The organism is Orrella dioscoreae, from assembly GCF_900089455.2.
GTDB classification, from domain to species: domain Bacteria; phylum Pseudomonadota; class Gammaproteobacteria; order Burkholderiales; family Burkholderiaceae_B; genus Orrella; species Orrella dioscoreae.
The window spans coordinates 3,500,913-3,616,255 of sequence record NZ_LT907988.1 but is presented as its reverse complement, the minus strand read 5'-3'; the positions used below and the strand labels follow the sequence as shown (position 1 = coordinate 3,616,255).

Here is a 115,343-nt window from a genome sequence, read left to right as displayed (position 1 = left end):
TTCTCGACCGTGACGATGTCGCGGACCGGATCCATGCGGGTGGTCATGGCCCACACGACTTCCTTCCAGTCGCGCACGTCGATGTCCTCGTCCACCACCACGATGAACTTGGTGTACATGAACTGGCGCAGCACGCTCCACAGGCCGAACATCACGCGCTTCGCGTGGCCGGCGTATTGCTTGCGGATGGACACCACGGCCAGGCGGTAGCTGCAGCCCTCGGGCGGCAGGTAGAAGTCGACGATCTCCGGCAACTGGCGGCGCAGCAGCGGCACGAACACTTCGTTCAGCGCCACGCCCAGCACGGCCGGCTCGTCGGGCGGCTTGCCCGTATAGGTGGTGTGATAGATGGGGTCGCGGCGCAGGGTGATGCGCTCGACCGTGAAGACCGGGAACCAGTCCTGCTCGTTGTAGTAGCCGGTGTGGTCGCCGTAGGGGCCTTCCAGCGCCATTTCGTAGTCGGACTTGGGCGGGGGCGGCGCGCCGTCGGGCACTTGCGGCGCGCGGGCGCGCGGATCGCTGGCCGGCAGCAGGTGGCCTTCCAGCACGATCTCGGCGCGCGCCGGCACCGACAGCGTGCTGCCCAGCGCCTGGGCGACTTCGGTGCGCGACCCCCGCAGCAGGCCCGCGAACTGGTATTCGGACAGGCTGTCGGGCACGGGGGTCACGGCGCCCAGGATGGTGGCGGGGTCTGCGCCCAGCGCCACCGCGACCGGGAAGGGCTGGCCGGGGTTGGCCAGTTGATGGTCGCGGAAGTCCAGCGCGCCGCCCCGGTGGGACAGCCAGCGCATGATGAGCTTGTTGCGCCCGATGAGCTGCTGGCGGTAGATGCCCAGGTTCTGGCGGCGGGCATTGGGACCGCGCGTGATCACCAGGCCCCACGTCAGCAGCGGCGCGACGTCGCCGGGCCAGCAGGTCTGCAGCGGCAGCCGGTTCAGGTCGACGTCGTCACCCTCGATGACCACTTCCTGGCAGGCCGGGCCCTTGATCGTCTTGGGGCTCATGTCCCACATGGCCGATTTCAGCATCGACACCTTGGAGATCGCGTCGCGCAGGCCGCGGGGCGGCTCGGGCTCGCGCAGCGAGGCCAGCAGTTCGCCCGTCTCGCGCAAGGCGCCTACGTCTTCGGCGCCCATGCCCCAGGCCACGCGCTGCGGCGTGCCGAACAGGTTGGCCAGCACCGGCATGCCGGCGGGGGCGTCTCCATGACGGGCGTTCTCGAACAGCAGGGCGGGACCGCCGGCGCGCAGCACGCGATCACCGATTTCGGTCATTTCCAGCTGGGTCGACACGGGCGCCTGGATGCGCCGCAATGCGCCGCGTTTCTCGATCTGGGCGATGAAGTCTCTCAGGTCGCGGTATTTCAACGGGTGCTTCCTACAAGAATTTGGTTACAAACGGTATTGCGATCAAAGGTTAACATCAGGCCCTTCTCTCACTCTGCTCACGCAGGAGGTACTCAATGCCCGATGCGTCGGACATGACTCCCGCCTGGCGCCGGCTGGCGACCAGCGCCCATCACCACCTGTCCGAACTGGTGCGTACCTGCGCCGTCTATCTTGGCATCGCCATGCTGGTTGCCGCCGGCATTATCGTGGCTTTGCCCAGTTTGCGCGGCCAGGCCGTCCAAGTCCACAGTGCCCTGTTGACCGCCATGGCGCCCGACGCCGTGCTGGCCCAGGCTGATGCCAACAACGACCTGACCGGCGATCCCTCCGCCCGGGCCAGCGGCGCCGCCATGCCTGGCGTGCGCAACTTCCTGAGCGCGATCGGCACTGCGCCGCCCGCCAAGGCCCTGAGCGCGACGGGCGCCTCGCGCGAACAGGTCGAGGCGCTGCGCGGGTACATTTCGCGCAAATACCGCGTGGCCTACGAGGCCACCGGCGTCCTGGTCAACACCGCCTATCTGGTCGGCCATGACCTGGAACTGGATCCCATCCTGCTGCTGGCGGTCATCGCCATCGAGTCCCGCTACAACCCCTTCGCGGAAAGCCACGTGGGGGCGCAGGGCCTGATGCAGGTGATGACCAGCGTCCACCAGGAAAAGTTCGAGCAGTTCGGCGGCGGCGATGGCGTCGCCCTGAATCCGGTCGCCAACATCCGCGTGGGCGGCCAGATCCTGCGTGACTGCATCAAGCGCCGCGGCTCCATGCAGGGCGGCCTGGCCTGTTATGTCGGCGCCACCGGTCCCAGCGACGGCGGCTACGGCGCCAAGGTCCAGGCCGAGCGCCGCCGCCTGGCGCTCGCGGCCGGCGTTCCGCTGCGCCGCGAGTAGGTGTTCCCCCGGACGCAGGCGCCAGCGCGCAGTCTTGCGGCGCTTGCTTTCCCAATTGGCGCCAGTCGCCTTAAAATGGTGGACCACCCAGGAGCTTTTGCTATGAGCGTAGCCCTCTCCCCTATCGTCTCGGAGTTCGAGACTGAAGAGCAAGCGGCCAGCCATGACCTTTGGTTTCGTGCGAAGGTGCAAGCCAGCCGAGACGACCCACGCCCCAGCATTCCCCATGATGAGGCGATGGCACGTATCCGTGAAAAATTGGCCGCCAAGCTGGCCGACCAGGAAGCAGCGCCCGCCATGCGGCGCAGTCGTGATCGTTAAGTCGTCGGTTTGAGAACCGGGCAGCCGCCCAGCCACGATGCTTCTTATATTTTGGAATGCTGCCGCAGTCGATGATCTGGACGACATCATCGACTACATCGCGGAATACGACGTGCATGCGGCCATCGACATGCACGAGCGGATTGAAAGCGCGGTGCATCCTGCCTCGGAACACCCGTACCTGTACCGTCCTGGCCGTGTGCCGGGTACACGGGAAATCGTGGCCCATCCCAATTACGTCGTGGTCTACGAAGTCCGGGCCGATCGCATCGAGGTCATGGCCGTCCTGCACGCTCGTCAGGAATACCCCTGAAACCCCGCCATCCGGGCCGGATGGCGTTGGGGCTGAGACTGAGTTTTGGACCTGCGTCTCGGCGCTTCAGCCGAGCTAGCACGCTCCATGCCGGTATTACACCGTTCATGGACCGTCAGCCCTTGAGCAATTTCTCCATTCTTGCCACGGCTTCCTGCAGGCGTTCCAGGGAGGCGGCGTAAGAGAAACGCATGGTGTGGTCGGCGTGGGCCGGGCCGAAGTCGTGGCCGGGGACGGCGGCGACGTTGGCTTCGTGCAGCAGGCGGTGCGACAGCTGGGTGCTGTTCATGCCCAGGTCGGAAATGTCCGAATAGATATAGAAGGCGCCGTCCGGGCGGACCGGCACGCGCAGGCCCAGGCGCTCGAATTCGGGCAGCAGGTAGTCGCGGCGGGCGCGGAAGGCGTCGCGGCGCTCGGCATAGATGGCCAGGGTGTCGGGCTGGAAGCACGCCAGGGCGGCATGCTGCGCCAGGGTGGGGGCGCAGATCGCCAGGCTGGAGGCGATGCGCTCGATGGCGGACACCATGTGCGGCGGCACGATCAGCCAGCCCAGGCGCCAGCCCGTCATGTGGAAATACTTCGAGAAGCTGTTGACGACGACGATGCCGTCGTCCAGGGTCAGGGCCGAGCGCGGGGCGTGTTCGTAGGACAGGCCCAGGTAGATTTCGTCGACCAGCGCCAGGCCCTGGCGGTCGCGGACTTCCGCCAGCAGCGCGGCCATTTCCGACGGCGCCACCGAGGTGCCGGTGGGGTTGCTGGGAGACGCCACCAGCACGCCACGCGTGGCCGGCCCCCAGTGGCTGCGTACGTCTTCGGCGGAAAGCTGGTAGCGGGCGGCGGCGGTGCTGGGCACGAGCTTGGCCACGCCGCCGGCGCTGGCGATGAAGTTGCGATTGGCCGGATAGCAGGGATCCGGCATGAGGATTTCGTCGCCCGGATCGACCAGGGCCATCGCGGCCAGCAGCAGGGCGCCCGAGGCGCCGGACGTCACGATGACGCGCGAGGGGTCCACCGGCGCGCCGAAGTGATCGCCGTAGAATTGGGCAATGGCTTCCCGCAGGGCGGTCAGGCCCGTGGGCGGGCTGTAGCCGCTCAGGCCGGCGCGCCCGGCGCGCTCGGCGGCTTCCAGCACCTGCGGCGGCGCGGTAAAGTCCGGCTCGCCGATACCCAGGCTGATGATGTCTCGGCCAGCGGCTTGCAGGCCGACTGCTTCCTTGAACAATTCGACGACCCGGAAGGGCAGGACGGTTTGGTTGCGTGACGCGAGGCGGGACATGGCGGGCAAAAAGCTCGATGGTAACGCCCAGCCGCGCTGCCCGGTGGCGGCGCCGGCTGCCCGGGCCGGGAAGGCCACGTGCGGACGTCAAATTACTTGAAGGTTAAATTGTAATCGTGAGCACCGGATCATGAGCACCTCGCGTCGCGCGTTTCTTTTTGGCCGCAAATTGCCTGACTCTGGCTGGCAACGCTTTTGCCAGCGGCTGGCGCGCACCTGCCAGGGCTTGTTGCGGGTGGCGGAAGACGGGGACGTGGCTGATCTGGCGCCTCTGCGCGCGCAGGATGTGCGCCACGCGCTGGCGCTGTGCGCCGAGCACGGCGTGCAACTGGCGCTGGCGGACGCGTCCGCGTCCCGGCCCATCCTGCCGACCTTGCGCGTCGACCCCTCGAACCTGAACGACCTGGCGCCCTTGCAGGGCGCGCCGGGGTTCTGGCGCGCCGGTCCCGGCTGCACCCTGGAGACGCTGGCAGCGGCAGGATGCACGCAGTTCCAGGTCGAGGCGGGCGCGGACATACCGGTCCAGACGCTGGCGGCCTGGCTGTCCGGCCCGGCGCCGGCGGTCTTGTGCCCCACCGGCCATGGCCTTGCCAGCGGCGTGGCGGCCTTGGACGTGTTGCTGGCCGACGGCAGCGCCATCACGCTGGGACCGTTTGGCGCCCAGGATCGCCAACCCCTGCGCGGGGCGACGCTGCAGGTACTGGTGCCGGCGCTTTTCGAGCTGTCCTCGAGCGAGGATGCGGCCCGCTGCCTGGCAGCACCGCGCTGGCCGTGGGCGGGCAGGCTGGATGCCTTGCAGCCGCTGCACGGAGGCGTCAACCTGGCGCATCTGCTGCTGGGGCAGGGCGGCGCGCTGGCCTGGGTGGAGTCCGTGCTGGTGACCGCGATGCCAGCCGCGCCGCAAGCGCCAGCCCGCCCTGTGACAGCGGCTGGGGACATGGCCGCCATTGATGGCGCGGGCGCCCGGCTGGCCGACGCGGTGAAGCAAAGATTCGATCCCCTGGGACGCTTTCCCGCGCTACCATTGCGCCTTTCCGACCCCTACTGATCTGGCATTTCCATGGACGAGAATCTTCGCAAGGCAGCGCTCGAATACCACGAGCTGGGCCGCCCCGGCAAAATCGCGGTCACGCCCACCAAGCAGCTGACCAATCAGCGCGACCTGGCGCTGGCGTACTCGCCAGGCGTGGCGGCGGCCTGTGAAGAGATCGTGGCCGATCCGGCGAACGCGTTTCGCTACACGGGGCGGGGCAACCTGGTGGGGGTGATTTCCAACGGCACGGCGGTGCTGGGGCTGGGCAACATCGGTCCGCTGGCCTCCAAGCCGGTGATGGAAGGCAAGGCGGTGCTGTTCAAGAAGTTCGCCGGTCTGGACGTGTTCGACATCGAGATCAACGAGACCGATCCGGACAAGCTGGTGGAGATCATCGCGGGGCTGGAGCCGACGTTTGGCGGCATCAACCTGGAGGACATCAAGGCGCCGGAGTGCTTCACGGTCGAGCGCAAGCTGCGCGAGCGCATGAAGATCCCGGTGTTCCACGACGACCAGCACGGCACGGCGATCACGGTGTCGGCGGCCTTCATCAACGGGCTGAAGGTGGTGGGCAAGGACATCGGCCAGGTGAAGGTGGTGGTGTCGGGCGCGGGCGCGGCCGCTCTGGCGTGCCTGGAGCTGATGGTGGACCTGGGTCTGCCGCCATCGAACGTGTGGGTGACCGACATCGAGGGCGTGGTGTTCGAGGGCCGCACGGTGCTGATGGACCCGGACAAGGCGAAGTTCGCGCAGAAGACGGACCTGCGCACGCTGGGCGAGGTGATCGAGGGGGCGGACGTCTTCCTGGGGCTGTCCGCCGGTGGGGTGCTGAAACCGGAGATGGTGGCGCGCATGGCGGCCAGGCCCTTCATCCTGGCGCTGGCCAACCCGACGCCGGAGATCCTGCCGGAAGCGGCGCACGCGGTGCGTGACGACGTGGTGATGGCGACGGGCCGCTCGGACTATCCGAACCAGGTCAACAACGTGCTGTGCTTCCCGTACATCTTCCGGGGGGCGCTGGACGTGGGGGCGACCACCATCACGCGCGAGATGGAGAAGGCGGCGGTGTATGCGATCGCCGGCCTGGCGCAGGAAGAGCAGAACGAGGTGGTGGCGGCGGCCTATGGCACGTACGACATCTCCTTCGGCCCGGAATACCTGATTCCCAAGCCCTTCGACCCGCGGCTGATCGTGCGCATCGCGCCGGCGGTGGCCAAGGCGGCGATGGACGGGGGCGTGGCGACGCGTCCGCTGGCGGACCTGGACGCGTACACGGCGCAGCTGCAGCAGTTCGTGTATCACTCGGGCGCGTTCATGAAGCCCTTGTTCGCGGCGGCCAAGCAGCTGGTGCGCGAGGGCGGTCGTGCGCGCATCGTGTTCACGGAGGCGGAAGACGAGCGGGTGTTGCGCGCGGTGCAGGTGATCGTGGACGAGAAGCTGGCGCGCCCGATCCTGGTGGGGCGTCCGGCGGTGCTGCTGTCGCGCATCGAGAAGTTCGGGCTGCGGCTGAAGCTGGGGCAGGACGTGGAGGTGACGAACCCGGAGTACGACGAGCGCTTCCACCAGTACTGGACGACGTACTGGGAGATGATGTGCCGCCAGGGCATCACCAAGGAGATGGCGCGCGTGGAGATGCGCCGCCGGCTGACCCTGATCGGCGCCATGATGGTCCACGTGGGCGACGCCGACGGGATGATCTGCGGCATGGCCAGCGGCTATCACGACCACCTGCGCTTCATCGACCAGGTCATCGGCCAGCAGGCAGGCACCAAGACCTACGGCGCCATGAACATCCTGCTGCTCTCGGAGAAGACGGTCGCGCTGGTGGACACGCATGTGAATGAGGACCCCACCGCCGAACAACTGGCCGACATCACGCTGATGGCCGCGGAAAAGATGCGCCAGCTGAATCTGGAGCCCAAGGTGGCGCTGCTGTCGCGCTCGAACTTCGGCTCGGGCAGTTCGGCGTCGGGCGAGAAGATGCGCCAGGCCCTGGCCCTGGTGCGCGAGCGCGCGCCCGAGCTGGAGGTGGACGGCGAAATGCACGGCGACTGCGCGCTGGACGAGGCCCTGCGCCTGCGCATCCTGCCTTCGTCGACGCTGCGCGGCTCGGCCAACCTGCTGGTGTGCCCGAACGTGGACGCGGGCAACATCGCCTACAACCTGTTGAAGACCGCCGCCGGTGAAAACGTCGCCGTGGGTCCCTTCCTGCTGGGCGTGAACGCGCCCGTGCAGATCCTGACCTCGAGCTCCACCGTGCGCCGCATCGTCAACATGACCGCGCTGGCGGTGGTGGATGCGAACAAGCCACGCTGACCGTGGCGATGGCCCACGCGGCGCGGCGCGCCCCGTGGGCCGTACCGCGCTCGTCCTGACGGGCGGCGGTGCGCGCGCCGCCTATCAGGTGGGCGTGCTGCAGGCCATCCTGGACCTGCTGGACCCGGGGCATCACCCCGACTTCGTCAACCCCTTCGACATCATCTGCGGCACGTCGGCGGGCGCGATCAACGCGGCCGCGCTGGCCTGCCGCGCCGAGCAGCCGCACCGCGCGCTGCGGCGCACGCGCAGGCTGTGGGAAAACCTGCACACCGGCGACATCTATCGCGCCGACGCGGCCGGCCTGGCGCGCTCCGGCGCGCGCTGGCTGGGCCTGCTGACATTGGGCTGGATGCTGCCCGGCCTGCGCCGCGACAAGCCCCGCTCCTTGCTGGACAACACACCGCTGGCGGGTCTGCTGGGGCGCGCGCTGGACTTCCATCGGCTGGAGGCCAACCTCGCTTGCGGCGCGCTCTCGGCGCTGGCCATCACGGCTTCGGGCTACGCCAGCGGCGAACACCTGACCTTCTATCAGGCGCGCGGCGGCATCGAGCCCTGGCGGCGCTCGCTGCGTCGCGCCATTCCGGCCACGCTGGGCGTGGATCACCTGATGGCATCCAGCGCGATTCCCTTCGTGTTCCCGGCCCGCGCGCTGCGGGTGGGGCAACAGATGGAATGGTGCGGCGATGGCTCGATGCGCCAGCTGGCGCCCATCAGCCCGGCCATTCACCTGGGCGCCGACCGCGTGCTGGTGATCGGCACGGGCTATCGTGACGAAACGCATCCCGAGCAGCGCGATAGCGCGCCCGCGTATCCCTCGCTGGCACAGATCGGCGGGCACGCGATGTCGAACATTTTTCTCGATAGCGTGGCGACCGACGTGGAGCGCGTCGAGCGTGTGAATACCCTGCTGGAAGAGGTGCCCGATGCCCGGGGTGGCACGGGACTGCGCCCCGTGCGCGCACTGGCCCTGGCCCCCACGCAGTCGCTGGATACCTTGGCATTGGCCAATCTGCAGGCCTTGCCTGTTGCGGCCAGGACACTGTTCCGCGTGCTCGGCGTGAACGATCGCCCAGGGCGCGAGGGCGGCGGCGCGCTGTTGTCCTATCTGTTGTTCGAATCTGCTTACACGCGCCAATTGATCGAATTGGGTTATGCCGATACGATGCGGCGTACCGATGCGGTCAACGATTTTTTCAAGGAGTCGCACGCATGACGCGATCCGGCCTGTCCCCCTTGCAGAAGCAGTTGCAGCGAGGCGGCGTACTGGACTCCTCCGCGCACGCGCCCGACGCGCTTGCCGATGCGGCGCGTGAGCAGGGCCTGGCATTTTTCTCCGCGGATTGCGATCGTGCACGCAGCCGCTCGGCCGCCATGCGTGCCATCGCCAAGGCCGTGGATTTTCCGGAGTTCTTCGGCGGCAGTTTCGATGCGCTGTACGACTGCCTGTGCGACACGGTGCTCGATCAGAAGGGCGGCGTGGTGCTGTGGCTCGAGAAACTGCACTCGGGCGATCCCGCGTTGAAGGACGACGCCAAACGGATCGAGACGGTGTGCGGGGATGTCGCCGACTTTGCGAAGGAAAACGGCAGGGTGTTCGCGTTTGCGATTTCCCATGCGGGGCGGCATCCGGATCCTGTGCCGGGAGAGGCGCAGAGTTGGAGCGCGACGGGCGGGGATTGAATCGCTGCGGGTGTGATTGAGTGCTTGGGACGCGAGAGATCGCGTCTTTTTGTTTCTGGGGGTTGTTTTGGGCTGCTTTGCTGCGCGCCGCCCGCCCGAAGAGCTAGCCTTGCCAGCCCAGCAGCGCCGTGGCGGCGGCCACCAGTGCGATGCCGGCGGTTTCCGTGCGCAGCACGCGGGGGCCGAAGCGGATGGCCTGGGTGCCGGCGCGGGCGGCGGCCTGCAGTTCCTCGTCGTCCCAGCCGCCTTCGGGGCCGACCAGGAAGGCGAAGCCCTGGCGGGCGGCGTCGGGCGGGGGCAGGGCCTGGGCCAGGTCCTGCTGGGCGTCCGGGTGGCACAGGAAGGCCGTGGTGCCTGCTTGGGCGGCCAGCCATTGGGGCAGGGTGACGGGGGCGTCCACCCGGGCCACGCGGTTGCGGCCGCATTGTTCGCTGGCGGAGCGGGCCAGGGCCTGCCAGCGGGCCAGGCGTTTTTCCAGGCGGGGGCCGTCCAGTTGCAGCACGCTGCGGCGGGCGGCGATGGGGGCGATGCGGGTGACGCCCATTTCCACGGCCTTCTCGATGACCCACTCCATCTTGTCGCCGGCGGGCAGGCCCTGCGCCAGCGTGATGGGGCCGGGCAGTTCGGCTTCGCGCGGATCGTGCCGGCCCAGCCTGGCCAGGCCGCGCTTGCCGTCGGCATGCACGGTGGCGGGGGTTTCGCCGCCTTCGCCGTCGAACAGCACGATGCCGGCGCCATCGCGCAGACGCAGCACCCGCAGCGCGTGGTGCGCGACCTCGTCGGGCAGCACGATCTCGGTGCCGGCCTGCAGGGGGCCGGGGCAGTAAAAGCGCGGGGTCGTCATGGGCGGGATGGCGTTGCGGAAGGCCGCTTGCCGGGCGGAGCCGGGGGTGGCACGGCCCGGGTGCTAAAATCTTGGGTTTCGCTACTCTAACATTCAGGCGCGGCGGCAACGGGTCGCGGCGTCCTGCCAGCCGAGCTTCCATGACCCAGCCCTCCGCCCCGGCAACTTCGCCGGCGAATGCACAAGCAGCCCAAGCAGCCCAAGCCCACCCGCAACTGGCCAACGCCATCCGCGCCCTCGCGATGGACGCCGTGCAGCAGGCCAATTCCGGCCACCCGGGCGCGCCCATGGGCATGGCCGAGATCGCCCAGGCGCTCTGGACCCGTCACCTGGCCCACAATCCCGCCAATCCTGCCTGGCCCAATCGCGACCGCTTCGTGCTGTCCAACGGCCACGGCTCGATGCTGATCTACGCACTGCTGCATCTCACCGGCTACGACCTGCCGATGGACGAGCTGCGCAATTTCCGCCAACTGCATTCGCGTACCCCCGGCCACCCCGAAGTGGGCATCACCGCCGGCGTGGAAACCACCACCGGCCCGCTGGGCCAGGGCCTGGGCAACGCCGTCGGCATGGCGCTGGCCGAAGCGCTGCTGGCTGCCGAATTCAATCGTCCCGGCCACGACATCGTCGACCACAACACCTATGTGTTCCTGGGTGACGGCTGCCTGATGGAAGGCATCTCGCACGAGGTCTGCTCGCTGGCCGGCACGCTCAAGCTCTCGAAGCTGGTCGCGCTGTATGACGACAACGGCATCTCCATCGACGGCAAGGTCGAGCACTGGTTCGCCGACGACACCGCCCGCCGCTTCGAAGGCTACGGCTGGAACGTCATCCGCGGCGTCGATGGCCATGACGTCGACGCGGTCGACGCCGCGCTGGTCCAGGCCCGCGCCAATGCCGCCGCCCACGGCGGCCCCACGCTGATCCTGTGCCGCACCGTCATCGGCAAGGGCGCCCCCAACGTGGCCGGCACCGACAAGGTCCACGGCGCGCCGCTGGGCAACGACGAAATCGCCGCCACGCGCGCCGCGCTGGGCTGGACCGCCGCGCCCTTCGAGATCCCCGAGGACGTGCGCAGCGGCTGGGATAGCAAGGAGGCCGGCGTGCGCGCCGAGTCCGCCTGGCAGGCCCGCTTCAACACCTACGCCGAAGCCCACCCCGAGCTGGCCGCCGAGTTCACGCGCCGCATGAAGGGCGAACTGCCTGCCGACTTCGCGAAGACCCTGCAGGACCTCATCGCCGCCACCGATGCGAAAACCGAGACCGTTGCCTCGCGCAAGGCTTCGCAGCTCGCCATCGGCGCGCTGGTGCAAGAACTGCCGGAACTGCTGGGCGGCTCGGCCGACCTGACCGGCTCCAACTACACCGACTGGAAGGGCGTGGCGCCCGTGCGCGCCGGCCAGGCCGGCATCCAGGGTGGCCGCCACATCAACTACGGCGTGCGCGAGTTCGGCATGGCCGCCGTCATGAACGGCGTGTCGCTGCATGGCGGCTACCTGCCTTTCGGCGGCACCTTCCTGACCTTCTCCGACTATTCGCGCAATGCCATCCGCATGGCCGCGCTGATGAAGCAACGCGTGGTGCACGTCTTCACGCACGACTCCATCGGCCTGGGCGAAGACGGTCCCACCCACCAGTCCATCGAGCACGCTTCCAGCCTGCGCCTCATCCCCAACCTGTCTGTCTGGCGTCCTTGCGACACCGTCGAGACGATGGTGGCCTGGGGCCATGCGGTGACGCGTCCCGCCAGCATCGGCATGGTCGTGAACGCAGGCGGCCCCACCGCGCTGCTGCTGTCGCGCCAGAACCTGCCCTTCGTGCAACGCGACGCCGACACCGTCAAGGCCATCGCGCGCGGCGGCTACGTGCTGCGTGACGCCGAAGGCGCGCGCGCCGTCATCATCGCCACCGGCTCGGAAGTCGCGCTGGCACTGGCCGCGCAAGAGCAACTGGCCAAGGCCGGCGTGCCGGTGCGCGTGGTGTCCATGCCCAGCACCGACGTGTTCGACGGCCAGGACCGCGCCTGGCGCGAGGCCGTGCTGCCCAAGGGGCTGCCGCGCGTGGCCGTCGAGGCCGGCACGACCGCGCTGTGGCACAAATACGTGGGCCTGGATGGCGCCGTGGTCGGCATCGACAGCTACGGCGAGTCGGCGCCCGCGGGCGTGCTGTTCAAGCATTTCGGGCTGACCGCCGAGAAGGTGGCCGAGGCCGTGCAAGGGATTCTGTAAAACCTAAGGAGAAGGTGTCATGACCATTCGCGTCGCCATCAACGGCTACGGCCGTATCGGCCGTAACATCCTGCGTGCCCACTACGAAGGGGGCAAGCGCCACGACATCCAGATCGTTGCCATCAACGACCTGGGTGATCCCAAGACCAATGCGCACCTGACGCAATACGACACGGCCCACGGCAAGTTCCCGGGCAAGGTCGAAGTCGACGGCGACTACCTGGTCGTCAACGGCGACAAGATCCGCGTGCTGGCCAACCGCAATCCCGCCGAGCTGCCCTGGGGCGAGCTGGGCGTGGACGTGGTGCTGGAGTGCACCGGCTTCTTCACCAGCAAGGAAAAGGCCAGCGCCCACATCAAGGGCGGCGCCAAGAAAGTCATCATCTCGGCCCCCGGCGGCAAGGATGTCGACGCCACCGTCGTCTACGGCGTGAACCACGGCGTGCTGAAGGCAACCGACACCGTCATCTCGAACGCGTCGTGCACCACCAACTGCCTGGCCCCCCTGGTCAAGCCGCTGCAGGACACGCTGGGCATCGAAACCGGCCTGATGACCACCGTGCACGCCTACACGAACGACCAGGTGCTGACCGACGTCTATCACGAAGACCTGCGCCGCGCCCGTTCGGCCACGCAAAGCATGATCCCCACCAAGACCGGCGCCGCCGCCGCGGTGGGCCTGGTGCTGCCCGAACTGAACGGCAAGCTGGACGGCTACGCCATCCGCGTCCCGACCATCAACGTGTCGATCGTCGACCTGTCGTTCATCGCCAAGCGCGACACGACGGTCGAGGAAGTGAACGCCATCCTGAAGGAAGCCTCGGAAGGCGCCTTGAAGGGCATCCTGACGTACAACACCGAGCCGCTGGTGTCGATCGACTTCAACCACAACCCGGCTTCCAGCAACTTCGACGCCACGCTGACCAAGGCGTCGGGCAAGCTGGTCAAGGTCTCGTCGTGGTACGACAACGAGTGGGGTTTCTCGAACCGCATGCTCGACACGACCGTGGCCCTCAGCACGGCGAAGTAAGCAGGGCCTTCACGGCAACACGTCCCGCGCCCGTCGATCCGGACGGGGACGTGACAGGGGCGGGGCAACCCGCCCCTCTCTTTATCCAGCAACAGAACAACGAGACACACAAGGCGACAGACACATGGCAGACGTCAAGACGCTCACCTCGCTCGCGAAATCGGGTGACCTGGCCGGCAAGCGGGTGTTCATCCGCGCCGATCTCAACGTGCCCTTCGACGACGCGGGCAAGATTTCCGAAGACACGCGCATCCGTGCTTCGGTGCCTGGCATCCGCCTGGCGCTGGACGCCGGCGCCGCCGTCATGGTGACCTCGCACCTGGGCCGTCCCACCGAGGGCGCGCTGACCGAGGAAGATTCCCTCGCGCCCGTGGCGCAGCGCCTGAGCGAATTGCTGGGCACGTCCGTGCCGCTGGTCAAGGACTGGGTCGAGAACGGCGTGCAGGCCGAACCCGGCCGCGTGGTCCTGCTGGAGAACTGCCGCGGCAACAAGGGCGAGAAGAAGAATGACGAGGCGCTGTCGCGCAGGATGGCCGCGCTGTGCGACGTCTATGTCAACGACGCCTTCGGCACCGCGCATCGCGCCGAAGCCACCACGCACGGCATCGCGCAGCACGCCGCGGTGGCCTGCGCCGGCCCGTTGCTGGCCGCCGAGCTCGACGCCCTGGGCCGCGCCCTGCAAGCGCCGAAGCGTCCGCTGGTCGCCATCGTGGGCGGTTCGAAGGTGTCCACCAAGCTGTCCATCCTGCAATCGCTGTCGTCCAAGGTCGACCAGCTGGTCGTGGGCGGCGGCATCGCCAACACCTTCCTGCTGGCCGCGGGCAAGCCCATCGGCAAGTCGCTGGCCGAGCCCGACCAGATTGCCCAGGCTCGTGCCGTCATCGACGAGATGAAGTCGCGCGGCGCCGACGTGCCGATCCCGGTGGACGTGGTCTGCGCCAAGACCTTCGGCGCGGATGCCGCAGCGACCGTGAAGTCCGTGGACGACGTGGCCGAAGACGACCTGATCCTGGATATCGGTCCGCAAAGCGCGGCGCAGCTGGCCGCCGTGCTGGCCAAGGCCGGCACCATCGTCTGGAACGGTCCGGTAGGCGTGTTCGAGTTCGACGCCTTCGCGAACGGCACGGAAACCGTCTCGCGCGCCATCGCCGAATCGCCCGCCTTCTCCATCGCGGGCGGCGGCGACACCCTGGCGGCCATCGCCAAGTACGGCATCGCCGACAAGGTCGGCTACATCTCCACCGGCGGCGGCGCCTTCCTCGAGTTCCTCGAGGGCAAGGAACTGCCCGCGGTGGCGGTGCTGCAGGCACGCGCCTGAGGCGGGGCGGGCTGCGCAAGCGGCCCGCCAGCCACACCCCCGCGTCGCCATGCGCTTCGCTTTTCTCCCTTCGCTCGACAAGTGGCGCGGCATCACGCCGGCCCAGGCGCGCCAGGACGCCCTGGCGGGCTTGAGCGTGGCGGCCGTGGCCTTGCCCGTGGGGCTGGCCTATGCCGCCATGATGGGCCTGCCGCCTGCCTCGGGCCTGTGGGCCGCCATTGCCGGCATGATCGGCTATGCGCTTTTCGGTGCCTCACGCACGCTCATCGTCGGGCCGGACACCGCCACCTGCACGCTGATCGCAGCCACGCTCAGCGGCATGGCGCTGGTCGCGCCCGAGGAGCGCCTGGCGGGCGCGGCGGGCATGGCCTTGCTGGTAGGGCTGGGATGCCTGCTGGCGCGGGTGTTCCGGCTGGGCACGCTGGCCAATCTGCTGTCGCGCCCCGTGCTGGTGGGCTACATGGCAGGCGTGGCGGTCACGCTGGCCTGGGCCCAGCTGGGGCCGCTGACGGGCACCGCGCCGCGGCCGCAAGAGCTGTTGCGGCCGTTGAACGCACTGTTCCGCCTGGTCCTGCACGCGCATTGGCCCACGGTGATCCTGAGCGTGGCGGCCTGCCTGGCGCTCATCGCGTTGCGGCGCTGGCGGCCACGCTGGCCCGCGCCGATCCTGCTGGTCATCGGGGGCTGCCTGCTGTCGTGGCTGTTCAATTTTCCGTCGCTGGGCATCTCGGTGGTCGGCGACATCCCCGCCGGCTTGCCCGCCCTTGCCATTCCCGCGCAGGTGCACAGCATCGAGGCCATGCTGCTGGGCGCGGGCGGCGTGCTGCTGGTCAGCTTTTCCAGCGGCATCGTCACTGCGCGCAGCTTTGCCGCGCGCAGCGGCGAAACCGTCGATCCCAATCGCGAACTGCTGGGGTTCGGCGCGGCCAACATCGCGTCAGGCCTGTTCCAGGGCTTCGTCGTGACCGGCGCCGATTCGCGCACCGCGGTCGGCCTGGCTGCCGGCGCCAGTTCGCCTGTCGCCAGCATCGTGGCGGCCCTGGCGCTGGCCATCGTGCTGACGCTCGCCAGCGCGGCGCTGTTCTGGCTGCCGCAGCCTGTGCTGGCCGCCATCCTGCTGCTGGCCGCGCTGCATCTCTTCGACTGGCGCGCCTTCGCCACGCTGGCCCGGATCTCGCGCGCCGAGTTCGCCTTTGCCGCCCTGGCCGCGGCGGGGGTGGTGGCGTTCGGCGTGCTGAACGGCGTGGCCGTGGCGGTCACCGCCACGCTGATGTACGTCATGTACGTGACGGCCACGCCCCGCGACGCGCTGCTGGGCCGCCTGCCCGGCGACACCACGCTGTGCAAGCTGCACCTGAATCCGGGCGCCGAGGCGATGCCGGGCGTCGTGGTGTGGCTCTTCGAGTCATCGATCTGGTTCTTCAACGCCGATACCTTCCGCCGCCGCGCCAGCGAAGTGCTGGCGCTGTCGGGCCAGGCCCGCTGGTTCGTGCTGGACGCGGCGGCCATGACCCATGCCGATGCGGATGCCATCGAGGCGCTGACGTGGCTCAGGCAGTCGCTGGAAGAGCGTGGGGTGGGGCTGATGTTGACCGGGGGCCACGGCGCCTTCCGCATGGCGCTGGATCGCTCGGGCCTGGCCGACGCCATCGGTCGGGACCGCATTTTCCTCACCGCCGAGCAGGCGGTGGCGGCCATCGAACGGCTGGACACGGAGAGGGCGGCGGCAAGCGCGGCCTGACAGGGCGCTGGCCGTGTCCGCCTCAGGCGGCCGTCTTGCGTGGCGCGCGCTTGCGGGGCGCCGGGGTCTTGCCGGCCGCTGCGGCCTTCGTGGTCTTGCGCGCAGTCGGTTTGCTCGCCGCCGCGGGGGGCTTGGCCAGGGCGGCCTCGGCTGCCGCCGCCTTGACTGGCGCGCTGCGCGTGGACGCGATGACCTTGCGAGGCCGCGCCGCGCGCGGGCTGGCCTTGCGCGCACCGGCCTGCGCGGCAGTCGCGCCGGTGGCCGCGGGTGCACGGGCCTTGCCGTTCTCGGCATCCTTCGCTGCCGCCTCGAACAGTTCGCGCATGTCTTCCAGGCGCTGGCCCGCGGCTTCGGTCATGGGCAGGCCGGCGGTGACCACCTGTTCCATGTCCTGGAAGCCCGCGCGGATGTCGCGAGCCGAGGCACGCGACAGCAGGACGCGCGTGGCGGCCAGGGCGGCCTCCCTGTCCAGCATCATCATCAGGGCCTGGTCGCGGACCACGTCCTTGAATTCGTCCAGCGCCAGCACGTTGTCCTTGCCGGCGCGCATGCGGCGGATCAGGTTGAAGCTGCGCTCGTCGATGCCGCCCTGGGCGGCGCTGACGTAGATGAGCAGGCGCAGGCAGGCCTCGCGCAGCCCGCCGGTTTCCATCAGGCCGCGCAGCTCGATGGCGCGTTGGGCCATGAATTCGCGGTGTTCCGGCGAGATGCCGGGATGCTTGCGGATGGGCGAGGTGTCGCCGCCCAGCCCGGCCAGGTCCTGCACCAGCGGCGAGCCATAGACCGCCATGAAGACGCGCTCGACCCAGTCGTCGCGCAGCTTGGTCCAGATGTCCAGGCCCGATTCCAGGAGGTGCGAGCCCATCTTCTCGGCCACCAGGAAAGGATTGTCCGGCGACACGGGCTGGCGCGATTCGCGCACCTGCTCGGCCAGCGGCGCCACGGGCGAAGCGACCGGATTGCGGTCGGAGAACAGTTCGTAGGACAGGCGCATGGGGTGCAGGCGCTGCATCAGCTCGGCCACCGGCGTGCTGATGGCATGGCGCACCCAGGGCTGCACGAAGCTGCGGTACAGGCCCAGGTTGATCTCGGAGATGCGGGCCACGGCGGCGAAGCGGCGGTCGTCCTCGGGCTTCTGCTGCACGATCTCGCGGATGTCGTCCAGGTGCCGGCGGCCGAAGTTCAGCACGTAGTTGCCCTGGGCGAGGTCGGCATTGGGCGTGTCGGGGGTCTTGTCGCTGATCTCGGCTTCGTAGATGCCGGGCGGGAGCACGTCGATCATGTCGATATTGCAGGTGAACTCCTGGTGTTCCTTGCGCGCCACGCTGCCCGACACGAAGATGCCCAGGTGGCCGATGCTGTCGTGCACGGCATAGACGATGGTCTGGCCGTGCGCGCGCACCTCGTTGTCGTCCTGGTACAGATCGGTGATCCAGCCCAGCGCCTGCGGCGGCGGCGTGATGTTGTCGCCGCGCGAGCAGAAGACGATGATCGGCGCGCGCACGTTGCGGATGTCCAGGCGGATGCCGTCGGACGTGACGAGTTCGCCGCTGGTGAACTTGTTGCCGACGAAGAGGTTGTCGACGATGTACTGGATCTCTTCACGGTTCAGGAACACATGGCCGCCCCACCACTTCTCGAAGCCCAGGTAGCGCTCGGCTTCGGTGTCGACCTTGCTGTAGAGGTTGTACTGCTTGCTCCACAGGGTGTTGGCGGGATTGAGGTTCTCGAAGTTCTGCACCAGCCAGGCGCCGTCGAACTTGCCGCCGTCCAGGTCGCTGGTATAGGCGGTCAGCCACGAGCCGCCCACCAGCCCGCCGAAGTAGCGCATGGGGTTCATGCCGCGCCAGCCCGCCCAGTAGGACAGCGGCGCGCCGGCCAGGATGATGGCGCCGAAGAGTTCGGGCCGCATGGCGGCGGTCATCATGACCTGCCAGCCGGCCTGGCAGTTGCCCACGACCACCGGCTTGCCCTCCGCTTCGGGATGGCGGGCGATGACGGTTTCCAGGAAGTGGGCTTCGGCGCGCATCACGTCCTCGACCGTCTGGCCGGGCACGGGCTGTGGCAGGAAGCCGATGAAATAGCAGGGGTGGCCCGCGCGGACGGCCACGCCGATCTCGCTTTCGGGCTTGAAGCCGCCGATGCCCGGGCCGTGGCCGGCGCGCGGGTCGACGATGACGAAGGGGCGCTTGCGCGGGTCGACCGGCGCGTCGGCGGGCGGCAGGATGCGCACGAGGGAATAGTTGACCGGGCGGGGCAGCGTGTCGCCGGATTCGATCTGCTCGAATTCCATGCTGAGCACGTGCGGCGCCTGCTTGGCCATGTGGGCCTGGTACTGGTTGCCGCGCTGTCGCATGACGTCGGCGTACAGCACGCTGCGCTGGAAGGCGTCGGTGGCGTACTCGAAGGCGGCCTGCATAGGTGCGGCCTGCCAGGGGCCTGCGGGAATCTGGGATACGAGGGTGTCGGAACCTGTGCGGGGGGCCACTGCCGATCTCCTTAGGGGCGCGGGCGCACGCGGGAAGTGCATGCGCGGTGCAAGCGGGACAGGCTGGTGCATGGTTGCACCAGCCGATGGCCCATTACACCCAAAATAATGTTGCAATGCAACAAATGCGGCCGGGCATAAGGTATCCGTGGGTATCCCCCGGCATCAATACGTCTTGTAGGGCAGGAACTTGCCGCTCATGACGATCTGCACGCGGTCGCCCTTGGGGTCGGCTTCGCGCGACAGGTCCATGCGGAAGTCGATGGCGCTCATGATGCCGTCGCCGAATTCCTCGTGGATCAGCGCCTTGAAGGTCGTGCCGTAGATGCTGACCAGCTCATAGAAGCGGTAGATCAGCGGGTCGGTGGGCACGGCGCTGGGCAGGGAGCCCTTGTAGGGCGTGACCTGCAGCTGCAGCACGGCGTCGGCGGGCAGGTCCAGCGCGCGGCCGGCGGCCGTCGCCTGTTCCTCGGTCAGGGTCATCTGACCCAGCAGCGCGGCCGTGGTCCATTCCTTGCTCTGGCCCACGGCCTCGGCAAGGTCGGTCCAGCTCAGTTTCTTTTCCAGTTTGCGGGTGACGATGAGTTCGGTGACGTCGGCGCGGGTCATCATGATGCGAGGATCTCCTTGTTGGGGCTGCTGCCCTTGTCGTGGGCCTTGTCGACCAGGAAGTCGACCAGGTGATTGCGGATGTCGTAATAGCGGGGTTCGTGGTGCAGGCTGGCGCGCGTGCGGTCGCGTGGCAGGTCCACGGTGACGGTGTCGGCGATGCGGGCGTAGGGGCCCGCGCTCATGAGCAGGATGCGGTCCGACAGCAGGATGGCCTCGTCCACGTCGTGCGTGATCATGAAGACGGTCTGCTGGGTCTCGTTGACGATGGCGCGCAGCTCGTCCTGGATGGTGCCGCGGGTCAGCGCGTCCAGGGCGCCGAAAGGCTCGTCCAGCAGCAGCATCTTGGGCTGGATGGCGAACGCCCGGGCGATGCCCACGCGTTGCTTCATGCCGCCCGAAAGTTCGCTGGGCTTCTTGTGCAGCGCGTGCCCCAGGCCCACCATGGCCAGGTAGCGTTCGCTGTGCATCCGGATCTGCTCGCGGCTGTAGTCGGGCCAGCGCGAGCGCACGCCGAACTCGACGTTCTGCAGCGCGGTGAGCCAGGGCAGCAGGGCGTGCGACTGGAACACCACGCCGCGCTCCAGCGAGGGGCCGGCGATTTCGCGGCCGTCCATGATGACGATGCCGTCGCTGGCGTGGTCGATGCCCGCCAGGATGTTCAGGATGGTGGTCTTGCCACAGCCCGAATGGCCGATCACGCAGACGAATTCGCCGCGGCCGATGCCGAAGCTGACGTCCTCGAAGACGGGCGCGCCGGGCTTGCCGTCGCGCTGCGGATAGCGCTTGGCCAGCGACTGGATTTCCAGGAAAGGTCGGTTCATGGTGTTCACTCCCGGTAGCTCACGAGCCGCGCCGCGCGGGCCAGCGCCGTGTCGAGCAGCATGCCCACCAGGCCGATGAACAGGATGGCGCAAATGATGTTGGCGATCGACAGGTTGTTCCATTCGTTCCAGACGAAGTAGCCGATGCCGGTGCCGCCGATCAGCATCTCGGCCGCGACGATCACCAGCCACGCAATGCCCACCGAGATGCGCATGCCGGTCATGATGGTGGGCGCGGCGGCCGGCAGCACCACCTGCAGCGCCGTGCGCAGGCGCGGGACTTCCAGCGTGCGGGCGACATTCAGCCAATCCTGGCGCACCGCGCCCACGCCGAAGGCCGTGTTCACCAGCATCGGCCACAGCGAGCAGATGAAGATCACGAACACCGCCGAGGTGTTGGCGTCCTTGATCGTGTAGAGCGCGAGCGGCATCCACGCGAGCGGGGAGATCGGCTTGAGCACCTGGATGTACGGGTCGAAGGCGCGATACACCGTGCGCGACATGCCGATGAGAAACCCCAGCGGGATGGCGATCAGCGCGGCCAGGCCGAAGCCCGTCAGCACGCGCAGGATCGAGTAGCCCAGCTGCAGGCCGATGCCCTTGTCGTTGGGGCCGCGGTCATAGAAGGGGTCGCTCAGGTGGTGCCAGAGCTGCACGCCGACATCCATCGGGCCCGGGAAGGGCGACTGGCCGCCGGTGGCGGCCGCGGCCCCCACCAGCGCCGCGTATTCCGCGTCCACCGACTGCTCGCCGGCGCTGGTGGTGGTGGCGGCGTGCCAGACCAGCAGGAAGGCGGCCAGGAGGGCCAGCGACAGCAGCGGCGCGCGCCAGCGGGATTCCTCGCGCATCAGTGCCTCCGGATCGGGAAACTTTGCAGGTAGGCCTCGGGCTGGCTGGCGTCGAAGGGCTTGCCCATGACGCTGAAGGACTTGGTGTCCGACGCCGGCACGGCCAGCCCCGCCTCGCCCATGAGGCGCTTGGCGTCCGTGGCCAGGAAGACCTCCGCGGCGATCTTCTGGTAATCCACGTCACCCTTGATCTGGCCCCAGCGCTTCATCTGGGTCAGTATCCACACGGCGAAGGATTGCCAGGGCATGGGGTCGAAGTCGATGCGGTCGGGCACCTGCACGACCTTGCCCAGGCCGTCGGCGAAGAGGCCGGTCAGCACCTGCTGCACGACGGTCGCCGGCTGGTTCAGGTAGTTGGGTCCCGAGATCACCGTGGCGATTTCCTTGCGGTTCGCCGGATTGCGGGCATAGGCGGTGGCCTCGATGATGGCCTTCAGCAAGGCCTGGTAGGTGTTCGGGTTGCGCGTGACGAAGTCCTTGCTGGTGGCGAAGGCGCAGCAGGGGTGCTCGGGCCAGATCTCCTTGGACAGGATGTGGATGAAGCCCACGCCGTCATAGACCGCGCGCTGGTTGACGGGGTCGGGCGCCAGGAAGCCGTCGATGTTGTCCGCGCGCAGGTTGGCCACCATTTCGGGCGGCGGCACCGAGCGGATCTGCACGTCGGTGTCGGGATCCAGGCCGTGCTCGGCCAGGTAGTAGCGCAACAGGTAGTTGTGCATGGAGTAGTCGAAGGGCACGGCGAACTTCATGCCCTTCCACTCCTTCGGGTCGCGCTTGTCCTTGTGCTTCATGGACAGCGTGATGGCCTGGCCGTTGGTGTTCTCCAGCGCGGGCACGGTCCAGGGCACGGCGGCGGTGGTGCCCGCGCCCAGCGAGATGGCCAGCGGCATGGGCGAGAGCATTTGCGCCGCGTCGTATTCGCCCGACAGCGCCTTGTCGCGGATCAGCGCCCAGCCGGCAGTCTTCACCACTTCCACGTCCAGGCCCTGGCGCGCATAGAAGCCCATGGGGTGGGCCATGATGATGGGCGTGGCGCAGGTGATGGGAATGAAGCCGACCTTCAGCTTCTGTTTCTCCAGCGGGCCAGTGCCCTGGGCGAAGGCCTCCTTGGCGGCGGCCAGCGGGAAGATCGACGACACCGCGGCCAGGGCGGTGCCGCTGCCCACGGCCTGCAGGAAGCGCCGGCGCAGGCCGTCCTCCGGGAAGAGCGCGCGCATCACGGCGGACTCGACGGCGCGCGACTGCAGCGCGGCGAGATCCGCTTCGTGTTCTGCCTGGCTGGCATGGCGGCCGCAGCCGCAGCCCAGGCGGGCCTGGGGATTGAAGGGATTGCGGAACAGGGACATGACGGGCTCCGTTGGGGAGAGAGGTCAGCGGGTGGCGGGTACCGGTGCGTGTGCGGCGCCGGCGTATTCGATGTCTTCGCGGTATTGCTGGTAGGCGTGGTGGTATTCCATGACGCGGGAGACCTCATCGATGAAGGCCTCGGCATAGCCGGCGCGGCGCAGCAGGTGCAGGCCCAGTTCGCTGCCGCTGGCGATGCCGCCGGCGGTGACGATCCGGCCCGCGTCAACGACGCGCGCACGGCTGACGCGGCAGGCGGGCGCCAGCGCGGCCAGGCGGTCGATGGGCGTGCGGCCCAGGTGCGACGCTTCCAGGCGGTCGGGTTCCTTGCGGCTGGTCGCGGCGATGCCGTCCAGCAGGCCCATGCGGGCATAGATCCATGAGCCAGTGCACACGCTGGTCAGCAGGCAGGTGTCGGGCAGCGTGCGCAGGTAGTCATGCAGGCGCGTGTTGTGCATTTCCTGGCGGGTGCCGAAGCCGCCCGGGATCAGGAAGGCATCCATCGCGGGCTGGTCGCCGAAGCTGTACGCAGGCAGCACGGTCAGGCCGGCCTGTGTTTGCACCGGCCGCATGGCGTCGGCCACCAGGAACACGTCGAGTTCGGGGTCGAAGCGGCGGGCCACCGAAAACACGCCATAGGGCGCGGCATAGTCGATGACTTCCGCGTCCTTGAATACGTAGATGCCCAGCCTGAAACCCGCTTTCGCCATGATCGTCCCGATGAGTGCGCCGGGCTGGCGGCGCACGATGATCGCGCGTCAGGGCCAGCCACGGCGCCATCATGGGCGGTGAGGGAAAAGGGCGGTATCCCGTGTTCCGTGATAGTCGCGTAGTGATTTGTCTACGCGGTGCGCGGCCGGGCTAGCGTGGTGCGCGCGGATTCAGGATGCACCCAGCTGGTGCGTGTTGGCGTAGGCGACCAGCTCGACCAGGGTGCGCACGCCCAGCTTCTCGAAGATGCGGGCGCGATAGGTGGAGATGGTGTTGGCCGACAGCGCGAGCTGTTCGGCGATGGCCGTGACGGACTTGCCGGCCACCAGCAACTGGAGCACCTGGAACTCGCGGTTCGACAGCAGCTCGTGCGGCGCCTGCGGACCGTCGCGGCGCACGTTGTGGGCAAGCAGTTCGGCGACCGCGGGCGTCACGTAGACGCTGCCAGCGGCCGCCTTGGCAAGCGCGGCCAGCAGTTCGTCCGGTTCGCAGCCCTTGTTGAGATAGGCATGTGCGCCGCTGCGCAGGGCGCGCACGGCGAACTGGCTTTCGGGATAGACCGAGAGCATGACCACGCCCAGGCCGGGAAACTCGGCGCGCACGGTCTTCAGCACATCGAGCCCGTCGCGGTCCCCCAGCGCGACGTCCAGCACCATCGCGTCGTAGGCGCCTGCGCGCAGCAGCCGCAACGCCGCCGGGCCGTCCGGCGCCTCGTCCACGCGGCCGATGCGCGCGTCCTCCGCCAGGATCCGTGCCAGTCCCCGGCGGATGATGTGGTGGTCGTCGACGATCAGGATGTCCAGTGCCATGGTGAACCGTGTTCCTTCCAGGGCCGCGTCAGGCCACGCCGCGCAGCAGCAGGCGCGCGCGGGTGCCCGCGCCGGGCGCCGAGTCTATCGTCAATTCGCCGCCGATGCTGTAGGCCCGCTCGCGCATGCCCAGGATGCCGAAGCCTTGCGGCTGGGCGGGCAGGCGCGCGCCGACGCCGTCGTCTTCCACGGTCAGCAGCAGGTCCTTGTCGCGCAGCGATACCTCGACACTGACCGCGCTGGCCTGGGCATGGCGCTGCACGTTGGTCAGCAATTCCTGCACGATGCGGTAGACATCGATCTCGGCGCTGCGGCCCAGCCGGCAACGCTCGGTCTGCGGCGGGCAGACATAGCGGCAATCCAGGCCGCTGCGCGCCTGCAGGTCCTGCAGCAGCGTTTCCAGCGCCGCCCACAGGCCCAGGTGGTCCAGCACGCCGGGCCGCAGGTCATTCAGGATGCGCCGCGTCGCGCCCATGGCTGCCTGCGTGACCTCCAGCATGCGGTCCACGTGGGAGGCCAGTCCGGCCTGCCCGGCGAGTTGCTTGCGCAGCCAGTTCAAGTCAAGTTGCAGCGCGGTGAACGAGGCGCCCAGTTCATCGTGCACGTCGCGCGCAATGTGCGCGCGCTCTTCCTCGCGCGCCGTGCTGAGGTGGGCGGACAGCCGGCGCAGCGATTCGTGCGCGCTGCGCAGTTCGGTGGTGCGTTCCTCCACGCGGCGCTCCAGCAGGATCTGCGTGGCCTGCAACTCGCGCTCGATGTGCTTGCGGGCCGAGATGTCGCTGAAGGTCACCACCGCGCCCACCACCTCTTCGCCATCGCGGATGGGATGCGAGGCGTATTCGGCGGCGAAGGCGCTGCCGTCACGCCGCCACAGCACTTCGTCCTCGACGCGCACGCCACGCCCCTCGCGAAAGGCCTGGAAGATGCGGCAGTCATGCACCGGCATCAGCCGCTGGTCAGGGTGGGAGTGGTGGATGAGGTAGTGCATGTTGCGCCCGACGATCTCGTCGGGCGCGTAGCCCAGCATGGCGGCGCCCGCGCCGTTGATGAAGATGCAGCGTCCGCGCAGGTCGATGCCGTAGATGCCGTCGCCTGCCGACTCCAGCAGCAATTCCAGTTGCCGGCGCCAGGCTGCGTGGTGGGACAGGTGCTTGAGGTCGGCGAACACTGGACAGCTTCCAAGGAAAGACTGCCCAGTGTAGCGGCGTGGCCGGATCAGGTGACGGGATTCGGCGCGGTGTGCAGGTAATGGCGGTAGCGGTCGTACTGCACCACGATGTCCGAGATCACCTGGTCCTGGCTATAGCCATAGATATCGTAGCCGCGCCCGCCCTGGCTCAGGAAGACCTCCGCCCGCGAATAGCGACGGCGTTCGTCCTTGCTGCTGCGCTGGTCGCTGAGCGCGAAGGCCGGAATGGGATGGCTGACCCGGCGCACGGCATACAGGAACGCCGGCGTGCCGTCGCCGTGCGCCACGGTCAACTGCACGCCGTCTTCCAGCGTTTCGATCTCGGCCTGCAGTTCGCGCTTGACGAACTCCTGCTGCACGGTCGTCATCGCCGGCTGCACCGTGTTCGCCACGTAGCGCAGCACCTGGTCCTTGGTGGGGTGGCTGATGATCGAGTTCAGGCGGCGCCGCCAGTGCTGGCCGCCTTCGGAGGACAGCAGCGGCGCGGCGTGCAGGCGATGGCTGGCTTGCAGCGCGGCCTCGTCGCTGAGCGCCTTCCAGATGCCCCAGCACATGAGCAGCAGTACCGTTGCCAGCGGGAAGCCCGCGATGACCGCGGCCATCTGCACGGCATCCAGGCCGCCGGCCAGCAGCAGCACGGCCGCCACGCCGCCGCACACCAGGGCCCAGAAGATGCGCAGCCACAGGGCCGGCTCGTCGCTGCCGTTGCGTGCGGTGATCATGGCGATGACCAGCGCGCCCGCGTCCGAGGCGGTGATGAAGTACACCGCGACCAGCAGGCCGGTGACCCAGGCCAGCACGGACGAGAAGGGCAGGTACTCGAACACCGAGAAGAGCGCGATGGGCATGTTGTCCGCCACCGTCTTGGAGATCTCGCCCGCGGCGCGGTTGATGTCCAGCCAGATGGCCAGGTCGCCGAAGATGGTGAACCAGATGAAGCTGAAGCCGGCCGGGGCGAACAGCACGCCCAGCAGGAACTGGCGGATCGTGCGGCCGCGAGAAATGCGTGCGATGAAAAGCCCCACGAACGGCGACCAGGAAATCCACCAGCCCCAATAGAACAGCGTCCATTGGCCCATCCAGTCCTTGGAGGCCGGGGCGTAGGCATAGGTGTGGAAGGTGCGCGAGACGAATCCGTTCAGGTACAGCCCCAGGTTCTCCAGCATGGCCTGGAACAGGAATGCCGTCGGCCCGACGAAGAGCAGGGCCGCCATCAGCAGGAAGGACACGATGATGATGAATTCGCTCAGCCGCCGGATGCCGTTGTCCAGGCCCGTGGCGACGGTGATCGTGGCCAGCACCGTCACGATCAGGATGAGCCACAGCTGGGTGTCCAGCGTCTGCGGCAGTCCGAACAGGTAGTTCATGCTGGCGTTGAGCTGCGACACGCCCAGTCCCAATGACGTGGCCAGGCCAGCCAGCGTGCCCACCACCGCGAAGATGTCGATGAGCGAACCGACAGGGCCGTTCACCCGCTCGCCGATCAATGGATAGAACGCCGAGCGCAGCGTCAGCGGCTGGTTCTTGCGGTAGCCGAAATAGGCCAGGCACATGCCCAGCAGGGCATAGATGGCCCAGGCATGCACGCCCCAGTGGAAGAAGGTGATCTCCATCGCGTCGCGCATGGCCTGGATCGAGCGCGGCGCCGCGTCGGGCGGGCTGGAGAAGTGCATGATGGGCTCGGCCACGCCGTAGAACACGATGCCGATGCCCATCCCCGCCGAGAACAGCATGGCCACCCAGGTGCCGTAGCTGTAGTCGGGCGTGGACTCGTCGGGCCCGAGCTTGATGCGGCCGAAGGGGCTGATGGCCAGGCCGATCAGGAAGATCACGAAGAATCCCACGGCGAGCAGGTAGAACCAGCCCGCTTCGCCGATGATCCAGTCGTTGGCGTGGGAGAACAGGGCCGCCGCGCTTTCCGGGCGGAGGCTGGCGTAGCCGATGAGGGCAAGCGCGATCAGCGCCGAGCTCGTGAAGGTCAACGGCGAGATGCTGTCGGTGATTTTTTTCATGTGGAACTCCAGGCTTCTCGCTCCCCGCGTCGCCGGGCGAACTGCCCGGTTACGTCCCCAATATTGCGAGGGGAGCCGGTCGATCCTATCAATCTGCTTTCATCGCCAGGGTAAGGAAGTCCGTCGGTCTGAAACAGGATGGCCGCCTGGCAACCAGATGTCTCGGGCCCGCCGATGGCCGAATCGCCCTGCTCGCCAGTGGTACATTAGGTCCCGCCAATTGCCAACGATATTTGCGGGATCCCTATGCACTTTCTGATTTTGCTTCTCTCCCGACTCATACGGGTGGTCGCCAACCTGACGAAAGTTTTCAGTTACCTGTTTCATTGGTTCTTCCCGAAGAAGCGTTTCACGATGCCGCGCGCGCGGCCCGCGCTGATCCCCAGCCGCAAGCAAGGCCGGATCCCGCGCATCATCTGGCAGACGAACTACACCGACCGCGCCACCTTGCCGGTCTATCTGAACTACCTGTTCAACCGCCTGATTTCCCCGACCTGGGAATACCGTTTCCATCTGACGGAGGATCGGCGTGTGTTCATCTCTCAGCATTACGATGCGGACGTCCTGGCCTGCTACGACCGGCTGCAGATCGGCGCCGCCCAGGCGGATTTCTGGCGTGTGCTGGTGCTGAACAAGATGGGCGGGGTCTATCTCGATATCGATGCGCACATGCTGCGGCCGCTGGAGTTCGTGCTGTCGCCGCAGGACGATGAGGCCTACGTGAAGACGCGCCGGGGAGATCTCAGCAATTACTTCATTGCCAGCCGGCCGGGCAATCCGAACATGGCGAGGATTGCCGAGGGGATCGCCCGGAATATCCGCCATCCCCCCAGCAACAACGTATTCGACATTACCGGTCCAGGCGTATTCAACACGCTGCTGGATCAGTCGAAGATAAAGACCTGCCTGTACAAGTTCACCTGCGCGCAGGGGACTTTCACCAACGAGTATTTCCAGTACCTTGATAAGAAAGAGGGCAAGTGGACCAAGCAACAGCACGTCACCAGCGTGGTCAGGCCCGAGGCTGAGCCCGCGGTCCAGCCCCAGGCGCAGGCGGAGTTACGGCCCGACGCCTGAGCCGCTGGGCGCAGCGGCGTTTCCCTTTTCCTTTTTTGCCCCTTGCTTATGACAACCCCCGCTCGGCTCATTCGCCGCCACCCCGATGAACTCCTGATAGGCCTGGTTTCCGTGTCGGACCGCGCGTCCAGCGGCCAATACGAAGACCAGGGACTGCCGGCGCTGGACGCCTGGCTGGGGACGGCGCTGGCGTCTCCGTGGCAGGCTGTCAGCCGTCTCATCCCCGACGAGCCGGACCTGATCTCCCGAACGCTCATCGAGCTGGTCGACGAACTGGGCTGCGACCTGGTGCTGACCACGGGTGGCACGGGACCCGCAAGGCGCGACACCACGCCGGATGCCACGTTGGCCGTCGCCACGCGTGAGATGCCGGGTTTTGGTGAGCAGATGCGACAGATCAGCCTGGCCTTCGTTCCTACGGCTATCCTGTCCCGGCAGGTAGGCGTCATCCGCGAAATCGACGGCCATGCCGCGCTGATCCTGAACCTGCCGGGCCAGCCCAAGGCCATCCGCGAGACGCTGGAAGGCCTGAGGGACGCCGAGGGCGGCGTGAAGGTGCCAGGTATTTTCGCGGCCGTTCCCTACTGCCTGGACCTGATCGGCGGACCGTACGCCGAGACACGGCCGGCGGTGGTCAAGGCTTTCCGGCCCAAGTCGGCGATCCGCCAGCCTGCCGCGGGTTGAGACCGTCCGTCCCCGGCCGCCTGCCGAGGACCGCACAACCCGGTAAAATCGCCGTCATCCAAAGATATTTCACCCAATTCTTCAATCCGATTCAGGAGCTTTCCCTATGGCCCTCGTTTCCATGCGCCAACTGCTGGACCACGCCGCCGAGAACGGCTACGGCATTCCGGCCTTCAACGTGAACAACCTGGAGCAAGTCCAGGCCATCATGGAAGCCGCGGCAGAAACCGACAGCCCGGTCATCATGCAGGCGTCGGCCGGCGCCCGTAAGTACGCAGGCGAAGGCTTCCTCAAGCACCTGATCCAGGCCGCGGTCGAAAGCTACCCGCACATCCCCGTCGTCATGCACCAGGACCACGGCCAGTCGCCCAAGATCTGTCAAGGCGCCATCGATCTCGGCTTCTCCAGCGTCATGATGGACGGCTCGCTCAAGGAAGACGGCAAGACCATCGCCGACTATGAGTACAACGTCGAGGTCACCCGCACGGTGGTCGACGCCGCCCACAAGCTGGGTGTGACGGTCGAGGGCGAACTGGGCTGCCTGGGCTCGCTGGAAACGATGGAAGGCGACAAGGAAGACGGCCATGGCGCCGACGGCAAGCTCACCATCGAGCAACTGCTGACCGACCCCGAGCAGGCCGCCGACTTCGTGCGCCGCACCCAGCTGGACGCACTGGCCATCGCCATCGGCACCAGCCACGGCGCCTACAAGTTCACGCGCAAGCCCACCGGCGACATCCTGTCGATCAAGCGCATCAAGGAAATCCACGCCCGCCTGCCCAACACCCACCTGGTGATGCACGGCAGCTCCAGCGTGCCGCAGGAACTGCTGGCCGAGATCCGCCAGTTCGGCGGCAACATGAAGGAAACCTACGGCGTGCCCGTCGAGGAAATCCAGGAAGCCATCAAGTTCGGCGTGCGCAAGATCAACATCGACACCGACATCCGCCTGGCCATGACCGGCGCCATCCGCCGCTTCTTCGCCGAGAACCCCGAGAAGTTCGACCCGCGCGAATACCTGAAGCCCGCCCGCGCCGCCGCCAAGCAGATCTGCGTGCAGCGCTACCAGGAATTCGGCACGGCCGGCAACGCCAGCAAGATCAAGGCGATTCCGCTGACCGAGATTGCCCAGCAGTACGCGTCGGGCAAGCTCTCGCAGATCGTCCAGTAAACCGGGCACGCGCCCTCGACCCCCCGCGCGCCGGCCAGTCCGGCGCGCCTCATTTTCCGGGCTCGCCCGATTGCCTATAGGTCCCTTCCGTGACTGCACCCATGTACCAATCCAGCATCCAGTCCCTGCCGCTCCTGGCGCGTGGCAAGGTCCGCGACATGTACGCCGTGGGCGACGACAAGCTGCTGGTCGTCGCGACCGACCGCATCTCTGCCTTCGATGTGATCCTCGATGATCCCATCCCCGGCAAGGGTGAAGTGCTGACCGGCATGACCGAGTTCTGGCTGAAGAAGCTGGCGCACGTCATCCCCAACCACTCCACCGACGTGGCGGCGGAAGACGTGGTGGCGGCAGGCGAGCGTGACCAGGTGCGCGGCCGCGCCGTGGTGGTCAAGCGCCTGAAGCCGGTGCTGGTGGAAGCGGTGGCGCGGGGCTACCTGATCGGGTCGGGCTGGAAGGATTACCAGGCCAGCGGCGCCGTCTGCGGCGTCAAGCTGCCCGAAGGCCTGAAGCAGGCTGGCAAGCTGCCCACGCCCATCTTCACGCCGGCGGCCAAGGCCGAGTTCGGCTCGCATGACGAGAACGTCGATTTCGACTACGTGGTCAAGGCCGTGGGCGCCGATCTCGCCGCGCGCATCCGCGACGTCACGCTGCGCCTCTACACCGAGGCCGCGGAATACGGCGCCACGCGCGGCATCCTGATCGCCGACACGAAGTTCGAGTTCGGCCTGGACGATGCCGGCACGCTGCACCTGATGGACGAGGTGCTCACGCCCGATTCCTCGCGTTTCTGGCCCGCCGATGGCTATCGTGAAGGCATCAGCCCGCCCTCGTTCGACAAGCAGTTCATCCGCGACTGGCTGGAAACCCAGCCCTGGGACAAGACTCCACCCGCACCGCGCGCGCCCCAGGAAATCCTGGAGAAGACCGGCGCGAAGTATCGCGAGGCGCTGGCGCGCTTGACGCGCTGAGCGCCACGCAGACTCGGAAAACAGGGCGGAACCCGCAAGGGTTCCGCCCTTTTGTTTGGCAGGTGATGCTCGCCCGAGGCTTACCAGCCCCAGCACGTCCCTGTTGCCGGCGCGCCGCAGTAGCGGTAGTTGATGGCGAACCACAGCTTGCCCGCGCCGCGCGAGTTGCCGCTGCCGTTCACGTCGTTGCGGGCCAGTTCCTCCAGCTCGTCGCGCGCGCGCTTGGTCGGGCTGGGGTTGGGCGCCCCCGACACCAGCACGATCCGGCCCAGTTCCGCGGCCGTGCGCTCGCCGCTCACCACGTCGGTGTCGGCCAGTGCCGTCATGCGCAGGGCGGCATCGCGCACCATCGCCGAGTAGCTGGTGTTGCTGTTGCCCGGCTGCAGCGTGCTGTTCAGCGTGCTCTGCGCCAGCACATCGGTCTGGACGTCGCCCTGGACGCCGGTCCTGTAGTCCGTGAAAGGCTTCAGGTTGCCCGCCGTGGTCTGCCGGCGCATCCAGTCGCCCCAATAGAATTCGGCGAATTCCGGCAGGCCGCCGTTGTCATAGGCGATGCCGCGCGTGAAGTACACCAGCGAGCGGTAGCGGTCTTCCGCCATGCCGCCTGGGCGGTCGTCATGCAGCAGGCCGACGCGCGTGGGCAATTGCTCGGGCGTGATCGGCTGGTTGTCCGTGTCGCGCAGCCATGCCTGGCGCGAGTCGACCATGCGTTGCCAGAATTCGGCCTGCGTGGCCGCGTCGCTGTAGTTGGCGCTGACCTTGACCCAGACCTTCAGCTTGGGGCCGCCGTCGGCGATTTCGTACAGCGAGCTGAAGCCGTGATGGCCATCGGTGAGGTACAGCACGCCCTCGGGGCCGACCACCACGGTCTTCAGTGCGGCGTCATCCGTGCCCGGCTCGTCGCGGCAGGCGAAGGTGCTGGGGTCGTCCAGGCGGGCGGCGCCAGCCTCGGCCAGGGTCTGGAACGGCTGGGCGCGTTCGCCGCGGCCGGTATCCTCGCAGAAGTCGTCGAATTTCTTGCCCACGGTGCGGTTGAGATAGACCAGCTGTTGGGCGTCGTTCGCCGCCCAGGTGGGGCGTGTGAAATCCGGCTGCCAGCGGCCCAGCTTGTAGTAGATCTGGTCGTAGCCGATGGCTGCCTGGGTCGGCTTCAGTTCCTCGATGGCCACTTCCAGCAGGTCGCCAGCGACGGCCTTCAGGTAGGGCGACTCGGCAAGGGGCGGGGTTTCGGGTTCGGTGGCGGGCGGGGTGACCGGGGTGCCATCGGCCACGGGCTCGTCGTTGTCGCTGCCGCCGCAGGCGGCCAGCAACAGCGGGATGGGCAGGATCAGGCCCGCCAGCAGCTTGCGGACGGGAAGGGAAAGGCAGGCAGGGCGTTGTTGGGGCATGTCGTCTTTCGCGATGTCAGGGGAAAGGAGGGCCCTCCGCGGCACGCGCCGGCGGCGGTGGGGGCAGGGGCATCCTAGGTAGCGAGACTTTCAAAAGGGTTTCGTTTTCTGCACGTTTTTCAGAACTGTTGTTTGCAGATGCGGTGTCATTCAAGTTAAATAAGAGCTTGTTAAGTGAAGATGATTTTCGGGGGACAGCTGCTTGCCAGTTCGCGCCGGCTGGCGGCTTACCCTTGGAACGTGCCCGACACGATTGCAAACGGACCGCGGCTGCAGGGGCGTGGTGGAATCAGATCGAGCGCCCTCCTGGCGCCAGGGGCCGGGCCTTCGGACCCGGCCCGCCATCTGGACACATGAGGAGACCGATATGTCCGATCACGTCTACAAGCAGATCGAAATCGTGGGGTCCTCCCCGGAGTCTTCCGACGACGCGGTGCGCCGCGCGCTGGAACGCGCCCGGGCCACCCTGCGCAACCTGGACTGGTTCGAAGTCACCAGCGTGCGCGGCCACCTGAAGGACGGCAAGGTGGCCCACTGGCAGGTGGGCCTGAAGGTCGGGGTGCGCCTGGAGGAGGCCAAGGGCTGATGCCCTTCGCGGGGGCGGGAGCCGCTTCCGGCGCCCCGCTGGCCGTACACGGTAAAATGCCTGTTTTCCCGTGAGCACGGCTCCTATCTCCATGCCTACTTCTTCCGACGCCGCCAGCAGCGCGGCCAGCAGCCTGGACAGCGCTTGCGCCTCGGCGCCGCCCATCGTGGGCATCGTCATGGGTTCGTCCAGCGATTGGGACATCATGAAGCACGCGGTGGCGATGCTCACCGATTTCGGCGTGCCGCACGAGGCGCGCGTGGTCTCCGCCCACCGCATGCCGCAGGACATGGCCGATTATGGCGCCGATGCGCGTGCGCGCGGCCTGCGCGCCATCATCGCGGGCGCCGGCGGCGCCGCGCATCTGCCTGGCATGATGGCCGCGCTGACCGAAGTGCCCGTGTTCGGCGTGCCCGTGCCCTCGCGCTACCTGCGTGGCGAAGACTCCCTGCTGTCCATCGTGCAGATGCCCAAGGGCGTGCCGGTGGGCACCTTCGCCATCGGCGAGGCTGGCGCTGCCAACGCCGCGCTGCACGTCATCGCCAACCTGGCCACGACCGATGCCGGCCTGCATGCCAAGCTGCTCGATTTTCGCCGCCGCCAGACCGAGGCTGCGCGCGCGATGGTCGTTCCCCCGCCTTCTGCCGCCTGAGCCCCATGCCTGCTTCCGACAAGATGAATACGCTGCCGCCGGGCAGCTGGCTGGGCCTGCTGGGCGGCGGCCAACTGGGCCGCATGTTCTGCCATGCCGCGCAAAGCCTGGGCTACCGTGTCGCCGTGCTGGATCCCGCCGGCGATGGCCCCACCGCGATGGTCGCTGACCGTCACGTGTCGGCCGACTATGCCGACACGCAAGGCCTGGCCGAGCTGGCCGGCTTGTGCCCGGCCATCACCACTGAATTCGAGAACGTGCCGGCCGCCAGCCTGCGCGCGCTGGCCGCGCGCGTGCGCGTGTCGCCGGGCGCCGACGCGGTGGCCATCGTGCAGGACCGCAACGACGAGAAGGCCTATGTGGCCGGCCAGGGCATCCCGGTGGCGCCCAACGTGCCCGTGCGCGCCACGGCCGACCTGGAGTCCGCCGATGCCGCGCTGTTCCCTGGCATCCTGAAGGTGGCCCGGCTGGGCTACGACGGCAAGGGCCAGGCCCGTGTCGCCACGCGCGAGGAAGCGCTGGCTGCCTTCGCGGCTTTCGGCAGCGTGCCTTGCGTGCTGGAGGCGTTGATGCCGCTGGACTACGAGGTATCCGTGGTGCTGGCGCGCGGCGCGGACGGCGAGGCCGCGGTGTTTCCCGTGGCGCGCAACGTGCATCGCGATGGCATCCTGGCCGTGACCACCGTGGGGGCGCCCATGGACGCGGCGCTCACCGAGCAGGCCACCCAGGCGGCGTTGGGCATCGCACACGGCCTCGGCTACGTCGGCGTGCTGTGCGTGGAGTTCTTCGTGCTGCGCGACGGCCGCCTGGTGGTCAATGAAATCGCCCCGCGCCCGCACAACAGCGGCCACTACAGCATGGACGCCTGCCAGACCAGCCAGTTCGAGCAGCAGGCGCGCGTGTTGGCCGGCCTGCCGCTGGGCAGCACGCGTCTGCTGGCGCCCGCCGTCATGTTGAACATCCTGGGCGACGTCTGGTTCACGCCGGGCAGCGACACGCCGCGCGAGCCCGACTGGGCCGCCGTGCTGGCCGTGCCGTCGGCCAAGCTGCACCTGTATGGCAAGCATGAGGCACGCCGTGGCCGCAAGATGGGTCACGTGACCTGTGTGGCCGCCACGCTCGAGCAGGCGCAAGCCGACGCGCTGGCGGTTGCCGCCGCGCTGGGCCTGCCCGGCACCCTGGACTGACCGACACGCGGGACGGCTTGCCGTTACGCTTTCCTTGCCGCGATCCCCCATGCCCCACGCCGCGCCCGCCTCCCTGGCAGAAATCGACCACGCCGCCGATGTGCTCGCGCGCGGCGAACTGGCGGCCTTTCCCACGGAAACCGTCTATGGCCTGGGGGCCGATGCCGAAAACCCCGAGGCGATTGCGCGCATCTATGCGGCCAAGGGCCGCCCGTCCAACCATCCGGTGATCGTGCATGTGGCGCCCGAGGCGGACCTGTCCTATTGGGCCGGCGACATCCCGCCGCTGGCGCGCGCACTGATCGACGCCTTCTGGCCGGGGCCGCTGACGCTCATCCTGCCGCGCGCCGCACACATCCCCGACACCGTCAGCGGCGGACAGGACAGCGTGGGCCTGCGTTGCCCCTCGCATCCGGTGGCCCAGCAATTGCTGCGTGCCTTCGCCAGGCGCCGCGGCGGACATGGCGGCGTGGCCGCGCCTTCGGCCAACAAGTTCGGCCAGGTGTCGCCCACGCATGCCGCGCACGTGCGCAGCGAATTCCCGGAACTCGTGGCGGCCGGCATGCCGGTGCTCGAAGGCGGCGCGTCCGAGGTCGGCATCGAGTCGACCATCCTGGACCTGTCGCGCCTGGACAGCGTGGGACCGGTGCTGCTGCGTCCCGGCCATGTCACGGCCGCGCGCATCGCCGAGATCACGGGCAGCCTGCCTGCCTTGCCTGATGCCGCGGCGCCGCGGGTGTCGGGCAGCCTGAAAGCCCACTACGCGCCGCGCACCCCGCTGCGCCTGGCCAGCGCCGCGACGCTGGCCGCCCTGGCGACGGGGCAGGGCCTGCCCGCCACGGGCCGATACGTGCTGGTGTCGCACACGCGCGCGCAGGCGCCCGCGGACCTGTCGCCGCGCGTGGACTGGCATGCGGCGCCCGCCGCTGCCGATGCCTATGCGGCCGGGCTGTATGCCATGCTGCGCAGCCTGGACCTGCAAGGCTATGCGGGCATCGTGCTGGAAGCGCCGCCCGAGGCGGCCAACTGGCTGGCCGTGCGCGATCGCGTGGGCCGCGCGGCTGCCGCGTTTGACGCCGACGACGGCGCGGCGACCTGAACGTTCCCCGCGCCAGCATCCCCATGTAGGGCATCCCCCGCTCACGCTTCACGCCGTGCTGCGGCACAATCAGGCAGGGCTGGCGATGTGCGCCGGCCATGACCCGATCCGCAAGGAGTGCCGATGCCGACGTCCAGCCCTGACGCTGTTCCCCTGTCTGCCGAAGAGGCCTTGCTGTCGCGCCGCTCGGTGCGGGCGTTCCTGCCCGAGCCGGTGCCGCGCGAGACCATCGAGGCCATCCTGCGCCTGGCGGCGCGCGCGCCCTCGGGCAACAACGCGCAACCCTGGCAGGTCTATGTGCTGACGGGTGAAACGCTGGCGCGCGTCGGCAAGGCGCTGGGCGCGGCGCATGACGATCCCGACCCCGCGCGCTACCAGGGCGAGTACGACTACTACCCCAGGAAATGGATCTCGCCGTTCCTGGACCGCCGCCGCAAGGTGGGCTGGGACCTGTATGGCCTGCTGGGTCTCACGCGCGAGGACAAGGCCGGCATGCATGCCCAGCATGGCAGGAACTACCGCTTCTTCGATGCGCCGGTGGGACTGCTGTTCACCATCAACCGCATCATGTCGCAGGGCAGCTGGCTGGATTACGGCATGTTCCTGCAATCCATCATGCTGGCCGCGCGGGCCCACGGACTGGACACCTGCCCGCAGGCGGCCTTCGTGCCGTACCACGACATCATCAGGCGGGAGTTGGCGCTGCCGCCCGAAGAGATGTTCGTGTGCGGCATGGCGCTGGGCCGGGCCGAGGAGTCGGCCATCGAGAACACGCTGCGCTCGGAGCGCGAACCCGTCGAGGCATTCACGCATTTCCTGGATTAGGACGCGGCCGGAAAACAGGACGGCCCGCCGTCTTGCGAGGGCGGGCCGCTGCGTGGCGTGATGCGCGTATCAGCCGCCTTGCTTCTGGGCCGTCGTGCGCAGGTCGGTCAGCGTGGCTGTCGGCGTGATGACCTCCGGGTCCAGCAGGCAATGCAGGATGGCCGGCTTGCCGCTGGCCACGGCGCGTTCGAAGGCGGCGGCGAACTGCTCGGTATCCTCCACGCGTTCGCCGTGGCCGCCGAAGCTGCGCGCATAGGCGGCGAAGTCGGGGTTGCGCAGCGCGGTGGCCGACACGCGGGCCGGGTAGTGCTTTTCCTGGTGCATGCGGATCGTGCCGTACATGCCGTTGTCCACGACGATGACGATGATCGGCAGGTCGTATTGCACGGCGGTGGCGAATTCCTGGCCGTGCATCAGGAAGCAGCCGTCGCCTGCGAAGCACACGACCATGCGCGAGGGATCGACGCGCTTGGCACCCACCGCCGCCGGCAGCCCGTAGCCCATCGAGCCCGAGGTCGGCGCGAGTTGCGTGCCGTAGGCGCGGTTGCGGTGGAAGCGGTGCAGCCACGTGGCGTAGTTGCCCGCGCCGTTGGTCAGCACCGCGTCATCGGGCAGGCGTGATTCCAGCCACGCCATGATCTCGCCCATCTGCAGCGCGCCCTGCGTGCGGATGCGGCTGGCATCGCTCCAGGCGATGTAGCTGTCGTGCAGGTTGCGGATGGCATCCTTGCGCGCCGAGTCGTGGCTGGCGGGCACGTCGGCCAGCGCCGCCGCGAAGGCCGTGGGTGAGGCGTTGATGGCCAGCGTGGGGCGATAGACGCGGCCCAGCTCGTTGACGTCGGGATGCACGTGCACCAGCGCCTGGCGCGGCACCGGCAGGTCCAGCAGCGTGTAGCTCTGGCTGGGAATCTCGGACATGCGCCCGCCCACCAGCAGCAGCAGGTCGGCGTCGCGCACGCGCGCCAGCAGCGCCGGGTTGGCGCCCAGGCCCACGTCGCCGATATAGCAGGGGTGGTCTGCCGGGCACAGCATCTGGCGGCGGAACGAGGCCGCCACCGGCAGGCCGGCGCGTTCGGCGAAAGCAGCGAACTGGTCCACGGCTTGCGCGCTCCAGCGCGTGCCGCCCAGGATGGCCAGCGGCGCGCGCGCGGCGGCCAGGCGCTCGGCCAGGTCGGCCAGTTGCGCCGCGCCGGGCGCGGTGTCGATGATGTCGTAGCCCGGGGTATCGGCCACCGTGGCGGTGTCGGTCAGCATGTCCTCGGGCAGCGCGATGACAACCGGGCCGGGGCGGCCGGAGCTGGCGACGTGGAAGGCGCGCGAGATCAGTTCGGGAATGCGGTCGGCGTCATCGATCTCGGTGACCCATTTGGCCTGGGTGCCGAAGACTGCGCGGTAGTCCATTTCCTGGAAGGCTTCGCGCTCGCGCATGCCGCGTTCGATCTGGCCCACGAACAGGATCAGGGGCGTGGAGTCCTGGCTGGCGATGTGCACGCCCGCCAGCGCGTTGGCGGCGCCCGGGCCGCGCGTGACCATGCAGATGCCGGGCCGGCCCGACAGCTTGCCGTGCGCGTCGGCCATCATGGCCGCGCCGCCTTCCTGGCGGCACACGGTGACGTCGATGTCGACGTCCACCAGCGCATCCAGCACGGCCAGGTAGCTTTCGCCAGGAACGCAGAACACGTGGCGCACGCCGTGCGCCACCAGTTGATCGACAAGGATCTGGCCGCCGGAGCGGGCGATGGGGGAGGTGTTAGCGGAGGATGTCGGCATAGTGCCCGTAAAAGTAACGGCCGACTATGCGACGCGGCAATTGGGTATGTCCCTGCTTGCTTCTGGCACGCCAAAGAGGGATGGCATTTGCCGCATTGATGGCTGTCATTTAAGTGTCGTTGTTTTTCATAATGTTTCTTGTTACTTTGCTTGGTTCCAATTAATGGAATGCCTGCCTGTCGCATGGCCGGATATTTCCTTTTTAGGCAGTGTGAACCATGACCCTCCTGCGCCGTGCCATCGCCAGCCTTGTCCTGCTGACCCAGGTCGTGCCTTCCCTCGCCTGGGCGCAGACGTTGCCCATCACCGTCGACCGCAACGTCGCCGGACAACGGCCCGTGGTGGGCGTGGGCCCCAACGGCGTGCCGGTCGTGAACATCGCGCCGCCCAGCGCGGGCGGGGTGTCGAACAACCGCTACACGCAGTTCAACGTGGGCCCGTCGGGCGTGGTGCTGAACAACAGCGGCGCGGGCAGCCAGTCGCAGCTGGCGGGCGGCATTGCCGGCAACCCCATGCTGGGCAACCAGCGCGCCACCACCATCCTGAACCAGGTCACGGCCAACAACCCCTCGCAATTGCGCGGCATGCTGGAAGTGGCGGGCCATCGGGCCAACGTCATCGTGGCCAACCCGGCGGGCATCACCTGCGACGGCTGCGGCTTCCTCAACACCCATCGCGGCACGCTGACCACGGGCCGACCGATCCTGAACGCCGATGGCTCGGTGCAGGGCTTCGATATCGGCCAGGGCAGCATCAGCGTGGACGGCCTGGGCCTGTATGGCGCGGGCCTGTCGCAGGTGGACCTGCTGGCGCGCGCGCTGGCGATCAACGCGTCCATCTGGGCCGAGCGCGTGGATGCCGTGGCGGGCGCCAACATCGTCGACTACAACACCGGCGCCGTGCAGGCGCAGGCCGCGCAAGGCGCCGCGCCCGGCGTCGCCATCGACTTGGCGGCCCTGGGCGGCATGTACGCCAACAGCATCCGGCTGGTGGGCACCGAAGCCGGCGTGGGCGTGAACGTGGGCGGCAACCTGGCCGCACTGACGGGCGCGCTGGAAGTCAGCGCCAACGGCGACGTGCGCTTTGCGCCCACCGCTGCGCTGCAGGCGGGCACCACGGCCAGCGTGAATGCCGCGCGAGACCTGGCAGCCGAAGGCCGCCTGACCGCAGGCGGCACGCTGGCCTTGCAAGCCGGCCGCGACGCCAGCGTGCGGGGTGCGCTGCAAGCAGGCCAGGACCTGACGTTGACCGCGGGCGGGGCGTTGGCGGTGGCGCAGGCGGGAGGCCTGTGGGCATCGCGCGACCTGGCTTTGCAGTCGGGGCAGAGGCTGACGTTGGCGGGCCAGGCGCAGGGCGACCGCCACGTGACGCTGGTGGCCGGCGCGCCGCTGCAGCTCACCGGGGCAACCGTCGCGCTGGGCGGCGACCTGTCCATCACCGCGCAAGGCGGTCTTGTCACGGCGGCGGGCACGCGCACGCAGGCGGCAGGCAACCTGCTGGCCCGCGCCCAGGGGGGCGACGCGGTCTTCGGCGGCACGCTGTCCGCGGGCAACAGCCTGACGCTGTCGGGCACGGGCGGATTGACCGTGCAAGGCGCGGTCAGCGCGGCCAACGACGTGTCGCTGACTGCGCGTGACGGCGTCTTGAACCTCGCCTCGACCGCGGAGCTTGAGGCGGGCCGGGACCTGTCCGCCACGGCGGGCGCCGGCCTGAGCAGTGCGGGGCAGGCGTTGGCCGGGCGCCATGCGGCACTGCAGGCCGGCAGCGGCATGCAATTGGCGGGCCGCACGGTGGCGCTGGGCGGTGACCTGACCGCCAACGCGCAAGGCGACATCAGCACCACGCAGGCGTCCCGTACCCAGGCTGCAGGCACGCTGCGTGCCACGGCGGGCGGCACCTTGTCGGCCGACGGCATCCTGTCCGCCGATGGCAGCGTGGCGCTGCGCGCGCAACGCGACCTCATGCTGGCGGGCACCACCGCCGCATTGAGCGGTGACCTCTTCCTGCAGGGGGACCGGGGCTTGACGCTGGCCAACACCGCCAGGGCACAGGCTGGAGGCAAGGTGACGGCCGATGCCGGCACCACGTTGAAGAACGAGGGCATCCTGTCGGCAGGCAGCACTGCCACGCTGAATGCAGGCAGCAGCCTGGACAACACCGGCACTGTCCTTGCCACCGGCAACGTGGACGCCAAGGCCGTCAACGGCCAACTGACGAACACGGGCCGCATCCTGGCTGGCGTGGGCGTGGCGGGCGAACTGGACGGCGAGGGCAGCCTGACCTTGGGTGCCTCACAGTTGCGCCACAGCGGCCTGGCCGCTGCAGGGAAGGATGTCACGCTGACGGGCGGGACGCTGAACCTGTCCTCGGGCACCGTATCTGCCGGCCAACGCCTGGCATTGACCGCCACGGGTGACATCGATGCGGGCAACGCCGTGTTGCACGGCAATGCCGCCGAGATCGCCGCGCGTGACCTGGCCTTGGGTGGCGGCAAGCTTACCGCCGCGACCACGCTGGACGCCACGCTGCAAGGCAAGCTCGACACCCGACTAGGCACGATCGCGGCGGGCGAGTCCGCCACCTTGTCAGCGAACACCCTGGACAACCAGGGCGGCGTCATCGCCGCCAAGAACCTTTCGGTGACGGCCCTGGGCACGGTCACCAACCTGGGCGGCCTGCTGCAGGCCGACGCCGCGCTGGATCTGAGCGCCGCTGCGCTGGACAACCGCAACACGCGTGTGAGCGGCGCCACGCAGCCGCTGGGCGTGCTGGCCGGTGCGCTGACGGTGCGGGCCGACCGTGTCGACAACGCCAGCGGCCAACTGGCCGCAGATGCCTCGCTGGATCTGCGCACCGCCGCGCTGGACAACGCCGCAGGGCTCGTGTCCTCGCAGGCGCAGGCCGAACTGCGCGCTGGCCAACTGGGCAACGCCCAGGGCACGCTGGCCGCCGGGGAACGCCTGGCCGTGGTGTCCGACGCCTTGACGGGCGCCGGCCGGCTGCAATCACAGGGTGACCTGGCATTGACGCTGACTGGTGGCTACACGCATGTAGGTAGCCTGGTTGCCAACCGCGACCTGACGCTGAGCGTGGGGGCGGGGCTGGACAACACCGGCATCATTTCGGCGGGCCGTGACCTGACCGTCGGGAGTCAGAGCCTGACCAACCGCGCAGGCGCCGAGATTGTCGCCCATGGCACCACCACGCTGAATGTCTCGCAGCAGTTGCACAACGCGGGCTTGATCGACGGCGGGCTCACGCGCATCACCGCGGGCAGCGTTACCAACGTGGGCCGCATCTATGGCGACGCCATCGCCATCCAGGCGGGCAGCCTGGTGAACGACGTGGCGGGCGGCGTGGCGGGTGTGATCGCCTCGCGCGGCGACATGGATCTTGGTGTGGGCACGCTGGTCAACCGCGAGCACGCGCTGATCTATGCGGATCAGGATTTGCGGATTGGCGGTTCGCTGGACGGCAATGGACGTGCCACGGGGCAGGCGCAGTCCGTGACCAATGCGTCGGCCACGATCGAGGCGGGACGGCATGCCAGCATCGGGGCGGTGTCGCTGCGCAATGAGAATCTGCGGTTTGAGAGCGAGGTTCGGGAGATCCTGCAGCAGCCGAAGATCTATTACCGATTGAACGGCAGCGACCAGATGCACGACGGTGCGTTGGCGTGGATCTGCGATGAGCTGAGCGCGACGTGCAGCAAGGACTTCGATTGGCTGGCAGGCAACGTCACGCGGCGCTTGTTGATGCCTTCCGACAAGTATCCGCAGGAGCGTTTCGGTCCGCCCTACGATTACTTTCCCCACCGAGGCCGCCAGCGTGCGGGCATTACGGCACCGATCCCGGCGTCGTTCACGCCGGAGAGCAATGATTGCAACGATAACGGCTGCACGTTCAGGCCCCTGCAGTTCCACTTCGACACGTCGCCCAGGATCTGGGAGGTCTTCGAGGTCGTGCAGCCAGCTGTTGCCTTGCCGGTAGAGCCGGTCGAGTGCGAGCCCTGGGCCTGCACGGCCCAGCAGAAGGCGGACCAGGCTGCCTACGACCAAGCGTTGGCGGCAAAGATGGCTTCCTATGAAGCCCTGCAAGCCAAGATCAGCGAATTCAACGTCGATGTCTATTACCGACAGATTCGCGACTTCACGTATTACGTGGTGACGGAGACCATCAGCGAAAGCAAGACGTTGGCCTCCGACCCTGGCCGCATCCTGTCGGGCGGCAACATGGCGCTGTCCGGCACCGTCGTCAATGACAAGAGCCAGATCGTGGCGGGCGGCGCGTTGTCGGTAACCGGTCCGGCCATCACCAATGTCGGCGCCACCGGTGAGCGGCTGGCAACGTTGTCCGGCCAGATGATCTACACCAATGAGGAAGATCACCGACGCAAGTACCGCTACTCGGACTACAGCGGGATCCTGGAATCCCAACCTATTGACCTGGCGGTGGCCAGCGCCAGCGGCGGCGCCGTGGTGCCTGCCACGGGCAATGCCGGGCCTGGCGCATCGGGCGTTGCCGTGCCCTCTGCGCCACCACCCATCGTTTCCATTTCCTTGCCGGGCTCCGGGCTGGTGCGCACCGTTACGCCGCCCGCCACTTTGCCTCGCAGCAGCCTTTACCAGACGCTGACGGCCCCGGATGCCCCTTATCTGGTCGCGACGGACAGCCGATTCCTCGGGGGGCGGGAGGTGCTGTCCAGCGATTTCCTGCTGCAGCAGTTGCGCACGCAAGGCGCCGCCGCCAACGCGCCTGCCCCCGGCGCAGGCCAGCCGCAGGCGCCCGATCCCTTCGATGGCGCGGCTACGCTCAAGCGGTTGGGCGACGGCTTCTATGAACAGCGACTGGTGGCCGACCAGATCATGGCGGGCACGGGCCAGCGCTATGTGGGCGATTACTCCGACAACGAGGCGCAATACAAGGCCTTGCTGACGGCGGGCGCCGAGTTCGCCGGCCAGTACGGCCTGACGCTGGGCACGGCGCTGACCGACGAGCAGATGCGCCACCTGACCACCGACCTGGTCTGGATGGTGGCACAGACCGTGACGCTGCCTGACGGCACCACCCAAACCGTCCTGGTCCCTCAGGTGTACCTGGTGGTGCGTGAGGGTGATCTGAAAGGAGATGGCACCCTCATCGCCGGAAGGGATGTGACCTTGGACGTGGAGGGCGACATCGTCAATAGCGGCATGATTGGTGCACGCGATGCCACGGTCATGACGGCGGAGAACATTCGCAACGAAGCAGGCAGTCTGATCCAAGGCGGGCGCGTGGACCTGAATGCGCGCCAGGATATCGACAACGTGGCTGCGCTCATCAAGGGCGATGCCGTGGCGTTGCAAGCTGGCCGCGACGTGAACCTTGTCAGCACTACCGACACGTTCGCCAATAGCATTACCCAGGGGACGTACGTCAGCGGTGTGTCGCGCATCGATGCGGGTACGCTGGATATTGTCGCTGGCCGTGACATCACCGCCACCGCGGCAGCCATGACTGCCAGTGACGATGCTCGTCTGCAAGCTGGCCGCGACATCAACCTGCAGACAATCGAGACGGCGCATAACGAAGCTGTCACGTGGAGCCGTCGAAACAATACGCATGTTTCGCGCACTACCGAAATTGGCTCGGTCATTACAGCGGGCGGTGACCTTACCCTGATCGCCGGACAGGATGTCAATGCCCGGGCGGCGCAGGCGACCACCGACGGTCAGTTGGCCGTCGGTGCGGGCCGCGACATCAACCTGCTTGCAGGTGAGGCAAGCGGATACGCGCGCGACGAACACTACTTCAAGTCTCGCAGTGGCTTCTCATCCAAAAGTGTTCACACTATCGATGAGGCCAGGCAGACCTTGGCTATCGGCTCCACCTTCACCGGCGACTCGGTCGTCATGATGGCTGGCCGCGATGTCACCGTGCAGGGCTCCAACATCGGCGGCATGGGCGACGTCGTTGTCTCGGCCGAACGCGACGTTAACATCGTCGCGGCAGAGAACGTCTCCGAGGAATACAACTACAAACGCGTGAAGAAGTCCGGCTTCGGCGCCTTGGGCGGCATCAGCTACGGGTCGCGCCAGACCACGGACTCGCTGGACGGCGAGAAAGTCTTCCACACCGGCAGCACGGTTGGCAGCGTGACGGGCGACCTGCTCATCAACGCCGGCGAATCGATGCTGGTCGCCGGCAGCAACGTCCTGGCGCGTCAGGGCGATGTGTCGCTGGTGGGCCGCGACATCCGTATCGAGGCCGTCACCGACACCGCGCAAGAGCGCGAGTTCCACGAGGTCAAGCAAAGCGGCCTTACCGTCAGCGCAAGCAATCCGGTGGTCAGCGCGGCGCAGACTGGCGCCAAGATGGCCGATGCCGCGTCGCGCAGCGGCGATCCGGTCATGCAGGCCTTGGCCCTGGGCACGACCGCCCTTGCCGCCGTCAATGCGGCGGATGCGGTCATGCAGAACGGCGGCGTGGGCGGCGTGTCGGTCAACATCAGTCTGGGGTCCAGCAAAAGCCAGACCACCATCGACCGTTCGTCTTCCAGCGTGCTGGGCTCGACCGTGGCGGCAGGCAATGACCTGACCATCGTGGCGCGTGGGGGCGGTGCGGATTCCGACATCACCGTGACAGGCTCGAACCTGTCCGCCGGCAATAACGCGGTGCTCAAGGCCGAGGGCGACATCCTGCTGCAAGCGGCGCAGAACCTGGCGTCGCAGCAGACAAAGAACAAGAGCAGCAGCGCCAGCGTGGGCGTGGGCATCACGCTGGGCGTAAAGGGCGGGGGCGTGTCGGTCAACGCAGGCGTCTCCAGCGGCCGCGGCAATTCGGATGGACGCGACAGCACCTGGACGCAAACGAACGTCACGGCGGGCAACGTGCTGGCGCTGCAATCGGGCGGAGACACCGCGTTGCGGGGTGCAGTGGGCCAGGCCGACCAGATTCTTGCGTCGGTAGGCGGCAACCTGCTGCTGGAGAGTCTGCAGGACACCAGCACGTACCAATCGAAGCAGAAGAACGCTGGCTTCAGCGGCAGCGTCTGCGTGACCTGCGCGGTGCCGGGCTCCATTGCAGGCAACATCGGTCGCGGCAAGATGAACAGCGACTACGCCTCGGTCACGCAGCAGACGGGATTGAAGGCGGGTGACGGTGGTTTCCTGATCGACGTGGGGGGCAACACCACGCTGATCGGCAGCGTGATCTCCAGCAGCCAGCAGGCGGTGGCCGACGGCTTGAACCACCTGAGCACGGGCACGCTGACGGTCGAGGACATCAAGAACCGTGCGACATACTCGGCCAGCCAGGTGAGCGTGGGTGGCGGGTACACATTTGGTGGTGATGGCGGGGAAAGCGCAGGCCAGGGCGGCGTCGGTCAAGACAAGCACGGGAACGTCGCTGCGGGCGGCAATGCCAAGCCTGCCAGCAGTGTTCCGTCGGACAAGTCCGGTTTGTCTATGGGCCTGCCGGTGGCGCTGTCAGCCAGCGGCAACGCCAGCTCGACCACGCGCAGCGGCATCAGCGAAGGCGTGATCGAGATCCGAGATGAAGCGGGCCAGCAGGCACTGACGGGCAAGAGCGCGGCCGAGACGATCGCGTCCTTGAACCGGGACACGACGGATACCCTGGGGGCGCTGAAGCCGATCTTTGACAAGGAGAAGATCGAGGCCGGCTTCGAGATCGGGACGGCGTTTGCGGGGGAGATGGGTCAGTTCCTGACGAATCGGGCGAGGGAGGTGGATGCGCTTGAGAAGCGTGCTGGCGATATGTCGCTGACAGAGGCTGAGCGAGATCAGGCCAAAGCCGATGCGATCTTGTTGGATAGGCAGTGGGGCGCTAGCGGTTCCTATCGGCGGATTCTGAGCGCCGTCGCCGCAGGAGCGGGCGGTAACGTCACGGGCGGAGCAGGCCAGTTCGTCCAATCGGCTGCGGTGAACTATCTGCAAGGGCTCGCTGCGAGCGAGGTTAAATCTATCGCTGACGCCCTGGGCACAGGGTCAGAAGCAGAGGCGGCTCGTGCGGCGCTTCACGCAGTAGTGGGATGTGTGGGAGCAGCGGCAAGTGCCGGTGCTTGCGGCGCAGGCGCGCTTGGCGCAAGCGCCAGCTCCGTGCTGGGCGCGCTGCTAGGCAGCAGCGCGACGGCAGGCTCGGAAGAGAAGGAGTCTCGCGTTAACCTGATTTCCAGCATCGTTGCTGCAATCAGCCTGGGGACGGGGGTTGAAGCGGTTGCCGCCGTGGTGGCTGCGCGCACCGAGGCCGAGAACAACTACCTGAAGCCTGGAGAGATTCAGACGCTGATGGATGATCTAAGGCTGTGCAGGACGGCAGGAGATCCAGCAGCGTGTCAGCAGGAGACGAAGGAGAAGTACGAGGACATCAGCGTCTCACGAGGTGGCTCGAAGCTGTTCGGTTGTAAGGCAGAGGGGGAAGCAGCTTGTGAGCAGCAATTGCGGGATGCAGATGGCGGGGCTGATGCCTTGGCTGAGCTTCAGCGGTCGGGGTGGAAGCCGGAGGAATTGGCGATCCTGGACGGGCTGGCCGATCTGAGCTCTGATGACAGCTTTATCGCCCGGAAGATTTGGCACAGTGCTTTTCTATCGGAGTCTGGTGTCATTGGTGGGGTGCTCGTTAGCGGGGCGGCATCTGCGGCGGCCGCTCAATCTGAGGTGAGCGCTGCGAAGGCAAATGCGCTTGCTACGGCGGGGAAAACTGCCTCGGGGGCAGAGCAAACGATTTTTCGAACCGCGCATTACAGTAGTCGTCTCCAGAAAGAGGGCGTCAATGTAGCTAAAGCAGAGGCCATTGTTGCGAAAGAAATTCAGCAGATGAGGGCGGCCATGACTGAGAATGCCAATGTCTCTGGAAGACTTTTTATAGACGGGGTGCAGGTGGAATATCGTGCCAGGCTATTGCCTGGAGGGGCTGTAAATGTTGGAACTATTTTTCCGGTTAAGTGAAATGAGAGAACTGAGTTATCAGGAGAGGAACTTGATTCAGGGGTTTGCTTCGCGCCTCCCTGGCAGCGAAAAGGATATTTTGCTGCAAGACCTCAGCTGCGCAAAAATAGAATCCACACATTCTAATGAAGAATGTTTGGTGTTTTTCTTAGAGGGATACAACCGTACTGGCTCACATGGGCAGCACCTTTATTCGGTGGAAGCAAAAGCGTCCGACTGTGATGGTGAAGAGATATCGATACTGCTTTACGCGGACGAGTTCGGCCGTTTGTTAGAGTTGGAATTTATTAGATGGGCAGATGGGCCAATATTGGGAATTGATTGGGATACGGTTGAGTTCTATTAGTCTGAAATTTCGATTTTAAGCAATCGAATCATGCCTAGATGTAATATCGCAGCAGAGTTGACAAATCCCTTGTTAGCTAAATTTCGGCCCCATGGCGATGGCAGCATCAATCTCACCGAAGTGGAAGGTGATTATTAGTCGCCCACGGATCTAACTCTGGTCATGGAGGGAGGGGATAGCTAAAATTTTTGGAAAAAATTAAAAATGGATTTTGTGAAAAAAATAAAATTTATGCCTGATTATCACTGCCATCCTCTATGGCATGATGATTCTGCGGAGTTCGGAGATATTGACCCGGACGTGTTACCTCTAAGCGATGCGCTTAAGATAAGAATTAAAAAATGGGCTGCTGCCTATGATGCCTCCTTAAATGTCGATGATCCGGCTCTGTCTGGGTTTAAAACCACGGAGGAAGAGAGGAAATTTGCAGAAGAGGGTGAGTTGATAAGCGAAGAATTAAAAAAAGAACTTGGTGGGGAATATTTAATTTCTTTGTTTGTTCCTGTGTGACTTGTGCGTTGGTGGGTTTTGGATTTTATCAAAATTTTTTGATCGTTAATTAACGGTGATCCTATTTGTCATGTCTGTTCACTAGCTATGAGCTAATTTGGCCACCTCTATCCGTAACAATAATGTGGAGTAGGCCTGACTGGCAGTAGGCGGCAAAGAACCTGGCGTCGCAGCAGACGAAGAACAAGAGCAGCAGCGCGAGCGTGGGCGTGGGCATCACGCTGGGCGTGGAAGGCGGCGGCGTGTCGGTCAACGCAGGCGTCTCCAGCGGCCGCGGCAACTCGGATGGCCGCGACAGCACCTGGACGCAAACCAACGTCACGGCAGGCAACGTGCTGGCGCTGCAATCGGGCGGCGACACCTCGTTGCGGGGTGCAGTGGGCCAGGCCGACCAGATTCTTGCGTCGGTAGGCGGCAACCTGTTGCTGGAGAGTCTGCAGGACACCAGCACGTACCAATCGAAGCAGAAGAACGCTGGCTTCAGCGGCAGCGTCTGCGTGACCTGCGCGGTGCCGGGCTCCATTGCAGGCAACGTCGGTCGCGGCAAGATGAACAGCGACTACGCCTCGGTCACGCAGCAGACGGGGCTGAAGGCAGGTGACGGCGGTTTCCTGATCGACGTGGGGGGCAACACCACGCTGATCGGCAGCGTGATCTCCAGCAGCCAACAGGCAGTGGCCGATGGTTTGAATCACCTGAGCACGGGCACGCTGACGGTCGAGGACATCAAGAACCGTGCGACGTACTCGGCCAGCCAGGTGAGCGTGGGTGGCGGGTACTCGTTTGGTGGCGGTGGCGGGGAAAGCGCCGGTCAGGGCGGCGTCGGTCAAGACAAGCACGGGAATGTCGCTGCGGGCGGCAATGCCAAGCCTGCTAGCAGTGTTCCGTCGGACAAGTCCGGTTTGTCGATGGGCTTGCCTGTAGCGCTGTCAGCCAGCGGCAGCGCCAGCTCGACCACGCGCAGCGGCATCAGCGAAGGCGTGATCGAGATCCGCGACGAAGCTGCCCAGCAGGCGCTGACGGGCAAGAGTGCAGCCGAGACGATCGCGTCCTTGAACCGGGACACGACGGACACCCTGGGGCGCTGAAGCCGATCTTTGACGAGGAGAAGATCGAGGCGGGGTTTGAGATCGGGACGGCGTTTGCGGGGAGATGGGGCAATTTCTGACGAATCCGGCCAAGGAGGTTGATGCGCTTGAGAAGCGCGCTGGCGACGTCATACTGTCTGATGAGTAGCGGTTGCAAGCAGGCACGCAATTCAGCAGAAGACATAGGGGAGGAGAGGGAGCCGTCAGGCACTTCGCCACCGTCTCGCTTACTCCCATATCTGCATCATTCGCTGGTTGACCTCCTGCAGGTCGAAGGCGGTAAGGTCGAAGCGCTTGCCGTGCCAAAGCAACATATCGTCGTGCTCGGGGTGGTTGGGATCGGAGATGGCTTGCAGGAAGTGCATATAGCCGGGTTCTCCGCCGACGTCCTCCGGCGGGCAAGCATTGGCCCCTTCCAGGCACCACGGTCCGCCCAGCGGTTCGTTGAACTCGGTCGCATCCAGCACTTGAATTTCGTGCTCCCAGTGGTCCCCTAAGTCGTAGACATAATCGAAGCTACTGGCGCCTTGGATGACCTTATTCAGACTTACGCGCTTTTCGCTTTGCAGGCCGGCTTGCGGATAGTCCGGGTCGGGTTCACCGTAACGCACGCCGTTGATGACGAACTCGTGCAGGTGTCCACCTTGCCAGCCCATCGCCAGCAGGATGGTCACGTGCAACTTACGCAGCGTGATCCGGCTGGGCACAACGATCGTGCGGTAGATGACGGGCTGGATTTGGCGCAGTTCGATACGTAACACCAGCGCCGCGCCCCGACAGGACGCGGCTTTCGCATGGCTCACGTTGCCTGCTTCGCAACTGTGCTCTCGGGTGATGTCGGATGCCATAGCGAGAATCCCCGTATATGGTTGGGCGGGGAGGGCGGCGAAGCGCGCGATTACCTTGCGCAAGCAGGTTTCCCTTCAGCGGAAGACGACCGTGCGGTGGCCGTTCAGCAGGATGCGGTGCTCGACATGGCTGCGCACGGCGCGCGACAGCACCAGCGATTCCACGTCGCTGCCCACCTGGGCCAGGTCCGCCGCGCTCAGCGTGTGGTCCACGCGCTCGATGTCCTGTTCGATGATGGGGCCTTCGTCCAGGTCCGGCGTGACGTAATGGGCCGTGGCGCCGATGATCTTCACGCCGCGGGTGTGGGCCTGGTGATACGGGCGCGCGCCCTTGAAGCTGGGCAGGAAGCTGTGATGGATGTTGATGGCGCGGCCCGACAGCGCGCGGCACAGGTCGGGCGACAGGATCTGCATGTAGCGGGCCAGCACCACCAGGTCGATGCGCTCGCGCTCGGCCAGCGCCAGGATCTGTTGCTCCTGCTGCGCCTTGGTGTCGGGTGTGACCGGCAGGTGATGGAAAGGAATGCCGTAGGACTGCGCAAGCGGCGCGAAGTCGGGGTGGTTGGACACCACCGCGGCGATCTCCACCGGCAACTGGCCGCTGTGCGTGCGGAATACCAGGTCGTTCAGGCAGTGGCCCTGCTTGCTGACCATGATCAGCAGGCGCGCCTTGCGGCGCGCGTCGTGGATCTGCCAGTCCATGCCGTAGTCGGCGGCCAGCGTCGAAAACCGGGCGCGCAGCGTGTCGGCGTCGATGTCCTGCGGCAGGTCGAAGTGCACGCGCAGGAAGAAGCGGCCCGTCTCTTCGTCGCCGAACTGCTGCGCGTCCAGGATGTTGCCCTGGAGCTCGAACAGCAGGCCGCTCACGCGGTAGACGATGCCGGTGCGGTCCGGGCAGGAGAGGGTCAGGATGAAATCGTTGTGTTGCGACATGATGGGAACGTGGTCAGGAAAGCAGGGCGGCCGCGGCGGCCCGGGCGATCGCCAGGCTGGCGGTCAGTCCCGGTGATTCTATGCCGAACAGGTTCACCAGCCCGGGCACGCCATGGATGGCGGGTCCGGCGATGACGAAGTCGGCGGCGGGGGCGTCAGGGGCGGAGATCTTGGGCCGGATGCCGGTGTAGCCCGGCGCCAGGGCGCCGTCGGGCAGGCCTGGCCAATAGGCGCGCACGGCCTCGTAGAACACATCCGCGCGCGCGGGGTCCAGGCTGTAGTCCTCGTGCTCGATCCACTGGGTGTCCGGGCCGAACTTGGCCTGGCCGCCCATGTCCAGCGTCAGGTGCACGCCCAGGCCGGCGGCTTGCGGGACGGGATAGATCAGCCGCGAAAACGGCGCGCGGCCGCTCAGTGTGAAATAACTGCCTTTGCACAGATAGGCCTGGGGCAGGGTGTCCGGCGGCAGGCCTTCGATGCGCCGCGCCAGGGTGGGCGCATGCAGGCCCGCTGCGTTGACCAGCGTGGCACAGGACAGATGCATGCCGTCCTCGCCACCGAACTGCAAGTCGAAGCCGCCGTGAGGCCGCAAGCGGCCGGACAGCAGCGGCGTATGGAAGACGCATTGTGCGCCCGCGTTTTCGGCGTCGCCCTGGAAGGCGAGCATCAGCGCGTGGCTGTCCACGATGCCCGTCGACGGCGACAGCAGCGCGGCCGTGCAGTGCAAGGCCGGCTCCAGCGCGCGCGCCTCGGCGGCATCGATCTGGCGCAGGTCATCCACGCCGTTGGCGCGTGCCCGGGCGGCGATGCCTTCCAGCTGGGCATTCTGTTCGGGGCGCGTGGCGACGATGAGCTTGCCCAGGCGTGCGTGCGGGATGCCGCGTTCGGCGCAATAGGCGTACAGCAGGTGCTTGCCTTCGACGCAGAGCTTCGCCTTCAGGCTGCCGGCAGGGTAATAGATGCCGGCATGGATCACTTCGGAATTGCGCGAGCTGGTGCCGGTGCCGATGGCTTCGCTGGCTTCGGCAACCAGCACGTCGCGTCCGGCCAGCGCCAGTTCCCGCGCCACGGCCAGGCCGACGACGCCCGCGCCGATCACCACGCAGTCGATGTCGAAGGCGTGGCTCATCGGGGCACCGGGACGGCACGCATCGTCGTCATCGCGGCAGTGCGGGGGTGAGGTCGAAGCCGCCGGCGTGATAGACCAGCGGCGGCGCGTCGGTATAGCCGCAGTGCTCCACTTCGCCCACCAGTATCAGGTGGTCGCCTTCACGGTAGCGGCTGCGGTTGCGGCATTCGAACCACGCCGCGCCGGGTTCGGCCAGCATGGGCGCGCCGCCAGGGGCCTCGGCCAGCGTCAGGTCCTGGAAGCGTTCGGCGGCCGTGCCGCGCGCGAAGCGCGAGGCCAGCGAGAGCTGTCCCGCCGCCAGCACGTTCACGACGTAGCGGTCGCACTGCTCGAAGAGGGGCAGCGAGGACGAGGTCAGCGAGAGGCTCCAGAGCACCAGCGGCGGCTCGAGCGAGACCGAGTTGAAGGAACTGACGGTCAGGCCGGCCGGGGCGCCGGCCGCGTCGCGCGTCGTGACGATGGTCACGCCGGTGGCGAAGCGGCCCAGCGTGGTGCGGAAGTGGGCGGGGTCGGTGGCAGTGGGCGTTGCGGTCATGCTGGGGCGATCAGGCGGGCGCAGCGGGCGCGGATGAGGCCGGTCGTGGCGTGTGGGGGTGTCGAGGCAAGGTCAGGGCGACAGACGGACGACGCGCCAGATGCCGCCGTCGTCGCGGCGATAGACCAGGCGGTCATGCAGGCGGGAAGGGCGGCCCTGCCAGAATTCCATGCTTTCCGGCCGCAGGCGGTAACCGCCCCAATGCGGCGGCCGGGGCGGGTCTTCGCCCAGCGAGGCCGTGTATTGCGCGTTGCGGGCTTCCAGTTCGTCGCGGCTGATGGGCTGGCTCTGCTTCGAGGCCCAGGCGCCGATGCGCGAGCCCAGCGGGCGCACCTTGTAATAGGCGTCGGAGTCGGCGGCGCTGACTTTTTCCACCGGTCCTTCGATGCGCACCTGGCGTTCCAGCGCTTGCCAGAAGAACAGCAGGCTGGCCCAGGGCTGTGCCGCCAGGTCTTCGCCCTTGCGCGATTCGTAGTTGGTATAGAACACGAAGCCGTCGGGGTCGTAGCCCTTCAGCAGCACGATGCGCGCGGAGGGCCGGCCGGCGGCATCGGCCGTGGCCAGCGTCATGGCGTTCGGCTCGGGGACCTTCCCGGCCAGGGCCTGGTCGAACCACAGGCCGAACTGATCAATGGGAGAACTGGCTGCCTGATCTTCCAGCAGCACGTTCTTGTCGTAGGTCTGGCGCAGGTCGGCAATCGACATGGGGCGTTCCCGGTGGCGGGTGGGCGGGTGAAACGCCGAGTGTAACGCCTCAGCCTTCCGGCAGATCGTGACGCTGCGCCTCCAGCGCCCGGGCCACGGTCTGCAGGCGCCGGTCCTGGATGCCGGCACGGCGCAGCGCGCGTTCGGTCTCCAGCACGTAATCGGTGCAGGGGCCATAGCCGCCCGAGGCGCGGCGCACGATGGCCAGCTGTTCCTCCAGCGGCAACTCGCTGATGTAGCCCGGGCCTTCGCGATTCATGATGAACACCAGCGCGCGCACGTCGCCGTCCTCGGTCTGGCAGTTGAGCCAGCGGGGCAGGTAGGAGCCGGTGGTCATCTCGCGCACCCACAGTTGCGGAAAGACGTGGGCGATTTCCTCGTCGGCCAGCCGGTAGACCACGCCGCGGCACGAACCGCCGCGATCCAGGCCGAAGACCAGTCCCGGGCATTCCGGCGTGCCGCGGTGCTCGCGCGACCACAGGCACAGCGCACGGTGGTGGCCGTGCAGGGTGGCAAGACGCCGTTCGGCGTAGGGGAAGTCGGGACGCCAGATGAGGGAGCCGTAGCCGAAAACCCAGACTTCCTGGCCGGTCTGGATCTGGGCCAGTGCCTGGTTCATGGAGGCGAGGCGCTGGGCTTCGCTCCACAAGGGGATCTCTGGGTGAGGACGGACGATGATGGGCGCGGCTGAAGGATTCACGGGCATCTTTGCTCGGGCAAGCCCGTATTGTCCGCGCGGCAAGCTTGCTTGTCGAGAATCAAGTAACGGTCTGTATTGCGCCGGCAACGCCACCGATACGAGGGTTTTCTCAGGGGGAAATTTGCGCAAAAACAAGGCGGTATTAGCAACCCATCGGATATAATTTGAAACATAACGCGATGTTCGGCATATTCTCGAGTGAGGGGGCAATGGTCGACGAAAAGGGGTTGCGCTTCGTCCTGGACGAGGCCACACGGTCCGTCAGGGCGTGTTACGCGCCAGGAGACGAAGAAGAAAACATCGGCCCGGAATCCATTGCCGAGGCGCTGGCCGAGCACGGCTGGGACGCCGCTGTCCTGGACCAGCGCGAAATGGCGCAGTTCCTGGATGCCTGCCGGCGCGCCGAAGAGCCCATCCAGGCGGTCGTCGGCGAGGTCCGCGATGGCGCGCTGTCGCTGGAAATCACGCATGACCGCATGAACGCCTTGCTGACGATCGAGGCGCCGCGCGGCGGTCTGCCGGTCACCGCACAGCAGGTGCGCGATATGCTGGTCCAGCGCAATGTCGCCTTCGGCATCGACGATGCCCAGGTCGAGGCCGCCGTCGCCGCCCGGGCCTGCCGCGATGCCGTGGTGGCACGCGGCCTGTCGCCTGTGCAGGGAAGGGCCACGCGTTTCGAGAGCCTGCTGGACGCGTTGCGGCGCCAACCCGAGCCCGAGGCCGAGGACGCCGACGACGCCTCGGCGCTGGTGGACTACCGCACCCTGGGCGACCTGCTGCTGGTCGCGCCGGGCACGCCGCTGATGCGGCGGGTGCCCGCGGTGCAAGGCATCGAGGGCCGCGATGTGCTGGGCAATGCCATTGCGCCTGCCACCCTCATCGACATTCCCTTCCCGCCGGGCCTGTCCGGGTCCGAACCCTCTGCCGATGATCCCTGCCTGCTGGTTGCCACCGTGGCCGGCGTGCCCATGCCGCAAGCGCAGGGGGTCAACGTGAACCCGCTGGTCGAGGTCGATGCCGTGGACCTGTCCACCGGCAACATCAGCTTCGAAGGCACGCTCAAGGTCAAAGGCGACATCAAGACCGGCATGTCGGTGCATGTCGGCGGCGATGTCGTCGTGCAAGGCACGATCGAAGCCGCCACGGTCGAGGCCGGCGGCAGCGTCATCGTCACGGGCGGCATCATCGGCGCACCGGAGTCGACCGTGACCAACCCCGCCGACGGCGCGGCCAAGACCGCGCGCATCACCTGTGGCGGGTCGGTGCAGGCGCGCTTCATCGACAACGCGGTGATCAGCGCGGGCGTCAACGTCGCGGTAAAGGGCGAGATCCGCCAAAGCGACGTCGCGGCCGGGCAAAGCATCGAATCCGGCCCGCCCGGCAGCCAGCAGGGTGTCATTGCCGGCGGCCGTTGCCGCGCGCTGTTGCTGGTGCGGGCAGGCACCATCGGTTCGCCCGCGGGCGTGCCCACCGAGGTGCACGTGGGCGTCAATCCGCATGCCGCCACGCGCAAGGCCGCCATCGAGCAGGAGCGCCACGCCGTCAACGAAGAGCTGGGCAAGCTGGAGAAGCTGCTGACCTTTTTCCAGGCGAACCCCGAGAAAGGCGAAGGCGGCGTTGCCGACCGCGTGCGCAACACCATGGCCGCCATGGTGGGCAAGCTGCAGACGCTGGAGGCCGACGAAACCGCGCTGGCTGCCGAACTCAGCCTGACCTACAGCGCCGTCATCCACGCCACGCGCCGCTTCTGCGGCGGCACCGACCTGGTCGTGGGCGTCAAGCGCATGCAGATCATCGAGACCACCGGCGTGGGCGGCAAGGCCGTCCTCGAGGAAGACGAGGTCGTGCTGCGCTGACGGTCGCCGGGCCGGATCCTGCGAGGCTTTACATTGCTGTCACTTAGTGCCATCATACTGGTCACTTGGTGACAGTGGTGGAGATTGAATGGGATCGACGCAAGACGATGCGCGCCTGAAGGTGGCGCGGCTGGCGGCTGCGTTGTTTCTGGAGCGGGGCCTCGCGGGCACCAGCGGCGACGACATCGCCGAGGCCGCGGGCATTTCCAAGCGCACGGTATGGCGCTATTTCCGTACCAAGGAAAGCTGCGTCGAACCGCTCTTCGCCCAATCGTGGCAACGGTTCGTGGCCGGCCTGCGCCGTTGGCCGCGCGACATGCCGCTCGAGCCGCACCTGGCGGATTGCTTCGACGTCAGGCACCAGTCGGTGGAGGAAATCTCCGATGGCCTGCTGATCGTCCTGCTGATCGCCAAGCTGCCCGATGAACCCGGGCTGCGTTCCACCTGGCTGCTGTCCTATCAGGGGGGCGAAGCGGAAATGGCGGCCATCATCGCCGACCGCCTCGGCCTGTCGCCCACGGATTTCGACGTGCGGCTGTGCGCCGTTGCCGTCATGGGGGCGGTGCGGACCATCGACGAGACGATCAGCCAGGCCGCGATCCGGGACAGGCAGGTGTTCACGCCCGAGGACGTGGTGGCGCAGATGTCGCGCGCCATCCGCGCGGTCAGCCACCTGCCGTTCTGCGACCCCGTGGTGCCGAAGCCCTTCGGCGAAAAAGGGACCAAGTCATGATTGGTCGCAGGGATCTGCCATCGCTGACGTGGGGTGAGGTTTCTTTTTGCCGCCGGGCCGCCCCAAGGCAAAAAGCGGCCCACTTGGGGGGCAGCAAGCCGAAGGCGCGGCGTGGGGGTTGTTTTTGCCGCCGGGCCGCCCCAAGGCAAAAAGCGGCCCCCTTGGGGGGCAGCAAGCCGAAGGCGCGGCGTGGGGGTTGTTTTTGCCGCCGGGCCGCCCCAAGGCAAAAAGCGGCCCCCTTGGGGGGCAGCAAGCCGAAGGCGCGGCGTGGGGGTTGTTTTTGCCGCCGGGCCGCCCCAAGGCAAAAAGCGGCCCCCTTGGGGGGCAGCAAGCCGAAGGCGCGGCGTGGGGGTTGTTTTTGCCGCCGGGCCGCCCCAAGGCAAAAAGCGGCCCCCTTGGGGGGCAGCAAGCCGAAGGCGCGGCGTGGGGGCTTTTTTTGGTACGCTGTCGGCGCCGCCCTGCCATTCCCTGTCGCTTGTGTCTGCTCAATTCGCCCTTACCGCCTCTCTCATTTCCCGCCTTCGCCGCTTCGCCAGCGTGGGTATCGTGCTGTTGCTGGCCGCCTGCGCCAGCACGCCGCCGACGCCGGAAGGGTTCTATCGGGTCCAGCGCGGCGACACCCTGACGCGCATTGCGCGCGACAACGGGCAGACCGTGCGGGCGCTGATGAACATGAACGGCATCAAGGACCCGAACGCCATCGACGTGGGACAACTGATCCGCGTGCGCAGCGGCGCCACGGCCAGCACGTCGTCGGGCGGATCGGCAACCGGCGGCAAGCCGCAGACCACGCAACCGCCCGTGCGCACGCCGCGCCCCACGACCACGCCGGCGCGCAGCATCTCGCTGGCCTGGCCGGCCGAGGGCAAGCTGGCGCGTGGTTTCAATGGCGCCAGCCACAACGGCCTGACCATCGCCAATACCGCCGGCACGCCGGTGACGGCCGCCGCCGCGGGCACCGTGGCCTATTCCGGCAGCGGCTTGCGCGGCTACGGCAACATGATCATCGTGCGCCACGATGGACAGTACCTCTCCATCTATGCCCACAACCGCAAGCTGCTGGTCTCCGAGGGCCAGAAGGTCACGCGGGGCCAGCGCATCGCGGAAATGGGCAACAGCGACAGCAGCCAGGTCGGGCTGTATTTCGAGCTGCGCTACGACGGCAAGTCGGTCGACCCGACCCGCTTCCTGCCCAAGCGCTGAGCCTGGCTGCCCGTCGGGCAGTCGTTGCAGCGCGTTTCCATTCCCCGTTTTCACGCGCCGGTTCGTCCCTGCCTGTGTCAGGATTCGCCCTGACACGGGCCGCCGCGTGGCGGGTTCTCCTGATCCCCGTGCCGCGCGGCCAGCGCACGCACCTTTTTTCGTGACCTCGTTCGCCCGTTACCGATGCCGCCGATGACTCGCATACTGACTCCCAAGCGCCGCAAACTCCTGTGGATCGTCCTGATCCTGCTGGCGTTGGCCATTCTCCTGCGCTTCACGCTCCTGCGTCCCAAGCCGCCGGCGCCGCCGTCCACGGCGTCCGTCACCGTGACGGACCTGGAAGACGCCGTGCTGGCCAGCGGCAAGCTCGAAGCCATCCGGCAGGTGAGCGTGGGGGCGCAGGTGTCGGGGCAGTTGAAGTCCTTGAAGGTGGCGCTGGGTGATCGGGTGAAGGCCGGACAGCTGGTGGCCGAGATCGACTCGATGACGCAGCAGAACGAACTGCGCAATGCCGAGGCGGGCCTGAACACCGTGCGCGCGCAGCGCCGGGCCAAGGAAGCCACGCTGAAGCAGGCGACGCTGGTGTTCAAGCGCCAGGCCGCGATGCTGAAGCAGGACGCCACCTCGCGCGAAGAATACGAAACCGCCGAGGCCACGCTGGGCGTCACGCGCGCCGAGATCGCGCAGCTGGACGCCCAGATCGCGCAGGCCGAGATCCAGGCGGACACGGCCCGCGTCAACCTGGGCTACACGCGCATCGCCTCGCCGATCGACGGCGTGGTGGTGGCCATCGTTACCAAGGAAGGCCAGACGGTCAGCGCCATGCAGACCGCGCCCACCATCATCAAGGTGGCGCAGGTCGACACCATGACGGTGAAGGCGCAGATTTCCGAGGCCGACGTGGTGCGGGTGCGGCCGGGCCAGAAGGTCTACTTCACCATCCTGGGCGAACCCGATGCGCGTCACTATGGCGAACTGCGCGCCGTCGAACCGGCGCCCGATTCGATCCAGCAGGACGACAGCAATTCGCTGCTGACGTCGTCTTCGTCGAGCACGAGCACCAGCGCCGCCGTCTACTACAACGGCCTGTTCGACGTGCCCAACCCGGAAGAGACGCTGCGTATCTCCATGACCGCGCAGGTCAACATCGTGCTGTCGGAAGCCAAGGGCGCACGCGTGGTGCCGTCGGCGGCGCTGGGCGCGCGCGGCAAGGATGGCCGCTACACCGTGCGCGTGCTGGGCGCGGATGGCCAAGTCGCCGAGCGCCAGATCCGTGTGGGCATCAACAACAACGTGTCGGCGCAGGTGCTCGAAGGCCTGGAAGAGGGCGAGAAGGTCGTCGTCGGCTCGGTGCCTGGCGCCGCCGCGGCGCCCGCTGGCGGCCAGCCGCCCGGCCCGCCGCCGGGGGCGTAAGCCATGGCGCTCATCGACATCCGCAAGCTGCGGCGGGAGTTTCCCGCTGGCGAGCAGACCATTGCCGTGCTCAAGGACGTGGACGTGTCCATCGAGGCGGGCGAGATGGTCGCCATCGTCGGGGCCTCGGGCTCGGGCAAGTCCACGCTGATGAACATCCTGGGCTGCCTGGACCGTCCCACCAGCGGCAGCTATCTCTATGACGGGCGCGATACCGGCGCGATGGGGCCGGACGAACTGGCGCAACTGCGCCGCGAGCATTTCGGCTTCATCTTCCAGCGCTATCACCTGCTGCCCGACCTGACGGCGCGCGGCAACGTGGAAATGCCTGCGGTCTATGCCGGCCGCACCAGCGGCGACCGCGCCGAGCGCGCCCGCGCGCTGCTGCAGCGCCTGGGCCTGTCCGAACGCGACGAGCACCGGCCCGGGCAACTGTCCGGCGGCCAGCAGCAGCGCGTGAGCATCGCGCGCGCGCTGATGAACGGCGGCGAGGTGATCCTGGCCGACGAGCCCACCGGCGCGCTCGACACGCACACCGGCCATGAAGTCATGGCCATCCTGAAGGAACTGAACGCCGCGGGCCACACCATCATCATCGTCACGCACGATATGAACGTGGCCAACAACGCCCAGCGCATCATCGAGATCCGTGACGGCGAGATCGTGGCCGACACGCGACGCGGCGAGGCGCCCGCGCCCTTGCCGGACCCGGCCGCCGAGGCGCCGCGCGCGCGCAACGCCAATCCCCTGCGCGCCGTGCTGGACCGCGCGGCCGAAGCCCTGCGCATGGCGCTCATCGCCATGAACGCGCATCGGCTGCGCACCTTGCTGACCATGCTGGGCATCGTCATCGGCATCGCGGCGGTGGTGTCGGTGGTGGCGCTGGGCGAGGGCTCGCGCCGCAAGATCCTGGCGGACATCAGCGCCATCGGCACCAACACCATCGACATCTATCCGGGCAAGGATTTCGGCGACGAGAAAGCCTCGTCCATCCGCACGCTGGTGCCCGCGGACGCACAGGCCCTGGCGCGCCAGCCCTATGCCGACAGCGTGACCCCCACGGCGAACACCTCCACCACGCTGCGCTACCGCAACGTGTCCGTCACCGGCACGGTCAGTGGCGTGGGCGAGCAGCACTTCCGCGTGCGGGGGCTGCAGCTCATGCAGGGCCAGGCCTTCGATGCGCTCAGCGTGCAGCGCAGCGCGCAGGAGGTCGTGATCGACGAGAACACGCGCAACCGGCTGTTCGGCGCGCAGGTGGACCCTGTCGGCCAGATCATCCTGCTGGGCACCATGCCGGCGCGCGTGATCGGCGTCACGCGCAAGCAGGAGAGCGCATTCGGCGGCAGCGGCGAGACGCTGAACGTCTGGGTGCCCTACACCACGGCCATGGGCCGCCTGATGGGGCAGCAGCACCTGAGCAGCATCACCGTGCGCGTGGGCGACGCCTTCCAGACCAAGGACGCCGAGGCCGCCATCGTCAAGCTGATGACCGAACGCCACGGCATCAAGGACTTCTTCGTCTTCAACACGGACGCCATCCGCCAGACGGTGGAGAACACCACGGCCACCATGACGCTGCTGGTGTCGATGATCGCGTTGATCTCGCTCATCGTGGGGGGCATCGGCGTCATGAACATCATGCTGGTGTCGGTCACAGAGCGCACGCGCGAGATCGGCGTGCGCATGGCGGTGGGCGCGCGGCGCAGCGACATCCTGCAACAGTTCCTCATCGAGGCCGTGCTGGTCTGCCTGCTGGGCGGGCTGATCGGCATCGGGCTGTCGCTGGGCATTGGCGCCTTGTTCGACAGCGCCGGCACCGGCTTCACCATGGTCTATTCCACCGCCTCGATGGTGGCGGCCTTCATCACCTGCACCCTCATCGGCGTGATCTTCGGTTTCCTGCCCGCGCGCAGCGCGTCGCGGCTGGACCCGGTGGATGCCTTGATGCGGGAATGAGCGCACGATGACTTTTTCTTTCCTGCCCCTGTTCCTCGCGCTGCGCCGCGCCTTGCCCCTGGCCACCCTGGCGCTGGCGGGTTGCGGCCTGATGCGCAGCGACTACACCCCGCCCGCCGTGACCGTGCCGGTGCAATGGCAGCAGGCCCAGCCTGCGCAGCAGGGTCCCGTGACCCAGGACCCCTGGTGGACGCTGTTCCAGGAGCCTGCCCTGGATGAACTGGTCAACCAGGCCCTGGCGCGCAACAACGACCTGGCGGCTGCCGCCATCCGCGTGCGGCGCGCGCAGCTCCAGCAGGGACTGGCCGAGGACGCCTTGTTCCCAGACTTGGGCGGCAATGCCAACGTGGGCCGTGACCGCGCCTTGCGCGGCGATCGCGCCATCACGCGCAGCAACAACGTCGGGCTGACCGTCAGCTATGAGCTGGACCTGTGGAATCGCCTCGGCAGCCAGCGCGACGCCGCGCGCTGGCAGGCCTTGGCCACCGAGGAGGACCGGGCCAGCGCCGCGCTGAGCCTGTCCGCGACCACGGTCAACCTGTACTGGCAACTGGCGCACATCAACGAGCGGCTGGTCACCAGCCAGCAGAGCATCGACACCGCGCGCCTCACGCTGCGGCTGGTGCAGGCGCAGTTCGACGCGGGCGCGGTCTCGCCGCTGGACCTGGCCGAGGCGCGCCGCAACGTGGCCGCGCAAGAGGCCTCGCACACGCAGCTGCTGCAACAGCGCGTGGAATACCTGAACGCGCTGGCGATCCTGTTCGACGGCCCGCCGGGCCAGGCCTTCGCCGATCCGCGCGTGCTGCCCACGGGCGAGCCGCCCGCCGTGCGCGCAGGCGTGCCCGCCGAGGTGCTGGCGCGCCGTCCCGACCTGCGCGCCGCCGAGCTGCGCCTGCGGGGCCTGCTGGCCACGGTGGACGCGACGCGTGCCAGCTATTACCCGCCGCTGACACTGACCGGCGCGCTGGGATCGGCCAGCACCGCCTTGGGCAACGTGTTGCAGAACCCGGTGGCGTCGCTGGGCGCCGGCCTGACGCTGCCTTTCCTGCGCTGGAACGAGATGCGGCTGAACACGCGCGTGTCCGAAGCCGATTTTGACGAAGCGGTGGTGAACTTCCGCCAGTCGCTGTACCAGTCGCTGGCGGATGTCGAGAACGCCTTGTCGGCGCGCGAACAGTCCACTCGGCAGAACGCCTGGCTGGCGCAGGCCCTGGCCGATGCGCGCGAGGCCGAGCGCCTGTACGAGATCCGGTATCGCGCTGGCGCGGTGGCCTTGCGAGTCTGGCTGGAGGCGCAGGAGCAGCGTCGCACGGCGGAGATCGCGCTGGCCGACAACCGCTTGCAGCGCCTGCTGAACCAGGTCACGCTGTACCAGGCGCTGGGCGGCAGTGACCAGCCCGTGGCGGCCGAGGGCGCGACGCCGGCGGCGACGCCCTGATGACGGGCGGATTGCCCCGCCGCATGGGACAATGCCGCCATGTCAGCCGAACCTGCTTCCTTTGCCGCGCCCGCCTGCCAGGCGGATGACGCGCCCGACCTCGACCGCCGCTTCGGCGGTCTTTCCCGTCTGTACGGCCCCGGCGCACCCGCGCGCCTGCAGGCCGCTAGCGTCGCGGTGGTGGGCCTGGGGGGCGTGGGCTCGTGGACGGCCGAGGCGCTGGCGCGCAGCGGCATCGGACACCTGACCCTGGTCGACCTGGACCACATCGCCGAGTCCAACGTGAACCGCCAGGTGCATGCCCTGACCGAGACGATGGGGCAGTCCAAGGTCGAGGCCCTGGCCGCGCGCATCGCCAGCATCAATCCGGCCTGCCAGGTGACGCGCGTCGATGATTTCGTGACGCCGGACAATGTGGCCGCGCTGTTGCCCGCTGACCTGGACATGGTGATCGATTGCGTCGACCAGGCCGCGGCGAAGATCGCGATGATCCTGCTGTGCCGCAAGCGCGGCCAGCGCTTGCTGGTCTGTGGCGGGGCAGGCGGCAAGACCGATACGCTGGCGCTGCGCGAAGGCGACCTGTCGGAAAGCACGCACGATGCCTTGCTGGCGCGCCTGCGCAACATCCTGCGCAAGCAGCACGGTTTCCCGCGGCCCGACACCGGCCCGGGCAAGGCCACGCGGATTCCGCGCATGAAGGTGCGGGTGCTTTGGCTGGCGCAGCCGGCGATCCTGCCCAGCGCTTGGACCGCTGGGGTTGAGGAGGATGTTTCTGCGCCGCAGGGATTGTCTTGTGCCGGGTATGGGTCGGTGGTGACGGTGACGGCTGCGATGGGGTTGGCGGCTGCCAATGCGGCTTTGTTGGCGGTCTTGGAGCGCTAGCAGTGCTAGTACCGCTGCTAAGTCACGCTAGTACCGCCAGTACCGCTTCGTTGACGGCCGCCGAGGGTGGTCGTGCCGTCGGTCGCCTGCCGCGTGGTGGGGCGCCCACAGCGCCCATTGGTCAGCATTCGGGAAAGCAAAAGGGGCAGCTTTTGAGAGAGGGGGGAAGGGGAGAGGAGGTGGGGGGCATCGCACTTCGGGCAGGGGCCCCCGTCAGGCTGCGTTGTCTGCTTGGAGGCGTTGTTCCGTCCGCGTGACTGAATGACGGGTGTCTTGCGCGGGCAGAGGCGTCGAGACTTACTGACGAGCCTGGCGGCTTCGGCCGCTCCGTGTCGGTGGTGGAGCAGCCTCCCCAAGCAGGCAACACGGCCAAGCGGCGCCCGTAGCCCGAAGCGCGCTGCCTCCCCCCTCCACCTCTCGCCCCCACTCTCCCAACAGCTGCCCTATTGCTTTTCCGAATGCTGACCGGTGGGCGCTGTGGGCGCCCTCCGGTCAGCGGCAAGCCAAGATCTTCGGGCAGGCAGCGAGCAGGCGGCAAGAATGCGAGCAGGACCAAGGTGGCTACCCAAGGTCCAGAACACAACACTGCAGGACGTCGAGGGTGGGCGGGACGGCGGGCGCCTTCTGCGGGGGGCGGGGCGCTGTGGGCGCCCCACCACGCGGCAGGCGACCGACGGCACGACCACCCTCGGCGGCCGTCAACGAAGCGGTACTGGCGGTACTGGCGGTACTGGCGGTACTAGCGGTACTAGCGGTACTAGCAGTGCTAGCACGCGCACGACAGCACAGCCCCCTCAACCACCCTCAGCAGCAACCCTCTCCGGCAGCCGCAGCTCCACCTCGAACCACCCCCGGAGAGCATTCGACAGCCGAACCCCCTGCGCCTGCTCCAGGTCATCCAGCGTCACCACTGCTTCACGTGCTTCGCCTCTTGCCAGCAGCGCCGCCCGCTGCACGCCTGGCAGGACGCCAGACGATAGTGGCGGCGTCAGCCAGCGGCCTTCACGCAGGAGGTAGACGTTTGTCCGGCTGCCCTCGCACAGTTCCTTGCGCTCGTTCAGGAACAGCACGTCGAAGTGGTCGGGGTGCTCGGCCAGCCAGGTGGTGGCGCGGGTGTACCAGGGGCGGTGCGTGGTCTTGTGGCGCAGCAGGTGTTCCTGCGAATCCAGCTGTTCGCTGGCCAGCGTCAGCAATGGTCGGCGCGCCAGGGGGGGCAGTTCCGCATGCGCCAGCGAGATCTCGCCCGCCGCGTCCAGCAGCAGGCGCATCCGGTGGGCGGTCTCGCCGCGCGGCAGCAGCGCGGCGGTGCTCAGCAGGGTCTGGCGGATCGCCGCCACGTCGCAGGGCCAACCCAGCGCCTGGGCCGAATGGGCCAGGCGGGCCAGGTGGCCGTTGAGCAGGGGCAGGGCGCCTTGCGGCGACACGCGCAGGGTTTCGATCAGCTGGGTGCCTGCCGGCGCGCTCAGCGCGTCAGTACGCGGGACTTCCATTCGCATTCCTCCCATTCCTGAGCGGGATCGGAGTCGGCCACGATGCCGCCGCCCGCGTGATAGACGCCTTGCGTGGCCGCGTCCAGCACCAGGGTGCGGATCGCCACGTTCAAGGAAAAATCGCCGTTGGGCGCCAGCCAGCCGATGCTGCCGCAGTACAGGCCGCGCGGACCGTCTTCCAGTTCGCGGATGCGCCGCATGGCCGCGATCTTGGGCGCGCCGGTCACCGAGCCGCAGGGAAACAGCGCGCGCAGGATGTCGCCCAGGCTGGCGTCGGGGGCGTCGGCGCGGACCGTCGAGGTCAGGGTCCAGACCGAGGGGTAGCGCTCCAGCGTGAAGAGCGCCTCTACGCGCACCGAGCCGGGACGCGCCACGCGGCCCAGGTCGTTGCGCAGCAGGTCCACGATCATCAGGTTCTCGGCGCGGTTCTTCTCGCTGGCCAGCAGCGCCTGGCCGCTGGCCTGGTCGGCCGCGAGGTCGGGCAGCCGTGGCGCGGTGCCTTTCATCGGGCGCGTCGTCAGCGTGCCGCCCTCGCGTTGCAGGAACAGCTCGGGCGAGAAGGACAGCACGGTGCGGCCCTCGTCCTCGACATAGGCGGCGTGCGCGCTGGGGTGGCGGGCGGCGAGCCGCCGGTACAACGCGTCCGGCGCGCCTTGCGTGCTGACGTCGGCGGCATGCGTGTAGTTGATCTGGTAGACCTCGCCTTGGGCGATCCATTCACGGATGCGGCGCACCTTGTCGCAATAGCGTGCTGCGCCGATGCGGGGCTGCACGGCTTGCACGGCAGGGGCTTGCGGGCCGTCGCCGGCTTCGGTGGCCGAGGGTGTCCACGGGGCTTCCTCGTCCATCCGTTCATAGACGAGGGCCGTCAGGCGCGGGGTGTCCGCGGCGGCATGCGAAGGGCCCGGCGCGGGCGTGCTGCCGGGCGCATGCGCGCCACCGGGCAACATGACGCCCGGTTCAAGCCATTCACCCAGCTCATAGTCCAGCAGCAAGGCCACCCAGTGGCCGGCGCGCTGCGCGGCGCCGATGCGCGCGAGCGCGCCGGCCACGTCTTGCGGCGCGCATGCCGTGATGCGTTCGCGCAGGCCGGCCAGCACGATTGCCCGCCCGGCCAGGCGGTCTTCGAATCGGCTGATGCTCACGCGCCAGCCTTTCGAGGGCGATGCGAGACGCCGCGCATCATGCGGGGGAACCGGATGTCTGTGCCATGAACTCGCGCAGCACCGTGCCGGTGTGCGAGTCGGCATGCTCGGCCATGACCGTCTCCGGCGTGCCTTCGGCCACCAGGCGTCCGCCGCCCGTGCCGCCTTCGGGGCCCAGGTCCAGCAGCCAGTCGGCTTCGGCGATCACGTCCAGGTTGTGTTCGATGACCACGACCGTGTTGCCGGCCTCGACCAGGCGGTGCAGCACGCGGATGAGCTTCTCCACGTCGGCCATCGACAGGCCGACGGTGGGTTCGTCCAGCACATAGAGCGTGTGCGGCAGGCGCGAGGCGCGTCCCGTGGTGACGACGCCTTCGGTCATGCGCGCCTTGGCGAGCTCGGTGACCAGCTTGATGCGTTGCGCCTCGCCGCCTGACAGCGTCGGCGAGGGCTGGCCCAGCGTCAGGTAGCCCAGGCCCACGTCCTGCATCAGCTGCAGCGGGCGCTGGATGCGCGGGTGCGCGGCGAAATAGCCGATGGCGTCATCCACTTCCATGGACAGCACTTCACCGGCGTTCTTGCCGCGCATCTGCACGCTGAGCGTGTCGGGGTTGAAGCGCGCGCCGTTGCAGGCGTCGCACGGCACCTTCACGTCGGGCAGGAAGCTCATCTCGATGGTGCGCATGCCCTGGCCTTCGCAGATCGGGCAGCGGCCATCGCCGGTGTTGAAGGAGAAGCGCGCCGCCGTCCAGCCGCGCATGCGGGCTTCGCGGGTGTCGGCGAATTGCTTGCGCACGTCGTCCCAGAAGCCGATGTAGGTGGCCGGGCACGAGCGCGGCGTCTTGCCGATGGGGGTCTGGTCCACTTCCAGCACTCGGTCGATGGCCTGCCAGCCGTCCATGCCCTCGCAGCCGCGCCACGCGGGCGCCTTGCCCTGCGAAACCGCCGCCATCAGGTTGTCCAGCATGACCTCGCGCGCCAGCGTGGACTTGCCGGAACCCGACACGCCGGTGACGACGGTCAGGCGGCCCAGCGGGAGGCGGGCGTCGACCTTGCGCAGGTTGTGCAGCGCGGCGCCGCGCACCGTGATGAAGCCTGTGTCGTCCGTGATGGCGCGGCGCGGCTGTACCGGATGGCGCAGCGGCTGGGCCAGGTAGCGGCCGGTGATGGAGTCCGGGTGCTGCATCAATTCATCGACCGTGCCTTGCGCCACGACCGTGCCGCCCCGCACGCCGGCGCCGGGGCCGATGTCGATGACGTGGGCCGCGCGCCGGATCGTGTCGTCGTCGTGCTCCACCACCACCAGCGTATTGCCGTTGCCTTCCAGCTTGCCGAGGGCGTCCAGCAGGATGCGGTTGTCGCGCGGATGCAGGCCGATGGTGGGCTCGTCCAGCACGTAGCACACGCCCTGCATGTTCGAGCCCAGCTGCGCGGCCAGGCGGATGCGTTGCGCCTCGCCGCCCGACAGCGTGGGGGCCGCGCGGTCCAGCGCCAGGTAGTTCAGGCCGACTTCCTTCATGAAGTTCAGGCGGCTGCGGATCTCGGCGAGGATGTCGCGCGCGATTTCCGCTTCGCGGCCGCGTGCCACCAGGCCGGTGAAGAAGGTGTGCGCTTCGTCGACCGACATGGCGGCCAGGTCGGCGATGGAGCGCTCGCGCCAGCGCACGGCCAGCGCGACGCGGTTCAGGCGCTTGCCGTGGCAACTGGGGCAGACCTGGGCCTCGCCCGTGGCCGTGTCGGCCCACGACGACTCTTCACCGCTCTGTTCCTCGTCGAAGCCGGACATGACCAGGCCCGTGCCGTAGCAGGTCGGGCACCAGCCGTGCTTGGAGTTGTACGAGAACATGCGCGGATCCAGCTCGGGGAAGCTGACGCCGCTGATCGGGCAGGTGCGCTTGGTGGAGAAATGCAGCTGCTCCAGCGTGGCAGCCGGATCTGCCTTCAGGCGGTCCAGCGGCCAGACGATGGACAGCGCGCCCTGGCCGTGTTCCAGCGCGCGCCGCACGGCATCGCGCAGGCCGGACTCGTTGGCGGGGTCCACCACCAGGTCGGCCACCGGCAGTTCGATGGTGTGTTCCTTGTAGCGGTCCAGGCGGGGCCAGGGCGCGACCGGCGTGAAGACGCCGTCCACGCGCAGGTGCGAGTGGCCCTTGCTGCCGGCCCATTTGGCCAGGTCGGTGTAGAAGCCCTTGCGCGCGGTGACCAGCGGCGAGAGCAGGCCGATGTGGCTGCCGCTGTGCTCGCGCAGGATGCGCGCCACGATCTGGTCCGGCGTCTGCGACTCCACCGGCACGTTGTAGTCGGGCGAGTATTGCGTGCCCAGCTTCACGTACAGCAGGCGCAGGAAGTGATGGATCTCGGTCATCGTGGCGACCGTGGACTTCAGGCCGCCGCGGCTGGTGCGCTGGGCGATGGCCACGGTGGGGGGAATGCCGAAGATCGCGTCCACGTCGGGCTTGCCGGCGGGCTGCACGATGGCGCGCGCATAGGCGTTGAGCGATTCCAGGTAACGGCGCTGCCCTTCGTTGAACAGGATGTCGAAGGCCAGGGTCGACTTGCCCGAACCCGACACGCCGGTGATGACGGTGAACTTCTCGCGCGGGATCTCCACGCTGATGTTCTTCAGGTTGTGCTCGCGCGCGTTGTGGATCTCGATGGCGTGCGCGGTCTGGGCGCGCTGCGCCGTGGCGGCCAGTTCGGCCTCCTGCGCCGAGGCATAGGCCACCGGCGCTTCTTCCAGCACGGGCGCGGCATCGACGGGCAGGATGTCGCCTTCGTATTCGCGCAGCGCCGCGCCGGTGTGCGAACGCGGATTGTCCATCAGCGCCTGCGGCGTGCCTGCGCCCACCAGTTCGCCGCCCGCGTCGCCGCCTTCGGGGCCCAGGTCGACCAGCCAGTCGGCCGCACGGATCACGTCCAGGTTGTGCTCGATGACCAGCAGCGTGTGGCCGGCGGCCAGCAGCTTGCGGAAGGCGCGCATCAGGCGCGCCACGTCGTCGAAGTGCAGGCCGGTGGTGGGTTCGTCGAAGAGGAACAGGCTGCCCTTCTTCGCCAGCTTGCTCCCGGGGATGCCGCTGCGCGAGGCCTCGGCCAGGTGGCCCGCCAGCTTCAGGCGCTGGGCCTCGCCGCCCGACAGCGTCGGCACGGGCTGGCCCAGCTGCACGTATTCCAGGCCGACGTCGGCCAGCGGCGCCAGGCCCGTCTGGACATCACGCAGGCCCTTGAAGAATTCCAGCGCCTCGCTGACGGTCATGGCCAGCACTTCGTCGATGGACGCGCTGCGGCCCAGGTGCTCGACCCGGACCTCGCGCACTTCGGGGCGGAAACGCTTGCCGTCGCAGTCGGGGCAGCGCAGGTAGACGTCCGACAGGAATTGCATCTCCACGTGCTCGAAGCCCGTGCCGCCGCAGGTGGGGCAGCGGCCGTCGCCGCTATTGAAGCTGAAGGTGCCTGCCGTGTAGCTGCGCTCGCGCGACAGCGGTGCCTGCGCGAACAGCTTGCGGATGGCCTCGAAGGCGCCGACGTAGCTGGCCGGGTTCGAGCGCGCCGTCTTGCCGATGGGCGCCTGGTCGACCAGCACGACCTCGGCGATCTGTTCCGCGCCCAGCAGGCGGTCGTGTTCGCCGGGTGCGTCGGTGGGCTTGCCCTGGCGCTTGAGCAGCGCGGGATACAGCACGTCCTGCACCAGGGTGGACTTGCCCGAGCCGGAGACGCCGGTGATGCAGACCAGGCGGCCCAGCGGCAGTTCCAGCGTGACGTTCTTCAGGTTGTGCGCACGCGCGCCTTCCAGGATCAGGCGCGGCGTGTTGTCGGCCACCGGCATGGGGCGCGGGGCTTCCACGCGGCGGCGCGCGCCCAGGTAGTCGCCCGTGAGCGTGGGCGCGCGCCGCATGGCGTCGGGCGTGCCGTCGAAGACGATCTGCCCGCCGCGCTCGCCCGGTCCGGGGCCGATGTCGATGATGCGGTTGGCGGCCACCATGACCTGCGGATCGTGTTCGACCACGACCAGCGTGTTGCCGGCGTCACGCAGCCGGTGCATGACCTGCACGATGCGGTGCATGTCGCGCGGATGCAGGCCGATGGAGGGTTCGTCCAGCACGAACAGCGTGTTCACCAGCGAGGTGCCCAGCGCCGTGGTCAGGTTGATGCGCTGCACCTCGCCGCCAGACAGCGTGCGGCTCTGGCGGTCCAGCGTCAGGTAGCCCAGGCCGACATCGCACAGGAACCTCAGGCGCGCGCGGACCTCGGTCAGCAACAGGTCGGAGGCCGCGTCCAGCACGCCCTCGAAGCGCAGGTGGTCGAAGTAGCGCCGCACCCGTTCGATGGGCAGCAGCATCACGTCGTGGATGGACAGGCCGGGCAGGCTGTAGAGCAGGTCGTCGCTCCAGTCGGCGTGTACCGGCTTGAAGCGGCGGTATTTGCCGTCGTCTCTTGGCAAGACCGCTTCCGCGTCGGCCACCTCGCCCACGCGCCACAGCAAGGCATCGGCCTTCAGCCGCGAGCCGCGGCAGACGGGGCAGGGCGTGTAGCTGCGGTACTTCGACAGCAGCACGCGCACGTGCATCTTGTAGGCCTTGGTTTCCAGCCAGGCGAAGAAACGCGCCACGCCGTACCACTGCGTCTTCCAGGCCTGGCTGCCGCCCTTGAAGTCGGCCGCGCCGTGCAGGACCCAGTGGCGCTCGTCATCGCGCAATTCCTTCCAGGGCACGCCCAGCCGCACGCCCGCGGCGGGGGCGTACTTCTGCAGGTCGTCCTGGCATTCCTTGTAGCTGGCGGTCTGCCACGGTTTCACCGCGCCTTCGCGCAGCGTCTTGTTCTCGTCCGGGACGACCAGGCCGAAATCGATGCCGATCACGCGGCCGAAGCCGCGGCAGCTTTCGCAGGCGCCCAGCGGCGAGTTGAACGAGAAGGTGCTGGGCAGCGGGTCGGTGTAGTCGATGTTGCAGTCGGCGCAGTGCAGGCGGTTGCTGTAGCGCCAGACGGAGGCGTCCTGGCCCTCGTCGTCCAGCACGCGCACGGCGACGTGGCCCGCGCCGACCTTCAGCGCGGCGTCCAGCGCTTCCATGACGCGCTCGGGTTCGGCGCTGCCGTAGCGGAAGCGGTCCTGCACCACGTTCAGCGTGCGGCGTTCCTCGCTGCCGGCGGCGGCGGCCTTGCCCTTGCGGGCCTTGGCCTTGGCGCCGGCGGGCGCCTGAGAGCGTTGCGGCGCGCCGGCTTCCTCGCTGTGCACGCGGGTGTAGCCCTGCGCTTCCAGGAAGCCGCGCACTTCCTCTTCGGTGAAGTTGGCGGGCACGCCCACCGCGAAGGTGATGACCAGGCGCGGGTCGCCCGCCTGCGCGGCGCGCTCGGCGATGGAGGCCCGGATGGTGTCGGGCGTCTCGCGCTGCACGCGCTTGCCGCAGCAGCGGCAATACAGCCTGCCGGCGCGCGCGAAGAGCAGCTTCAGGTGATCGTTCAGTTCGGTCATCGTGCCGACCGTGCTGCGCGAGCTGCGCACGGGGTTGGTCTGGTCGATGGCGATGGCCGGCAGGATGCCCTCGATGCGGTCCACCTGGGGCTTGTCCATGCGGTCGAGGAACTGGCGCGCATACGGAGAGAAGGTCTCGACGTAGCGGCGCTGGCCCTCCGCGTACAGCGTGTCGAAGGCGAGGGAGCTTTTCCCGGAACCGGACACGCCCGTGATCACCGTCAGTTCGTTGGTGCGCAGGGTCAGGTCGAGGTTCTTGAGATTGTTCTGGCGGGCGCCAGTGATGCGGATGTCGGAGGTCATGGCCTATCGTAGCGTGGAGGCGGGGCAGCCTGCTGGGGGACCGTAAACTGTCTGGATATCCAGTATATCTCCTGGCGCGTGACCGTGTTTTGTCGCGTATTTGTGTCGGCTGGCCGCGACGCCATTGCCCGGTCGGCGCGAAGACATTTGGGCAAGCCCGCTGATCCGGGGTAGAATGCCGGGTTATTGCAATTTTTCTTGGCTGTACGCGTCCTTTGTATGGCGTTCGTCAGCGCGGGTCATGCCTGCGCCGGACGCTCGGGTCTGCCAAGCTCCCTTTCTCTTCTCACCTGATTCTGGAGTCCGACATGGCCGAACGTAAGCGCGTGCGCCGTAACACCCTCGAACGCCGCTGCCTGGGCAAGGCTTTCAAGCGTCTCTTCGCGAACTCGCCCAAGGGCGTTTTCAAGATGCTGGAAAAGATCAAGCGCGTGTAAGTCGCGCAGGTCCTGCGCGCTGCCTTGGCGGCGCGCAACGAAGAAAACCGCGGCCCAGTGCCGCGGTTTTTTTTCGCCTGGGTCGCTTTCGATCGTCCCGGGTATATTGCCGCCATTCCATCGCCGCGCCGAGCCGCTCCGCCCCATGCCTGCCAAGACCCGATTGCTTCTGACCCGCCACGCCTTGGTTGTTGCCCTGGTCTATCTTCTGGTGCGTGCACTGCCCGACTGCCTGCTCGGTCTTTTTCTGCTCCTGCCGCCAGAGATCGCACAATCGTTCGCGACCGGCCAGCAGAGCTGGCTGCGGCACATCTATCCCGTCCTGCCGCTGCGCCCGATGGGTGTTCCCGGCGGCCTGCATCTTGGCGTGTCGGTCCTCCCTGTCCTGTTGATCGAAGGCCTGCTGGTTTTCCTCGGCAGTGCCTGGCTGCTGCGCCGGGTGCCGGCGGCCGTGGCCGAGAAAATCCCGGCCAGCCGCTGGCTCCTGCTGGCGGCGATCGTGCTTGTCTGGGCGTGCCTGGTCCGCCAGCAGTTGCTCGGTCTCCTGCTCGACGCGCAAATCGAGGCGTTTCGGGCGCTCCGCGCCACGGACGGCGGGAGCTCGATGGATGAGATGGCCCAATTCCTGTTGACGTCGCACTGGAAGGTCACCGCCGCCATCTACGCCAGCACGGTCGTGTGGGCGGGGCTGCCGGTCTGGCTGCACTTCCGGTTCCTGGCAGCCGGGCCAGGCCTGGCCCGGCAAGCCCCCGGCGCCCTGGCGCCACAGCGGCGGCCGGTCATGTTCGCGGCCTTTCTGCTGGGTTGCGCGACGCTGCATGTCGCGCTGGTCCAGGCGCTGTACATGGGGCTCTGGCCATGGTTGCTTGGCCAGCGGCACCTGCGGCTGCCCACGGAAAAGATCGAGGAATTGGGCCTGCCCCTGACACTCGCGCAAATCGTGCTTGCGCTGCTGGCTTGTGCCGCGGCTGCCGGTTTCCATGTCCGAGGCCCCCGGCGCAAGGTTGCCTGGGACGCTGCCGCGGTGGGGCGGGCCGTGGTGGCCGGCATGGCGGCCTACCTGCTGACCAGTCTCCTTTTGCTGGCCGCCACCTGGGGCCTGGGCGTGGTGGCGCCGGACTCGGCCAGGTCCTTCCTGCGAGGGCTAGACCGCGATCCCGACAGCGCTTGGGTGCCGCTCATTCTCCTGAATCTCCTGTCCGTGCTGTTGCTGTGGTGGGTCAGCGATCGCTTGCGGCGGGCGCCGCGGGCCTGCGCGGCGGCGCTGGCGGCGCTGCTGGTGCTTGCCAGCATCCCGGCCTATGTGACCTGGACGCTGACGGGCACCAGGCACGGCCTGGTGGGCGCACGGCCGGGCGCGGCGATCACCGGAATGCTTGGCGATGCCCGGTGGCGCGAGATGCAGCAGTGGTGCACGGGCGTGGTCGAGACACGCCACGGCACCTGGCTGGTCGGGCGCCAGGAACGGCCCGGCGACATCGGCAAGTACGTGCCGGCCGGCGTGCCCGACCTGGCTCAGCGCATCGGACCTGCCGGCGAGCCGGGGACGCGGCCTGCCGCGCCCGGGCGCTATGGCGCGACGCCGGTGCTGACCACGCTGGCACGCCTCCAGGACGACGGCACTTTCCGTCTCGTGGCCACGCTGCCCGCCGTCGCCTGCATGATGGTGGCGCCCGATGGGGAGACCCTTTACCTGTTCACGGACCTGAACCATCCCCAGCCGCCCGATGGCATGCCGCGGCTCGGGCAGCGCGCCGTGCTGCGCTCCGTCGACCATGGCGGACAGTGGGAATGGCTGGCGTCGGGGTTCATGCCGGAGACGCGCCAACAACCGGTGTTCGGCTCGGATGTGGATGTGTGGGCCTGGGGCGTGGAGCCCGCCGACGACAGGCGGGCAGGGGGGCGATGGGGAGCGTGGCCGTCGGCACCCGAACCGACGGGTGAGGGCGATGGCCTCGAACGGACCGCCCTGTTCCATTCCTCCGACCAGGGCAGGACGGCCGAGCCCATCCGCAGCCCGGAGGCCCTGACGGCGCCGCTCTCCTATCTGCAAGACTTGCTCGACGTGCCGGTGGCCCAGATCCATCCGCCGACCAGCGACATGGACAGGGAGCGCTTCGTGGTCCAGGTGGACGAGACGCGCGCCTATGCCTGGACCACCGAGCGCATTGCCCATGGCACCGGTGCGTCGCGGGGGCAGTTGTCGGTGACGACGCGCGCCCGGCTGACGCGCCCGACGCCGCAAGCCCCCTGGCAGGTCACGGACGTGTCCCGGATGCCCCGCTTCGGCATCGGCAAGCTGGCCACCGCGGCCGACCGCTCCACCCACGCCTTGGTGACCGACGAGTCGGGAACCTGGCTGGCCAGGCTGGATCCGGACAGCGGCGACTGGGTCGCGCGGCAGCGCATGCCCGAGCTGCTGCCCGGCTGGCTCGCCGACCAGCGATCGACGCCCCGCCATCTCTGGAGCAATGGCCAATACCAGGTCGTTACGCTATCCGCCGACGTGCACCTGCCTGCGGTGCTGTCGCCGTTCTCACGGGGAGGGGCGGAGATCTCGGCGGATCCGCACTTCTATACGCGCGATGGGGGGAAAAGCTGGCAGCAGCTTGCCATTCCTGGCTACCTGGGAGTGATGGGACTGTCGCGCGAGGGCGCCAAGCTTTACTGGAGCCCAGGCAATTGGTATCTCGACGACGAGCCCGTGCTGCGGCATTACGATCTCGCGCGCTAGGCGCGCGCATGATGCCGGGCGTGACCGGCTGCCCCTATACTCTGGACTTCTTCGCGCGCGACGGCGCAAGGGGTGCCAAATGGGTCACGCCTATCTGTTTACTGTCTTCACGCCGACCTTCAACCGCGTCCACACCCTGGGCCGGGTCTATGCGTCGCTGCGCGCGCAGACCTGCACCGATTTCGAATGGCTCATCGTCGATGACGGCTCCACCGATGGCACCGAGGCGCTGGTGCGCGGCTGGATGGCCGAGGCGCCGTTTCCGCTGCGCTACCTGACGCAGGACCACGGCCACAAGAAGGCCGCGTTCAACCGCGGCGTGCGCGAGGCCAATGGCGAACTTTTCGTGGCGCTGGACAGCGACGACGAGATGCCGGCCGATGCGCTGGCCATCCTGGCGCAGGCCTGGGAAGCGATCGAGCCCTCGGCGCGCGCGCGCTATTCCGCCATCACCGGCCTGTGCGCGCGGCCGGACGGCACGGTGGTGGGCGACGCCTATCCCAGCGACGTCTTCGACAGCTCGCCAATCGACATGTATTTCCGGCATGACGTGCATGGCGAGAAATTCGGTTTCCAGCGCACCGACGTGCTGGCGCGTTTTCCGTTTCCCGAACATATCCAGGGCTTCGTGCCGGAAAGCCTGGTGTGGTGGGCCATCGCGCGCGAGGGATATGCCACGCGCTTCATCAATCGCGTGGTCCGCTATTACCACGACACCCCTGGCGCCTTGTCGGGCGAGTCGGCGCGCAGCAATGCGCCGGGGCTATACCTGCTGGCGAACGAACTGCTGGCGCGCTACCTGGACTGGTTCCGCTGGCGGCCGCGCGAGTTCCTGCTGGCCGCCGCGCGACGCACGCGCTTCGGTTTGCACCTGGGCGCGCAGGGCCGGCGCGCCGCCAGTCCGCAAGGTTTGTCCGGCATCAAGGCCTGGGCGCTGGTGTGCCTGATGTGGCCGCTGGGCGTGGCACTTTATCTGCGGGATCGCCTGCGCGGCGGCTGATGACAGTGGCGTAAACCCGGTGTTGACGCCCATTGCTGCGTTGCGGCAGTATCGCGAAAGTTTCGTTTTCTTTCAGCTGTATGTCAGCCATTTGCCCTGGAGTTGCCATGCGCCGTTCATTGATTGCCGCCGCCGTTGCCGCCGTACTGGTCCTGCCGGCCATGGGTCATGCCAAGACCTTGCGCTGGGCCAGCCAGGGCGACATCCTCACGCTCGACCCGCATGCCCAGAACGAAGGGCTCACCATCGCCGCCTCCAGCTATGTGTACGAGCCGCTGGTGCAATACAACCCTGAATTCCAGATTTCGCCCGGGCTGGCCACCCAATGGGAGCAGGTCGAGCCCACCGTGTGGCGCTTCACGCTGCGCGAGGGCGTGAAATTCCACGACGGCACGCCCTTCGAGGCCGACGACGTGGTGTTCTCGGTCAAGCGCGCGCTGGCGCCGACCTCGCACTTCAAGGCCTATGTCAACGGCATCAAGGACGTGCGCGAAGTGGACGGCAAGACGGTGGAGATCATCACCGACGGCCCCAATCCCGTGCTGCTGCGCCAATTGACCAACGTGTTCATCATGAACCGGGAGTGGTCCGAGAAGAACAAGGCCACCGCACCGCAGGATTTCTCCAAGAACGAGGAAACCTATTCGGCCCGCAACACCAACGGCACCGGCGCGTATCAACTGAAGAGCCGTGAAGTCGATGTGCGCACGGTGTTCGTCGAGAACGCCGGCTGGTGGGGCAAGGCCGACAAGAAGGGCAACGTCACCGAGATCATCTACACGCCCATCAAGCAGGCCGCCACGCGCACGGCCGCGCTGCTGTCCGGCGAGATCGACTTCGTGCTGGATCCGCCCGCGCAGGACCTGCAGCGCCTGCAGCAGCAGGTCAAGGTGGTCGAGGGCAATGAATACCGCACCATCTACCTGGGCCTGGACCAGAAGAGTCCCGAGCTGGAGTACTCCACCATCAAGGGCAAGAACCCCTTCGCCGATCCGCGCGTGCGCGAGGCGTTGTACCTGGCGATCGACGTCGAAGCCATCAAGAAGGCCGTGATGCGCGGCCTGTCGGCGCCCACCGGCACCATGATCTCGCCGCAGGTCCAGGGCTGGACCAAGGACCTGGCCGAGCGCGTGCCCAACAATGCCGAGCGCGCCCGCGCGCTGCTGAAGGAAGCCGGCTACGAGAAGGACCTGAACTTCACGCTCGACTGTCCGAACAACCGCTACATCAACGACGAAGCCATCTGCCAGGCCGTCGTCACGATGTGGGCGCGCGTGGGCGTGACGGCGCGCCTGAACGCGATGCCGCGCGCCACCTACTTCCCCAAGGTGCAGTCCTTCGACACCAGCGCCTATCTGTTCGGCTGGGGCGTGCCCACGTTCGACGCGCTCTACACGTTGCAAAGCCTGATCCGCAGCAAGGGCCAGGGCGCCGACGGCTCGTTCAACTTCGGCGGCTATCACAATGCCGAGGTCGACAAGCTGATCGACCAGATCAAGGTGGAAACCGACGAGGCCAAGCGCAACGCCGCCATCCACCAGGTGCTGGCCATCCATGCCAAGGAATTCGGCCACATCCCGTTGCATGACCAGGTGATCCCCTGGGCCATGAAGAAGAACGTGAACGTCGTGCACCGCGCCGACAACCGTCTCTCGGCCGACTGGGTCCGAATCGACTGATCCGGCCGTAGACCGTCGGGCGGGCCCACAAGGCCCGCCGGCTGCTTTTCCTCTCCGACACCCGGGGTTTCATGCTCGCATTCATCCTGCGCCGACTCGCCCAGGCAGCGGCCGTCATGCTGACGGTGGCGTTGCTGGCCTTCATGCTGTTCCGCTACGTCGGCGACCCCGTCACGATCATGCTGGGCCAGGACGCCACCGAGCAGGACCGCGTCGAACTGCGGCAATCGCTGGGCCTGGATCAACCCGCGCCGGTGCAGTTCTATCGCTTCGTCGGCAAGGCCGTGCAGGGCGATTTCGGCCTCTCGCTGCGGCAGGGCCAGCCCGTTTCCACCCTGCTGGCCGAGCGCCTGCCCGCCACCGTCGAGCTGTCCGTGGCCGCGGCCTTGCTGGCGCTGGTGGTCGGCGTGCCACTGGGCGTCTACACCGCCTTGCGACGGCGGGGCTGGGTGGCACAGGCCGTGCTGGCGCTGTCCCTGCTGGGCGTGTCGCTGCCCACCTTCCTCATCGGCATCCTGCTCATCCTGGTGTTCTCGGTGCAACTGGGCTGGCTGCCCAGCTATGGGCGCGGCGATACCGTGCGCGTCGGCGGCTGGAGCACCGGCCTGCTGACGGCGAGCGGGTGGCAGCACCTGATCCTGCCGGCCATCACGCTGTCGCTGTTCCAGCTGACGCTGGTGTTGCGGCTGGTGCGCGCCGAGATGCTGGAAGTGCTGCGCACCGACTACATCAAGTTCGCCCACGCGCGTGGCCTGACGCGGCGCGCCATCCATTTCGGCCACGCGTTGAAGAACACGCTGGTGCCGGTCATCACCATCACCGGCCTGCAACTGGGCGGTATCATCGCCTTCGCCATCGTGACCGAAACCGTCTTCCAGTGGCCCGGCATGGGCCTGCTGTTCATCCAGGCCGTGCAGTTCGCCGACGTGCCGGTCATGGCGGCCTATCTCTGTCTGATCGCCCTGGTCTTCGTGGTGATCAACCTCATCGTCGACCTGCTGTATTTCGCGGTCGATCCCCGGCTGCGCGGCAGCCTCGGACGCGGAGGGGCGCACTGATGCGGGCCGTGCTCACACGCTGGTGGGACAGCGACGTGATGTGGTCGTGGCGGCACACGCCGGTGGCGGTGTGTGCCACCGTGCTCTTCGTGCTGCTCATGGTCGGCTCGCTGGGCGCGGGCTGGATCGCGCCGCACAATCCCTTCGACCTCGCCAGCGTCAACCTCATCGATGCGCTGCTGCCGCCGGCCTGGGAGGAGGGTGGCACCCGCAACTATCTGCTGGGCACCGACAGCCAGGGGCGCGACCTGTATTCCGCGCTGCTCTACGGCACGCGCGTGTCGGTGCTGATCGGCCTGGCGGCGGTGGTGCTGTCCATGCTGATCGGCGTGGGCCTGGGCCTGCTGTCGGGCTACGCGGGGGGGCGGCTGGATGCCTTCATCATGCGCGTGGCCGACGTCCAGCTGTCCTTCCCCGCCATCCTGATCGCCCTGCTGATCGACGGCGTGGCACGCGCGGCGGTGCCCGCGGGCCAGCACGACAGCATCGCCTTCCCGGTGCTGGTGGGGGCCATCGCCCTGGCGGGCTGGCCGCAATACGCGCGCACGGTGCGCGGCTCGACACTGGTGGAAAAGAACCGCGAATACGTGCAGGCCGCCCGCGTGATCGGCGTGCCTTCGCTGGTCATCATGTTCCGCCACGTCCTGCCCAACGTGATGGGACCGGTGATGGTGCTGGCCACGGTGCACCTGGCCACGGCCATCATCACCGAGGCGACGCTGTCCTTCCTGGGCGTGGGCGTGCCGCCCACGTCGCCCTCGCTGGGCACGCTGATCCGCGTGGGCAACGATTTCCTGTTCTCGGGCGAGTGGTGGATCACCATCTTCCCGGGGGCGGCGCTGGTGCTGCTGGTGCTGTCGGTCAACCTGCTGGGCGATTGGCTGCGCGACGCGCTCAATCCCCGGCTGAACTGAGAGGGAGGCTGGCATGGATCCCTTGCTGGAAGTCCGCGGCCTGCGGGTCGAGTTCCCCACCCGGCGCGGCACGCTGCGCGCGCTGGACGATGTGTCGTTCTCCATTGCCGCCGGCGAGGTGCTGGGCGTCGTGGGCGAGTCGGGCGCCGGCAAGTCGCTGACGGGCGCCGCCATCATCGGCCTGCTGGAGCCGCCGGGCCGCGTGGCGGGCGGCGAGATCCTGCTGGCCGGCCAGCGCATCGACAACCTGTCGCAGGACGCCCTGCGCAAGATCCGGGGGCGGCAGATCGGCGCCATCTTCCAGGACCCGCTGACCTCGCTCAATCCGCTCTATACGGTCGGACGCCAGCTTGCGGAAACCATCGTCACCCATCTGCCCATGACCTGGTCGCAGGCGCGCGAGCGCGCGGTTGAACTGCTGGCGGCCACCGGCATCCCGGCCGCGCGCGAACGCGTCGATCACTTCCCGCACCAGTTCTCGGGCGGCATGCGCCAGCGGGTGGTCATCGCGCTGGCGCTGGCGGCAGAGCCCAGGCTGGTCGTGGCCGATGAACCGACCACGGCGCTGGACGTTTCCATCCAGGCGCAGATCATCGAACTGATCAAGAAACTGTGCCGCGAGCAGGGCACGGCGGTCATGCTGATCACCCACGACATGGGCGTGATCGCCGAAACCGCCGACCGTGTCGCGGTCATGTATGCGGGCCGGGTTGCCGAGATCGGTCCCGTGGCCGACGTCATCCACCAGCCTTCGCATCCGTACACGCGCGGCCTGATGGGCTCCATTCCCACGCTGGACGGCCACGCCGAGCGGCTGGTGCAGATCGAGGGCAGCATGCCGCGCCTGACGGCCATTCCGCCGGGCTGTGCCTTCAATCCGCGCTGTCCGCAGCGCATGGATCGATGTACGCGCGAACGGCCCGAGCTGATGCCGGCAGCCGCCTCGCTGGCGGCCTGTTGGCTGCATGACGCGGCCCGGGAGGCGGCATGAGCGATACCCGTTCTTCCGTTTCCGAGCCGGCCGTGCCCGCCGCCGCGGCTGGCGGCACGCAGCCCCTGGTGGAGGTACGCGACGCCGCACGCTGGTTCGACGTGTCGCCGCCCTGGCTGGAGCGCGTGCTGGCCCGCAAACCCCGCGCCCTGCTGCGCGCGGTGGATGGCGTGTCCTTCACGTTGCAGCGGGGCGAGACGCTGGCCCTGGTGGGCGAGTCCGGTTGCGGCAAGTCCACCATGGCGCGGCTGCTGGTCGGTCTTTATGGCCTGACCCGTGGCGAGGTCCTGATCGACGGCCAGCCGGTATCAAGGCTGAACGAGCCAGGCGGCCGTGCGCTGCGCCGCCGCTTGCAGATGATCTTCCAGGATCCCTACGCCAGCCAGAACCCGCGCTGGCGAGTCGAGCGCATCATCGCCGAGCCGCTGCTCACGCACACCCGCATGGACGCCGCGCAACGCCGGGCACGGGTGGACGAGCTGCTGCGCCAGGTGGGCCTGGACCCCTCGGACCGCTCGCGCTATCCGCACCAGTTTTCCGGTGGGCAGCGCCAGCGCATCTCGATCGCGCGCGCGCTGGCGGCGCATCCCGAGTTGCTGGTCTGCGACGAGCCCACGTCGGCGTTGGACGTATCCGTGCAGGCGCAGGTGCTGAACCTGATGAAGGACCTGCAGCGCCAGCTGGGCCTGACCTATCTTTTCATTTCGCACAACCTGGCGGTGGTGCATCACGTGGCCGATCGGGTGGGGGTGATGTACCTGGGCAGGCTGGTGGAGCTGGCGCCGCGCGACGCGGTGTTCGGCCAGCCGCGCCATCCCTACACCCGCATGCTGCTGTCGGCCATTCCCGATCTGCGCGGCACGGGGAAATCGCGTACGCCGGTGGCGGGCGAAGTGCCCAATCCGCTCAATCCGCCGACGGGCTGTACGTTCCATCCCCGCTGTCCGCACGCACGGGAACTCTGCCGGGTGGAGGCGCCGAAGGCGCTGCCGGCAGGCGAGGCCGTGGTGGCCTGCCATGGCGTGGAACTGGGATGGGAAACGCTGCAGGGTCCGGCCTGAGCGCCCGGGCTCAATGCCGTTGCGGCCCCCCGTCATGCACGACGACGGGCGGCTCGACATCCTCGTCATCGTCGTCGTCATCGGGGAGCAGATCTTCGTCGTTCAGCACGAAAGGCAGCAGGTCGACCAGCGCGTCCGACCAGCCGGCTTCCTCGCCGTCCTGGTCCAGCTTGGTGTAGCGGCGGCCGTCTTCCGGGCACAGTTCGATGGCCCACAGGAAGCGACAGTCATAGGCCTCCTTGCCCGGCGTGAGGCCGCCGGTGTTGCCCACCCAGCGTGCGTCCGGGCCGCCCATCTGGATATGCGTGTCGTCCTGGCCGGGCGTGGCGCTGGCGGGCAGGGGGATGCCGAATGCGACCCACTCGTGGCCGCTGTCGGCCAAGCCCACCTCCGCGAGGACGGGCTGGCCCAGGTACGCAGTCAGTGCGTCCGCGGTCTTGGCGAGCATGGACAGTTCGTCGGCGGTGAACAGACAAGGTTGCTCGGGGCGAGAGGAGGGCATGGGGATTCCTGTGACAGTCCGGGATGGCGCGCATGATACATGTAACAACTGACGCCTACAGGTCTGCATCCTATCGCCAGCATGCGCCTGTCTGGCGCTTGGATCAATGTCCGGATGTTGCACGGGGGCATGAGGGATGAAGTGCGGCGCAGGGCGTTAGCATGTCAGTGACGTCATAACTCTGCCCCCAATTTTTTGCATGAACGCCCCCACATTACCGCGCTTGACCTATTTTGCCTTTCCTTTACTGGCCGTTCTGATCTGGTCGGGGAATATGGTCGTCACCAAAATGGCGGCGGGCGTCATCGCGCCGTTCACAATTGGTTTCTATCGTTGGGTCATTGCGGGCGCGGCGCTTACACCTTTCCTGCTTGGGCCGGTCTGGCGCGCCCGCGCCAGCATCCTGCCGCACCTGGGCAAGCTGGCGATCCTGTCCATGCTGGGCATGGCGATCTTCCAGAGCCTGGCCTACCTGGCGGCGGCCAGCACCACGGCCACCAACATGGGCTTCATCACGGCGCTGGTGCCCCTGCTCACCATTGGCGTGGGCGCGGTGGTGCTGCGTGAGCGGCCGCGCGCGCAGGCGCTGCTGGGCGGGCTGCTGTCGCTGGGCGGGATCTCCATCCTGGTCAGCCACGGCGATCCCGCCAGCCTGCTGAGCACCGGCGTGAACCGGGGCGACCTGATGATGTTCGTGGCCGCGCTGGGCTATGCGCTCTATGGCGTGCTGCTGCGCAAATGGGCGCTGCCCATCCCGCCCTGGCATTCGCTGTATATCCAGGTGCTGGTGGTGATCCTGCTGCAGCTGCCGCCCTTCCTGCTGACGCCGATCTCGCCCATCACGGGCGAGAACCTGCCGGTGCTGCTGTATGCCGCCATCCTGCCATCGCTGTTCGCGCCCTATCTCTGGCTGCGCGCCGTCGGCCTGCTGGGGCCGGCCCGCGCCAGCATCTTCATCAACCTCACGCCCGTCTTCACGGTGGTCATCGCCGCCACGCTGCTTGCCGAGCCGGTGGCGGGGTATCACCTGGCAGGCGGGGCCATCACCTTGGCCGGCGTGATGCTGGCGCAATGGCGCGGCCGCGAGCGACGGGTCACGACCTCGTCGCGCGGCTGACCTACAATGTTTGTTTGATTTGCATCCCTTTCGGCAGAGACTTTCGACATGGCTCAATACGTATACAGCATGCATCGCGTGGGCAAAGTGGTGCCCCCCAAGCGCGAGATCCTGCGCAACATCTCCCTGTCCTTCTTCCCTGGCGCCAAGATCGGCGTGCTGGGCCTGAACGGTTCGGGCAAGTCGACGCTGCTCAAGATCATGGCTGGCATCGACAAGGAGATCGAAGGCGAAGCCGTGCCCATGCCCGGCATCAAGATCGGCTACCTGCCGCAGGAGCCGCAACTGAATCCCGAGCACACCGTGCGCCAGGCCGTGGAAGAGGGCATGGGCGAGGTCATGGCCGCGCGCAAGCGCCTGGAAGAGGTCTACGCGGAATACGCCGAGCCCGACGCCGACTTCGACAAGCTGGCGGCCGAGCAGGCCGACCTGGAAGCCGTCATTGCCGCGGCGGCCTCCAGTGGCGCCGACGACATGGAAACCCAGATGGAAGTGGCCGCCGATGCGCTGCGCCTGCCGCCCTGGGACGCCATCGTGGGCAAGCTTTCCGGTGGTGAGAAGCGCCGCGTGGCCCTGTGCCGCCTGCTGCTGTCCAAGCCCGACATGCTGCTGCTGGACGAGCCCACCAACCACCTGGACGCCGAAAGCGTCGAGTGGCTGGAGCAATTCCTGCACAAATTCCCCGGCACCGTGGTGGGCGTGACCCACGACCGCTACTTCCTCGACAACGCCGCCGAGTGGATCCTCGAACTGGACCGTGGCCACGGCATCCCCTGGAAGGGCAACTACAGCTCGTGGCTCGAGCAGAAGGAAGACCGCCTGAAGCAGGAAGAGGCCACCGAGTCCGCCCGCCAGAAGACCATCAAGAAGGAACTCGAGTGGGTGCGCCAGAACCCGAAGGGCCGCCAGGCCAAGGCCAAGGCGCGCCTGGCCCGCTTCGAGGAACTGTCCTCCTACGAATACCAGAAGCGCAACGAGACCTCGGAAATCTTCATTCCCGTGGGCGAACGCCTGGGCAACGAGGTCATCGAGTTCAACAACGTCAGCAAGGCCTACGGCGATCGCCTGCTGATCGACAATCTCAGCTTCAAGGTGCCGGCCGGCGCCATCGTCGGCATCATCGGCGCCAACGGCGCGGGCAAGTCGACGTTGTTCCGCATGATCGCGGGCCGCGAACAGCCGGACAGCGGCGAGGTCAAGCTGGGCCAGACCGTGAACCTGGCGTTCGTCGACCAGTCGCGTGATTCGCTGGAAGGCAACAAGACCGTGTTCGATTCGGTGGCCGATGGCGCCGACATCCTGACGGTGGGCAAGTTCGAAATGCCGGCACGCGCCTACCTGGGCCGCTTCAACTTCAAGGGCGGCGACCAGAACAAGCACGTGGGCCAGTTGTCGGGTGGGGAGCGCGGCCGCCTGCACCTGGCCAAGACGCTGATTGCCGGCGGCAACGTGCTGCTGCTGGACGAGCCGTCCAACGACCTGGACGTGGAAACGCTGCGCGCGCTGGAAGACGCGCTGCTGGAGTTCCCCGGCAGCGTCATGGTCATCAGCCACGATCGCTGGTTCCTGGACCGCATCGCCACCCATATCCTGGCGTTCGAGGGCGATTCGCAAGTGGTGTTCTTCGACGGCAACTACCAGGAATACGAAGCCGACAAGAAGGTTCGCCTGGGCGCCGATGCGCAGCCGCGCCGCCTGCGCTACAAGGCTCTGAAGTAAGGCGCGGTCCCGCGCGGCGTTGCCGCGCGCAGCAAGACCCTGCAGCAAGACGCCGGGCGGCATTCCTGCCGCCCGGCACGTCCCACCCGGGAGGTTTGCCATGCCGGCCTGGCTAGATGCCGAAGACAGCGTGTTCCTGATCGTGGACATGCAGGAACGCCTGATGCCGGCCATTGCCGGGCAGGCTGAACAATTGGCCACGGCCGACCGCCTGGCGCGCGCGGCCCGACTGCTGGACATTCCCGTGGTGGCCACCGCACACCAGGCCGCCAAGCTGGGCGGCACGGTGGCGCCGCTGGCCGCTTCCGTGCGCCGCACCTTTCCCAAAACCCATTTCTCCGCGGCCCGTGAGCCGGGCTTTGTCGCGTGGTTGCCCGCCGCGCGCCGTACCGTGCTGGTCGCGGGGGCCGAGGCGCATGTGTGCGTGTTGCAGACGGTACTGGGCCTGCTGGCCGAGGGGTTGCGCGTGGCCATGGTGGAGGATGCGGTCGGGTCACGCCATGCGGCCGACAAGGCGGCTGCCTTGCGCCGGGCCGCGGCGGCGGGGGCGGACATCGTGACCGCGGAAATGGTCTTGTTCGAATGGTTGGGCCATTGCGAGCACCCGCAATTCCCCGCGGTGCTGGCCTTGATCAAGGAACGCGCCGCGCCTGGCGTCTGATGCGCACCACAGCCCGTAACGTCCTGTCAGGGCTGGGACGGTTTCCCTTACACCTCGGCAGGGATGTTTGCGCGCCCAGAACGTCTTGACACACCTGCTGGGTAAACCTCACAGCAGCGCACCCCGTCATTTGCGAAAGTACGGCAACGGGACAAGAAACACCCTCGATGAAGGAGTAAATACCATGAACATTCGTACTGCATCCAAGGCCGTTGCCATTGCCGTGCTTGCCGTGGCGGCGAGCGGTTGCTCCAGCTGGGACAGCATGAGCTCGCGCCAGAAGTCCACCGTGACCGGTGCGGGCCTGGGGGGCGTGGCCGGTGCGGTCATCACGGGCGGCGGCGTGCTGGGCACCGTCGGTGGCGCCGCCATCGGTGGCGTGATCGGCGACCAGGTCGGCAAGAACCGCTGACCGTGGCGCGGCGGCGTCAGCCGCCGCGTGCCGCTTGATGGAAAACAAAAGGCCGGGCTTGCGCCCGGCCTTTTGCCGTCCTGTCCCAGGCCGCGCAAGGCGTCCTGGAAAAGGCCGCCCCGCGTGTCGCGGGGCGGCCCTTGCCCATGTTCATTCAGGTTGCGGCATCTCGATCTTGACCTCGAGGATGTCGAGCGAATCTTGACGCTCTACATTGACCTTGATGTCTTCGGGATTGATCTTGATGTACTTGGAGATCACCGCGATCAGTTCCTGCTGCAACTGTGGCAGGTAGTTGGGCGCGTCCCGGCCGTTGCGCTCGTGCGCCAGGATGATCTGCAGGCGTTCCTTGGCCACGTTGGCCGAGGGCTTCTTTTGTCCGAGCAGGAAAGACAGGAGAGACATCAGTTACTTTCCTCCAAACAGGCGCTTGAGGAGGCCGGGTTTTTCGTATTCGGTGAAGCGCAGGGCCTTGTCCTCGCCCAGGTAGCGGGCAACCACGTCCTGGTAGGCCTGCGACACGTCCGTCTCCTTCAGGTGGATGGCGGGCAGGCCCTGGTTCGAGGCGTGCAACACGTCTTCCGACTCCGGCACGACACCGATCAGCTTGATGCGCAGGATGTCTTCGATGTCCTGGCGCGACAGCATTTCGCCGTCGGCCACGCGCTTGGGGTTGTAGCGGGTGAGCAGCAGGAACTCCTTCACCGGCTCGTCGCCCTCGATGGCGCGGCGCGACTTGGCGGCCAGGATGCCCAGGATGCGGTCGGAGTCACGCACCGACGAGACTTCCGGGTTGGTGACCACGAGCGCGTCGTCGGCGTAATAGGCGGCCAGCAGGGCGCCCGTCTCGATGCCGGCGGGCGAGTCGCAGACGATGTACTCGAAGCCCATTTCCTTCAGGTCTTCCAGCACCTTGCCGACGCCTTCCTGCGTCAGCGCGTCCTTGTCGCGCGTCTGGGACGCGGGCAGGATGAACAGATTGTCCAGCTGCTTGTCCTTGATGAGCGCCTGCTTGAGCGTGGCCTCGCCCTGGATCACGTTGACGAAGTCATACACGACCCTGCGCTCGCAGCCCATGATGAGATCGAGATTGCGCAGGCCGACGTCGAAGTCGATGACCGCAGTCTTGTGACCGCGCATGGCCAGGCCTGAAGAGAAGCTCGCGCTGCTCGTGGTCTTGCCCACGCCGCCCTTGCCGGAAGTCACCACCACAATACGTGTCATGACGCGTAAACCTTATGTCCGTGTTTTCGTTAAACCGCAGTATCGTAAAGCAAAATGCCCCGTAAACGCTGATTACCAGTTGTAGGTAAACGTGGCGTCGTGGGGCAGGTCCCGCGCCAGCGACCGCGGCGGCCCGCTGGCGCGTCCGCAGACGGCCCTCAGGCCGAGAGCGGCGTGATGTTCAAGGATTCGCCATCCAGGCTGATGGCCACCGGCCGGTTGTGCAGCGTGGCGGGCAGGCGGTCTTCCACGACGCGGTACACGCCCGCGATGGCCAGCAGTTCGGCGTCGAGCTGCGTGGTGAAGATGCGCGCCGAGGCATCGCCCCGCGCGCCGGCCATGGCCTTGCCGCGCAAGGGACCATAGATGTGGATGTTGCCATCCGCAATGACCTCGGCGCCCTGGCTGACCATGCCGACCACGATCAGGTCGGTGTGGCGGGCATAGACGCGTTGGCCTGAGCGCAAGGGGCGGGTGACCACCATGGCGGCGGGCGCGGCTTGCGGCTGTACGGCGGGAGCCGGGGCGGCAGCAGGCGCGGGCGAGTCCGCGGGCGCGACCTGGGCTGGCGCAGGCGTGGCAACGACGGCGGCGGCCTCGGTCGACAGCGCCGTCGCCGGCGCGCTGTCGGCGGCAGCGGCAGACGCCTGGGGACGGGCGGCTGGCGCCGCCAATTCGACAGGCGTCAGGCCCGCGGCACGTGCGGCGGCCAGGTTCGCGCCTTCAGCAACGACGCCGATTGCCGGGAGGTCATGCTCTCGCAAGGCCTCCAGCAGGCGCGGCCAGTCGATTTCAGTCTCCAGCCGGCTGGCGTCCAGCACGACGGGCTCGTTCTGGAAGAAACTGCCGGCATCCGCCATGCGCTGGGCCAGCGCGGCCACCAGGGCATCGGTGTCGTCGCTGTGCAGCACGACCCGCACGGCATAGAGATTGGCGCTTTTGAAGTCCAACGCCAGTTTGGGCGCGGCGGGGGAGGAAGAGGTATCAGCCAAGGCTAACCGTCACACTAACAATTCGAAAGACGCAGTGTAAACGGGTTGTGCACCGCTAGGTTGACGGCCGCCGAGGGTGGTCGCGCCGTCGGTCGCCTGCCGCGTGGTGGGGCGCCCACAGCGCCCCGCCCCCCGCAGAAGGCGCCCGCCGTCCCGCCCACCCTCGGCGGCCGTCAACCTAGCGGTCTAAGGCCGTCAACCTAGCGGTGCACAAACCGTCACCCCAGCGCCAACCTACCCCGCAGTACGCTGCTCACCTTCAGCAGCCACCACCCCCGGCAACTGACTCTTCCCCCCAGGCAGCACCACCCCGGTAGGCGCCTTTTCCTGGCCGAACAGCGTCCGATACCCCAGCAGGCTGAACACCAGCATCACTGGCACAGCGACCACCGTTGCCGCCAGCACGAGCCGCAGTGAGGACACATCCGCCGCGCCGTCCCAGAGCGTCAGGTTGTCCAGGATCAGGTAGGGGAAAAGGCTGTAGGCCAGGCCGCACAGCATCAGGGCGAACAGGATCAGGCACAGCACGAAGGGCAGGGCGGTCCAGGCGACCTGGTCGGGGCGGGCGAGGCGGCCGAGCAGCACTTCCATCAGCACGAAGCAGAACAGCATCACCGACCACATCGGCACCGCCACCGTCAGGTCGGACACATTGCCCCATTTGTAGAAAATGCCCGAGTTGGCCAGGCCCAGCGCCACGGACACCGCCACCATGCCCGCGGCGGTCCAGCGGATCGCATGGCGGGCGCCTTTCACCGCCATCTGCCGCAACGGTCCGTCCACGCGCATGATCAGCCAGCTGCCGCCCAGCACCAGGTAGGCGGCCACCGTGCACAGGCCCACGAACACGTCGAACCAGGCATGCGCCACGCTGTGCTGGTAGCCGGTCGCCACGCGGCCCAGCAGCAGGCCGTGCGAGAACGCCGTGATCACCGAGCCCAGCCAGAAGCCGGCGACCCAGCGTGGACGCATGGCCGCATTGGCGCGAGTGCGGAACTCGAAGGACACGCTGCGCAGCATGGCGCCCAGTGCCAGCAAGGCTAGCGGCAGCACCAGCTCGCCGGCGATCACGCCCCAGGCGAAGGGGAAGGCCGCCGCGCACAGGCCCGCGCCCAGCAGCAGCCAGAATTCGTTGGCGTCGCGCCAGGGGCTGAGCATCACCATCATGCGGCTGCGCAGATCGCCGGGCGCGGCCACCAGCAGCATGCCCACGCCCAGGTCGATCCCGTCGAGCAGCGTGCCGGCGACGACCAGCGCGAAGAAGATGCCCATGAAGGCCAGCGGCATCCAGAACGTCGGGTCATCGACGTTCAGGCCCATCGAGGCGGCAAGCAGGTCGATCATGCTCATGCGCGTGCTCCCGGACGGCGCACCGGCACCACGCCGTAGCGCGCCGCGTGGAACAGCATGCGGCAGAAGGCCAGGAGGAAGCCGGCGTAGAGCAGGACGTGGCCGGCCAGCGACCACCCCAGGATGCTGGCGCGCGTCGTGCCCACCACCTCGGACATCGTCACGGTGCTGTAGACGGCATACGGCTGGCGTCCCAGTTCGGAGAACATCCAGCCTGCCACGCAGGCGATCGCGCCCAGCGGCGCCGCGCCGATCAGCACGCGCAGCCAGAAGCGCGGCAGCGTGGACGGGTCCAGGCGGCGGCGGAGCAGCCGCAGCAGGGTGATGAACGCGACGAGGCACATCAGGATGCCCGCCGCCATCATGATGCGGAAGGACCAGAAGACGCCGGGCACGGGCGGCTGCATGCCGGAGACCTTGTCCAGGCCTTGCGGCTCGCCGTCGGCGGTGACGCCCAGCCAGCGCGGCGACAGGCTGCCCAGCGCCACTTCGGCGCGGTTGCGCTGCTCGCGCGCGTCGGGCCAGCCGAACAGGACCCAGCGCGGCACCTCGCCGGTGTGCCAGTAACCGGCGGCGGCAGCGGCCTTGGCGGGTTGTTCGGCGGCGATCATGCGCGCCGTGCCCACGCCGGCCGCGACCTGCAGGACCAGGGCGATGCAGGCCAGCCACAGGCCGCAGCGGAACGCCATCTTCTCGCCGGGCACGAGCGGGCGGGACAGCGCCTGCCAGGCGGTCACGCCCATCATCATGAAGGAGACGGCCAGCGCCGCGCCGAGCACGGCCGAGGCCAGCAGCCAGGGCTGCGAGACGTTCAGCACGGCGGCGCGCCAGTCCGTCACGACATAGCGGCCGTCCATCAGCAAGGCGCCAGCGGGGGTGTGGGTCCAGGAAATCATGGACACGACCCAGAAGACCTCCAGCAGCAGGCCCGCGGCGACCATCAGCACGGCCAGCGTGTGGGCGAGGTCGGACACGCGGCGCTGGCCGAACAGCATCACGCCCAGGAAGCAGGACTTCACGACGAAGACCGTGACCACGGCGAAGCCCAGCAGGGGGCCGATGACATTGCCGACCCGCTCCATCATGACTGGCCATAGTCCGCCCAGTTGGAACAGCAGGGGCAGGGCGGACACCTGCGCCAGCACGAACGCCAGGGCGAAGAAGCGGACCCAGAAGCGATAGGCCGCGGTCCACCCGGCGTCGCCCGAGACGCGGGCGCGCACTTTCAGGCCGAACAGCACCCAGGCCAGCGCCAGGGCGATGGCCAGGAAGAGCATGTGGAATCCAAGACTGAGGAGGAAATGCGTGCGTGCCAACGCGAGGGGGGAAATGTCCATGGACTCTGGGGCATTGTTCTCGTCTGCGGGCGTCGGCGTGCTGTCGCCGGGCCCGGTGCGCAGCGAGAATAACAGGCCCGGCGCCAAGCCGTGGCAAAATTGGCGATTCCCCGGTATTCCCGTATTCCATTTTCCTCCCGATGAGCACCGCTACGCCAGCCGCACCCGCCACCAATTTCCTGCGCCAGATCATCGAGGCCGACCTGGCCCAGGGTCGTCATGCCCAACGGCGCTGGGCGGGCACGCCTGGCCCGGCCTCCGTGCAGGCGCAGGGCGAGCCCGACGTGGCCCGCATCCGCACGCGCTTCCCGCCGGAGCCCAACGGCTACCTGCATATCGGCCACGCCAAGAGCATCTGCGTGAACTTCGGCCTGGCGCGCGACTACGGCGGCATCTGCCACCTGCGTTTCGACGACACCAATCCCGAGAAGGAAGAACAGGAGTACGTCGACGCCATCGCCGAGGCCGTGCAATGGCTGGGATTCGACTGGCATGCCCAGGGCAAGGACCATCTGTATTTCGCCAGCGACTACTTCACCTACATGTTCGAGTTCGCCGAGGCGCTGGTGCTGGCCGGCCACGCCTACGTCGACGAACAGAGCGCCGAGCAGACCCGCGCCAACCGTGGCACGCTGACCGAGCCGGGCGTCGATTCGCCCTGGCGCGATCGTCCGGCCGAGGAGTCGCTGGCGCGCCTGCGCGACATGCGCGACGGCAAGTTCCCCGACGGCAGCATGGTGCTGCGCGCCAAGATCGACATGGCGTCGCCCAACATGAACCTGCGCGACCCGATCATGTACCGCGTGCGTCACGCCACGCACCACCGCACCGGCAATGACTGGTGCATCTACCCGCTGTACTCCTGGGCGCATCCGGTCGAGGACGCGCTGGAAGGCATCACGCACAGCATCTGCACGCTGGAGTTCGAAGACCAGCGTCCCTATTACGACTGGATCCTGGCCCGCCTGGCGGAGCTGGGCAAGCTGGCGCAGCCGTTGCCGCACCAGTACGAGTTCGCCCGCCTGAACCTGAGCTACATCGTGACCAGCAAGCGCAAGCTGCTGCAACTGGTGCAGGAAGGCCATGTCGACGGCTGGGACGATCCGCGCATGCCCACGCTGTTCGGCCTGCGCCGCCGTGGCTACACGCCCGCCTCGATCCGGCTGTTCTGCGACCGCACCGGCGTGTCGAAGTCCGATTCGCGCATCGACTACAGCCTGCTCGAACAGGCCGTGCGCGACGACCTCGACCCGATCGCGCCGCGCACGGTGGCGGTGCTGGATCCGCTGAAGCTCGTCATCACGAACTATCCGGAAGGCCAGACCGAGGCCTGCACGGCGCCGCGCAATCCGCACGACCCGTCAGCCGGCGTGCGCGAATTCCCGTTCTCGCGCGAACTGTGGATCGAGCAGGACGATTTCCGCGAAGCGCCGCCGAAGAAGTACTTCCGCCTGTTCCCGGGCAACTCGGTGCGCCTGAAATATGGCTACGTCGTGACCTGCACGGGCTTCGTCAAGGACGAGGCCGGCAAGGTGGTGGAGGTCCACGCCGAATACCTGCCCGACACCAAGAGCGGCACCCCCGGCGCCGACAGCGTGAAGGTCAAGGGCAACATCACCTGGATCAGCGCCGCGCACGCGGTGCCGGCCGAGATCCGCCTGTACGACCGCCTGTTCGCCGATCCGCATCCGGACGCTGGCGAAAAGAATTTCCTCGATGCGCTGAACCCGAACTCGATCCAGGTGGTGCAAGGCCTGCTGGAACCGGGGACCGTCGCTGATGCGGGCGCGACGTGGCAGTTCGAGCGCCTGGGGTATTTCACTGCGGATCGGGCGTTGTCGACTGCCGAGCGGCCTGTGTTGAATCGGGTGACAACGCTGCGGGACTCTTGGGCTGGGTCGGGTAGCTGAGTTTTTGTTTTTGGTGTTTGGACCGCTGGGTTGACGGCTTTGTGCACCGCTTCGTTGACGGCCGCCGAGTGTGGTCGTGCCGTCGGCCGCCTGCCGCGTGGTGGGGCGCCCACAGCGCCCATTGGTCAGCATTCGGGAAAGCAAAAGGGGCAGCTAGTGAGAGAGGGGGGAAGGGGAGTGGAGATGGGTGGCATCGCGCTTCGGGCGGCTGTCCCCGTCAGGCTGCGTTGTCTGCTTGGAGGCGTTGTTCCATTGTCGTGACTGAATGGCGGGTGTCTTGCGCGGGCAGAGGCGTCGAGACTTATTGACGAGCCGGGCGGCTTCGGCAAATTGGTGGCGGTGGTGGAGCAGCCTTGCCAAGCAGGCAACACGGCCAAGCGGCGCCCGTAGCCCGAAGCGCGTTGCTTCCTCCCTCCAACCCTCGCCCCCACTCTCCCAACAGCTGCCCTATTGCTTTTTCGAATGCTGACCGGTGGGCGCTGTGGGCGCCCTCCGGTCAGCGGCAAGCTGAGATCTTCGGGCGGGCAGCGAGCGGCAGGCAAGAATGCGAGCAGGACCAAGGTGGCTGCCCAAGGTCCAGAACACAACATTGCAGGACGTCGAGGGTGGGCGGGACGGCGGGCGCCTTCTGCGGGGGGCGGGGCGCTGTGGGCGCCCCACCACGCGGCAGGCGCCCGACGGCACGACCACACTCGGCGGCCGTCAACCTAGCGGTGCACAAGCCGTCAACCCAGCGGGGTGCACAAAGCCGTCAACCCAGCGGTCTACAACCTCGACCCCCCCACCCCGCTCACCGCTAGCCAGCGGCAGACTGTATCGGCAGCCACACTTCCACCCGAAGCCCCCCGCTCTCCGCCTCCTCCAGCGACATCCGTCCATCGTGCGCCCGCGCAATCGCATCCACCAGCGCCAGCCCCAACCCGACGTTGCCCGTGCGAGTGCGGGCGTCGTCCAGGCGGCTGAAGGGGCGGCGGGCGTCTTCGCGGCGGTCCGGGGGAATGCCGCTGCCGTGGTCCGAGACGCTCAGGCACAGCCATTGGTCCTGGCGTCGCAGCGCCACGTCCACGGGCGGCGCGCCGTGGTGCAGCGCGTTGCCGACCAGGTTGTCCAGCAGGCGCTCCAGGGCCGCGGCGTCGGCGTGCACTGTCAGGGGCATGGCGGTGCGGTCGGTCAGCGTCACGGCGGCGCCACTGCCTTCCCAGGCGCCGACGCGTTCGGTCAGCCAGTCGTTGATGACCCAGTCCGTGTAGCGGTAGGTGCCCGGGTCGGTGCCGCGCACGAAGCCGATGAACTGGTCGACCATGCCCTGCATGTCCTTCAGGTCCTTGCGCAGGCCGTCCTTCAGCGCCGGGTCCTCGGCCATCTCGATGCGCAGCCACATCCGCGACAGCGGGCCTTTCAGGTCGTGGGGCAGGCCGGCCAGCAGCGTGCGGCGCACGCTTTCCGATTCGGCCAGCGCGTCCAGCATGGCGTTGAAGCGTTCGCCCAGTACCTGGGTTTCCTGCGGCCCCGAGGGCTTGACCCGGCTGGGCTGGCCCGCCGCCAACTGGTCGGCGGCCTGGGCCAGACGGGTGATGGGACGCGAGATGTGCCACGAGAAGCCCACCGCGACCAGCAGCACCAGGCCAAGGCCCCCGAACCAGACGGCGTAGAGCGGTCCCGACACCGGCGGGTCGATGCGGTCCAGCGGGATGACCAGCCATTCGCTGTCGGCGGGGTCCAGCTGGTTGAACTGGGTGGAGAGCGAAATGAAAAGCTGCGGGCGCGGGCCGCGCGACAGCGCCACGCGGGTGTCCTCGCCCAGGTGGCTGTTCAGGCGGTCGACCAGGCTGCGCAGGCTGCGGCGGATGTCGTCATGGCCCCGGTCCCACCAGGGCGGAGGCGGGGGCGGGCGGCCGTCGCGTTCGCGCCGTTGCAGCTTGGCGTCGGCAGGCAGGCGGCGCCACCACAGGCGCCACTGGTTCTGCGAGGCGCGCTTGACGAACTCCACGCGGTGCTCGGGCGGGACGATGCCCACCGAGGCCTGCAGCGTGCGGATCGTGGTGGCGATGAGGTCCACGGCCACGGCGTCCAGGTAGTGGCGCTGGTAGTGCGAGATGCTGGCCAGCGTGGCGGCCTGGGCCAGCAGGACCGTGCCCAGCACCAGGGTGATGAGGCGGGCGTGCAGCGTGCGGGGCAGCAGCGCCGTGAGCAGGAGGCGGAGCCGGGACGAGGGCTTGGCGGCGCTGGCTGGGGCGGGCGGGGCGCCTTCGGGTGGCCGCGTGCCGCTCATGGCGCGAAGCGGTAGCCGATGCCCCAGACGGTCTGGATCCAGCGCGGCTGCTTGGGGTCGTCCTCGATGGCGCGGCGCAGGCGCAGGATGGCGATGTCGATGGCGCGGTCATTGCGTTCGCCCGCGTCGTCGTCGCGCGCCAGCGCCAGCAGGCGCTCGCGCGAGAGCGGCTTGCCGGCGTTGCGCACCAGCGCTTCCAGCAGGTTGATCTCGCCGCCGGTCAGGCGCACGACTTCGCCTTCGCGGGTCAGCTGGCGCGTGACGGGGTCGAAGATGAAGGGGCCGAAGGGGACGGGGGCGTCCTTGGTCAGCGCGGAGGGACCGCTCTTGCGCCGCAAGACCGCTTCGATGCGGGCCAGCAGTTCGCGCGGATCGAAGGGCTTGCCCAGGTAGTCGTCGGCGCCGGCCTCCAGGCCGATGATGCGGTCGACTGTTTCGTCGCGCGCGGTCAGCAGCACGACCGGGATGTCCTCGCCCTGCTCGCGCAGGCGGCGGCAGGCATCCGCCCCGTCGCCGCCCGGCAGCATGCGGTCCAGCACGAGCAGGTCGGGGGCGTAGCGCGCGATGCGCGTGGCCAGGTCGGTGGCGTCGGGCGCGAGCAGGGTGTCGTAGCCGTGCCGGTTCAGGTAGTCGGCCAGCAACTGGCGCAGGGCAGGGTCGTCGTCGACCACCAGCAGCTTGATGCGAGAGGATTCCATGGCGGGGAGTGTCGCCTGACGGCGGCAGGGCGGCAAGCCGCATGTAACGGCCTGAAATGCAACTGCGCTAGCCTGGGGCGGATCGTAAATCCTAGAATATTCGAATGCGGCGGAATTTCTGGTACTGGATCGGCAGGCGTGCGTGGTGCGCAGCCGCCTGCCTCGTGGCGATACAGGCGCCGGCTGCCGCGCAGCCCTACTACCTGGACCCGGACGCCGCTTATGGCACGGCCGATGCCCCATCGGGCATTTCAGCGCTGTCGCCCGCCCAGGTCTTTTCGGTGCGGCCGCCCCCCTCGGAGTTCCAGTCCGTCCCCCTGGCGCCGCTGCCGCCGCCCGTCATCATCACCCAGGAAGACGGCTCGACGCAGCTCGTCACCCCGCCGCACGCCGACATCCAGGACTTCGGGCCGCAGTACGACTGGGATTACCACATTGCCTACGACCTGGACGGCAACGCCGCCGTGGACGTGGTGGGCTCGCCCGAGCAGACGGCGCGCCGTTTCGCGCCGGTCGCCGGTCTCTCCGGCATGCGTTATGCCCAGCGCGGCTGGGTCTACCGCCAGGCGGGCGGCCCGGCGGTCAGCGTGGGCAGCGTGAAATCCAACGTGCCGCGCTGGGGCTCCGCCGCGAATATTGGCGGGGTGCAATTGGCGAACTGGAGCGGCGCGGCGAACAGCGTGATGCCCGAAGGCAGGCTGGGCTACTCCTCGACGGTGGGCCGCCTCGACTATTCCGACGCCAACGCCAAGTCCGGCGGCCTGACCTATGGTCCCTCGGTGGGCGGCGGCGCAGTGCGCTACGGCCTGACCTCGGACTTCACCGTCGAAAGCCAGCTGCAACGGGCGCCGGATATGTCCGTGATGGGCGTGGGCGGCATCTACTCGGCCGGCCAGTGGGGCACCGTGCAGGCGGGCGCCACGCAGGGATCGCTGCAAAGCGGCGCGGGCTGGCGCTACGAGCTGGGCTACAACGTCGCCCTGACCGATTATTTCAAGCTGGGCTATCGCGCCATCGCCACCGAGGAGGGCTATGGCGACCTGGCGGGCTACACCAGCGGGCCGGCAGGCAGCGCCAACCAGCGCAACATCGTCACGGCGGGCGTGCCGCTGGGCGGCGGCTACGGCACCTTCAGCGGCACCTACAACGGCTTGCGCGACCAGGGTGCGTTCACCGAGCAGCGCCTGGGGGTCCAGCACAGCCTGGATCTCACGCCGCGCACCAGATTCGTGCTGGGGGCCGACCGCGACGCCGTGTCGGGCGACTACGCCATGCGCATGCAGTTGACGATGCCTGTGGACATTTTGTCCGGCAGCCTGCTGCGCTAGGAGTGGGGGCCGCGTAAAATGCCGGCCATGATTGCTCCCGTTACCCCCAATGTCTGATACCCGTGCCCTGGAAGTCCTGCAGCGGGTCTTCGGCTATGAATCCTTTCGCGGCGAGCAGCAGGCCATCGTCCAGCAGGTCATCGATGGCGGCGACGCCCTCGTGCTCATGCCCACGGGTGGCGGCAAGTCCCTGTGCTATCAGGTGCCTGCCCTGGTGCGGCCCGGCACCGGCATCGTGGTGTCGCCCCTCATCGCCCTCATGCAGGACCAGGTCGACGCGCTGACCGAACTCGGCGTGCGCGCGGCTTTCCTGAATTCCACCCAGGACTGGAATGCCACCCGCGAGGTGGAGCAAGCCTTCCTGGCGGGCGAGCTGGACCTGCTGTACGTCGCGCCCGAACGCCTGGTCACCGACCGCTGCCTGTCGCTGCTCGAGCGCGGCCGCATCGCGCTTTTCGCCATTGACGAGGCGCACTGCGTGTCGCAATGGGGGCACGACTTCCGTCCGGAGTACCTGCAGCTGTCCATGCTGCACGAGCAGTGGCCCGACGTGCCGCGCATCGCCCTCACGGCCACGGCCACCGACGTCACGCGCACCGAGATCGCGCAGCGCCTGGCGCTGGACGACGCGCGGCATTTCATCGCCAGCTTCGATCGTCCCAACATCCGCTACCGCATCGTCGAGAAGAACGACGTGCGCCGCCAGTTGCTGGATTTCCTGCGCACCGAACACGCGGGCGATGCCGGCGTGGTGTATTGCCTCTCGCGTTCCCGCGTGGAAGACACCGCCGCCTATCTCAGCGCGCAGGGCATCTCGGCCTTGCCGTACCACGCGGGCCTGCCCGCGCCGGTGCGCGCGGCCAACCAGTCGCGCTTCCTGCGCGAAGACGGCATCGTCATGGTGGCCACCATCGCCTTCGGCATGGGCATCGACAAGCCCGACGTGCGCTTCGTGGCGCACATCGACCTGCCGAAGTCGGTCGAGGGCTACTACCAGGAAACCGGCCGCGCCGGCCGCGATGGCCTGCCGGCCAACGCCTGGCTGGCCTATGGCCTGCAGGACGTCGTGCAGCAGCGCCGCATGATCGACGACTCGCCGGGCGACGATGCCTTCCGCCGCCGCCTGGGGGCGCAGCTGGACGCCATGCTGGGCCTGTGCGAGACCGTGGAGTGCCGGCGCCAGCGCCTGCTGGCCTATTTCGGGCAGCGGATCACGCCTTGCGGCAACTGCGACACCTGCCTTGAACCGCCGCAGGCCTGGGATGGCACGGTGGCCGCGCAGAAAGTGCTGTCGGCGGTGTATCGCCTGTGGAAGGAGCGCGGGCAGCGTTACGGCGCAGGCCACATCATCGATATCCTGCGCGGAAAAAAAAACGAACGCACGGCGCAACACGGCCATGAAACCCTGAGCGTCTTCGGCGTGGGCGCGGACCTGTCCGACACCGCCTGGCGCAGCGTGTTGCGGCAGCTGCTGGCCCAGGGCCTGCTCACCGTGGATACCGAAGGCTATGGCACGCTGGCGCTGACTGAAGGCAGCCGCGCGGTGCTCAAGGGCGAACGCACGCTGATGTTGCGCCGCGAGTCCGAGCGCGCCGCGGCGCGCAACCGGGCGGCCACGCCGCGCAGCAAGCCGGCGGTCGCCGACCTGCCCGCCGAGGCCCAGGCCCTGTTCGAGTCCCTGCGCGCCTGGCGCGGCGACGTCGCGCGCAATCACGGCGTGCCCGCCTACGTCATCTTCCACGACGCCACCTTGCGCGAAATCGCGCTGGCGCGGCCCGAAAGCCTGGAAGACCTCGGGCACGTCAGCGGCGTGGGGGCGCGCAAGCTGGAGGCCTACGGCGACGACATCCTGGAGTGCGTGGCGCAGGCGGCCTGAGCCGCCACGCCCCGCCGCATCATCGACTTTCCCAAGGAGCAGGCATGACGACGCGTCCCGACTGGCAGGATGTCCTGGATTTCTGGTTTCTGGCGCCCTGCGAGCCTGGCCACCTGCGCCCGCGCCAGGCCTGGTTCCAGAAGAGCGTGGCGTTCGACGCCGAGATCCTCTCTCGTTTCGGCGCGCAGATCGACGTCGCCGTCGCGGGCGGCCTGCGCGCCTGGGATGCGCATCCCGAGGGCACGCTGGCGCGCATCCTGCTGCTGGACCAGTTCACGCGCAATGTCTGGCGTGGCACGGCGCGCGCGTTCAGCGGCGATGCGCTGGCGCGGGCAGCGGCGCAGCGCCTGGTCGCCACCGGCCTGCACCTGGCCCTGCGGCCGGTGCAGCGCGTGTTCGCCTACCTGCCTTTCGAGCATGCCGAGGATCTCGTGCTGCAGCGCCGCTGCGTGGCGCTCTACCAGGATCTGGCGCGCGTGGCGGGGCAGGAGTACAAGGGCTATGTGGATTACGCCGAACGGCATCGCGATGTGATCGCGCGTTTCGGCCGCTTCCCGCACCGCAACGCGCAACTGGGCCGGCCCAGCACCGACGAAGAGCTGGCATTCCTCACGCAACCGGGCTCGTCGTTCTGAGCCGCCTCGCGGCCGACGGCCCTCTCTGGAGCATTTCCCCATGAAGCTCGGCAATTCCCGCAGAAGCACCAATGTCGAGGACCGCCGTGCAGGCGGGCCACGCGTGGGCAAGGGCGGCATCGGCATCGGCGCCATCGTGCTGGCGTTGGTGGCCATGTATTTCGGTGTCGACCCCAACATCGTGCTGGACCTGGCGCAACAGCAGCAGGGCGCCACGCAACAGGCGCCCTCGCAGTCGGTGCCGGCCGACGATCCGCAAGGCCAGTTCGTGGCCCGTGTGCTGGGCGAAACCGAGGACACCTGGCAGGCGGTGTTCGCGCAGCAGACCAACGGCCGCTACCAGGAGCCCGCGCTGGTGCTGTTCCGGGGCGCCACGCCCACGGCTTGCGGCACCGGCCAGTCGGCCATGGGGCCGTTCTATTGCCCCGCCGATCGCAAGGTCTACATCGATCTCGGTTTCTTCCGGGAAATGGAAACGCAGATGAACGCCCCCGGCGATTTCGCGCGTGCCTACGTCATTGCGCACGAGGTGGGCCACCACGTGCAGAACCTGCTCGGCACGCTGGGCCGCGTCAACCAGCAACGCAGCCAGGTGTCGGCCACGCAGGCCAACCAGCTGTCGGTCAAGCTGGAACTGCAGGCGGATTGCTATGCGGGCATCTGGGCGCATCATGCCGATGCCGCGCGCGGCATCCTGGAGCCTGGCGATATCGAGGAAGGGATTGCAGCGGCCAGCGCGGTGGGCGATGACACCCTGCAGCGCAAGCACCAGGGCACGATCGTGCCCGACTCCTTCACGCACGGCAGTTCCGCGCAGCGCGTCGCGTGGTTCAAGCGCGGTTACAGCAGCGGCCAGATAGCCCAGTGCGACACGTTCGCCGCAGGCTCCTGAGCGTTCGGCGCAAGAGGGCCAGCGCGCGGCCCGGGCGGCTCAGGCGCTGAAGAGATCGGGGCCTTGCGACCCGGCGGGGATGGCCAGGCCGAGGTGGCGCCAGGTGGTCTGCGTGGCCATGCGGCCGCGTGGCGTGCGCTGCAGGTAGCCGTGCTGGATCAGGTATGGCTCGATGACGTCCTCGATGGTGTCGCGTTCTTCGCCGATGGCCGCGGCCAGACTGTCCACGCCGACAGGGCCGCCGTCGAACTTGTGCACGATGGCGTCCAGCAGCTTGCGGTCCATGAGGTCGAGGCCTTGCGGGTCGACTTCCAGCATGCCCAGCGCGGCGCTGGCGACGTCGGCGTCGATGACGCCGTTGGCACGGACTTCGGCGTAGTCGCGCACCCGGCGCAGCAGACGATTCGCGATGCGAGGCGTGCCGCGGGCCCGGCGCGCCACTTCGGCGGCGCCGTCCTCGGTGATGACGGCCTGCAACAGGCCCGCGCTGCGCACGGCGATGCGGGTGAGGTCGGCCGCCGAGTAGAACTCCAGCCGCGACACGATGCCGAAACGGTCGCGCAGCGGGTTGGTCAGCATGCCTGCGCGCGTGGTGGCGCCCACCAGCGTGAACGGCTGCAGGTCGAGCTTGACGCTGCGCGCCGCGGGGCCTTCGCCGATGAGGATGTCGATCTGGAAGTCTTCCAGCGCCGGATAGAGGATTTCCTCGACCACGGGCGACAGGCGGTGGATTTCGTCGATGAAGAGAACGTCGTTCTTTTCCAGGTTGGTGAGCAGCGCCGCGAGATCGCCCGGGCGTTCCAGCACGGGGCCGGAGGTCTGGCGCAGGTTCACGCCCATTTCGTGCGCGACGATGTGCGCCAGCGTGGTCTTGCCCAGGCCGGGCGGGCCGAAGAGCAGCACGTGGTCCAGCGATTCGCCGCGCTGGCGCGCGGCCTGGATGAAGATTTCCAGCTGTTCGCGCACGCGTTGCTGGCCGACGTATTCGTCCAGCATGCGTGGGCGCAAGGCCCGCTCGACCGACTCCTCGTTGCGCGAGACGGGCTCGGGCGTTACCAGGCGAGGGGCGTCTGCACGGGTCGAGAGAGGGTCGGACTGGATAGCCATGATGACAACTGGATATACGGACAGTCATCGTACACCAGCCATCCACGCGCTGCGTGGGTTTATCATCGGAAATCCTGGCGCCGCCCTTCGGGTCGCGGCGCCGTGTTTTTTTCTTGCCACGCCCGACCCACCCGTAACCGCCGGAACCTGCATGAGCCTGACACTGCCCACCTATGATGACGTCGTCCGCGCCGCGGGCGTCCTGAAAGGCGTTGTCCACCGTACGCCGGTGATGACCTCTGCCACCGCCGACGCCCTGACCGGCGCCTCGCTGTTCTTCAAGTGCGAGAACCTCCAGCGCATGGGCGCCTTCAAGTTCCGCGGCGCCTACAACGCCATCGCGAACCTGAGCGCCGAGGAACGGCGCGCGGGCGTGGTCACGTTCTCGTCGGGCAACCATGCCCAGGCCATCGCGCTGGCCGCGCGCCTGCTGGACGTGAAGGCCACGATCATCATGCCGCACGACGCGCCCGCGGCCAAACGCGCCGCCACGGAAGGCTATGGCGGCACGGTCGTCATCTATGACCGCTACAAGGACGACCGCGAAGTGCTGGCCACCCGCCTGCGCGAGGAAAGCGGCATGGTGCTGATCCCGCCCTTCGATCACGCCGACGTGATCGCCGGGCAGGGGACGGCGGCGATGGAACTGTTCCAGGAAACGGGCGAGCTGGACTACCTGTTCGTCTGCCTGGGCGGCGGCGGCCTGCTGTCGGGCAGCGCGCTGTCGGCGGCCACGCTGAGCCCGCGCTGCCAGGTCATCGGCGTGGAGCCCGAGGCGGGCAATGACGGCCAGCGCTCGTTCCGCGGTGGCGAGATCGTGCGCATCCCGACGCCGGTGTCGATCGCGGATGGCGCACTGACCACCAACCTGGGCCAGCTGACGTTCGGCATCATCCGCGAGAAGGTCAGCGACATCGTCACGGTGCAGGACGCGCAGCTGGAAGCCACGCAGCGCTTCTTCGCGCAGCGCATGAAGCTGGTGGTGGAACCCACCGGCGCGCTGGCCGCCACGGCCGCGCTGCAGCCTGTGCTGCCCATCAAGGGCAAGCGCGTGGGTATTGTCATCAGCGGCGGCAACGTCGATCTCATCGCCTACGGCAAGACGCTGGCAGGCAACTGAGCCGGCGGGCCGTTGCGCTGACGGGCGTTCGCGTCAGGCAGACGGAAGGAAGGCCGCGCAGCGGTCCACCACGCGCGCGGCGGCCTCGGGCGCCATGCAGTCGATCACGTCGCGGCCCGGCCACGCGCGCAGCCACGTCAGCTGGCGCTTGGCCAACTGGCGAGTGGCGGCGATGCCTTGCTCGCGCGCGGTCTCCGCATCGACCTCGCCATCCAGCCAGGCCCAAAGCTGGCGATATCCCACGCAGCGCACGGAAGGCAGGCCGGGGTGCAGGTCGCCACGCGCGCGCAGACGCCGGACCTCGTCGGCCAGCCCCGCGGCCAGCATGGCGTCGAAGCGTTGCGCGATGCGCGCATGCAGCGCCAGGCGGTCATCCGGCTCCAGGCTGATGGCGTGCAGGGCGATGGCCTGCGCATCCTCGGCACGGGCCTGGCCCAGCAAGGCCGACATGGGGTGTCCCGACAGGCGGTGGATTTCCAGCGCGCGCTGGATGCGCTGGCTGTCGTTGGGCGCCAGGCGCGCGGCGGTGACGGGGTCGATGCGCGCGAGCTCGGCGTGCAGCGCGGGCCAGCCCTCGCGCGCCGCGCGGGCGTCCAGTTCGGCGCGCACGGCGGCGTCGGCTTGCGGCAGGTCGTCCAGGCCATCGCGCAAGGCCTTGTAGTACAGCATCGTGCCGCCCGCCAGCAGCGGGATGCGTCCTCGTGCGCGGATATCGGCGATGAGCCGCAGCGCGTCCTGCCGGAACTCGGCGGCGGAATAGGACTGCAAGGGGTCGAGGATGTCCAGCAGGTGCTGCGGCACGGCGGCGCGCTCGGCCGCGCTGGGCTTGGCCGTGCCGATATCCATGCGGCGATAGATCGTGGCGGAATCCACGTTGATGATTTCCACGGGCCAGCGCGCGGCGATGGCCAGCGTGGCGGCGCTCTTGCCGGCCGCGGTCGGGCCGGTCAGGCACAGGACCGGCGCGTCGGGGGCCAGCGTGTTCATTGGCCGCGCAGGAACAGCTTGTCGAGGTCGGACAGGGACCACTGCGTCCAGGTGGGACGACCGTGGTTGCACTGGTCCGCGCGCTCGGTCTCTTCCATGCGGCGCAGCAGGCCGTTCATCTCTTCCAGCGTCAGGCGCCGGTTGGCGCGCACCGAGCCGTGGCAGGCCATGGTGGACAGCAGGTGATTGCGCTGCTCGGTCAGCAGCTGCGAGACGCCCACGGCGCCCAGGTCGCGCAGCACCGCGCGCGCCATGGTCTCGATGTCGCCGTTGGCCAGCATGGCGGGCACGGTGCGCACCGCGATGGCGGCGGGCCCCGCCGGGCGCAGCACGAAGCCCAGCGCTTCCAGCTGCTCTGCGTGTTCCTCGACCAGGCCGACGTCCTTTTCATGCACGTTGAAGACCACGGGCACCAGCAGGTCCTGGCGCGGCAGCGTGTGCTGGTCCAGTGCCTGCTTCAGCTGTTCGTAGACCACGCGTTCGTGCGCGGCGTGCATGTCCACCAGCACGAGGCCGCGGCGGTTCTGCGCCAGGATGTAGATGCCGTGCAGTTGGCCCAGCGCCATGCCCAGCGGCATGTCCTCGGCGGGATCGAAGGCGTGCGTCGCGTTCTGGGAAAAGGCCGGGGTGGGCGCGGCAGGCGTGGCGTCGGCCAGCGGCCGGTACAGGGACTGCCAGTCGCGCGTGGCGCCGTAGGCCGCGCCGTTCTCCTGCAGGCGGAAGGCCGATTGCGTGTGCGGACGCGGCGGGGGCCAGTCGACGGAGGAGGCCGCGCCCGGGGCGCTTGCCCCTTGCTGGGCAGGCGCGGTGCCCCAGCCCTCCGCAGGCGGTGGCGCGATGCCAGGCGCGGCAGCGTCGCCTGTGGGCCCTGCCGCCGCATCGGCCTGCTGGCCGCCCGTCTGCGCCAGCACCCGGCTGACGGACTGATTGACGAAGCGATGGACCGCGCCGCTGTCGCGGAAGCGCACCTCGTGCTTGGCGGGATGCACGTTCACATCCACCGCGCCCGGGTCCACCTGCAGGAACAGCACATAGGCGGGCTGGCGGTCGCCGTGCAGCACGTCGGCATAGGCCGAGCGCAAGGCGTGCGACACCGTGCGGTCCCGCACATAGCGGCCGTTCACATAGAGGTATTGCCGGTCGGCGCGCGCACGCGCCGCGGTGGGCCGCGTGATCATGCCCGACAGCGAGGCGGCGCCCACGTCGGCCATGAGCGGCAGGCCATGCTCGGTGAACTCGGCGCCCAGCACGTCGCGGATGCGTTGCAGCGGATCGGTGGGCAGCCAGTGGCGCTGCACGCGTTCGTTGTGCGTCAGGCGGAAGGCGATGTGCGGCTGCGCCAGCGCGACGCGCTCCAGCGCGTCCAGGCAATGGCCCAGTTCCGTCCCTTCCGAGCGCAGGAACTTGCGGCGCGCGGGCACGCTGTCGAACAACTGGCGCACGTCCACGGTGGTGCCGGGCGGCCCGGCGGCGGGCTCGGCTTCACGGTCGCCGCCGCGGATCTGCCAGGCGTTCGGCGCGCCGCGCACCCGCGAGGTCAGCGTCAGGCGGGCGACCGAGGCGATGGATGCCAGCGCCTCGCCGCGAAAGCCCATCGAGGCGACGGACTCCAGTTCGTTCAGGTCGCGGATCTTGCTGGTGGCGTGGCGGGCCAGCGCCAGCGGCAGTTCCTCGGGGGGGATGCCGGAGCCGTCATCGGTGACGGCGATGCGCAGGATGCCGCCGCCTTCCAGGCGCACCTCGATGGCGCGCGCGCCGGAGTCCACGGCGTTCTCCAGCAACTCCTTCAGCACCGAGGCGGGACGCTCGATGACTTCACCCGCGGCGATCTGGCTGATCAGCAGGTCGGGCAGGGCGGCAATGGCGCGGCGGTCAGACATGGGCAATGGCGGCGGGCCCGTGGCGCACAGGCGCGCGGGCCGCAAGAAAAAGCAGGGAGGATGATTGTAGCCGCCGGGCCCCGGGCGGGCCGGCGGCGCGGCGACACCTTGCCGGGCGCGCCTTTAGCCGACCGAAGCCAGCGGCGGATTGTCGTCGAAGTAGCGGCGGATGCCGGTCATCATGGCCGACGCCAGCTTTTCCTGGTGGTTCGGATCGCGCAGCAGGCGCTCTTCGCCAGGGTTGCTGATGAAGGCGGTCTCGACCAGGATGGACGGGATGTCCGGCGCCTTCAGCACGGCAAAGCCCGCCTGTTCCACGCGCGGCTTGTGCAGGCGGTTGACGTTCTTGATCTCGTCGAGCAGGGCCGAGCCCACCTTCAGCGAATCATTGATCTGCGCCGTGGTGGACAGATCCAGCAGGACCTTGGCGATCTGCTTGTCCTGGCTGCCCAGGTTCACGCCGCCGATCAGGTCGGCCGCGTTTTCCTTGTTGGCCAGCATGCGCGCCGTGGTGCTGCTGGCGCCGCGTTCGGACAGCGCGAACACCGACGAGCCGCGCGCCGAGGGCTTGATCCAGGCGTCGGCATGGATGGAGATGAATAGATCGGCCTTCACGCGGCGCGCCTTCTGCACGCGCACGTGCAGCGGCACGAAGAAGTCGTTGTCGCGGGTCAGGTAGGCGCGCATGCCGGGCGTGGCGTCGATGCGGCCCTTCAGGCGGCGCGCGATCTGCAGCACGATGTCCTTTTCGCGCGTGCCGCCGCCACCGATGGCGCCGGGGTCCTCGCCGCCATGGCCAGGGTCCAGCGCGATGGTCAGCGTGCGGCGGCGGCCAGGGCGGGGCACCGGCCGCGTCTCGGGCGTGGGCAAGGGCTTGGGCGCGGCGATCTGGCCGGGCACCGAGGGCGCGGGCGGCAGGGCCTCGCCCGGCGTCGTGGGGTTGTTGGCGATGTCTTCCAGGATCTTCGCAAGCGGGTCGTCGTCGAGCTGGTCCTGCTTGTTCAGCAGGGCGACGATGGGGTCCTGCGCGACCTTGGGGTACAGGTCCAGCACCAGGCGGTACTGGTAGTCGCCCACGGGTTTCAGCGTGAAGACCTGCGGCGCGATGGGCTGCTTCAGGTCGAACACCAGGCGCACCACGTTGGAGCGGTTCTGGGCCACGCGGACCGCGGCAATGTAGGGATCGTCCGGACGCACCTTGGAGACCAGGTCGTTCAGCGCCTGCGTCATCGTCAGGCCGTCGATGTCCACGACCAGGCGATGCGGGCCTTCCAGCGTGAAGTGCTCGGCCTTCAGCTCGCTGTCCAGTTCCAGGGTGATGCGGGTGTATTCGTCGGCGGGCCAGGTGCGCACCGCCAGGATGGTGGCCGCGTAGCCGACGCGCGGCAGGACGGGCAGCAGCAGCAGCGTCGCTGCCGCGCCGATCAGGCGCCGCCGGGTGGCGGCTTCCGCGGCGAGGGGGAGGCCGCGTCGGGAGTGTTCAGTGCTGTCAGCCATGCTTGCCCTCTCGCGGAAAAAGCGGTCAGTTGCGCGCGCCGGCCTTCACCTGCGTACACCAGTTCGACGTCCAGGTCGGGCGGGGGCAGAAGACCCTGCGCCCGCTCGGGCCATTCGATCAAAACCAGCGCATCGTGGCGCACGATGTCGCGCAATCCCGCGTCCAACCATTCTCGCGGGTCGCTAAATCTATAAAAATCAAGATGATAGAAGTATAAGTTAGAAATTTTATAAGATTCAAGCAGGGCATAGCTTGGACTTTTGATACGACCTGTAATGCCGGCGGCCCGCAGCAGCGCTCGCACCAGCGTGGTTTTGCCCGCCCCGAGGTCGCCGCGCAGGTGGATGCGTCCCCCTGCCGCGGGACCCGGCGGGGCATCGGCCGGCGCGTCCCGGGGACGGTCGATGGCCAGCGGCGCGAGCTGGTGTGCCAGCGTCTGCGTGGCAATTTCATCAGGAAGATCAAGGCTTAACGTGGCCAGGGCTGTCATGTCGGTCATCCGGGCAAGGAATAGGCGGGATTATAGGAAGGCCAAGGAACCGGGGACGGGACGGGTCTGCTATCCTTGGGCAATGTTGATAACAGTTCTCAATTGATCTCGGTCCACCGAGGTCCGCACCGGAGCCTGATCGTCATGTCCGTCCGTATCGAAAAAGACACATTCGGTCCCATCGAAGTGCCCGCCGACCATCTGTGGGGCGCCCAGACGCAGCGTTCGCTGCAGTTCTTCGCCATCTCCACCGAGAAAATGCCCGTGGCGCTGGTCGACGCCCTTGCCCGCCTGAAGCGCGCGGCCGCCACCGTCAATGCGGAGCTGGGCGAGCTGGATCCCAAGCTGGCCCGCGCCATCGAGCAGGCCGCTGGCGAGGTCGTGGACGGCCATTGGCCCGGCGAATTCCCGCTGTCGGTCTGGCAGACCGGTTCGGGCACGCAGAGCAACATGAACATGAACGAGGTGCTGGCCAATCGCGCGTCGGAAATCCTGGGCGGCGAGCGGGGCGAGGCCCGCAAGGTGCACCCCAACGATCACGTGAACCGCGGCCAGTCGTCCAACGACGTCTTCCCGACCGCCATGCACGTGGCCGCCGCGCTGGAAGTCGAGCAGCGCCTGCTGCCCTCGCTCATGGCCCTGCGCGAAACCCTGCAAGCCAAGAGCCAGGCCTTTGCCGACATCGTGAAGATCGGCCGCACCCATCTGCAGGACGCCACGCCGCTCACGCTGGGCCAGGAGTTGTCCGGCCACGTGGCGCAACTGGACCTGGCGGCGCAGCAGATCCGTGCGTCGCTGCCGGGCCTGCATCAGCTGGCCATCGGCGGCACGGCCGTCGGTACCGGCCTGAACGCGCATCCCGAGTTCAGCGTGCGCGTGGCCGAGGCCCTGGCCAAGGACACGGGCGTCGCCTTCGTGTCCGCTCCCAACAAGTTCCAGGCGCTGGCCGGCCATGAAGGCCTGCTGTTCGCGCACGGCGCGCTGAAGACCCTGGCCGCCGCCGCCATGAAGATCGCCAACGACGTGCGCTGGCTGTCCAGCGGCCCGCGTTCGGGCCTGGGCGAGATCAGCATTCCCGAGAACGAGCCGGGCAGCTCGATCATGCCGGGCAAGGTCAATCCGACGCAGTGCGAGGCGCTCACGATGTTGGCGGCCCAGGTGCTGGGCAACGACGTCGCCATCAATATCGGCGGCGCCAGCGGCAACTTCGAACTGAACGTCTACAAGCCGGTCATCATCCACAACTTCCTGCAGTCGGTGCGCCTCTTGACCGACGGCCTGGCCAGCTTCGACAAGCACTGCGCGGCGGGCATCGAGCCCAACCGCGAGCGCATCCAGGAACTGGTCGACCGGTCGCTGATGCTGGTGACGGCGCTGAACCCGCACATCGGCTACGACAAGGCTGCCCAGATCGCGAAGAAGGCGCACAAGGAAAACCTGTCGCTGCGCGAGTCGGCGCTGGCGCTGGGGTACGTCACCGCCGAGCAGTTCGAGCAGTGGGTCGTGCCCGCGCAGATGACGGGCAAAAAATAGGCCCACCCCCGAGGCGCTGCGCGCCTCCCCCTCAAGGGGGCGGCGTTGGCGGACCGGCAAAGCCGGCTCCGCTACGCCCCGGGATTGCACCTGTGCATGCAGCGAGCCGCGCTCGATGCATGTGCCTTGGCTATCCAGCCACCGCCAGCCAGATCGGGATCGTGATCGCCGAGAGCACCGTGCTGGCGGAGATCAGCAAGGCCACCAGCCGGCCGTCGCCGCCCATGCGCACGGCCAGCACGTAGGCCGTCGATGCGGTGGGCAGCGCCGCGAACAGCAGCAGCATCTGGCGTTCCACCGGGTCCAGGCCCAGCACCTGGGCCACCCCCAATGCCACGCCCGGCAGCACCAGCAGTTTCACGCCCAGCATCCAGCCCACCAGCTTGCCGTGGCGGCTTCCTGCCTGCCAGCTCAGGCTGGCCCCCACGCACAGCAGGCCCAGCGCCACGGCTGCCGCGCCCAGCCGGGCCAGCACCACGTCGATGGGGCCTGGCAGGCGCAGGCCCGCCAGGTTGGCCACCAGGCCGGCCAGGGTGGCGATCACGAGCGGGTTGCGCAGGATTTCCCGGAACACGCGGCCGCCGCCCTGGCGCGCCAGGGCATGCACGGCGGCGACGTTCGCCATGGGAACGGCGAAACCCACGATGAGCGCCATGACGGTCTGGCCGGCGCTGCCCGCCAGGTTGCTGGCCAGCGCCAGGCCGATATAGGTGTTGAAGCGATAGCCGCACTGCACGGCGGAGGCGTAGGCCACCGGCTCGGGCCGCAACAGGGGACGCGCCAGCATGGCCAGCAGGATGCCCGTGCCCAGTACCGCGCTGGTGCCCAGGAACAGGTCGGCCGCCGCATCCGGCGTGATGGGGGTGCGCAGGATGGACTGGAACAGCATTGCCGGAAACAGGACGAAGTAGACCAGCCGTTCAAGTCCTGCGAAGAATTCCGCGCTGAATTTCGCCCGGTGGCGCAGCAGGCTGCCCAGCGCCACCAGCAGGAATTCGGGCATGACGAGAAACAGGACTGACATGGTTTGTGCGGCGCGGCAGGGCGGAGAGGGTAGCGGCTGAAGATAGAGAGAAAGGCCTTCGGCAGACATAGGGGAAACCCCCAGGTTTCCCTGGCCGTTTACCTTTCACTTTGCTGATATTCTCCGCAGTTCGAACCGTAACAGCATGTTTTAGCGTCAAAAGCGCCGGTTTTACGAATTCAATATAGAGACACGATCAGGAAAGGAGCATCCCACATGAAGACCACGCGTACCGCCGTTGTCGCAGCCCTCGCAGGCGCCGCCGCCATCATGGCCGCCCCCCAGGCTTTTGCCGCCTATCCCGACAAGCCGATTCGCATCATCGTCCCGTTCGCCCCGGGCGGTTCGACAGACATCATCGCGCGTCTGGTCACCCAGCGCATGGCGCAGGAGCTCGGCCAGCCGCTGGTCGTCGAGAACAAGGGTGGCGCCGGTGGCGCCATTGGCGCTGCCGATGCCGCACGCGCTGCGCCCGATGGCTACACGCTGTCGATCGCCACGGTGTCCACCATGGCCGTCAACCCGGCTTGCCGCCCCAACGACCTGCCCTATGATCCGCTGAAGGACTTCGCGCCGGTCACCAATTTCGCCAATACGGCGAACGTGCTCGCGGTGAACCCCAAGTTCCCCGCCACGGACTTCAAGAGCTTCCTGGAAGAGCTGAAGAAGAATCCCGGCAAGTATTCCTACGGCAGCTCGGGCACCTGCGGCGTGCTGCACCTGATGGGTGAATCGTTCAAGATGGCCACCGGCACCGACATCGTCCACGTGCCCTACAAGGGTTCGGGTCCCGCCATTGCCGACACGGTCGGCGGCCAGATCGAAATCATCTTCGACAACCTGCCTTCGTCCAACGGACAGATCCAGGCCGGCAAGCTGAAGGCCATGGCAATCGCATGGCCCAAGCAACTGGACACGCTGAAGGGCGTGCCCACCTTCGAGGAAGCCGGCTTCCCGGTCGTGAACCAGCCCGTCTGGTATGGCCTGCTGGCGCCCGCCGGCACGCCCGCGGAAATCGTCAACAAGCTGCGTGACGCCGCCGTCGTGGCCCTGAAGGACCCCAAGGTCATCCAGGTCCTGAAGGAACAGGGTTCCGAGGCATCGGGCAACACGCCTGAAGAGTTCGCCAAGGAAATCAAGCAGCAGTACGACTGGGCCAAGGAAATCGTGACCAAGCAGAAGATCACCCTGAACTGAGGCCCCCCCGAGGCGCGTTGCGCCTTCCCCCAGGGGCGCGCCTGCGGACTGGCAGAGCCAGTTCCGCGGCGCCCGGAAGGGCTGAGGTTCTTTGGTGAGAAAATAGCGAGCTTCGGCTCGCTATTTTTTTGGCCGTTCAGGATGGGTGGTAAGCATGAGCAAGAGCAGGCATGTGTCGGAGACGCCGGCCACGCAGGCGCTGCGGCGCGCGGGGGTGGCGTTCACGGAGCACACCTACGATTACGTGGACCACGGCGGCAGCGCCGAGGCGGCGCGGCAATTGGGGCTGGATCCGCATACGGTGGTCAAGACGCTGGTCATGGAGGACGAGGCGGCGCGACCGCTCATCGTGCTCATGCATGGGGATTGCGAGGTGTCCACCAAGAACCTGGCGCGGCAGGCGGGCCTGAAGAAGGTAACGCCTTGCCATCCCGATACCGCGCAGCGGCATTCGGGCTACCAGGTGGGTGGCACCTCGCCCTTCGGCACGCGCAAGCGCATGCCGGTGTGGGTCGAGGCCAGCATCCTGGATTGCCCGCTGATCCACATCAACGGCGGACGGCGGGGCTACCTGCTGAGCCTGGACCCGCAGGTGCTGTTGCGCCTGCTGGAAGCGCGGCCGGTGACGGTGGCGCTGGCCGAGTAGCGGCCCGGGCGCTTGCGGTATGGGAATACCACCCCCGTCTTCGGCACGGGCGGCACAATCGACGGACAAGAACAACACCCCCGGCGCGCGCCGGACAACGTTCGGGCACGCGCCGCCGTCAACCGCCCCTACCGGAGACTTCCATGAGCAAGAAAATCCTGATGCTGGTCGGCGACTACGCCGAGGACTATGAAACCATGGTCCCGTTCCAGACCCTGCTGGCCGTGGGTCACAAGGTGGACGCCGTCTGCCCCGACAAGAAATCGGGCGAGCAGGTCGCCACCGCCATCCACGATTTCGACGGCGCGCAGACCTACAGCGAAAAGCGCGGCCACAACTTCACGCTGAACGCCGACTTCGACAAGGTCGATCCGGCAGCCTATGACGCCCTGGTGATCCCGGGCGGCCGTGCGCCGGAATACCTGCGCCTGAACGCGCGCGTGCTGGAAATCGTGCGCCATTTCGACCAGGCGAAGAAGCCCATTGCCGCCGTCTGCCACGGTGCGCAACTGCTGGCCGCGGCCGACGTGCTGCGCGGCCGCAGCTGCTCGGCCTATCCGGCCTGCGCGCCCGAGGTGACGCTGGCGGGCGGAAAGTATGCCGACATCGCCATCGACGCGGCCCACACCGACGGCAACCTGGTCACGGCGCCCGCCTGGCCGGCGCATCCGGCCTGGCTGGCCCAGTTCCTTGCGGTGCTGGGAACAAAGATCGTACATTGAGGCTCCCCCTCGCCAGCGCCGCCACCCGCCCGTTCGCTGCCGGTGGCGGCGCTGGGTCTGGGACAGGACGCGGGCGCGCCCGCCTGGCGTCCGCGACGGAGGATCCCCATGTGTGAAATCTTCATTCGCGCCAACGCGCAGTCCTATGCCTGCGAATCGCGCTCGATGCGCCTGCATGGCGTGGCCACCAGCGTGCGGCTGGAATCGCTGTTCTGGCGCGTGCTGGAAGACATCGCCGCGCGCGACGGCATGCGCGTGGCGCAACTGATCGAGCGACTCTACGACGAGCTGGTCGAGTACCGCGGCGAGGCGGCCAACTTCACGTCCTTCCTGCGGGTGTGCTGCCTGCGCTACCAGATGCTGCGCGCGGACGGACGGATTTCTGCCGACCCGGGCACGAGGGTGCGGTCGCTGGACGCGGCGGATGTATTCGAGGGATTGGCGGAAGATCTCTACGATCCGCGGCCGCTGCACGCGGCGGCGTGAGGGCAGGGCGGGTCGCGCAAAAGACTGGCCTCGCCGACAGGAATCGAACCTGTAATCTCCCCTTAGGAGGGGGAAGTTATATCCATTTAACTACGGCGAGGCTGCCCGGCCGGCATGCGCGCGGCACTGGTAATCGCCTGGCTGGCAGGCGGTCCGCATCATAGCATTCCGGGCTGCTGGCGCCGGTGTTGCGTTTGCCTGTTCCGGATGGGAATTCAGCTTGCTGTCAGTCGTTGGCCGGCATGGCTGCCCCGCCAACAGGGCTTTTGCGGCCAGCCCGACGTTATTTCTATATGATGCCCTGCACCCGCCCATCAAGAGCGCGGGAGGGCCACGCGCCGCGTGGCCTCACATCGGAAGGCATTCATGTCCCAGTCCTCGGAAACCAATGCAACGCGTACCCTGATCGTCGGTACGCTCGTCGTCCTGTTCGCCATGGGCGTGCGTGCCACCTTCGGCCTCTTCATGCAGCCCATGGGGCTGGCGCAAGGCTGGGGCCGCGAGGTCTTTTCCATGGCCTTCGCCATCCAGAACATCGTCTGGGGCGCGGCCTGTATCGGCATGGGCATCCTGGCCGATCGTTATGGTTCCGGGCGCACCATCGCCCTGGGCGCGTTCCTGTACGCGTTGGGCATGATCGGCACGCGCTTCGCCTCGTCTGAACTCGAATTGATGCTGAGCGCGGGCGTGCTGGTCGGCCTGGGCCAGGCAGGCACCACCTTCCCCGTCGTGCTGCCCGTGATTGCCCGCGTGGTGCCGCCCGCGTCGCGCAGCACCGCGATGGGCGTGGCCAGCGCCGGCGGTTCGCTGGGACAGTTCCTGATCGTGCCCAGCGGGCAGTTCTTCATCGACACGATGCAGTGGCAGGGGGCGCTGCTGATGCTGTCGATGTTCGTGGCCGCGGCGCTGCCGCTGGCCTGGTGGCTGCGCGGCAAGCCGGCCGCGCCGGCAGCCGGCGTGGTGCAGCAGTCGCTGGGCGCGGCCATCCGGCAGGCGGCGCGCCACCCGTCTTTCCATTTCCTGTTCTGGAGCTACGCGGTCTGCGGCTTCCACACGGCCTTCATCACGCTGAACCTGCCGGCCTACGTATCGGACCGCGGCCTGAACGCTGGCAATGGCGCCATCGCGCTGGCGCTGATCGGCCTCTTCAACGTGGCGGGCTCCTTCGGCGCGGGCAAGCTGGGCGGCATGTACAGCAAGAAGATGCTGCTGGCATGGGTCTACGGCCTGCGCGCCATCGGCATCCTGTGGCTGATGCTGATGCCGCTCACGCCTTTCGTGCTGTACGTCTTCGCGGCCTGGATGGGAACCTTCTGGCTCGGCACCGTGCCCCTCACGCAGGGGCTCATCGGCCAGATCTATGGGTTCCGCTATGCCGCCACGTTGTCCGGCATCGTCTTCCTGGGGCACCAGGTGGGCAGCTTCCTGGGCGTCTGGCTGGGTGGCCGGGTCTATGCCCTGACGGGCAGCTACGACATCGTCTGGTGGCTGGGGCTGGCCCTGGCGCTGCTTGCTGCTCTACTATGTCTGCCTGTCAAAGAACGGCCCCTGGCCCAGCCGCAACCGGCCTGATCCCCTCATGACGCCTCTTGCCCCGTCCG

At 67.9% G+C, this 115,343-nt stretch carries 93 protein-coding genes and 1 tRNA gene (2 of these 94 cut by a window edge); 56 read left to right on the top strand and 38 right to left on the bottom strand.

Annotated elements, in window-relative coordinates; all coding sequences use genetic code 11:
* Window positions 1-1,367, bottom strand: the 5' portion of a protein-coding gene (locus tag ODI_RS16735) for a UbiD family decarboxylase (protein ID WP_067755611.1). Its footprint begins 178 nt before the window's first position; 1,367 of the gene's 1,545 nt are visible here — the first part of the coding sequence; the start codon lies at window positions 1,365-1,367; its stop codon lies beyond the left edge, outside the window.
* Between the two features lie 95 nt (window positions 1,368-1,462).
* Here ODI_RS16735 and ODI_RS16730 point away from each other — a divergent pair, with 95 nt between their 5' ends.
* The 3 genes from ODI_RS16730 (at window position 1,463) to ODI_RS16720 (ending at window position 2,909) form a co-directional block, all read left to right on the top strand.
* The gene (locus tag ODI_RS16730; RefSeq protein WP_067755614.1) at window positions 1,463-2,275 is read left to right on the top strand and encodes a lytic transglycosylase domain-containing protein; all 813 of its coding nucleotides are present in this window, start codon (window positions 1,463-1,465) and stop codon (window positions 2,273-2,275) included.
* Window positions 2,276-2,377: 102 nt separating this feature from the next.
* Entirely contained in the window at window positions 2,378-2,596 is a 219-nt protein-coding gene (gene relB / locus ODI_RS16725) for a type II toxin-antitoxin system RelB family antitoxin (protein WP_067755617.1), read from the top strand.
* Between the two features lie 37 nt (window positions 2,597-2,633).
* The gene (locus ODI_RS16720; protein WP_067755620.1) at window positions 2,634-2,909 is read left to right on the top strand and encodes a type II toxin-antitoxin system RelE/ParE family toxin; all 276 of its coding nucleotides are present in this window, start codon (window positions 2,634-2,636) and stop codon (window positions 2,907-2,909) included.
* A gap of 115 nt (window positions 2,910-3,024) precedes the next feature.
* Here ODI_RS16720 and ODI_RS16715 read toward each other — a convergent pair whose 3' ends face one another.
* Window positions 3,025-4,185 carry a pyridoxal phosphate-dependent aminotransferase gene (locus ODI_RS16715; protein ID WP_067755623.1) on the bottom strand — a complete coding sequence of 387 codons (1,161 nt, stop codon included), beginning with the start codon at window positions 4,183-4,185 and terminating at the stop codon, window positions 3,025-3,027.
* 130 nt (window positions 4,186-4,315) lie between these two features.
* On the opposite strand from ODI_RS16715, the gene ODI_RS16710 reads away from it, so the two are divergent.
* Genes ODI_RS16710 through ODI_RS16695 form a run of 4 tightly spaced genes read left to right on the top strand, consistent with a single transcriptional unit; the run spans window position 4,316 to window position 9,217 of the window.
* On the top strand, window positions 4,316-5,233 hold the full coding sequence (locus ODI_RS16710) for a hypothetical protein (protein ID WP_067755625.1): 918 nt from the start codon (window positions 4,316-4,318) through the stop codon (window positions 5,231-5,233).
* 12 nt (window positions 5,234-5,245) lie between these two features.
* Window positions 5,246-7,534, top strand: a complete 2,289-nt coding sequence (locus ODI_RS16705) for an NADP-dependent malic enzyme (RefSeq protein ID WP_098020929.1) — start codon at window positions 5,246-5,248, stop codon at window positions 7,532-7,534.
* On the top strand, window positions 7,515-8,750 hold the full coding sequence (locus ODI_RS16700) for a patatin-like phospholipase family protein (RefSeq protein ID WP_082985363.1): 1,236 nt from the start codon (window positions 7,515-7,517) through the stop codon (window positions 8,748-8,750). The genes ODI_RS16705 and ODI_RS16700 overlap by 20 nt, the downstream gene beginning before the upstream one ends.
* Window positions 8,747-9,217 carry a barstar family protein gene (locus tag ODI_RS16695; protein WP_067755541.1) on the top strand — a complete coding sequence of 157 codons (471 nt, stop codon included), beginning with the start codon at window positions 8,747-8,749 and terminating at the stop codon, window positions 9,215-9,217. The genes ODI_RS16700 and ODI_RS16695 overlap by 4 nt, the downstream gene beginning before the upstream one ends.
* Before the next feature lie 103 nt (window positions 9,218-9,320).
* Here ODI_RS16695 and ODI_RS16690 read toward each other — a convergent pair whose 3' ends face one another.
* The gene (locus ODI_RS16690; RefSeq protein WP_067755537.1) at window positions 9,321-10,061 is read right to left on the bottom strand and encodes a 16S rRNA (uracil(1498)-N(3))-methyltransferase; all 741 of its coding nucleotides are present in this window, start codon (window positions 10,059-10,061) and stop codon (window positions 9,321-9,323) included.
* Window positions 10,062-10,303: 242 nt separating this feature from the next.
* Between ODI_RS16690 and tkt the strand changes: the two genes are divergently transcribed.
* From tkt to ODI_RS16670, 4 genes are all read left to right on the top strand, one after another.
* Complete coding sequence (gene tkt / locus ODI_RS16685) at window positions 10,304-12,292, top strand: transketolase (protein WP_067755534.1); 1,989 nt, start codon at window positions 10,304-10,306, stop codon at window positions 12,290-12,292.
* 19 nt (window positions 12,293-12,311) lie between these two features.
* A complete protein-coding gene (gene gap, locus ODI_RS16680) occupies window positions 12,312-13,322 on the top strand; it encodes a type I glyceraldehyde-3-phosphate dehydrogenase (protein WP_067755531.1) in 1,011 nt (336 codons plus the stop codon).
* A 124-nt stretch (window positions 13,323-13,446) separates the two neighbouring features.
* Window positions 13,447-14,640 carry a phosphoglycerate kinase gene (locus ODI_RS16675; protein ID WP_067755528.1) on the top strand — a complete coding sequence of 398 codons (1,194 nt, stop codon included), beginning with the start codon at window positions 13,447-13,449 and terminating at the stop codon, window positions 14,638-14,640.
* A gap of 49 nt (window positions 14,641-14,689) precedes the next feature.
* The gene (locus tag ODI_RS16670; protein ID WP_173719673.1) at window positions 14,690-16,381 is read left to right on the top strand and encodes a SulP family inorganic anion transporter; all 1,692 of its coding nucleotides are present in this window, start codon (window positions 14,690-14,692) and stop codon (window positions 16,379-16,381) included.
* Window positions 16,382-16,403: 22 nt separating this feature from the next.
* Here the strand turns inward: ODI_RS16670 and ODI_RS16665 are convergent, their stop codons facing one another.
* The 9 genes from ODI_RS16665 to ODI_RS16625 form a co-directional block, all read right to left on the bottom strand.
* Entirely contained in the window at window positions 16,404-18,800 is a 2,397-nt protein-coding gene (locus tag ODI_RS16665) for a DUF3141 domain-containing protein (protein WP_067755525.1), read from the bottom strand.
* A 234-nt stretch (window positions 18,801-19,034) separates the two neighbouring features.
* Window positions 19,035-19,478, bottom strand: coding sequence for a cyanase (cynS, locus tag ODI_RS16660; RefSeq protein WP_067755549.1), 444 nt, complete (start codon window positions 19,476-19,478; stop codon window positions 19,035-19,037).
* A complete protein-coding gene (locus ODI_RS16655) occupies window positions 19,478-20,302 on the bottom strand; it encodes an ABC transporter ATP-binding protein (RefSeq protein ID WP_067755522.1) in 825 nt (274 codons plus the stop codon). The genes cynS and ODI_RS16655 overlap by 1 nt, the downstream gene beginning before the upstream one ends.
* Before the next feature lie 5 nt (window positions 20,303-20,307).
* The gene (gene ntrB, locus ODI_RS16650; RefSeq protein WP_067755519.1) at window positions 20,308-21,150 is read right to left on the bottom strand and encodes a nitrate ABC transporter permease; all 843 of its coding nucleotides are present in this window, start codon (window positions 21,148-21,150) and stop codon (window positions 20,308-20,310) included.
* Complete coding sequence (locus ODI_RS16645) at window positions 21,150-22,496, bottom strand: CmpA/NrtA family ABC transporter substrate-binding protein (RefSeq protein ID WP_067755516.1); 1,347 nt, start codon at window positions 22,494-22,496, stop codon at window positions 21,150-21,152. Before ODI_RS16645 ends, ntrB begins: the two co-directional genes overlap by 1 nt.
* Before the next feature lie 24 nt (window positions 22,497-22,520).
* The gene (locus tag ODI_RS16640) at window positions 22,521-23,240 is read right to left on the bottom strand and encodes a DJ-1/PfpI family protein (RefSeq protein WP_231968076.1); all 720 of its coding nucleotides are present in this window, start codon (window positions 23,238-23,240) and stop codon (window positions 22,521-22,523) included.
* Between the two features lie 135 nt (window positions 23,241-23,375).
* A complete protein-coding gene (locus ODI_RS16635; protein ID WP_067755513.1) occupies window positions 23,376-24,014 on the bottom strand; it encodes a response regulator in 639 nt (212 codons plus the stop codon).
* A gap of 28 nt (window positions 24,015-24,042) precedes the next feature.
* A complete protein-coding gene (locus tag ODI_RS16630; RefSeq protein WP_067755510.1) occupies window positions 24,043-25,182 on the bottom strand; it encodes a sensor histidine kinase in 1,140 nt (379 codons plus the stop codon).
* 47 nt (window positions 25,183-25,229) lie between these two features.
* Window positions 25,230-27,215: a BCCT family transporter gene (locus tag ODI_RS16625; RefSeq protein WP_067755507.1), complete on the bottom strand. Its 1,986-nt coding sequence runs from the start codon at window positions 27,213-27,215 to the stop codon at window positions 25,230-25,232.
* 246 nt (window positions 27,216-27,461) lie between these two features.
* On the opposite strand from ODI_RS16625, the gene ODI_RS16620 reads away from it, so the two are divergent.
* The 4 genes from ODI_RS16620 to ODI_RS16605 all read left to right on the top strand — a co-directional run bounded on the left by ODI_RS16620 (window position 27,462) and on the right by ODI_RS16605 (window position 31,118).
* Window positions 27,462-28,292: a glycosyltransferase family 32 protein gene (locus ODI_RS16620; RefSeq protein WP_067755504.1), complete on the top strand. Its 831-nt coding sequence runs from the start codon at window positions 27,462-27,464 to the stop codon at window positions 28,290-28,292.
* Window positions 28,293-28,340: 48 nt separating this feature from the next.
* On the top strand, window positions 28,341-28,976 hold the full coding sequence (gene mog, locus ODI_RS16615; RefSeq protein WP_067755501.1) for a molybdopterin adenylyltransferase: 636 nt from the start codon (window positions 28,341-28,343) through the stop codon (window positions 28,974-28,976).
* Window positions 28,977-29,082: 106 nt separating this feature from the next.
* The gene (gene fba / locus ODI_RS16610; RefSeq protein ID WP_067755497.1) at window positions 29,083-30,147 is read left to right on the top strand and encodes a class II fructose-bisphosphate aldolase; all 1,065 of its coding nucleotides are present in this window, start codon (window positions 29,083-29,085) and stop codon (window positions 30,145-30,147) included.
* A gap of 101 nt (window positions 30,148-30,248) precedes the next feature.
* On the top strand, window positions 30,249-31,118 hold the full coding sequence (locus ODI_RS16605; RefSeq protein ID WP_408635951.1) for a phosphoribosylaminoimidazolesuccinocarboxamide synthase: 870 nt from the start codon (window positions 30,249-30,251) through the stop codon (window positions 31,116-31,118).
* An 80-nt stretch (window positions 31,119-31,198) separates the two neighbouring features.
* On the opposite strand, the gene ODI_RS16600 is transcribed toward ODI_RS16605, so the two are convergent.
* Window positions 31,199-32,506 (bottom strand): ParB/Srx family N-terminal domain-containing protein, encoded by a 1,308-nt coding sequence (locus ODI_RS16600; protein ID WP_067755492.1) that lies wholly within the window; start codon window positions 32,504-32,506, stop codon window positions 31,199-31,201.
* Window positions 32,507-32,873: 367 nt separating this feature from the next.
* Here ODI_RS16600 and ODI_RS16595 point away from each other — a divergent pair, with 367 nt between their 5' ends.
* The 5 genes from ODI_RS16595 (at window position 32,874) to ODI_RS16575 (ending at window position 36,855) form a co-directional block, all read left to right on the top strand.
* A complete protein-coding gene (locus tag ODI_RS16595; RefSeq protein ID WP_067755490.1) occupies window positions 32,874-33,092 on the top strand; it encodes a dodecin in 219 nt (72 codons plus the stop codon).
* Window positions 33,093-33,270: 178 nt separating this feature from the next.
* On the top strand, window positions 33,271-33,744 hold the full coding sequence (gene purE, locus ODI_RS16590) for a 5-(carboxyamino)imidazole ribonucleotide mutase (protein ID WP_408635950.1): 474 nt from the start codon (window positions 33,271-33,273) through the stop codon (window positions 33,742-33,744).
* A 5-nt stretch (window positions 33,745-33,749) separates the two neighbouring features.
* The gene (locus tag ODI_RS16585) at window positions 33,750-34,931 is read left to right on the top strand and encodes a 5-(carboxyamino)imidazole ribonucleotide synthase (RefSeq protein WP_067755482.1); all 1,182 of its coding nucleotides are present in this window, start codon (window positions 33,750-33,752) and stop codon (window positions 34,929-34,931) included.
* A gap of 49 nt (window positions 34,932-34,980) precedes the next feature.
* Window positions 34,981-36,030, top strand: coding sequence for an L-threonylcarbamoyladenylate synthase (locus ODI_RS16580; protein ID WP_067755479.1), 1,050 nt, complete (start codon window positions 34,981-34,983; stop codon window positions 36,028-36,030).
* 123 nt (window positions 36,031-36,153) lie between these two features.
* Window positions 36,154-36,855: a nitroreductase gene (locus tag ODI_RS16575; RefSeq protein WP_067755477.1), complete on the top strand. Its 702-nt coding sequence runs from the start codon at window positions 36,154-36,156 to the stop codon at window positions 36,853-36,855.
* 69 nt (window positions 36,856-36,924) lie between these two features.
* Here ODI_RS16575 and ODI_RS16570 read toward each other — a convergent pair whose 3' ends face one another.
* The gene (locus tag ODI_RS16570) at window positions 36,925-38,625 is read right to left on the bottom strand and encodes a thiamine pyrophosphate-binding protein (RefSeq protein ID WP_067755475.1); all 1,701 of its coding nucleotides are present in this window, start codon (window positions 38,623-38,625) and stop codon (window positions 36,925-36,927) included.
* A 218-nt stretch (window positions 38,626-38,843) separates the two neighbouring features.
* Between ODI_RS16570 and ODI_RS16565 the strand changes: the two genes are divergently transcribed.
* The 4 genes from ODI_RS16565 to ODI_RS16555 all read left to right on the top strand — a co-directional run bounded on the left by ODI_RS16565 (window position 38,844) and on the right by ODI_RS16555 (window position 49,514).
* Window positions 38,844-47,570, top strand: a complete 8,727-nt coding sequence (locus tag ODI_RS16565; protein WP_098020928.1) for a hemagglutinin repeat-containing protein — start codon at window positions 38,844-38,846, stop codon at window positions 47,568-47,570.
* Window positions 47,542-47,916 carry a DUF6984 family protein gene (locus ODI_RS22350; RefSeq protein ID WP_157929782.1) on the top strand — a complete coding sequence of 125 codons (375 nt, stop codon included), beginning with the start codon at window positions 47,542-47,544 and terminating at the stop codon, window positions 47,914-47,916. The genes ODI_RS16565 and ODI_RS22350 overlap by 29 nt, the downstream gene beginning before the upstream one ends.
* A gap of 204 nt (window positions 47,917-48,120) precedes the next feature.
* Window positions 48,121-48,426 carry a hypothetical protein gene (locus tag ODI_RS16560; protein WP_197707103.1) on the top strand — a complete coding sequence of 102 codons (306 nt, stop codon included), beginning with the start codon at window positions 48,121-48,123 and terminating at the stop codon, window positions 48,424-48,426.
* 161 nt (window positions 48,427-48,587) lie between these two features.
* Window positions 48,588-49,514 carry a hemagglutinin repeat-containing protein gene (locus tag ODI_RS16555; protein WP_082985412.1) on the top strand — a complete coding sequence of 309 codons (927 nt, stop codon included), beginning with the start codon at window positions 48,588-48,590 and terminating at the stop codon, window positions 49,512-49,514.
* Between the two features lie 227 nt (window positions 49,515-49,741).
* Here the strand turns inward: ODI_RS16555 and ODI_RS16550 are convergent, their stop codons facing one another.
* The 6 genes from ODI_RS16550 to ODI_RS16525 form a co-directional block, all read right to left on the bottom strand.
* Window positions 49,742-50,362 (bottom strand): plasmid pRiA4b ORF-3 family protein, encoded by a 621-nt coding sequence (locus ODI_RS16550; protein ID WP_067756825.1) that lies wholly within the window; start codon window positions 50,360-50,362, stop codon window positions 49,742-49,744.
* A 75-nt stretch (window positions 50,363-50,437) separates the two neighbouring features.
* Window positions 50,438-51,295 (bottom strand): formyltetrahydrofolate deformylase, encoded by an 858-nt coding sequence (gene purU / locus ODI_RS16545; protein WP_067756822.1) that lies wholly within the window; start codon window positions 51,293-51,295, stop codon window positions 50,438-50,440.
* A gap of 13 nt (window positions 51,296-51,308) precedes the next feature.
* A complete protein-coding gene (locus ODI_RS16540) occupies window positions 51,309-52,424 on the bottom strand; it encodes an NAD(P)/FAD-dependent oxidoreductase (protein WP_067756819.1) in 1,116 nt (371 codons plus the stop codon).
* A gap of 28 nt (window positions 52,425-52,452) precedes the next feature.
* Complete coding sequence (locus ODI_RS16535) at window positions 52,453-52,959, bottom strand: flavin reductase family protein (RefSeq protein WP_067756816.1); 507 nt, start codon at window positions 52,957-52,959, stop codon at window positions 52,453-52,455.
* Window positions 52,960-53,031: 72 nt separating this feature from the next.
* Window positions 53,032-53,664 (bottom strand): pyridoxamine 5'-phosphate oxidase, encoded by a 633-nt coding sequence (gene pdxH, locus ODI_RS16530; RefSeq protein ID WP_067756813.1) that lies wholly within the window; start codon window positions 53,662-53,664, stop codon window positions 53,032-53,034.
* Between the two features lie 49 nt (window positions 53,665-53,713).
* On the bottom strand, window positions 53,714-54,370 hold the full coding sequence (locus ODI_RS16525) for a gamma-glutamylcyclotransferase (RefSeq protein WP_074046827.1): 657 nt from the start codon (window positions 54,368-54,370) through the stop codon (window positions 53,714-53,716).
* 203 nt (window positions 54,371-54,573) lie between these two features.
* On the opposite strand from ODI_RS16525, the gene ODI_RS16520 reads away from it, so the two are divergent.
* The 7 genes from ODI_RS16520 to ODI_RS16490 all read left to right on the top strand — a co-directional run bounded on the left by ODI_RS16520 (window position 54,574) and on the right by ODI_RS16490 (window position 63,848).
* The gene (locus ODI_RS16520) at window positions 54,574-56,220 is read left to right on the top strand and encodes a DUF342 domain-containing protein (protein ID WP_067756810.1); all 1,647 of its coding nucleotides are present in this window, start codon (window positions 54,574-54,576) and stop codon (window positions 56,218-56,220) included.
* An 88-nt stretch (window positions 56,221-56,308) separates the two neighbouring features.
* Window positions 56,309-56,953 (top strand): TetR/AcrR family transcriptional regulator, encoded by a 645-nt coding sequence (locus ODI_RS16515; protein WP_067756808.1) that lies wholly within the window; start codon window positions 56,309-56,311, stop codon window positions 56,951-56,953.
* A 477-nt stretch (window positions 56,954-57,430) separates the two neighbouring features.
* Window positions 57,431-58,156 (top strand): peptidoglycan DD-metalloendopeptidase family protein, encoded by a 726-nt coding sequence (locus ODI_RS16510; RefSeq protein WP_408635841.1) that lies wholly within the window; start codon window positions 57,431-57,433, stop codon window positions 58,154-58,156.
* A gap of 192 nt (window positions 58,157-58,348) precedes the next feature.
* Window positions 58,349-59,569, top strand: coding sequence for a macrolide transporter subunit MacA (gene macA / locus ODI_RS16505; protein ID WP_067756805.1), 1,221 nt, complete (start codon window positions 58,349-58,351; stop codon window positions 59,567-59,569).
* Window positions 59,570-59,572: 3 nt separating this feature from the next.
* Window positions 59,573-61,528 (top strand): MacB family efflux pump subunit, encoded by a 1,956-nt coding sequence (locus ODI_RS16500; protein WP_067756802.1) that lies wholly within the window; start codon window positions 59,573-59,575, stop codon window positions 61,526-61,528.
* A 7-nt stretch (window positions 61,529-61,535) separates the two neighbouring features.
* Window positions 61,536-62,966, top strand: coding sequence for an efflux transporter outer membrane subunit (locus tag ODI_RS16495; RefSeq protein ID WP_067756799.1), 1,431 nt, complete (start codon window positions 61,536-61,538; stop codon window positions 62,964-62,966).
* Window positions 62,967-63,005: 39 nt separating this feature from the next.
* Window positions 63,006-63,848 (top strand): tRNA threonylcarbamoyladenosine dehydratase, encoded by an 843-nt coding sequence (locus tag ODI_RS16490; RefSeq protein WP_067756796.1) that lies wholly within the window; start codon window positions 63,006-63,008, stop codon window positions 63,846-63,848.
* Between the two features lie 794 nt (window positions 63,849-64,642).
* Here ODI_RS16490 and ODI_RS16485 read toward each other — a convergent pair.
* The 3 genes from ODI_RS16485 to uvrA are packed head-to-tail and all read right to left on the bottom strand — an operon-like array spanning window position 64,643 to window position 72,253.
* The gene (locus ODI_RS16485; RefSeq protein WP_067756743.1) at window positions 64,643-65,338 is read right to left on the bottom strand and encodes an aminotransferase class IV family protein; all 696 of its coding nucleotides are present in this window, start codon (window positions 65,336-65,338) and stop codon (window positions 64,643-64,645) included.
* Window positions 65,311-66,483, bottom strand: a complete 1,173-nt coding sequence (locus ODI_RS16480; protein ID WP_408635838.1) for an aminodeoxychorismate synthase component I — start codon at window positions 66,481-66,483, stop codon at window positions 65,311-65,313. Before ODI_RS16480 ends, ODI_RS16485 begins: the two co-directional genes overlap by 28 nt.
* Before the next feature lie 37 nt (window positions 66,484-66,520).
* On the bottom strand, window positions 66,521-72,253 hold the full coding sequence (gene uvrA, locus ODI_RS16475) for an excinuclease ABC subunit UvrA (RefSeq protein WP_067756745.1): 5,733 nt from the start codon (window positions 72,251-72,253) through the stop codon (window positions 66,521-66,523).
* A gap of 308 nt (window positions 72,254-72,561) precedes the next feature.
* On the opposite strand from uvrA, the gene ODI_RS22645 reads away from it, so the two are divergent.
* From ODI_RS22645 to ODI_RS16440, 8 genes are all read left to right on the top strand, one after another.
* Entirely contained in the window at window positions 72,562-72,690 is a 129-nt protein-coding gene (locus ODI_RS22645; protein ID WP_269460522.1) for a hypothetical protein, read from the top strand.
* Between the two features lie 145 nt (window positions 72,691-72,835).
* Window positions 72,836-75,424, top strand: a complete 2,589-nt coding sequence (locus ODI_RS16470; RefSeq protein WP_067756748.1) for a hypothetical protein — start codon at window positions 72,836-72,838, stop codon at window positions 75,422-75,424.
* Between the two features lie 79 nt (window positions 75,425-75,503).
* Window positions 75,504-76,424, top strand: a complete 921-nt coding sequence (locus ODI_RS16465) for a glycosyltransferase family 2 protein (RefSeq protein ID WP_067756751.1) — start codon at window positions 75,504-75,506, stop codon at window positions 76,422-76,424.
* A 107-nt stretch (window positions 76,425-76,531) separates the two neighbouring features.
* Window positions 76,532-78,103 (top strand): ABC transporter substrate-binding protein, encoded by a 1,572-nt coding sequence (locus tag ODI_RS16460; RefSeq protein WP_067756755.1) that lies wholly within the window; start codon window positions 76,532-76,534, stop codon window positions 78,101-78,103.
* A 71-nt stretch (window positions 78,104-78,174) separates the two neighbouring features.
* Window positions 78,175-79,161, top strand: a complete 987-nt coding sequence (locus ODI_RS16455; protein WP_067756759.1) for an ABC transporter permease — start codon at window positions 78,175-78,177, stop codon at window positions 79,159-79,161.
* Entirely contained in the window at window positions 79,161-80,075 is a 915-nt protein-coding gene (locus ODI_RS16450) for an ABC transporter permease (protein ID WP_067756762.1), read from the top strand. Before ODI_RS16455 ends, ODI_RS16450 begins: the two co-directional genes overlap by 1 nt.
* A gap of 13 nt (window positions 80,076-80,088) precedes the next feature.
* Window positions 80,089-81,066, top strand: a complete 978-nt coding sequence (locus tag ODI_RS16445) for an ABC transporter ATP-binding protein (protein WP_067756765.1) — start codon at window positions 80,089-80,091, stop codon at window positions 81,064-81,066.
* Window positions 81,063-82,127: an ABC transporter ATP-binding protein gene (locus tag ODI_RS16440; protein ID WP_082985410.1), complete on the top strand. Its 1,065-nt coding sequence runs from the start codon at window positions 81,063-81,065 to the stop codon at window positions 82,125-82,127. Before ODI_RS16445 ends, ODI_RS16440 begins: the two co-directional genes overlap by 4 nt.
* Before the next feature lie 10 nt (window positions 82,128-82,137).
* On the opposite strand, the gene ODI_RS16435 is transcribed toward ODI_RS16440, so the two are convergent.
* Window positions 82,138-82,629: a hypothetical protein gene (locus tag ODI_RS16435; protein WP_067756768.1), complete on the bottom strand. Its 492-nt coding sequence runs from the start codon at window positions 82,627-82,629 to the stop codon at window positions 82,138-82,140.
* 199 nt (window positions 82,630-82,828) lie between these two features.
* Here ODI_RS16435 and ODI_RS16430 point away from each other — a divergent pair, with 199 nt between their 5' ends.
* The 4 genes from ODI_RS16430 to ODI_RS16415 all read left to right on the top strand — a co-directional run bounded on the left by ODI_RS16430 (window position 82,829) and on the right by ODI_RS16415 (window position 86,538).
* Entirely contained in the window at window positions 82,829-83,746 is a 918-nt protein-coding gene (locus tag ODI_RS16430) for a DMT family transporter (protein WP_067756771.1), read from the top strand.
* A 48-nt stretch (window positions 83,747-83,794) separates the two neighbouring features.
* A complete protein-coding gene (gene ettA, locus ODI_RS16425) occupies window positions 83,795-85,465 on the top strand; it encodes an energy-dependent translational throttle protein EttA (RefSeq protein ID WP_067756774.1) in 1,671 nt (556 codons plus the stop codon).
* 100 nt (window positions 85,466-85,565) lie between these two features.
* Complete coding sequence (locus ODI_RS16420; RefSeq protein WP_067756777.1) at window positions 85,566-86,126, top strand: isochorismatase family protein; 561 nt, start codon at window positions 85,566-85,568, stop codon at window positions 86,124-86,126.
* 184 nt (window positions 86,127-86,310) lie between these two features.
* Window positions 86,311-86,538, top strand: coding sequence for a glycine zipper 2TM domain-containing protein (locus ODI_RS16415; protein WP_067756780.1), 228 nt, complete (start codon window positions 86,311-86,313; stop codon window positions 86,536-86,538).
* Window positions 86,539-86,688: 150 nt separating this feature from the next.
* Here the strand turns inward: ODI_RS16415 and minE are convergent, their stop codons facing one another.
* The 5 genes from minE to ODI_RS16390 form a co-directional block, all read right to left on the bottom strand.
* Entirely contained in the window at window positions 86,689-86,943 is a 255-nt protein-coding gene (gene minE / locus ODI_RS16410) for a cell division topological specificity factor MinE (RefSeq protein ID WP_067756782.1), read from the bottom strand.
* Between the two features lie 3 nt (window positions 86,944-86,946).
* Window positions 86,947-87,762, bottom strand: a complete 816-nt coding sequence (gene minD, locus ODI_RS16405; protein WP_067756785.1) for a septum site-determining protein MinD — start codon at window positions 87,760-87,762, stop codon at window positions 86,947-86,949.
* Between the two features lie 158 nt (window positions 87,763-87,920).
* Window positions 87,921-88,754, bottom strand: a complete 834-nt coding sequence (gene minC, locus ODI_RS16400) for a septum site-determining protein MinC (protein ID WP_173719669.1) — start codon at window positions 88,752-88,754, stop codon at window positions 87,921-87,923.
* 234 nt (window positions 88,755-88,988) lie between these two features.
* A complete protein-coding gene (locus ODI_RS16395) occupies window positions 88,989-90,098 on the bottom strand; it encodes a cytochrome d ubiquinol oxidase subunit II (protein WP_067752196.1) in 1,110 nt (369 codons plus the stop codon).
* Between the two features lie 2 nt (window positions 90,099-90,100).
* On the bottom strand, window positions 90,101-91,441 hold the full coding sequence (locus ODI_RS16390; protein WP_067752192.1) for a cytochrome ubiquinol oxidase subunit I: 1,341 nt from the start codon (window positions 91,439-91,441) through the stop codon (window positions 90,101-90,103).
* 140 nt (window positions 91,442-91,581) lie between these two features.
* On the opposite strand from ODI_RS16390, the gene ODI_RS16385 reads away from it, so the two are divergent.
* Complete coding sequence (locus ODI_RS16385; protein ID WP_067752074.1) at window positions 91,582-93,351, top strand: glutamine--tRNA ligase/YqeY domain fusion protein; 1,770 nt, start codon at window positions 91,582-91,584, stop codon at window positions 93,349-93,351.
* A 796-nt stretch (window positions 93,352-94,147) separates the two neighbouring features.
* On the opposite strand, the gene ODI_RS16380 is transcribed toward ODI_RS16385, so the two are convergent.
* Window positions 94,148-95,623 carry an ATP-binding protein gene (locus ODI_RS16380; RefSeq protein ID WP_082985250.1) on the bottom strand — a complete coding sequence of 492 codons (1,476 nt, stop codon included), beginning with the start codon at window positions 95,621-95,623 and terminating at the stop codon, window positions 94,148-94,150.
* Entirely contained in the window at window positions 95,620-96,321 is a 702-nt protein-coding gene (locus tag ODI_RS16375) for a response regulator (protein WP_067752183.1), read from the bottom strand. The genes ODI_RS16380 and ODI_RS16375 overlap by 4 nt, the downstream gene beginning before the upstream one ends.
* A 104-nt stretch (window positions 96,322-96,425) precedes the next feature.
* On the opposite strand from ODI_RS16375, the gene ODI_RS16370 reads away from it, so the two are divergent.
* Genes ODI_RS16370 through ypfJ form a run of 4 tightly spaced genes read left to right on the top strand, consistent with a single transcriptional unit; the run spans window position 96,426 to window position 101,052 of the window.
* Complete coding sequence (locus tag ODI_RS16370; RefSeq protein ID WP_082985249.1) at window positions 96,426-97,649, top strand: hypothetical protein; 1,224 nt, start codon at window positions 96,426-96,428, stop codon at window positions 97,647-97,649.
* Window positions 97,650-97,698: 49 nt separating this feature from the next.
* The gene (gene recQ, locus ODI_RS16365; protein WP_067752181.1) at window positions 97,699-99,525 is read left to right on the top strand and encodes a DNA helicase RecQ; all 1,827 of its coding nucleotides are present in this window, start codon (window positions 97,699-97,701) and stop codon (window positions 99,523-99,525) included.
* A gap of 44 nt (window positions 99,526-99,569) precedes the next feature.
* Complete coding sequence (locus tag ODI_RS16360; RefSeq protein WP_067752178.1) at window positions 99,570-100,160, top strand: DUF924 family protein; 591 nt, start codon at window positions 99,570-99,572, stop codon at window positions 100,158-100,160.
* 40 nt (window positions 100,161-100,200) lie between these two features.
* Window positions 100,201-101,052 (top strand): KPN_02809 family neutral zinc metallopeptidase, encoded by an 852-nt coding sequence (gene ypfJ / locus ODI_RS16355; protein WP_067752175.1) that lies wholly within the window; start codon window positions 100,201-100,203, stop codon window positions 101,050-101,052.
* A 39-nt stretch (window positions 101,053-101,091) separates the two neighbouring features.
* On the opposite strand, the gene ruvB is transcribed toward ypfJ, so the two are convergent.
* A complete protein-coding gene (gene ruvB, locus ODI_RS16350; protein WP_067752173.1) occupies window positions 101,092-102,159 on the bottom strand; it encodes a Holliday junction branch migration DNA helicase RuvB in 1,068 nt (355 codons plus the stop codon).
* Between the two features lie 151 nt (window positions 102,160-102,310).
* Between ruvB and ODI_RS16345 the strand changes: the two genes are divergently transcribed.
* Complete coding sequence (locus tag ODI_RS16345) at window positions 102,311-103,279, top strand: threo-3-hydroxy-L-aspartate ammonia-lyase (protein ID WP_067752170.1); 969 nt, start codon at window positions 102,311-102,313, stop codon at window positions 103,277-103,279.
* A gap of 33 nt (window positions 103,280-103,312) precedes the next feature.
* On the opposite strand, the gene miaA is transcribed toward ODI_RS16345, so the two are convergent.
* The 4 genes from miaA to tsaE all read right to left on the bottom strand — a co-directional run bounded on the left by miaA (window position 103,313) and on the right by tsaE (window position 108,134).
* Window positions 103,313-104,266 (bottom strand): tRNA (adenosine(37)-N6)-dimethylallyltransferase MiaA, encoded by a 954-nt coding sequence (gene miaA / locus ODI_RS16340; protein WP_067752167.1) that lies wholly within the window; start codon window positions 104,264-104,266, stop codon window positions 103,313-103,315.
* The gene (gene mutL / locus ODI_RS16335) at window positions 104,263-106,146 is read right to left on the bottom strand and encodes a DNA mismatch repair endonuclease MutL (RefSeq protein WP_067752164.1); all 1,884 of its coding nucleotides are present in this window, start codon (window positions 106,144-106,146) and stop codon (window positions 104,263-104,265) included. The genes miaA and mutL overlap by 4 nt, the downstream gene beginning before the upstream one ends.
* A gap of 123 nt (window positions 106,147-106,269) precedes the next feature.
* The gene (locus ODI_RS16330; RefSeq protein ID WP_067752161.1) at window positions 106,270-107,643 is read right to left on the bottom strand and encodes an N-acetylmuramoyl-L-alanine amidase; all 1,374 of its coding nucleotides are present in this window, start codon (window positions 107,641-107,643) and stop codon (window positions 106,270-106,272) included.
* Window positions 107,571-108,134: a tRNA (adenosine(37)-N6)-threonylcarbamoyltransferase complex ATPase subunit type 1 TsaE gene (tsaE, locus tag ODI_RS16325; RefSeq protein WP_074046786.1), complete on the bottom strand. Its 564-nt coding sequence runs from the start codon at window positions 108,132-108,134 to the stop codon at window positions 107,571-107,573. Before tsaE ends, ODI_RS16330 begins: the two co-directional genes overlap by 73 nt.
* A gap of 144 nt (window positions 108,135-108,278) precedes the next feature.
* On the opposite strand from tsaE, the gene fumC reads away from it, so the two are divergent.
* Window positions 108,279-109,667 carry a class II fumarate hydratase gene (gene fumC / locus ODI_RS16320; RefSeq protein WP_067752155.1) on the top strand — a complete coding sequence of 463 codons (1,389 nt, stop codon included), beginning with the start codon at window positions 108,279-108,281 and terminating at the stop codon, window positions 109,665-109,667.
* A gap of 130 nt (window positions 109,668-109,797) precedes the next feature.
* Here fumC and ODI_RS16315 read toward each other — a convergent pair whose 3' ends face one another.
* Window positions 109,798-110,691 (bottom strand): AEC family transporter, encoded by an 894-nt coding sequence (locus tag ODI_RS16315; protein WP_067752152.1) that lies wholly within the window; start codon window positions 110,689-110,691, stop codon window positions 109,798-109,800.
* 216 nt (window positions 110,692-110,907) lie between these two features.
* Here ODI_RS16315 and ODI_RS16310 point away from each other — a divergent pair, with 216 nt between their 5' ends.
* The 4 genes from ODI_RS16310 (at window position 110,908) to ODI_RS16295 (ending at window position 113,742) form a co-directional block, all read left to right on the top strand.
* Window positions 110,908-111,888, top strand: coding sequence for a tripartite tricarboxylate transporter substrate binding protein BugE (locus ODI_RS16310; RefSeq protein WP_067752149.1), 981 nt, complete (start codon window positions 110,908-110,910; stop codon window positions 111,886-111,888).
* A gap of 154 nt (window positions 111,889-112,042) precedes the next feature.
* Window positions 112,043-112,534, top strand: a complete 492-nt coding sequence (gene ybaK / locus ODI_RS16305) for a Cys-tRNA(Pro) deacylase (protein ID WP_067752147.1) — start codon at window positions 112,043-112,045, stop codon at window positions 112,532-112,534.
* A gap of 143 nt (window positions 112,535-112,677) precedes the next feature.
* Window positions 112,678-113,256 (top strand): DJ-1/PfpI family protein, encoded by a 579-nt coding sequence (locus ODI_RS16300; protein ID WP_067752144.1) that lies wholly within the window; start codon window positions 112,678-112,680, stop codon window positions 113,254-113,256.
* A 108-nt stretch (window positions 113,257-113,364) separates the two neighbouring features.
* Window positions 113,365-113,742, top strand: a complete 378-nt coding sequence (locus ODI_RS16295; protein ID WP_067752141.1) for a ribbon-helix-helix domain-containing protein — start codon at window positions 113,365-113,367, stop codon at window positions 113,740-113,742.
* Between the two features lie 25 nt (window positions 113,743-113,767).
* Here ODI_RS16295 and ODI_RS16290 read toward each other — a convergent pair.
* Window positions 113,768-113,842: transfer RNA gene (locus tag ODI_RS16290), tRNA-Arg, on the bottom strand.
* A gap of 266 nt (window positions 113,843-114,108) precedes the next feature.
* Between ODI_RS16290 and ODI_RS16285 the strand changes: the two genes are divergently transcribed.
* A complete protein-coding gene (locus ODI_RS16285; protein ID WP_067752138.1) occupies window positions 114,109-115,314 on the top strand; it encodes an MFS transporter in 1,206 nt (401 codons plus the stop codon).
* A 7-nt stretch (window positions 115,315-115,321) separates the two neighbouring features.
* Window positions 115,322-115,343, top strand: partial view of a hypothetical protein gene (locus ODI_RS22345; RefSeq protein WP_157929781.1) — the start only. The gene runs 152 nt beyond the window's last position; only the first 22 of its 174 coding nucleotides appear in the window; the start codon lies at window positions 115,322-115,324; its stop codon lies off the right edge, out of view.

Bases quoted from the DNA above. Each gene is read 5' to 3' on its own strand.
- ODI_RS16565 (WP_098020928.1), top strand. From the start codon at position 38,844: ATGACCCTCCTGCGCCGTGCCATCGCCAGCCTTGTCCTGCTGACCCAG.
- ODI_RS16360 (WP_067752178.1), top strand. From the start codon at position 99,570: ATGACGACGCGTCCCGACTGGCAGGATGTCCTGGATTTCTGGTTTCTG.
- ODI_RS16315 (WP_067752152.1), bottom strand. From the start codon at position 110,691: ATGTCAGTCCTGTTTCTCGTCATGCCCGAATTCCTGCTGGTGGCGCTG.
- ODI_RS16605 (WP_408635951.1), top strand. From the start codon at position 30,249: ATGTACCAATCCAGCATCCAGTCCCTGCCGCTCCTGGCGCGTGGCAAG.
- gap (WP_067755531.1), top strand. From the start codon at position 12,312: ATGACCATTCGCGTCGCCATCAACGGCTACGGCCGTATCGGCCGTAAC.
- ODI_RS16600 (WP_067755492.1), bottom strand. From the start codon at position 32,506: ATGCCCCAACAACGCCCTGCCTGCCTTTCCCTTCCCGTCCGCAAGCTG.
- ODI_RS16705 (WP_098020929.1), top strand. From the start codon at position 5,246: ATGGACGAGAATCTTCGCAAGGCAGCGCTCGAATACCACGAGCTGGGC.
- ODI_RS22350 (WP_157929782.1), top strand. From the start codon at position 47,542: ATGTTGGAACTATTTTTCCGGTTAAGTGAAATGAGAGAACTGAGTTAT.
- ODI_RS16625 (WP_067755507.1), bottom strand. From the start codon at position 27,215: ATGAAAAAAATCACCGACAGCATCTCGCCGTTGACCTTCACGAGCTCG.
- ODI_RS16695 (WP_067755541.1), top strand. From the start codon at position 8,747: ATGACGCGATCCGGCCTGTCCCCCTTGCAGAAGCAGTTGCAGCGAGGC.
- ODI_RS16535 (WP_067756816.1), bottom strand. From the start codon at position 52,959: ATGACCGCAACGCCCACTGCCACCGACCCCGCCCACTTCCGCACCACG.
- ODI_RS16515 (WP_067756808.1), top strand. From the start codon at position 56,309: ATGGGATCGACGCAAGACGATGCGCGCCTGAAGGTGGCGCGGCTGGCG.
- ODI_RS22645 (WP_269460522.1), top strand. From the start codon at position 72,562: ATGGCCGAACGTAAGCGCGTGCGCCGTAACACCCTCGAACGCCGCTGC.
- ODI_RS16700 (WP_082985363.1), top strand. From the start codon at position 7,515: ATGCGAACAAGCCACGCTGACCGTGGCGATGGCCCACGCGGCGCGGCG.
- ODI_RS16375 (WP_067752183.1), bottom strand. From the start codon at position 96,321: ATGGAATCCTCTCGCATCAAGCTGCTGGTGGTCGACGACGACCCTGCC.
- ODI_RS16575 (WP_067755477.1), top strand. From the start codon at position 36,154: ATGCCGACGTCCAGCCCTGACGCTGTTCCCCTGTCTGCCGAAGAGGCC.
- ODI_RS16525 (WP_074046827.1), bottom strand. From the start codon at position 54,370: ATGCCCGTGAATCCTTCAGCCGCGCCCATCATCGTCCGTCCTCACCCA.
- ybaK (WP_067752147.1), top strand. From the start codon at position 112,043: ATGAGCAAGAGCAGGCATGTGTCGGAGACGCCGGCCACGCAGGCGCTG.
- ODI_RS16490 (WP_067756796.1), top strand. From the start codon at position 63,006: ATGTCAGCCGAACCTGCTTCCTTTGCCGCGCCCGCCTGCCAGGCGGAT.
- ypfJ (WP_067752175.1), top strand. From the start codon at position 100,201: ATGAAGCTCGGCAATTCCCGCAGAAGCACCAATGTCGAGGACCGCCGT.
- ODI_RS16450 (WP_067756762.1), top strand. From the start codon at position 79,161: ATGCGGGCCGTGCTCACACGCTGGTGGGACAGCGACGTGATGTGGTCG.
- fba (WP_067755497.1), top strand. From the start codon at position 29,083: ATGGCCCTCGTTTCCATGCGCCAACTGCTGGACCACGCCGCCGAGAAC.
- mutL (WP_067752164.1), bottom strand. From the start codon at position 106,146: ATGTCTGACCGCCGCGCCATTGCCGCCCTGCCCGACCTGCTGATCAGC.
- minD (WP_067756785.1), bottom strand. From the start codon at position 87,762: ATGACACGTATTGTGGTGGTGACTTCCGGCAAGGGCGGCGTGGGCAAG.
- ODI_RS16720 (WP_067755620.1), top strand. From the start codon at position 2,634: ATGCTTCTTATATTTTGGAATGCTGCCGCAGTCGATGATCTGGACGAC.
- ODI_RS16635 (WP_067755513.1), bottom strand. From the start codon at position 24,014: ATGGCACTGGACATCCTGATCGTCGACGACCACCACATCATCCGCCGG.
- ODI_RS16520 (WP_067756810.1), top strand. From the start codon at position 54,574: ATGGTCGACGAAAAGGGGTTGCGCTTCGTCCTGGACGAGGCCACACGG.
- ODI_RS16550 (WP_067756825.1), bottom strand. From the start codon at position 50,362: ATGGCATCCGACATCACCCGAGAGCACAGTTGCGAAGCAGGCAACGTG.
- ODI_RS16645 (WP_067755516.1), bottom strand. From the start codon at position 22,496: ATGTCCCTGTTCCGCAATCCCTTCAATCCCCAGGCCCGCCTGGGCTGC.
- ODI_RS16300 (WP_067752144.1), top strand. From the start codon at position 112,678: ATGAGCAAGAAAATCCTGATGCTGGTCGGCGACTACGCCGAGGACTAT.
- ODI_RS16485 (WP_067756743.1), bottom strand. From the start codon at position 65,338: ATGGAAGTCCCGCGTACTGACGCGCTGAGCGCGCCGGCAGGCACCCAG.
- purU (WP_067756822.1), bottom strand. From the start codon at position 51,295: ATGTCGCAACACAACGATTTCATCCTGACCCTCTCCTGCCCGGACCGC.
- ODI_RS16585 (WP_067755482.1), top strand. From the start codon at position 33,750: ATGCCTGCTTCCGACAAGATGAATACGCTGCCGCCGGGCAGCTGGCTG.
- ODI_RS16370 (WP_082985249.1), top strand. From the start codon at position 96,426: ATGCGGCGGAATTTCTGGTACTGGATCGGCAGGCGTGCGTGGTGCGCA.
- ODI_RS16710 (WP_067755625.1), top strand. From the start codon at position 4,316: ATGAGCACCTCGCGTCGCGCGTTTCTTTTTGGCCGCAAATTGCCTGAC.
- ODI_RS16580 (WP_067755479.1), top strand. From the start codon at position 34,981: ATGCCCCACGCCGCGCCCGCCTCCCTGGCAGAAATCGACCACGCCGCC.
- miaA (WP_067752167.1), bottom strand. From the start codon at position 104,266: ATGAACACGCTGGCCCCCGACGCGCCGGTCCTGTGCCTGACCGGCCCG.
- ODI_RS16345 (WP_067752170.1), top strand. From the start codon at position 102,311: ATGAGCCTGACACTGCCCACCTATGATGACGTCGTCCGCGCCGCGGGC.
- ODI_RS16455 (WP_067756759.1), top strand. From the start codon at position 78,175: ATGCTCGCATTCATCCTGCGCCGACTCGCCCAGGCAGCGGCCGTCATG.
- ODI_RS16495 (WP_067756799.1), top strand. From the start codon at position 61,536: ATGACTTTTTCTTTCCTGCCCCTGTTCCTCGCGCTGCGCCGCGCCTTG.
- ODI_RS16465 (WP_067756751.1), top strand. From the start codon at position 75,504: ATGGGTCACGCCTATCTGTTTACTGTCTTCACGCCGACCTTCAACCGC.
- ODI_RS16500 (WP_067756802.1), top strand. From the start codon at position 59,573: ATGGCGCTCATCGACATCCGCAAGCTGCGGCGGGAGTTTCCCGCTGGC.
- minE (WP_067756782.1), bottom strand. From the start codon at position 86,943: ATGTCTCTCCTGTCTTTCCTGCTCGGACAAAAGAAGCCCTCGGCCAAC.
- ODI_RS16730 (WP_067755614.1), top strand. From the start codon at position 1,463: ATGCCCGATGCGTCGGACATGACTCCCGCCTGGCGCCGGCTGGCGACC.
- ODI_RS16440 (WP_082985410.1), top strand. From the start codon at position 81,063: ATGAGCGATACCCGTTCTTCCGTTTCCGAGCCGGCCGTGCCCGCCGCC.
- ODI_RS16435 (WP_067756768.1), bottom strand. From the start codon at position 82,629: ATGCCCTCCTCTCGCCCCGAGCAACCTTGTCTGTTCACCGCCGACGAA.
- ODI_RS16540 (WP_067756819.1), bottom strand. From the start codon at position 52,424: ATGAGCCACGCCTTCGACATCGACTGCGTGGTGATCGGCGCGGGCGTC.
- tkt (WP_067755534.1), top strand. From the start codon at position 10,304: ATGGACGCCGTGCAGCAGGCCAATTCCGGCCACCCGGGCGCGCCCATG.
- pdxH (WP_067756813.1), bottom strand. From the start codon at position 53,664: ATGTCGATTGCCGACCTGCGCCAGACCTACGACAAGAACGTGCTGCTG.
- ettA (WP_067756774.1), top strand. From the start codon at position 83,795: ATGGCTCAATACGTATACAGCATGCATCGCGTGGGCAAAGTGGTGCCC.
- ODI_RS16390 (WP_067752192.1), bottom strand. From the start codon at position 91,441: ATGGACATTTCCCCCCTCGCGTTGGCACGCACGCATTTCCTCCTCAGT.
- ODI_RS16420 (WP_067756777.1), top strand. From the start codon at position 85,566: ATGCCGGCCTGGCTAGATGCCGAAGACAGCGTGTTCCTGATCGTGGAC.
- ODI_RS16460 (WP_067756755.1), top strand. From the start codon at position 76,532: ATGCGCCGTTCATTGATTGCCGCCGCCGTTGCCGCCGTACTGGTCCTG.
- ODI_RS16430 (WP_067756771.1), top strand. From the start codon at position 82,829: ATGAACGCCCCCACATTACCGCGCTTGACCTATTTTGCCTTTCCTTTA.
- ODI_RS16675 (WP_067755528.1), top strand. From the start codon at position 13,447: ATGGCAGACGTCAAGACGCTCACCTCGCTCGCGAAATCGGGTGACCTG.
- fumC (WP_067752155.1), top strand. From the start codon at position 108,279: ATGTCCGTCCGTATCGAAAAAGACACATTCGGTCCCATCGAAGTGCCC.
- ODI_RS16385 (WP_067752074.1), top strand. From the start codon at position 91,582: ATGAGCACCGCTACGCCAGCCGCACCCGCCACCAATTTCCTGCGCCAG.
- ntrB (WP_067755519.1), bottom strand. From the start codon at position 21,150: ATGCGCGAGGAATCCCGCTGGCGCGCGCCGCTGCTGTCGCTGGCCCTC.
- ODI_RS16690 (WP_067755537.1), bottom strand. From the start codon at position 10,061: ATGACGACCCCGCGCTTTTACTGCCCCGGCCCCCTGCAGGCCGGCACC.
- ODI_RS16665 (WP_067755525.1), bottom strand. From the start codon at position 18,800: ATGCAGGCCGCCTTCGAGTACGCCACCGACGCCTTCCAGCGCAGCGTG.
- ODI_RS16395 (WP_067752196.1), bottom strand. From the start codon at position 90,098: ATGATCGACCTGCTTGCCGCCTCGATGGGCCTGAACGTCGATGACCCG.
- ODI_RS16595 (WP_067755490.1), top strand. From the start codon at position 32,874: ATGTCCGATCACGTCTACAAGCAGATCGAAATCGTGGGGTCCTCCCCG.
- ODI_RS16570 (WP_067755475.1), bottom strand. From the start codon at position 38,625: ATGCCGACATCCTCCGCTAACACCTCCCCCATCGCCCGCTCCGGCGGC.
- ODI_RS16330 (WP_067752161.1), bottom strand. From the start codon at position 107,643: ATGGCTGACAGCACTGAACACTCCCGACGCGGCCTCCCCCTCGCCGCG.
- macA (WP_067756805.1), top strand. From the start codon at position 58,349: ATGACTCGCATACTGACTCCCAAGCGCCGCAAACTCCTGTGGATCGTC.
- ODI_RS16415 (WP_067756780.1), top strand. From the start codon at position 86,311: ATGAACATTCGTACTGCATCCAAGGCCGTTGCCATTGCCGTGCTTGCC.
- ODI_RS16655 (WP_067755522.1), bottom strand. From the start codon at position 20,302: ATGAACCGACCTTTCCTGGAAATCCAGTCGCTGGCCAAGCGCTATCCG.
- ODI_RS16445 (WP_067756765.1), top strand. From the start codon at position 80,089: ATGGATCCCTTGCTGGAAGTCCGCGGCCTGCGGGTCGAGTTCCCCACC.
- ODI_RS16620 (WP_067755504.1), top strand. From the start codon at position 27,462: ATGCACTTTCTGATTTTGCTTCTCTCCCGACTCATACGGGTGGTCGCC.
- ODI_RS16285 (WP_067752138.1), top strand. From the start codon at position 114,109: ATGTCCCAGTCCTCGGAAACCAATGCAACGCGTACCCTGATCGTCGGT.
- purE (WP_408635950.1), top strand. From the start codon at position 33,271: ATGGGTTCGTCCAGCGATTGGGACATCATGAAGCACGCGGTGGCGATG.
- uvrA (WP_067756745.1), bottom strand. From the start codon at position 72,253: ATGACCTCCGACATCCGCATCACTGGCGCCCGCCAGAACAATCTCAAG.
- relB (WP_067755617.1), top strand. From the start codon at position 2,378: ATGAGCGTAGCCCTCTCCCCTATCGTCTCGGAGTTCGAGACTGAAGAG.
- cynS (WP_067755549.1), bottom strand. From the start codon at position 19,478: ATGACCCGCGCCGACGTCACCGAACTCATCGTCACCCGCAAACTGGAA.
- ODI_RS16380 (WP_082985250.1), bottom strand. From the start codon at position 95,623: ATGAGCGGCACGCGGCCACCCGAAGGCGCCCCGCCCGCCCCAGCCAGC.
- mog (WP_067755501.1), top strand. From the start codon at position 28,341: ATGACAACCCCCGCTCGGCTCATTCGCCGCCACCCCGATGAACTCCTG.
- ODI_RS16310 (WP_067752149.1), top strand. From the start codon at position 110,908: ATGAAGACCACGCGTACCGCCGTTGTCGCAGCCCTCGCAGGCGCCGCC.
- ODI_RS16560 (WP_197707103.1), top strand. From the start codon at position 48,121: ATGGATTTTGTGAAAAAAATAAAATTTATGCCTGATTATCACTGCCAT.
- ODI_RS16670 (WP_173719673.1), top strand. From the start codon at position 14,690: ATGCGCTTCGCTTTTCTCCCTTCGCTCGACAAGTGGCGCGGCATCACG.
- ODI_RS16715 (WP_067755623.1), bottom strand. From the start codon at position 4,185: ATGTCCCGCCTCGCGTCACGCAACCAAACCGTCCTGCCCTTCCGGGTC.
- ODI_RS16295 (WP_067752141.1), top strand. From the start codon at position 113,365: ATGTGTGAAATCTTCATTCGCGCCAACGCGCAGTCCTATGCCTGCGAA.
- ruvB (WP_067752173.1), bottom strand. From the start codon at position 102,159: ATGGCTATCCAGTCCGACCCTCTCTCGACCCGTGCAGACGCCCCTCGC.
- ODI_RS16470 (WP_067756748.1), top strand. From the start codon at position 72,836: ATGCCTGCCAAGACCCGATTGCTTCTGACCCGCCACGCCTTGGTTGTT.
- recQ (WP_067752181.1), top strand. From the start codon at position 97,699: ATGTCTGATACCCGTGCCCTGGAAGTCCTGCAGCGGGTCTTCGGCTAT.
- tsaE (WP_074046786.1), bottom strand. From the start codon at position 108,134: ATGACAGCCCTGGCCACGTTAAGCCTTGATCTTCCTGATGAAATTGCC.